Source organism: Thermogemmatispora tikiterensis (assembly GCF_003268475.1).
Taxonomy (GTDB): domain Bacteria; phylum Chloroflexota; class Ktedonobacteria; order Ktedonobacterales; family Ktedonobacteraceae; genus Thermogemmatispora; species Thermogemmatispora tikiterensis.
In genome coordinates this window covers 2,188,288-2,302,183 of sequence record NZ_MCIF01000002.1, presented here as the reverse complement: position 1 = coordinate 2,302,183, position 113,896 = coordinate 2,188,288, and the positions used below count along the sequence as shown (strand labels likewise).

101 protein-coding genes and 1 tRNA gene (2 of these 102 running past the window's edge) are annotated in these 113,896 nt (G+C 59.6%); 49 read left to right on the top strand and 53 right to left on the bottom strand.

Annotated elements, in window-relative coordinates; genetic code table 11:
- The 3 genes from csx15 to A4R35_RS09260 form a co-directional block, all read right to left on the bottom strand.
- On the bottom strand, nt 1-117 hold the start of the coding sequence (gene csx15, locus A4R35_RS09270) for a CRISPR-associated protein Csx15 (protein WP_112428677.1). Its footprint begins 276 nt before the window's first position; only the first 117 of its 393 coding nucleotides appear in the window; it begins with the start codon at nt 115-117; its stop codon lies beyond the left edge, outside the window.
- A gap of 96 nt (nt 118-213) precedes the next feature.
- The gene (locus A4R35_RS09265) at nt 214-1,113 is read right to left on the bottom strand and encodes an NERD domain-containing protein (RefSeq protein WP_112428675.1); all 900 of its coding nucleotides are present in this window, start codon (nt 1,111-1,113) and stop codon (nt 214-216) included.
- A gap of 208 nt (nt 1,114-1,321) precedes the next feature.
- A complete protein-coding gene (locus tag A4R35_RS09260; protein ID WP_112428673.1) occupies nt 1,322-2,209 on the bottom strand; it encodes a CRISPR-associated ring nuclease in 888 nt (295 codons plus the stop codon).
- A gap of 454 nt (nt 2,210-2,663) precedes the next feature.
- Here A4R35_RS09260 and A4R35_RS09255 point away from each other — a divergent pair, with 454 nt between their 5' ends.
- The 4 genes from A4R35_RS09255 to A4R35_RS09240 all read left to right on the top strand — a co-directional run bounded on the left by A4R35_RS09255 (nt 2,664) and on the right by A4R35_RS09240 (nt 6,883).
- Nucleotides 2,664-3,464 carry a CRISPR-associated protein Csx3 gene (locus tag A4R35_RS09255; RefSeq protein WP_146747154.1) on the top strand — a complete coding sequence of 267 codons (801 nt, stop codon included), beginning with the start codon at nt 2,664-2,666 and terminating at the stop codon, nt 3,462-3,464.
- A gap of 217 nt (nt 3,465-3,681) precedes the next feature.
- The gene (locus tag A4R35_RS24210; RefSeq protein ID WP_189361577.1) at nt 3,682-4,011 is read left to right on the top strand and encodes a hypothetical protein; all 330 of its coding nucleotides are present in this window, start codon (nt 3,682-3,684) and stop codon (nt 4,009-4,011) included.
- Between the two features lie 416 nt (nt 4,012-4,427).
- Nucleotides 4,428-5,102 carry a response regulator transcription factor gene (locus A4R35_RS09245; RefSeq protein WP_112428669.1) on the top strand — a complete coding sequence of 225 codons (675 nt, stop codon included), beginning with the start codon at nt 4,428-4,430 and terminating at the stop codon, nt 5,100-5,102.
- 152 nt (nt 5,103-5,254) lie between these two features.
- Nucleotides 5,255-6,883 carry a sensor histidine kinase gene (locus tag A4R35_RS09240; RefSeq protein ID WP_112428667.1) on the top strand — a complete coding sequence of 543 codons (1,629 nt, stop codon included), beginning with the start codon at nt 5,255-5,257 and terminating at the stop codon, nt 6,881-6,883.
- Between the two features lie 40 nt (nt 6,884-6,923).
- Here the strand turns inward: A4R35_RS09240 and A4R35_RS09235 are convergent, their stop codons facing one another.
- On the bottom strand, nt 6,924-7,382 hold the full coding sequence (locus tag A4R35_RS09235) for a hypothetical protein (RefSeq protein ID WP_112428664.1): 459 nt from the start codon (nt 7,380-7,382) through the stop codon (nt 6,924-6,926).
- Nucleotides 7,383-7,719: 337 nt separating this feature from the next.
- Here A4R35_RS09235 and A4R35_RS09230 point away from each other — a divergent pair, with 337 nt between their 5' ends.
- Nucleotides 7,720-8,487: an SDR family oxidoreductase gene (locus A4R35_RS09230; protein ID WP_223258265.1), complete on the top strand. Its 768-nt coding sequence runs from the start codon at nt 7,720-7,722 to the stop codon at nt 8,485-8,487.
- A 66-nt stretch (nt 8,488-8,553) separates the two neighbouring features.
- Here the strand turns inward: A4R35_RS09230 and A4R35_RS09225 are convergent, their stop codons facing one another.
- Both A4R35_RS09225 and A4R35_RS09220 read right to left on the bottom strand, forming a co-directional pair.
- Nucleotides 8,554-10,548 carry a chloride channel protein gene (locus tag A4R35_RS09225; RefSeq protein WP_112428660.1) on the bottom strand — a complete coding sequence of 665 codons (1,995 nt, stop codon included), beginning with the start codon at nt 10,546-10,548 and terminating at the stop codon, nt 8,554-8,556.
- 2 nt (nt 10,549-10,550) lie between these two features.
- Nucleotides 10,551-11,051 carry a MarR family winged helix-turn-helix transcriptional regulator gene (locus A4R35_RS09220; protein WP_112428658.1) on the bottom strand — a complete coding sequence of 167 codons (501 nt, stop codon included), beginning with the start codon at nt 11,049-11,051 and terminating at the stop codon, nt 10,551-10,553.
- A 248-nt stretch (nt 11,052-11,299) separates the two neighbouring features.
- Here A4R35_RS09220 and A4R35_RS09215 point away from each other — a divergent pair, with 248 nt between their 5' ends.
- Nucleotides 11,300-12,169, top strand: a complete 870-nt coding sequence (locus tag A4R35_RS09215) for a CHRD domain-containing protein (RefSeq protein ID WP_112428656.1) — start codon at nt 11,300-11,302, stop codon at nt 12,167-12,169.
- An 82-nt stretch (nt 12,170-12,251) separates the two neighbouring features.
- On the opposite strand, the gene A4R35_RS09210 is transcribed toward A4R35_RS09215, so the two are convergent.
- Nucleotides 12,252-13,190 (bottom strand): CPBP family intramembrane glutamic endopeptidase, encoded by a 939-nt coding sequence (locus A4R35_RS09210; protein WP_189361576.1) that lies wholly within the window; start codon nt 13,188-13,190, stop codon nt 12,252-12,254.
- A gap of 106 nt (nt 13,191-13,296) precedes the next feature.
- On the opposite strand from A4R35_RS09210, the gene A4R35_RS09205 reads away from it, so the two are divergent.
- The 4 genes from A4R35_RS09205 (at nt 13,297) to A4R35_RS09190 (ending at nt 17,584) form a co-directional block, all read left to right on the top strand.
- Nucleotides 13,297-13,677: a GntR family transcriptional regulator gene (locus A4R35_RS09205; protein ID WP_112428652.1), complete on the top strand. Its 381-nt coding sequence runs from the start codon at nt 13,297-13,299 to the stop codon at nt 13,675-13,677.
- A 42-nt stretch (nt 13,678-13,719) separates the two neighbouring features.
- Nucleotides 13,720-14,829, top strand: a complete 1,110-nt coding sequence (locus A4R35_RS09200) for a DUF1648 domain-containing protein (RefSeq protein ID WP_112428650.1) — start codon at nt 13,720-13,722, stop codon at nt 14,827-14,829.
- A 108-nt stretch (nt 14,830-14,937) separates the two neighbouring features.
- The gene (locus A4R35_RS09195; protein WP_112428648.1) at nt 14,938-16,560 is read left to right on the top strand and encodes an FAD-binding oxidoreductase; all 1,623 of its coding nucleotides are present in this window, start codon (nt 14,938-14,940) and stop codon (nt 16,558-16,560) included.
- 250 nt (nt 16,561-16,810) lie between these two features.
- Complete coding sequence (locus A4R35_RS09190; protein WP_112428646.1) at nt 16,811-17,584, top strand: 3-hydroxyacyl-CoA dehydrogenase; 774 nt, start codon at nt 16,811-16,813, stop codon at nt 17,582-17,584.
- Between the two features lie 57 nt (nt 17,585-17,641).
- Here the strand turns inward: A4R35_RS09190 and A4R35_RS09185 are convergent, their stop codons facing one another.
- The 8 genes from A4R35_RS09185 to A4R35_RS09145 form a co-directional block, all read right to left on the bottom strand.
- Entirely contained in the window at nt 17,642-19,231 is a 1,590-nt protein-coding gene (locus A4R35_RS09185) for a PAS domain-containing sensor histidine kinase (RefSeq protein WP_112428644.1), read from the bottom strand.
- Nucleotides 19,232-19,343: 112 nt separating this feature from the next.
- On the bottom strand, nt 19,344-20,288 hold the full coding sequence (locus A4R35_RS09180; RefSeq protein ID WP_112428642.1) for a mechanosensitive ion channel family protein: 945 nt from the start codon (nt 20,286-20,288) through the stop codon (nt 19,344-19,346).
- 246 nt (nt 20,289-20,534) lie between these two features.
- The gene (locus A4R35_RS09175; protein ID WP_112428640.1) at nt 20,535-20,912 is read right to left on the bottom strand and encodes an anti-sigma factor family protein; all 378 of its coding nucleotides are present in this window, start codon (nt 20,910-20,912) and stop codon (nt 20,535-20,537) included.
- Nucleotides 20,909-21,595, bottom strand: coding sequence for a sigma-70 family RNA polymerase sigma factor (locus A4R35_RS09170; protein WP_112428638.1), 687 nt, complete (start codon nt 21,593-21,595; stop codon nt 20,909-20,911). The genes A4R35_RS09175 and A4R35_RS09170 overlap by 4 nt, the downstream gene beginning before the upstream one ends.
- A gap of 294 nt (nt 21,596-21,889) precedes the next feature.
- The gene (locus A4R35_RS09160) at nt 21,890-22,084 is read right to left on the bottom strand and encodes a hypothetical protein (RefSeq protein WP_112428634.1); all 195 of its coding nucleotides are present in this window, start codon (nt 22,082-22,084) and stop codon (nt 21,890-21,892) included.
- Nucleotides 22,085-22,222: 138 nt separating this feature from the next.
- Nucleotides 22,223-22,798, bottom strand: coding sequence for an alkaline shock response membrane anchor protein AmaP (gene amaP, locus A4R35_RS09155; protein ID WP_112428632.1), 576 nt, complete (start codon nt 22,796-22,798; stop codon nt 22,223-22,225).
- A gap of 99 nt (nt 22,799-22,897) precedes the next feature.
- Nucleotides 22,898-23,371, bottom strand: a complete 474-nt coding sequence (locus tag A4R35_RS09150; RefSeq protein WP_112428630.1) for a hypothetical protein — start codon at nt 23,369-23,371, stop codon at nt 22,898-22,900.
- Between the two features lie 20 nt (nt 23,372-23,391).
- Nucleotides 23,392-23,883 carry an Asp23/Gls24 family envelope stress response protein gene (locus tag A4R35_RS09145; protein WP_223258264.1) on the bottom strand — a complete coding sequence of 164 codons (492 nt, stop codon included), beginning with the start codon at nt 23,881-23,883 and terminating at the stop codon, nt 23,392-23,394.
- 599 nt (nt 23,884-24,482) lie between these two features.
- Here A4R35_RS09145 and A4R35_RS09140 point away from each other — a divergent pair.
- The 3 genes from A4R35_RS09140 to A4R35_RS09130 all read left to right on the top strand — a co-directional run bounded on the left by A4R35_RS09140 (nt 24,483) and on the right by A4R35_RS09130 (nt 27,492).
- Nucleotides 24,483-25,172 (top strand): response regulator transcription factor, encoded by a 690-nt coding sequence (locus tag A4R35_RS09140; protein WP_112428628.1) that lies wholly within the window; start codon nt 24,483-24,485, stop codon nt 25,170-25,172.
- A gap of 68 nt (nt 25,173-25,240) precedes the next feature.
- A complete protein-coding gene (locus tag A4R35_RS09135; RefSeq protein WP_189361574.1) occupies nt 25,241-26,656 on the top strand; it encodes a sensor histidine kinase in 1,416 nt (471 codons plus the stop codon).
- Nucleotides 26,657-26,778: 122 nt separating this feature from the next.
- Entirely contained in the window at nt 26,779-27,492 is a 714-nt protein-coding gene (locus tag A4R35_RS09130) for a YceI family protein (RefSeq protein ID WP_112428624.1), read from the top strand.
- A 255-nt stretch (nt 27,493-27,747) separates the two neighbouring features.
- On the opposite strand, the gene A4R35_RS09125 is transcribed toward A4R35_RS09130, so the two are convergent.
- Nucleotides 27,748-28,161 carry a DUF4383 domain-containing protein gene (locus A4R35_RS09125; protein ID WP_112428622.1) on the bottom strand — a complete coding sequence of 138 codons (414 nt, stop codon included), beginning with the start codon at nt 28,159-28,161 and terminating at the stop codon, nt 27,748-27,750.
- A 401-nt stretch (nt 28,162-28,562) separates the two neighbouring features.
- Between A4R35_RS09125 and A4R35_RS09120 the strand changes: the two genes are divergently transcribed.
- The 3 genes from A4R35_RS09120 (at nt 28,563) to A4R35_RS09110 (ending at nt 31,385) form a co-directional block, all read left to right on the top strand.
- Nucleotides 28,563-29,108: an RNA polymerase sigma factor gene (locus tag A4R35_RS09120; protein WP_189361572.1), complete on the top strand. Its 546-nt coding sequence runs from the start codon at nt 28,563-28,565 to the stop codon at nt 29,106-29,108.
- A 332-nt stretch (nt 29,109-29,440) separates the two neighbouring features.
- The gene (locus A4R35_RS09115; protein WP_189362287.1) at nt 29,441-30,232 is read left to right on the top strand and encodes an anti-sigma factor; all 792 of its coding nucleotides are present in this window, start codon (nt 29,441-29,443) and stop codon (nt 30,230-30,232) included.
- A gap of 358 nt (nt 30,233-30,590) precedes the next feature.
- Nucleotides 30,591-31,385, top strand: a complete 795-nt coding sequence (locus A4R35_RS09110) for a ferritin-like domain-containing protein (RefSeq protein WP_112428618.1) — start codon at nt 30,591-30,593, stop codon at nt 31,383-31,385.
- Nucleotides 31,386-31,504: 119 nt separating this feature from the next.
- Here A4R35_RS09110 and A4R35_RS09105 read toward each other — a convergent pair whose 3' ends face one another.
- Nucleotides 31,505-32,371: an EamA family transporter gene (locus A4R35_RS09105; protein WP_112428616.1), complete on the bottom strand. Its 867-nt coding sequence runs from the start codon at nt 32,369-32,371 to the stop codon at nt 31,505-31,507.
- Between the two features lie 100 nt (nt 32,372-32,471).
- The gene (locus A4R35_RS09100) at nt 32,472-32,690 is read right to left on the bottom strand and encodes a hypothetical protein (protein WP_112428614.1); all 219 of its coding nucleotides are present in this window, start codon (nt 32,688-32,690) and stop codon (nt 32,472-32,474) included.
- 147 nt (nt 32,691-32,837) lie between these two features.
- Between A4R35_RS09100 and A4R35_RS09095 the strand changes: the two genes are divergently transcribed.
- Nucleotides 32,838-34,406 (top strand): carboxypeptidase M32, encoded by a 1,569-nt coding sequence (locus A4R35_RS09095; RefSeq protein WP_112428612.1) that lies wholly within the window; start codon nt 32,838-32,840, stop codon nt 34,404-34,406.
- A 187-nt stretch (nt 34,407-34,593) separates the two neighbouring features.
- Here A4R35_RS09095 and A4R35_RS09090 read toward each other — a convergent pair whose 3' ends face one another.
- Nucleotides 34,594-35,388, bottom strand: coding sequence for a CAP domain-containing protein (locus tag A4R35_RS09090; RefSeq protein WP_112428610.1), 795 nt, complete (start codon nt 35,386-35,388; stop codon nt 34,594-34,596).
- 332 nt (nt 35,389-35,720) lie between these two features.
- On the opposite strand from A4R35_RS09090, the gene A4R35_RS09085 reads away from it, so the two are divergent.
- Nucleotides 35,721-36,536 (top strand): hypothetical protein, encoded by an 816-nt coding sequence (locus A4R35_RS09085; protein WP_112428608.1) that lies wholly within the window; start codon nt 35,721-35,723, stop codon nt 36,534-36,536.
- A gap of 220 nt (nt 36,537-36,756) precedes the next feature.
- Here A4R35_RS09085 and A4R35_RS09080 read toward each other — a convergent pair whose 3' ends face one another.
- A complete protein-coding gene (locus A4R35_RS09080; RefSeq protein WP_112428606.1) occupies nt 36,757-37,179 on the bottom strand; it encodes a GlcG/HbpS family heme-binding protein in 423 nt (140 codons plus the stop codon).
- Nucleotides 37,180-37,357: 178 nt separating this feature from the next.
- The gene (locus A4R35_RS09075; protein WP_112428604.1) at nt 37,358-38,260 is read right to left on the bottom strand and encodes an isocitrate lyase/PEP mutase family protein; all 903 of its coding nucleotides are present in this window, start codon (nt 38,258-38,260) and stop codon (nt 37,358-37,360) included.
- A 467-nt stretch (nt 38,261-38,727) separates the two neighbouring features.
- Here A4R35_RS09075 and tal point away from each other — a divergent pair, with 467 nt between their 5' ends.
- The 7 genes from tal (at nt 38,728) to A4R35_RS09040 (ending at nt 48,066) form a co-directional block, all read left to right on the top strand.
- Entirely contained in the window at nt 38,728-39,873 is a 1,146-nt protein-coding gene (tal, locus tag A4R35_RS09070; protein ID WP_112428602.1) for a transaldolase, read from the top strand.
- The gene (locus A4R35_RS09065) at nt 39,870-41,612 is read left to right on the top strand and encodes a bifunctional transaldolase/phosoglucose isomerase (RefSeq protein WP_112428600.1); all 1,743 of its coding nucleotides are present in this window, start codon (nt 39,870-39,872) and stop codon (nt 41,610-41,612) included. Before tal ends, A4R35_RS09065 begins: the two co-directional genes overlap by 4 nt.
- Before the next feature lie 408 nt (nt 41,613-42,020).
- Nucleotides 42,021-43,571: a glucose-6-phosphate dehydrogenase gene (gene zwf, locus A4R35_RS09060; RefSeq protein ID WP_112428598.1), complete on the top strand. Its 1,551-nt coding sequence runs from the start codon at nt 42,021-42,023 to the stop codon at nt 43,569-43,571.
- A 483-nt stretch (nt 43,572-44,054) separates the two neighbouring features.
- Nucleotides 44,055-45,311: a glucose-6-phosphate dehydrogenase assembly protein OpcA gene (locus tag A4R35_RS09055; RefSeq protein ID WP_112428596.1), complete on the top strand. Its 1,257-nt coding sequence runs from the start codon at nt 44,055-44,057 to the stop codon at nt 45,309-45,311.
- A 110-nt stretch (nt 45,312-45,421) separates the two neighbouring features.
- Entirely contained in the window at nt 45,422-46,171 is a 750-nt protein-coding gene (pgl, locus tag A4R35_RS09050) for a 6-phosphogluconolactonase (protein WP_112428594.1), read from the top strand.
- Nucleotides 46,168-46,884, top strand: a complete 717-nt coding sequence (rpe, locus tag A4R35_RS09045; RefSeq protein ID WP_112428592.1) for a ribulose-phosphate 3-epimerase — start codon at nt 46,168-46,170, stop codon at nt 46,882-46,884. Before pgl ends, rpe begins: the two co-directional genes overlap by 4 nt.
- 210 nt (nt 46,885-47,094) lie before the next feature.
- Complete coding sequence (locus A4R35_RS09040; protein WP_112428590.1) at nt 47,095-48,066, top strand: P1 family peptidase; 972 nt, start codon at nt 47,095-47,097, stop codon at nt 48,064-48,066.
- A 300-nt stretch (nt 48,067-48,366) separates the two neighbouring features.
- Here the strand turns inward: A4R35_RS09040 and A4R35_RS23875 are convergent, their stop codons facing one another.
- Complete coding sequence (locus tag A4R35_RS23875; RefSeq protein WP_146747153.1) at nt 48,367-48,777, bottom strand: hypothetical protein; 411 nt, start codon at nt 48,775-48,777, stop codon at nt 48,367-48,369.
- Between the two features lie 152 nt (nt 48,778-48,929).
- On the bottom strand, nt 48,930-49,547 hold the full coding sequence (locus tag A4R35_RS09030) for an NUDIX hydrolase (protein ID WP_112428586.1): 618 nt from the start codon (nt 49,545-49,547) through the stop codon (nt 48,930-48,932).
- Nucleotides 49,548-50,202: 655 nt separating this feature from the next.
- On the opposite strand from A4R35_RS09030, the gene A4R35_RS09025 reads away from it, so the two are divergent.
- The 6 genes from A4R35_RS09025 to ispF all read left to right on the top strand — a co-directional run bounded on the left by A4R35_RS09025 (nt 50,203) and on the right by ispF (nt 59,422).
- Nucleotides 50,203-51,669, top strand: a complete 1,467-nt coding sequence (locus A4R35_RS09025) for a 30S ribosomal protein S1 (protein ID WP_189361570.1) — start codon at nt 50,203-50,205, stop codon at nt 51,667-51,669.
- A gap of 569 nt (nt 51,670-52,238) precedes the next feature.
- Nucleotides 52,239-54,785: an ATP-dependent Clp protease ATP-binding subunit gene (locus A4R35_RS09020; protein WP_112428582.1), complete on the top strand. Its 2,547-nt coding sequence runs from the start codon at nt 52,239-52,241 to the stop codon at nt 54,783-54,785.
- Nucleotides 54,786-55,029: 244 nt separating this feature from the next.
- A complete protein-coding gene (gene radA, locus A4R35_RS09015) occupies nt 55,030-56,463 on the top strand; it encodes a DNA repair protein RadA (RefSeq protein WP_112428579.1) in 1,434 nt (477 codons plus the stop codon).
- 337 nt (nt 56,464-56,800) lie between these two features.
- Nucleotides 56,801-57,976, top strand: a complete 1,176-nt coding sequence (locus tag A4R35_RS09010; RefSeq protein ID WP_112428577.1) for a PIN/TRAM domain-containing protein — start codon at nt 56,801-56,803, stop codon at nt 57,974-57,976.
- Nucleotides 57,977-58,202: 226 nt separating this feature from the next.
- A complete protein-coding gene (gene ispD, locus A4R35_RS09000; RefSeq protein WP_112428573.1) occupies nt 58,203-58,913 on the top strand; it encodes a 2-C-methyl-D-erythritol 4-phosphate cytidylyltransferase in 711 nt (236 codons plus the stop codon).
- Nucleotides 58,910-59,422, top strand: coding sequence for a 2-C-methyl-D-erythritol 2,4-cyclodiphosphate synthase (gene ispF / locus A4R35_RS08995; protein WP_112428571.1), 513 nt, complete (start codon nt 58,910-58,912; stop codon nt 59,420-59,422). The genes ispD and ispF overlap by 4 nt, the downstream gene beginning before the upstream one ends.
- A gap of 191 nt (nt 59,423-59,613) precedes the next feature.
- Here ispF and A4R35_RS08990 read toward each other — a convergent pair whose 3' ends face one another.
- The 3 genes from A4R35_RS08990 to A4R35_RS08980 all read right to left on the bottom strand — a co-directional run bounded on the left by A4R35_RS08990 (nt 59,614) and on the right by A4R35_RS08980 (nt 62,008).
- Nucleotides 59,614-60,141 (bottom strand): hypothetical protein, encoded by a 528-nt coding sequence (locus tag A4R35_RS08990; RefSeq protein ID WP_112428569.1) that lies wholly within the window; start codon nt 60,139-60,141, stop codon nt 59,614-59,616.
- A gap of 178 nt (nt 60,142-60,319) precedes the next feature.
- Nucleotides 60,320-60,802: a DinB family protein gene (locus A4R35_RS08985; protein WP_112428567.1), complete on the bottom strand. Its 483-nt coding sequence runs from the start codon at nt 60,800-60,802 to the stop codon at nt 60,320-60,322.
- A 234-nt stretch (nt 60,803-61,036) separates the two neighbouring features.
- Nucleotides 61,037-62,008, bottom strand: a complete 972-nt coding sequence (locus tag A4R35_RS08980; protein ID WP_146747152.1) for a hypothetical protein — start codon at nt 62,006-62,008, stop codon at nt 61,037-61,039.
- A gap of 355 nt (nt 62,009-62,363) precedes the next feature.
- Between A4R35_RS08980 and A4R35_RS08975 the strand changes: the two genes are divergently transcribed.
- The 3 genes from A4R35_RS08975 to A4R35_RS08965 all read left to right on the top strand — a co-directional run bounded on the left by A4R35_RS08975 (nt 62,364) and on the right by A4R35_RS08965 (nt 66,344).
- Nucleotides 62,364-63,893, top strand: coding sequence for an efflux RND transporter periplasmic adaptor subunit (locus A4R35_RS08975; protein WP_112428563.1), 1,530 nt, complete (start codon nt 62,364-62,366; stop codon nt 63,891-63,893).
- A 277-nt stretch (nt 63,894-64,170) separates the two neighbouring features.
- Nucleotides 64,171-64,971: an ABC transporter ATP-binding protein gene (locus tag A4R35_RS08970; RefSeq protein WP_399358704.1), complete on the top strand. Its 801-nt coding sequence runs from the start codon at nt 64,171-64,173 to the stop codon at nt 64,969-64,971.
- A complete protein-coding gene (locus tag A4R35_RS08965) occupies nt 64,968-66,344 on the top strand; it encodes an ABC transporter permease (protein WP_112428561.1) in 1,377 nt (458 codons plus the stop codon). Before A4R35_RS08970 ends, A4R35_RS08965 begins: the two co-directional genes overlap by 4 nt.
- Before the next feature lie 167 nt (nt 66,345-66,511).
- Here the strand turns inward: A4R35_RS08965 and A4R35_RS08960 are convergent, their stop codons facing one another.
- Nucleotides 66,512-68,026, bottom strand: coding sequence for a hypothetical protein (locus A4R35_RS08960; RefSeq protein WP_146747151.1), 1,515 nt, complete (start codon nt 68,024-68,026; stop codon nt 66,512-66,514).
- 840 nt (nt 68,027-68,866) lie between these two features.
- On the opposite strand from A4R35_RS08960, the gene A4R35_RS08955 reads away from it, so the two are divergent.
- Nucleotides 68,867-69,787 (top strand): SDR family oxidoreductase, encoded by a 921-nt coding sequence (locus A4R35_RS08955; protein ID WP_112428556.1) that lies wholly within the window; start codon nt 68,867-68,869, stop codon nt 69,785-69,787.
- A gap of 136 nt (nt 69,788-69,923) precedes the next feature.
- On the opposite strand, the gene A4R35_RS23870 is transcribed toward A4R35_RS08955, so the two are convergent.
- The 9 genes from A4R35_RS23870 to A4R35_RS08895 all read right to left on the bottom strand — a co-directional run bounded on the left by A4R35_RS23870 (nt 69,924) and on the right by A4R35_RS08895 (nt 78,320).
- Nucleotides 69,924-71,021: a hypothetical protein gene (locus tag A4R35_RS23870; RefSeq protein WP_146747150.1), complete on the bottom strand. Its 1,098-nt coding sequence runs from the start codon at nt 71,019-71,021 to the stop codon at nt 69,924-69,926.
- Between the two features lie 391 nt (nt 71,022-71,412).
- Entirely contained in the window at nt 71,413-71,853 is a 441-nt protein-coding gene (locus A4R35_RS08930) for a hypothetical protein (RefSeq protein WP_112428546.1), read from the bottom strand.
- 15 nt (nt 71,854-71,868) lie between these two features.
- Nucleotides 71,869-72,258, bottom strand: coding sequence for a hypothetical protein (locus tag A4R35_RS08925; RefSeq protein ID WP_112428544.1), 390 nt, complete (start codon nt 72,256-72,258; stop codon nt 71,869-71,871).
- 49 nt (nt 72,259-72,307) lie between these two features.
- Nucleotides 72,308-73,474, bottom strand: a complete 1,167-nt coding sequence (locus tag A4R35_RS08920) for a hypothetical protein (RefSeq protein WP_112428542.1) — start codon at nt 73,472-73,474, stop codon at nt 72,308-72,310.
- Between the two features lie 137 nt (nt 73,475-73,611).
- On the bottom strand, nt 73,612-74,208 hold the full coding sequence (locus A4R35_RS08915) for a hypothetical protein (protein ID WP_112428540.1): 597 nt from the start codon (nt 74,206-74,208) through the stop codon (nt 73,612-73,614).
- Nucleotides 74,209-74,281: 73 nt separating this feature from the next.
- Nucleotides 74,282-74,572 carry a hypothetical protein gene (locus A4R35_RS08910; RefSeq protein ID WP_112428538.1) on the bottom strand — a complete coding sequence of 97 codons (291 nt, stop codon included), beginning with the start codon at nt 74,570-74,572 and terminating at the stop codon, nt 74,282-74,284.
- Between the two features lie 72 nt (nt 74,573-74,644).
- Complete coding sequence (locus tag A4R35_RS08905) at nt 74,645-75,700, bottom strand: hypothetical protein (RefSeq protein WP_112428536.1); 1,056 nt, start codon at nt 75,698-75,700, stop codon at nt 74,645-74,647.
- 21 nt (nt 75,701-75,721) lie between these two features.
- Complete coding sequence (locus A4R35_RS08900; RefSeq protein WP_112428534.1) at nt 75,722-77,848, bottom strand: phage major capsid protein; 2,127 nt, start codon at nt 77,846-77,848, stop codon at nt 75,722-75,724.
- Nucleotides 77,838-78,320 (bottom strand): hypothetical protein, encoded by a 483-nt coding sequence (locus A4R35_RS08895; protein WP_112428532.1) that lies wholly within the window; start codon nt 78,318-78,320, stop codon nt 77,838-77,840. The genes A4R35_RS08900 and A4R35_RS08895 overlap by 11 nt, the downstream gene beginning before the upstream one ends.
- Nucleotides 78,321-78,922: 602 nt before the next feature.
- On the opposite strand from A4R35_RS08895, the gene A4R35_RS08890 reads away from it, so the two are divergent.
- The 5 genes from A4R35_RS08890 (at nt 78,923) to A4R35_RS08870 (ending at nt 82,854) form a co-directional block, all read left to right on the top strand.
- Nucleotides 78,923-80,449, top strand: coding sequence for a phage portal protein (locus A4R35_RS08890; protein WP_112428530.1), 1,527 nt, complete (start codon nt 78,923-78,925; stop codon nt 80,447-80,449).
- A gap of 98 nt (nt 80,450-80,547) precedes the next feature.
- Nucleotides 80,548-80,814: a hypothetical protein gene (locus tag A4R35_RS08885; protein ID WP_112428528.1), complete on the top strand. Its 267-nt coding sequence runs from the start codon at nt 80,548-80,550 to the stop codon at nt 80,812-80,814.
- 76 nt (nt 80,815-80,890) lie between these two features.
- Entirely contained in the window at nt 80,891-81,274 is a 384-nt protein-coding gene (locus A4R35_RS08880; RefSeq protein ID WP_112428526.1) for a hypothetical protein, read from the top strand.
- Nucleotides 81,275-81,482: 208 nt separating this feature from the next.
- Nucleotides 81,483-81,986 carry a hypothetical protein gene (locus tag A4R35_RS08875; RefSeq protein ID WP_112428524.1) on the top strand — a complete coding sequence of 168 codons (504 nt, stop codon included), beginning with the start codon at nt 81,483-81,485 and terminating at the stop codon, nt 81,984-81,986.
- Between the two features lie 346 nt (nt 81,987-82,332).
- A complete protein-coding gene (locus A4R35_RS08870) occupies nt 82,333-82,854 on the top strand; it encodes a hypothetical protein (protein WP_112428522.1) in 522 nt (173 codons plus the stop codon).
- Between the two features lie 67 nt (nt 82,855-82,921).
- Here A4R35_RS08870 and A4R35_RS08865 read toward each other — a convergent pair whose 3' ends face one another.
- Entirely contained in the window at nt 82,922-83,893 is a 972-nt protein-coding gene (locus tag A4R35_RS08865) for a dienelactone hydrolase family protein (protein ID WP_112428520.1), read from the bottom strand.
- Between the two features lie 447 nt (nt 83,894-84,340).
- Between A4R35_RS08865 and A4R35_RS08860 the strand changes: the two genes are divergently transcribed.
- From A4R35_RS08860 to A4R35_RS08850, 3 genes are all read left to right on the top strand, one after another.
- Nucleotides 84,341-85,324 carry an ABC transporter ATP-binding protein gene (locus A4R35_RS08860; RefSeq protein WP_112428518.1) on the top strand — a complete coding sequence of 328 codons (984 nt, stop codon included), beginning with the start codon at nt 84,341-84,343 and terminating at the stop codon, nt 85,322-85,324.
- Between the two features lie 42 nt (nt 85,325-85,366).
- A complete protein-coding gene (locus A4R35_RS08855; protein ID WP_112428516.1) occupies nt 85,367-86,161 on the top strand; it encodes an ABC transporter permease in 795 nt (264 codons plus the stop codon).
- 264 nt (nt 86,162-86,425) lie between these two features.
- Nucleotides 86,426-86,872 (top strand): Hsp20/alpha crystallin family protein, encoded by a 447-nt coding sequence (locus A4R35_RS08850; RefSeq protein ID WP_112428514.1) that lies wholly within the window; start codon nt 86,426-86,428, stop codon nt 86,870-86,872.
- Nucleotides 86,873-87,135: 263 nt separating this feature from the next.
- On the opposite strand, the gene A4R35_RS08845 is transcribed toward A4R35_RS08850, so the two are convergent.
- Nucleotides 87,136-87,207: transfer RNA gene (locus A4R35_RS08845), tRNA-Arg, on the bottom strand.
- A 352-nt stretch (nt 87,208-87,559) separates the two neighbouring features.
- Between A4R35_RS08845 and A4R35_RS08840 the strand changes: the two genes are divergently transcribed.
- The 3 genes from A4R35_RS08840 (at nt 87,560) to A4R35_RS08830 (ending at nt 92,052) form a co-directional block, all read left to right on the top strand.
- The gene (locus A4R35_RS08840; protein WP_189361568.1) at nt 87,560-88,411 is read left to right on the top strand and encodes a helix-hairpin-helix domain-containing protein; all 852 of its coding nucleotides are present in this window, start codon (nt 87,560-87,562) and stop codon (nt 88,409-88,411) included.
- 39 nt (nt 88,412-88,450) lie between these two features.
- The gene (locus tag A4R35_RS08835; RefSeq protein ID WP_112428510.1) at nt 88,451-91,030 is read left to right on the top strand and encodes a ComEC/Rec2 family competence protein; all 2,580 of its coding nucleotides are present in this window, start codon (nt 88,451-88,453) and stop codon (nt 91,028-91,030) included.
- A gap of 446 nt (nt 91,031-91,476) precedes the next feature.
- Nucleotides 91,477-92,052: a hypothetical protein gene (locus A4R35_RS08830; protein ID WP_112428508.1), complete on the top strand. Its 576-nt coding sequence runs from the start codon at nt 91,477-91,479 to the stop codon at nt 92,050-92,052.
- Nucleotides 92,053-92,264: 212 nt separating this feature from the next.
- On the opposite strand, the gene A4R35_RS08825 is transcribed toward A4R35_RS08830, so the two are convergent.
- Nucleotides 92,265-93,284, bottom strand: a complete 1,020-nt coding sequence (locus A4R35_RS08825) for a tyrosine-type recombinase/integrase (RefSeq protein WP_112428506.1) — start codon at nt 93,282-93,284, stop codon at nt 92,265-92,267.
- A 529-nt stretch (nt 93,285-93,813) separates the two neighbouring features.
- Here A4R35_RS08825 and A4R35_RS08820 point away from each other — a divergent pair.
- Nucleotides 93,814-94,074, top strand: coding sequence for a hypothetical protein (locus A4R35_RS08820; protein WP_112428504.1), 261 nt, complete (start codon nt 93,814-93,816; stop codon nt 94,072-94,074).
- A 415-nt stretch (nt 94,075-94,489) separates the two neighbouring features.
- On the opposite strand, the gene A4R35_RS08810 is transcribed toward A4R35_RS08820, so the two are convergent.
- The 13 genes from A4R35_RS08810 to ade form a co-directional block, all read right to left on the bottom strand.
- A complete protein-coding gene (locus tag A4R35_RS08810) occupies nt 94,490-94,984 on the bottom strand; it encodes a hypothetical protein (protein ID WP_112428500.1) in 495 nt (164 codons plus the stop codon).
- 325 nt (nt 94,985-95,309) lie between these two features.
- A complete protein-coding gene (locus A4R35_RS08805; protein ID WP_112428498.1) occupies nt 95,310-95,618 on the bottom strand; it encodes an antibiotic biosynthesis monooxygenase in 309 nt (102 codons plus the stop codon).
- A 280-nt stretch (nt 95,619-95,898) separates the two neighbouring features.
- Nucleotides 95,899-97,899, bottom strand: a complete 2,001-nt coding sequence (locus tag A4R35_RS08795) for a serine/threonine-protein kinase (protein WP_189361566.1) — start codon at nt 97,897-97,899, stop codon at nt 95,899-95,901.
- Nucleotides 97,900-98,000: 101 nt separating this feature from the next.
- A complete protein-coding gene (locus A4R35_RS08790) occupies nt 98,001-99,011 on the bottom strand; it encodes a tetratricopeptide repeat protein (RefSeq protein WP_189361564.1) in 1,011 nt (336 codons plus the stop codon).
- An 8-nt stretch (nt 99,012-99,019) separates the two neighbouring features.
- Entirely contained in the window at nt 99,020-99,907 is an 888-nt protein-coding gene (locus tag A4R35_RS24645; protein ID WP_223258261.1) for an ATP-binding protein, read from the bottom strand.
- 10 nt (nt 99,908-99,917) lie between these two features.
- Nucleotides 99,918-100,400, bottom strand: coding sequence for a tetratricopeptide repeat protein (locus tag A4R35_RS24640; RefSeq protein WP_223258260.1), 483 nt, complete (start codon nt 100,398-100,400; stop codon nt 99,918-99,920).
- 80 nt (nt 100,401-100,480) lie between these two features.
- Nucleotides 100,481-101,500 (bottom strand): hypothetical protein, encoded by a 1,020-nt coding sequence (locus tag A4R35_RS08780; protein ID WP_112428490.1) that lies wholly within the window; start codon nt 101,498-101,500, stop codon nt 100,481-100,483.
- Between the two features lie 354 nt (nt 101,501-101,854).
- Nucleotides 101,855-102,784 (bottom strand): amino acid kinase family protein, encoded by a 930-nt coding sequence (locus A4R35_RS08775; RefSeq protein WP_112428488.1) that lies wholly within the window; start codon nt 102,782-102,784, stop codon nt 101,855-101,857.
- Nucleotides 102,785-102,846: 62 nt separating this feature from the next.
- Nucleotides 102,847-104,088 carry a threonine synthase gene (thrC, locus tag A4R35_RS08770; protein WP_112428486.1) on the bottom strand — a complete coding sequence of 414 codons (1,242 nt, stop codon included), beginning with the start codon at nt 104,086-104,088 and terminating at the stop codon, nt 102,847-102,849.
- Nucleotides 104,089-104,239: 151 nt separating this feature from the next.
- On the bottom strand, nt 104,240-105,268 hold the full coding sequence (locus tag A4R35_RS08765; protein WP_112428484.1) for an alpha-hydroxy acid oxidase: 1,029 nt from the start codon (nt 105,266-105,268) through the stop codon (nt 104,240-104,242).
- Nucleotides 105,269-105,367: 99 nt separating this feature from the next.
- Nucleotides 105,368-108,304 (bottom strand): molybdopterin-dependent oxidoreductase, encoded by a 2,937-nt coding sequence (locus A4R35_RS08760; RefSeq protein ID WP_112428482.1) that lies wholly within the window; start codon nt 108,302-108,304, stop codon nt 105,368-105,370.
- Nucleotides 108,305-108,308: 4 nt separating this feature from the next.
- Nucleotides 108,309-109,268: an FAD binding domain-containing protein gene (locus tag A4R35_RS08755; RefSeq protein ID WP_112428480.1), complete on the bottom strand. Its 960-nt coding sequence runs from the start codon at nt 109,266-109,268 to the stop codon at nt 108,309-108,311.
- A 98-nt stretch (nt 109,269-109,366) separates the two neighbouring features.
- The gene (gene ade / locus A4R35_RS08750) at nt 109,367-111,103 is read right to left on the bottom strand and encodes an adenine deaminase (RefSeq protein WP_112428478.1); all 1,737 of its coding nucleotides are present in this window, start codon (nt 111,101-111,103) and stop codon (nt 109,367-109,369) included.
- Between the two features lie 481 nt (nt 111,104-111,584).
- On the opposite strand from ade, the gene A4R35_RS08745 reads away from it, so the two are divergent.
- Nucleotides 111,585-112,568, top strand: coding sequence for an ABC transporter ATP-binding protein (locus A4R35_RS08745; protein WP_112428476.1), 984 nt, complete (start codon nt 111,585-111,587; stop codon nt 112,566-112,568).
- Nucleotides 112,569-112,570: 2 nt separating this feature from the next.
- The gene (locus A4R35_RS08740; RefSeq protein ID WP_112428474.1) at nt 112,571-113,512 is read left to right on the top strand and encodes an ABC transporter permease; all 942 of its coding nucleotides are present in this window, start codon (nt 112,571-112,573) and stop codon (nt 113,510-113,512) included.
- 24 nt (nt 113,513-113,536) lie between these two features.
- Here the strand turns inward: A4R35_RS08740 and A4R35_RS08735 are convergent, their stop codons facing one another.
- On the bottom strand, nt 113,537-113,896 hold the 3' portion of the coding sequence (locus A4R35_RS08735; RefSeq protein WP_112428471.1) for a helix-turn-helix domain-containing protein. It continues 1,209 nt past the right edge of the window; only the last 360 of its 1,569 coding nucleotides appear in the window; its start codon lies beyond the right edge, outside the window; the stop codon is at nt 113,537-113,539.

The window sequence follows — 113,896 nt, the reverse complement described above, 5'->3', positions numbered from 1 at the left end:
GGTTTCGTCAATGCGGACGGGAATAGAGCGGATGGCTTCGATCGGCTCGATAATACGCTCTGCGATCTGGCGCTGCTGGTCCTCGGTTAGCGGATGGCCAAAGTTTAGAATAATCATGGTCTTTCTCCTGTCTTGGCGAAGCGTCGCTTGAGTTGGTCTTTCCCAAAGAGATGAGCAGGTCTCAGAGGGGGTGGCAGCCACTCCCTCTTGGCTTCAGCGTAGCACTTGAGCGATCGCGCTCAGGAATTTCTGGCGATCCTCTTCCGAGAGTTCCCCATCCCTATAGGATTCTAGTACGATGGTTCGGATATTGAGAAGCTTAACTAGTTCCTGCTGATACCCTGGTAAGGGGACGGTCAGAATGTAGAAGCGCTGTATATAGCTACCAAGCTGCTTTGTACTGGTGACGAGTTGCTTGATGGCTTCAATATCAAGACCTGTAGTGCGTTTGTATTTTGCTTCGATTGCTCCATAGCGGTTCTGAAAGCGCACGATGATATCAATTTCCATTTGCCCGTCGGAAAGTCTGATATTCTGAAGGATTTCATAGTCCTCGGCTCTCAAGAGATTGGCCAGGGTCTGCTCGAAACGGAAGCCTTCGCCATGTTTTCCTTTTGTTTCCTGCCACTTGCCTGGTCCGAGGTGCAAATCCAGAACGTCTGCGAGAGAGAACTGCTTGCAAGAAAGACCACTTCGCCTGACCTGCTGAGGTCTGCCATCCTGCCACTCATACTCTATCAGGCTATCCTGCTTCAGTTCGCTTTGGAAGTAGAACATAGGGGCTTGCCATTCCTGGGCGATCTGGTAGGCGGCAAGTGACATGATCTTGGTCCCGCCCGTCAGGTTGAACAGGCAGTCCCGTCCTGATAGCTGCTTTTGCTCCAAGTATTGCTTTAATGATTTTGTGATTCTATCTAGATCGTATGCCTCTACACTGAGGCCACTGACATGGCAGCCAAGGTCACCATGCCTTTGGATAGTTTTCTGAAGTCTCTCAAAAGCCTGGCGAGTAGTGCTTGTGTACAAACAGAGGACGTAAGCAGGTTTGTAATGGAGAAGCGGTAAGAAATTAGGCAGGGTTTGTTCGCCCATCAAAGCAATCATCGTTACCATAAGGATCTGCTCCTTTCTCCTTTTTTCAGAGGCAGACGTCTGAGCTGAGCGAACTGAAGGCGGCAAAGGGACGGACGAGTTGCTCTTGGCTCGGAAAGTAAGGTCCGGTGGACAAAGAACTGTTAATCTCTTTATACTCGAGCAGGTCAGGGGAAGCCTCCTCAAAGGTGATGGAATTTCTCATAATGTCTTTGGAAGACACGTATCGTTATAGGATAGTATCATCGTCTTGCTCCTGCTCCACTATCCTGGCGAATTTCTCGCGCAGAAAGTGGTAATCCAGCGGGTCTTGCTCAGGCAGCTCCCAGGCTTGACGACACAGGCTCAGCAGAACTGTCTTATGAGAATGAACGGTCGTCTCGCTCAAGTGCAGCTCTTCAGCGACCTGCTTTGGGCGGAGGCCTTTGGCAAAGGCGCGAAGAACGCGCTGCTGGGCCGGAGTGGCCTGCCTAAGAACCGTGCGACAGTGACGCTCGTCCTCAGCAGCGGCCTTCTGACGCTGCTGCTCGTAGATGGCGCGGAACGAGAGCGAAGGGTCGTAGAGATACGGGCCTATCGTGGGCAGGGGCACCTCGATCAGCCGGTGACCTGTGTCAGGAGGAATGTGCATCTGGCGCCCTTCATCAACCTGCTTTTGTACTTCCCAGGGGGTGTAGAGATGCCAGATATGATCATGGCGACCGAAATTGAAAATGGCGACTGAAATGGCCAGCAATGTGATCAGGCGCCTGCCGCCGCTGACAGAGAGGTGGATCACATAATCGCGGCGTTTGTAGTCACCGAGCAAGCGCTGGAGAAAGTCGAGGGAGGCGTCGATCTGGGGATCGGTCTGAATATCCTCTATCGGCTGTCCGTTTAGCTCAAGTGCTTGCGACGAGAAGGAGATGGTCTTCTGAGCTGCCCGGTAATAATTACCAGAGAATTCACTGGCCAGCAGTTTGCATGCCTTGCTCAGGCGCAGATCTTCCCTGGTGGCAGGGTGGACAACCACTACTTCACTAATAGGGAACCCTTTGGCTAAGAGAAGATCGAGCGTAAAAGTCACGATCTGAGGTTGGCCCCCCAGGGTGGCGATCAGTACATGCTTTTTATCCATATCTTACTCCTTGTGCTGGTTAGAGGTTTTCCCATGTTGTAAAAGGAGGTAGCAACAAATGGTTTCGCTTCCTGCGGTGCTTATCGCTGGGACACCGCACTCTGGAAAATCTGTGCTGGCGTACTGTCTCTGCCAGGTGCTCTGTGAGCGGAAAATTCCCCATTATCTGCTCAGGGCTTGCCCTGATGGGGAAGGCAACTGGTTCTATAGTGCTGACCCAGAGCGGGTCGGCTCGATTCGCCAGAAACTTGAGGGTCCCTGGCCTGAGAGCTTTCGCGATCGCATTCAGGCTGATTTGCATCATCGTCGTTTTCCTCTCCTTGTGGACATCGGGGGGAGGCCATGTGAGTCTGATCAAGTGTTGCTAAAAGAATGCACCCATGCTATTCTCCTGCGGCGCGCCGATCAGCCTGTCGAGGCTCAACAATGGCTTGACTTCATCAATACGTGCCAATTGGAGCTGCTTGCTGATCTTTCCTCAACGCTCAAAGGCGAGTCGAGCCTGAGTAGCCGCGAGCCGGTGCTGCAAGGAACCATCAGCGGCCTGGAGCGCCAAAGGCCTGTGTCCCCTGGTCCTGTGCTTGACGAGCTGATCGCACGACTCTCCTCTCTTTTCAAGACGGATGATGTGCAGAGAATTGAAGGTGAATATCGCAACAATGCTCCTGTGAAGCCCATCGTTGACTTAGACAAAGAGCTGTCACGCCTCCACCCAGAGGCGAAGCGTTGGGAGCCAGACTTGCTAAGCCAGCTCCTGCGATCGCTCTCTCCGGGGACGCCCTTAGCTGTGTATGGCAGAGCTCCAAATTGGCTCTACGCTGCCCTGGCCGCTTTTGCTTATCCTGCCGATTTCTATCTCTTTGATACGAAACTTCCCATGGCATGGGTGCGTCCGGTGGAGGTGGACCTGGCTGAAGATTGCACACATCCTGACCTTAGCGTAAAGATGGAGGAATATGATGATTTCGTTATACTATGCTTCTCCCTTCCCAATAAACGCCTGGAGTATTGGCAGCCTCAGCCGCTACCTCTGCCGTCGATTCCCCGCGGCAAAGGGCTGGTGATAGACGGTCCTCTCCCGTTCTGGCTGCTAACAGCGATTATACGCTTCTATCTCCGTCATATGCACCTGTTTGATCTGCTCTGGATGGCTCCCGTCTATGTTGCCAGTGGGGAAGGGAAAAAACCTATTGTTGCCTGGTCACGGGTTCCTGAGCATCCTTTGGGAGAGGCTTATCCCAACTTGGCAGATTGACAGACCTACCGCTGGCTAGGCCTCTGGTAAGAAATTCCAAGTCCGACTTATATGCGACAAGAAAACCTCTGGAGCGTTTACTCAATGGGTCAGCTGAATGATCGTTCTCTTATCAAGCGCGGCAGCGCTAGAGCGTACCCAGAAGGCCCAGGTCGGTTGTCATAACTATCGTTACACTTGCCTTACTGCGCAGAGACAATGAGAAAGGAGTGCTGTAATGTCACCAGATGCAACTAATACTGCTGTTACTATTATATCCTCTAGCTTTCTGTTTTCCTGCGTGATTGGATTAGTCGCTATCGTCCTTGGTGTACTGATCTTCTGGCAGATCTTTTCCAAGGCCGGTTACAGCGGCGCCTGGGCCTTGTTGATGCTGATCCCGGTGGCGAATATCGTCGCCCTCTGTATTCTGGCCTTTGGTCGCTGGCCTGTCCGAGAAGAACTTGAGCAGCTGCGGGCCTATGTCGGTCAGTGGCATGGCGGCGCCACGCCACCAGGTGCTGCACCCGGTTCCTTCTCTCGACCTGGCATCCCTCCACAGGGCTGATCCCCGTCGACGAGCTGGAGCTGATTGGCCCGGCAAGCCAGCCTCTCTGAGGACAGCGCCGGGCCACGCTCCTTGATCTTGCTCTTTCCCCTCTTTCCGGCCTCGCAACTCCGTGTCCTCCCCTCTCCGGCGGAGGATACTCTCGCTGCTCGCTCTCAAACTACGCTATAATAAAAAACTACTGTGCACTCTCAGGTCTATCTCAGACGATTCTCAGGATTCATTCATTGGAAGCTGGCATACTGGGTCTGAGGAAGGAGGCAGAAGGGTGCGCTCGCTTGCAGCTTGTTGGGTTCCCCCTCTCTCCCTCTCTATGACTCAGTAGATCCTGGTAAGGCGTTTGCCTGGCTCGACTGTGACTGCAGCGTCACTGACCACTGGCCAAGGCGACTCACCAGTAGCCCGGAGAGAGGCCTATGAAGGCGCATATCCTGGTTGTTGACGATGATCCGCGCATCACTAATCTCCTGCGCAGAATTTTAGCCTACGAAGGATACAGTGTGGCCATCGCTGCTACGGGTGATGAGGCCCTGATGCGCAGCCTGGAGCATCCACCCGATCTAATGATCCTCGACATCATGCTGCCCGGGATCGACGGGCTGGAGGTTGTCCGCCGCCTGCGCGCTGCCGGCGATACGATGCCTGTCTTGATGCTCACCGCGCGCGACGCTATTCCCGATCGCGTGAAGGGCTTTGAAATGGGGGCCGACGATTATCTGGTCAAACCCTTCGCTCCCGAAGAACTCCTGGCACGTGTCATGGCTCTCCTGCGTCGTAGCCAGACCGAGCGTAGCGAGATATTGCGCTATGCCGATCTCACCCTGGACACCGGCACGCGTCTCGCCTACCGTGGGCAGCGCGAGATCGAACTCTCCCCGACCGAGTATGAGCTACTGGCGCTCTTTCTGCGCCGTCCGCGGCAGGTTCTGACCCGCGACCTGATTATGGAACGGGTCTGGGGTCTCGACTTTGAAGGCTCTTCCAATGTGCTGGAAGTCTATATTGGCTACCTGCGCTCAAAATTGGAGGCTGGCGGCGAGCCGCGGCTCATCCATACAGTGCGCGGCATTGGCTATGTACTCAAAGAGTAAGTCCCTCCAGTCAGCGTCAGACCGGACTTTGCCCCGGAGGCCTCTCTTGCCGGCCAGGACTTGTTGTTGACCTAGACCCTCTTGCAGCCGATAGCGCTGCGACCAGAGTCACGGCTGCGTTGCTTGAACTCCAAGGAAAATGGAAGAAGTGTATGGGTGAGATTGGTGCCAGTCGGGCGGCTGCCCGCTTGCGGGCCATGCCACACACATTGCGTCTCCGCCTGGTCTTCTGGTATGGTCTACTGCTGACGATCACACTGGTAGCCTTCGGCTCCCTGATTTTCCTCCTGGCAAGCAGTGCTCTCAATCAGAGCGTGGTCACAAATACGCGCGTCGTCGGTCATGCGGCCCTGCTAGATATCGAGCGACAGCTGCAACCGACCCCACCCTATATGCCTCTCAATCCTGATCTTCATGATATTGATCTCTATCGCACACCAATTGTGATTGCGCTCCTGACCCCCAATGGTCAGGTCCTGTATTCCTCGAACGGCAGCCAGCTCAATATGCTGCCGCGCAATAGCGCAGCCTGGAATGCGGCTCTGCGTCGCCAGGAGGCCTGGTATACGACCGAAGTCAACGGCGACCGACTGTACGTCGGCGTGCTTCCTGTCTGCCAGACCAGGACAGCGAGCGCGCTGCCTTCTAATGTCAGTGCGACAGCAGCTCCCACCTGTCAGGGGCCGCTCGTGGGTCTCCTGCTGGTGGCCAAGTCCTTTAATGACGTCGATAATATCCTTCTGTTGCTCAAAACTTTGCTCGTGGTAGCCAGTGCTGTCATTCTGATCGGCGCCCTGGCGGGCGGCTGGTTCATTGTCAGTCATGTGCTCCGCCCTCTGGAAGGCGTCGTAGCGACGGCCCGCGCCATCAAGGAGGCCACGGCTCGCGGCACCCGTATCGGCGATCTGAGCTTGCGCGTCCCGCGTCCGCGCCGCCACGACGAAATCGGCCTGGTCATCGATTCATTCAACGCAATGCTCAGTGATCTGGAGCACGCGGTCCGGGCCCAGCGCCGCTTTATTGCCGACGCTTCCCACGAGCTGCGTGCCCCTCTGACCACTATCCAGGGCAATCTTGCCTTCCTGCAGCGCCATATCGATGAGCTGCCGCCCGAAGAGCGACGGACCATGCTCGGCGACGCCCACAGCGAAACGCTGCGCCTTGCGCGCCTGGTAGATGATCTCCTCCTCTTGGCCCGGGCCGATAGTAGCTTCGCTCATCAGAACCCCGAGGAGACGCTCGCTCCTGGCAGCAATGGCCGCCGTGCTCTTCCCCCAGTTGTTGAGCTAGACCGTGTCCTTCTGCATCTCATTCGTCAGCTGCGTCTTCGCCTCCAGGCAGAGGATTCGCCACTCAAACTAGAAATAGGTCATATTGAGCCGGTACGTGTGAGAGGTGAAGAGGAGCAGTTGAGACGTCTGATACTTATCCTACTGGATAACGCGCTTAAATATACCCCTGCTGAGAATGAGCAGCAACCCGGGCGCGTAGTAGTCTCGCTGGAGCGCCTCGGCCATGAGGCCATTTTGCGCGTCAGCGATACGGGGATTGGCATTGATCCCGCTGATCTCCCCCACATCTTTGAGCGCTTCTATCGTGCCGATCGGGCCCGCCAACGCCCGGGCACCGGCCTCGGCCTGGCTATTGCCCGTACGCTCGTCGAACAGTTCGGCGGTCGCATCGGGGCCGAGAGCGTGCCCGGTGAAGGCAGTACCTTCAGCGTCTGGCTGCCCATTGCCTCACCGAGCAGCCAGGGCAGCTCGGCGGCGCTGGGAAGCTGAAATCATGCGCTACGACTGGGCCTCAGCACTCCTTGTGGAACTACTCTGGCCTCTCCTCCTGGCTATGAGGCGAAGGCTGGTCGCTAGCTGGCTGCGCCAGATCCTCGGGATAGGTGAGATCGAAGAAGGGCGATGGCTGCTCAGTACGAATATGAGGAGCATAGGGTCCTCGCCGCTCGCGGCCTGCATGGGCATCGTAGGCGCCATGACCTTCGAGGAGGGCCACGGCCTTGCGGGCGCTGGCCGGAGGCAGTCCGGCAACACGCACGGTCACCAGCGCATGCCCCTCGCTGAACTCTTGGGCATAGAAGCGGGCCTCTGCGTCGGGAATGCCAGCTTCTACGAGATACCTTATGTCCAATTGGGGCCTACGCATCTCCTGGGGATTAGCCAGGCTCACATAGTCATCTCCAAAGCCTTGCGCTCGCAGGCTGTCATAGGCTTGCTGCGCCTGGTCGACATCCTCGAAAACGCCGACAACAACGTTGCTCTCTGCCATGTCTGCTTGCGTCCTCTCCTCTCTTCTGGTTGTGTATGGGCAAGACCGCAGGCCATCGCTCGCTCGCTCAGTACTTGCCAGCCACTCTCACGAGGATTCCACGCGGCAGGCGTCCTCACAGTGACTCTGCCATAGGGAAGGTGGAACCGAGGCAGGATCAGCCCCGGCTGGCTCTTATTGACCTGAAGAACGCTGCGAGCGGAGCCGGGGACCCAGATCCGTCGTGTTCTTCGATGAAGGGTCTGGCCAGACCTCTCGATCGGCGAGTAGATGAGATATGAGGAGCGGGATCATTTGTTGTAATTTGGAGTAGCCTCAAAAAAAGGAGAAGATGAGCATGCAACTCAATGAGAAAGTAGCCCTGATCACGGGGGGCGACAGCGGCATCGGACGCGCCATTGCGCTGTGCTTTGCCGGTGAAGGCGCGCGCGTTGCCATCAGCTATGCCCACGCTGCAGAGAAAGCCGCGGAAGTCAAACAGCTCATCGAACAGGCTGGGGGGCAGGTTCTGGTGGTACAGGCTGACGTCGCGCAATATCAGCAGGCGCTGGCTCTGGTCGAGCAGACAGTCGAGCACTATGGACGCCTTGATATTCTGGTCAACAATGCTGGCATGGAGATCCATCGTCCCTTTGTTGACGTCTCCGAAGAGGAGTTCGATCGGGTGCTGGCCGTCGACCTGAAAGGAGCTTTTTTCTGTGCCCAGGCAGCGGCCCGTCAGATGATCAGGCAGGGCAGTGCGGGACGCATCATCAATATCTCTTCGGTTCATGAGGATCTGCCCATGCCGCTCAACGTGCCGTACTGTTGCGCCAAGGGCGGCCTGCGCATGCTGACGCGCACGATCTGTCTGGAGCTGGCTCCTCATCAGATTACAGTGAACAATATTGCCCCTGGGGCCATTGATACCCCGATCGATGCTGATGTCAAAGCAGATCCTCAGAAGTATCAGGCGCTGCTGGCAGAGATTCCACTCCACCGGATGGGCCAGCCAGAGGAGGTGGCCGCTCTGGCCCTCTATCTGGCCTCGGACGCCGCGGCCTACGTCACTGGTGCCACCTTTGTCATTGATGGGGGCCTCATGCGCAATACAGGCTCGCTGTAGCCGCGGCGTCTGGTTGCTGGCAAGTCGATAGGCCAGAGGATCTGGCTGATGCGGGGCTGCCGCTGATCAACGGGGCGTTTGCTCCTCCTCGCTGCTTTCTCGATTGGGTGGAGGCAGATGCTCCTCACGCAGGCGCAAGGCGCGCAGTCGTGTTCCGAAGGGGAAAAGCAGACGAATGCGCAGAACACGCTCGCGCCGTTGCTCCTCGATCAGCGTGCGCACCCGGGCCTGCAACAGGTCGCTGATCGAGACCAGGCCAACCAGTCGCCTACTCTCCCGCTCGACCACCGGCAGACGTGTCAGACCAGTTGCGGCCATACGATAGACTACCAGGCGCAGCGGTTCATCGGGATGGCAGATTACCGGCTGACGTCGAATGGCCTGAACCAGTAAGCGCCCATCCTGTTGCTCCGCCTGTCCCTCGCGAGCAAGCAGCTCCAAATCGCGCCGCGTGAGCACTCCAACGAGGCGCTCCTGCTCATCAATTAAGGGGTAGAGGCGCTGGCCATGCTGGGAGGAGGTGTGTCTCAGCGATTGCAGCAGCTCTTTCTGAGGCAGCGAGGCGGGTAGGGCCACAATGCTCGTGCGCATCACTTCACGAATAAAGATGATTTCTAATGGATCGATGGAGTACTCGCGCGTCAGGTGGTAACCACGGCGGCTGACCTTCTCCGTCAAGATCGAGCGTCGCATCACCAGGACCGTAAAAGCGTGGGCTATTGTCACCGCGATCAGCAGCGGGAGCAGAGCATTCACATCATGGGTCAGCTCCAGCATGAAGACGATGCCGGTAAACGGCGAGCGCATGGTTCCACCGAGAATAGCCCCCATGCTCACAAGAGGCCAGAAACCTGGCCCCTCGGCAGGCAGCAGGGGCGTTAGCAGTCCTCCGAGAGCGCCTCCCATCAACAGAAGGGGAGCCAGTACGCCGCCGGAAGTGCCCGAGCCGAGTGAGATGGCCCAGATTGCCGATTTGACCAGCAGAACACCCAGAATGATAGTCAAAGGAACAGTGCCCTGAAGAAGGGCACTGATCGTGTCATAGCCTACGCCGAGAGCCTGGGGAAAGATCAGTCCGCCAAGCCCGATAGCTAGCCCACCGATGGCCGGCCACCACATCCAGTGGATGGGCAACAGGCGAAAGGCGTCCTCTGAAGCGTAGACCGCCACCGTCAGCAGGGCTGAGAGCGCCCCAGCTAGCAGCCCAACGACAAGGCAACAGAGTATGGCCTGGGGGCCGATGAAGGCGGGGTGTGGTGGCGTTGGGAAGAGCGGCCCCGTGCCGATCAGGTAGCGCCGCAGCACAGCAGCAGTAGCACTGGCCAGAGCCACCGGAATCATGCTGCGCGGCTTCCACTCGAAGAGGAGTAGCTCCACGGCGAGCAGGACCGCCGCCACTGGCGAGGCGAAGGTTGCTGACATCCCAGCCGCGGCGCCGGCGACCAGCAGTGTCTTGCGCTCAGCGCTGCTCAGATGGAAGAGCTGAGCGATCATCGAGCCAAACGCTCCTCCGGTCATAATAATGGGTCCCTCGGCGCCAAAAGGGCCACCGGAGCCGATCGAGATGGCCGAGGAGAGTGGCTTGAGAAAGGCGACACGCGGCTGCACGCGGCTCCCGTTAATGAGTATCGCCTCAATGGCTTCGGGAATACCGTGACCGCGTATGCGCTCAGACCCATAGCGTGCCATGAGGCCAATGATCAGGGCCCCAATGACTGGAACCAGTACCTCGAAAGGGCCAAGGCGATTGCCCGCCGGAGAGATCAGGGAGGTATCGAAACGCTGATAGAAGAAGAGATTAGTAAATAAGCCGATGAGACGTAGCAAGATGAGAGCGACGACCGCCCCCAGGGCGCCAATGGCGATGGCCAGCAGCGCAATGAAGATGACGCGCGGCGTGGTGGTAAAGTCGCCCAGGGGCCTGCTGCTCTCTTCCTGGTTCTCGCCCCTTAATGCCTGGAGCAGGGTCTGCCAGGAACCCGCCCGCCGCTCTGACCGTTGGTGGCCCACGCCGGCGGCGGTCTGCCCTGTCGGATCTCCTGCAAGATCATGTTCAATCATTGCTATTTATCCTCTTGAACCACTTGATCCTCTTGATCCATGTTCTTGTGATGAGGCTCACTCTCCTGCAGCGTGGTGGCCAGGGCGCTGTCCGTGAGAATAGCCTTCAGTGCAGCGACCAATGCCGGCCCAACGATTTGTAGCTCGGCCCGATGATAGGCGGCCAGGGTCTGCAGCACCTCCTCGCCGCGTGGTGTGAGCGAGAGAATGACCTGGCGCTGATCGAGCACGTCGCGCTGCTTGCTCACAAGATCGCGCTCGACCAGACGGTTGATCAGCTCAACGGCGCTATGATGCTGAATCTGTAGTCGCTCGGCTAGCTCGGTGATGGTGGCTTTGCGCCCTTCGGGTAGCCCTTTGAGGGCTAGCAGGAGCTGGTAGTGCTGCGGCTCCAGGCCGGCTTCGCGTGCAACCTGCTCGCTGAAGCGCAGGAAGCGTCGGATCTGATAACGGAACTCAGCCAGGGCGCGGTAGTCGATGGGCGGGTCCTGCTCGGATGACATGAGCGCTCTCATTCTGGGATGCAACTATATCGTATTACGATAGAATTGTACGGCGCGGGGTGCGCTCTTGTCAAGGCGACAGCGCCTGTCTTGTTCGTGTACTCATAAATAGAGAGATCTATTTCATTTGTATTTATCTTTTTGATATCTTTCGTATTGTGTAGACTATTATAATCTAATTATGATTAAAGAACAATAATACCGTTATACAGTTGAAGACATTTTTTGTTACGAAAGGAGGAAGCAACATGAATGCTCTCAAATCGAGAGCTACCGCCTGGGCTGGTGCCTTGGGGGGACTGGCGCTGCTGTTCGTGCTGGTGGCCTGTGGAGCCGCCACCCCTTCCAGCGGAGCGGCGCCGAACAGAACAGCGGTGACGGCCACCTTTGCCAGTGTCGTCTTTAAGCACATGCCGACGGGGACAGCGCAGCTGATCTGGACACCGCAGGACCATAGCCTGACTGTCAAAGTCAGCATGCAGGGATTAGTGCCAGGCACCAGTCATCCGGCGCACATTCACAAAGGGAGCTGTCAGCATCCGGGGCCAGTTGTCTATCCCCTGCCGATGCTACGTGCCGACGAGCATGGTCAGGCCAGCATTACCGCCGTCTTCAAAGGTGAGAGCGAGGGCATTCCTGCGACTGGCTGGTATATCAACGTCCACAATGGGCCGACTGCCGTGACTGCAGCTCAGATTCAATCGATCTCTTGCGGCGACATCAGCAATCCAGCGGGTTCCTCGCCTAAGAGTCGGCAGCAGGTCAATGTGGCCCTGGGCGAAGATATTGCCCCCAACCAGGCTATCAAGGGGCAGGCCCAACTTCGCCTGGAGGAGCGCACCCTCACTATTCACGTCTCCGTCAGCGGGTTGGCTCCTGACTCAACCCACGATTTCCAGCTGCATGCTGGCAGCTGCAGCGGCATGGGGCAGCTGCTTTACAATCTCCAACCCCTGAAGGCCAATGCGCGTGGTGAGGCCGATGCCAGTCTGACGGTGAAAGGGATCAAAGCCATTCCTTCCAGCGGTTGGTATTTGGTCCTCTATCAAGCCAGCGGCGCCTCGGTGGAGGCCAATAGCGATATCGTTGCCTGTGGGGATGTGGTTCCCGCTATCTAAGCGCACTGCTTACTGCTCTATGGGTGGAGAGGGCAAGCCGCGGACAGAGCCAGCCAGGGTCAGACAACGGCCACTGGCTGTGTCACTGGCTGGCTCTCTCTTGTTGTTTCCCAGCTACCAGACATGCCCTGGCTCCAGCAGTGGCTGCCTTCGTCTGCAGGCCTGCCTTGAGACGACCGCTCAGCATGAGCCAGAAGGCCAGGCAGCCCAGCAGGAGGATGGAAAGTACCCCGTTGTCGGCCACCACGAAGAACTGCGCGTTGCCAGTGAAGAGCATCACGCTGAGATTCCCTCCGATAGTGTTGGTGGCGGCGTGGGCCAGGCTGCTGGCCCAGATGCTGCCGCTGCTAAGGCGTAGCCAGCCGAAAATAATCGACAGTTCGATTGTGAACAGGATGAATAGTATCGCCCCCCACCAGGGATCAGGGTAGCCCTCGTAGCCCATGAAGATCAGGGGCAGATGCCAGCACCCCCAGATCACTCCCGTGGCGATCGCTGCTAGCTGCGGGTGCCCCGCGAAGAGACGCAGTTGCAGATAGCTACGCCAGCCAAACTCTTCGCCCCAGAGTACTGGCGTGGCTACCACGGCTGAGATCAGTAATTGAAGCAGCAACACAGGCCAAAGTGCCAGGGGCAAAGGCCCAACGTGAGCCGCGGGAGCATAGAGCTGGAAGAAGTGCTGTAGGGTGAAATCTGGCCTGGCTATGCCCAGAAGCGAGCTAGCGCTGACAATCAGGGTCGTGTTCATGAGCGGTAGCAGAAGAGCGATCAGGTAGTAGCGCCACTTTCCTCCGCGCAGCGAGAGCCGCAAGCCGGCGTCGCTCAGCCCTTCGCGCGTCACCCACAGGCGCACGATCAGGGCCGCAATGGCTGGCATCAAGCCGCCAGGCAAGAGAATCACTTGAAAGAATGGGCTGTTCACCGGTATCCTCGCGAGCATGCCCATGCTCCAGCAAAGCCAGGCTCCTACAAAAGTGATCAGCAGGTAAACGACGATTCCTGTTCGCTGGCTTTTCTCCATGATGGCGCTCGTTCTCCTTTCCTCATCCCCCGGTCGATCTGGGGGATTGCCTCTTTGTGCCATTTGTTATATAATAGCTATAACAAAAAGTCAAGGCGAGCTGGCGATGTTGATCTTCATCGAACCCGAAAGTGAGAAGCCGATCTACCAGCAGATTCGCGATCAGATCGTTGAAGGAATTGCCCGCGGCGAGCTGCTGCCGGGGACGGGGCTGCCGTCGATCCGGCAATTAGCTGCCGATTTTGGCATTAATCTGCACACTGTCAACAAAGCCTACGAGCTGCTGGAGCGCGAGGGCTTTCTGCAGGTGAGGCGCAAGACGGGGGCGGTGGTCCAGCCGCGTGGTCGCCTGGCCGAGGATTGGGAGGCGCGCCTGCGCACGCTGCTGGCGGAGGCGCTTGCTCAGGGGCTGCCCGCTGAAGAGATTCTGATGCGCTGCCAGCGCGTGCTGGCTACACTGACTGAGCGTGAACAGCCCGATCGGTAGCTGGCTCAGCAGGAAGGAGAAAGAGGAAAAAGCATAGAAGCCATGAATGCTCTTTACACCTGTATCAATGTTCTCATGCTCATCTGGATAGTCATGATCTGCTGGCTTTGGCCAGATCTGGCCTTGCCAACCTTGCCCTTTGGTGTGCGCGTCCCGCCGACGCATGTGCACGAAGCGGTGATTGCGCAGTCCCGACGACGCTATCACCTGGTGCTGTTGCTGACTGGACTGGCCGGGTTGCTGGTTCTCCTGCTGGTGGCCTTCTTCTTGCCCCTCTGGGGGCAGATCTGGGCCATGCTCGGTGTCCTGTTAGGGACAGTTGTCATCGCAGCGATCAGCTACGCGCTGCTCAATCTGAGGCTCCGGCGTATCAAAGAGCAGGAAGGCTGGTATGCCGGCCTGCGCCAGGCGGTCGCAGTAGAGGTTGGAGTCTCCGAGCAGCGCGGCTGGCCCTCGCCCTTCTGGCTTGGGCTGGATCTCCTGCTGCTGGTAGCGCTCTGGGTCGTGACGGTCGTACGTTATCCGGTCCTGCCGGAGCGCATCCCTCTTCATTTTGGCCCCGACGGTCAAGTGAATCGCTGGGGCGGAAAACAGGAGCTACTCTTGTTCTCCTTGCTTGCCCTGGCGCTCAATATTCTGCTCCTTGGTTTAGCGCTCGCGCTGCCTTTGGGAAGCCGGCAGCTCGACCCTGCGGACCCAGAGCAGGCGCGTCGCGATCGCCAGCGCAGGCAGCAGGCGCTGCGCAATCTGCTGGCCTCCGTACTGGGGATCGTGAATCTCTGCTTTTTGCTCATCCTCTTACTGCTCACGCAGATCGTTCCGCCGACGAATCTCAATGTCATGCTCATGGTAGTCCTGCTGCTGATTCTGCTTCTTGGGCTGGGGGGGCTGATGGTCTTCTATCTGATCCGGGCCAGGCCCTCCCAGGCCTACGCGCTGCGCACAAACTATGTGGCGCGCGACGACGATCGCTACTGGAAAGGAGGCCTGGTCTACATCAACCGCGATGATCCTGCGCTGTTTGTAGAAAGGCGCTTAGGAATGGGCTGGACTCTCAATCTGGGTCATCCACTTGGCATAGCATTGATGCTTGTCATCCTGCTCGTGGTGGTTGCGGCTCTGCTGCTTGGCCTGCTAGCTGGGCAGCGCTGACGGGAGGTGAGAGAGGGCTGGGATAGGTCATGTGCTACAATCAGGAGAGAAGGGCTGGGCTTGCCAACCTGCCCGTTTTCCAGTCTTTCCTGCGTCAGGAGCAGAAGCATGAGCGCGAGACGGCGCAAATTCTGGGGCTGGGGCTATGAGGGAGACATCCTCAGTGAGGAGGAACTGAACTGGCTAGAAGGGACATGGGCGGCCTTCTTCGGTGTAGATCAGTTCGAGGTCACCCCGCCGCCAACGGTGGAAGAGATTGATCTGCCTCCTCCGCGCCTGAGCATCCCCTCTCAGCTCGCGGCCATTTGTACAACGGAACCCTATGAACGACTGCGTCATGCCTATGGTGCTTCTTTCCCCGACTCGGCCCGCGCCTTTGCGCGCGACTTTTCTCATCCGCCCGATGTGGTGGCCTATCCGCGCAACGTTCAGGAGATCGCAGCCCTGCTCGACTGGTGCTATGCTCAGGATATTGTCACGATCCCCTTTGGGGGGGGCACGAGCGTCGTGGGCGGTGTCGAACCACCGCCGGTGGCGGAGCGGGTACTGACCATTGATCTGACACGCATGCAGCGTGTGCTGGAGATAGATGAAGCATCACAGGTGGCACTGATCGAGGCCGGAGCTGCCGGCCCGGTGCTGGAGGAGCAACTGCGGCCCGGCGGCTGGACGCTGCGCTTCTTCCCTCAGTCCTTCGAGTTTTCGACTCTTGGGGGCTGGATCGCTACGCGCGCTGGTGGCCACTTCGCGACCCTGGCGACCCACATCGACGATCTGGTCGAGAGTGTCGAGCTGGTCACACCGCGGGGGCTGATCGTCTCACCGCGCTTCCCTGCCTCGGGGGCCGGCCCCGACCCGCTGCGGCTCTGGCTTGGTTCTGAGGGTATTCTTGGCCTGATCACGCGCGCCTGGGTGCGCATTGTGCGGCGTCCGCGCTTCCGTGCCTCGGCCAGCGTGCGCTTTGAGGAGTTTGAAAAGGCCAGCGAGGCCGTGCGCGCCATTGCTCAGGCCGGCCTCTATCCTGCGAACTGTCGCCTGCTTGACCCCTGGGAGAGCCTGGGCAGCGGTCTGGGCGATGGGGGGCAGGCGTTCCTGGTGCTGACCTTTGAGTCGGCGGACCATGCGCTTGATCCCTGGTTGCAGCGTGCGCTTGAGCTGTGCGCCGACTATGGGGGTGTCACGGAGTCACAGGCGAGCGAGAGCGGACAGGGAGAGAGCCACCGCCAGGGTGCTGCTGGCCGCTGGCGCCAGCGTTTTTTGCGCATGCCCTGGTATCGGGAGGCCATGACGGCGCGCGGCATCATCACGGATACCTTTGAGACCGCTGTGACCTGGGAGCGCTTTCCTCGCCTGTATGAACAGGTACGCCTTGCTACCGCGCAGGCCATTCGCGAGGTGACCGGCAAGGCCGGTTGGGTCAGCTGTCGCCTAACGCATGTCTATCCCGACGGGGCGGCGGCCTATTTCACCTTCTGCGCCCTTGGGAAGAAGGAGGCTCTGGTACAGCAGTTCTGGGAGATCAAGCGCGCGGCCCTGAATGCGGTGACCAAGCATGGGGGGACGATTACCCACCATCATGCTGTCGGACGAGATCATCGCCCCTGGTACGATCGTGAGCGGCCCATGCTTTTTGCTGAGGCCCTGCGCGCAACCAAGCAAGCGCTCGATCCGCGCTGGTTGCTCAATCCCGGCGTGCTGCTAGACCCGCCTGCTGGCTCTGGCGTGATATAGTAGTAGTTATAAAGGGGCAACGGACGTCAGGCCAGCGAAGAAGCGGAGCCGGCCCCTGGTGAGGATCTTCCGTCTCGGCTCACCTCTCTGCTGGCAGCTAGCAGAACCTTCCAAGGTACAAGAGCATTTGAGTATGAAAAATGCATTGAGTGCATGGAATGAGCAGGAGGGAGCTGGTGAGATGAGGGAGCACTGGCCTGACCTGGTGTCCTCAGTCAGCGTATGAAAGCAATGACGAGGGAGTATCAACGTGGAACTCAGTGGCAAAAGCGTCATGGTGACGGGAGGCGCCTCCGGCCTGGGGGCGGCCTGTGTGCGGCTCTTTAGCCAGAGCGGTGCGCGTGTGCTCATCGCCGATATTAACAGTGAAGGTGGCCAGAAGCTTGCCCAGGAGATCGGTGCTGCGGCGCGCTTTGTGCAAACCAACGTTGTCGACGAAGCTTCGGTTCAAGCTGCTCTTAAAGAGGCTCAAGAGGCTTTTGGCGGCCTGCATGTCCTTGTCAACTGTGCCGGCATTGGCCTGGCCGAGCGCACGCTTGGCAGGCACGGGCCCCATAGTCTTGAAGCCTTCACCCGGGTCATCCAGGTCAATCTGATCGGCACGTTCAACGCCCTGCGGCTGGCGGCGCAGCTCATGAGCAATAACGAGCCGAACACTGAAGGCGAGCGTGGAGTCATCATCAATACAGCGTCGGTGGCTGCGTTCGATGGGCAGATTGGCCAGGCGGCCTATTCGGCCTCCAAGGGAGGGATTGTCGGTATGACGCTCCCTGTGGCCCGCGACCTGGCGCGCAATGGTATTCGCGTTGTCACTATTGCTCCTGGTATCTTTGACACGCCGCTGATGGCGGCTCTGCCAGAACCGGCCCGCGTCTCCCTTCTGCAACAGGCTCCGTTCCCTCCGCGTCTGGGCAAACCAGAGGAATATGCTCTGCTGGCGCGCCACATTGTCGAGAATCCGATGCTGAACGGCGAAGTCATCCGCCTCGATGGCGCGATTCGCCTTCCCTATTTGATTCGTTAAGGCAAGAAGCTGAGAAGAAGGGGCCGCTGTGTGCCGGGAGGCTGACGCTGTATCCTCCTAAGCGGCTCCTTCCTTGTTCTCTGCCTGTTGTATAGATCCCCTGGCCTCCTCCGTGGGAGCAACCAGCGGCAAGGTGAACCAGAAGGTCGAGCCGACTCCCTCACAACTCTCAACGCCCACCTCGCCACCTTGCTGCTGAATGAGACGCCGACTGATGTACAGGCCCAGCCCGAGGCTGGCGCCGGCGTTCTGATAGGGACGAATGCCAGGCACCTGATAGAAACGCTCCCAGATGTGCTCGCGAGCCTCATCGGGTAGACCCGGGCCAGCGTCGCGCACCCAACAGCGCGCAGCCATAGTACTGCGCTCTACCCCTACCTCGATCGGCTGCTCGGGCGGAGAATATTTCAGTGCGTTAGTGAGATAGTTATGGACCACCTGCTCGATACGATCGCGATCGATATAAACAAAGAGAGACTCCTTCTCAGGTAAGTTGAGCGCAATTACGCGCTGCGGAAAAGCCAGCTGTAAATCCTGGACTGTCTCGCGCACAATCTCCACCAGGTCCCAGTGGGCCAGGCGCAGCTCCAGGGTCTCATCCTGGTTGCGCGACATTTCCAGCAAATCATTGATTAAACGGTTCTGACGGCGTAGATGTTGCTCACCGCGCTCTAGTAGACCCTGAGCCTGCTCAAAGAGCTGGAGGCGTGTTTCCTCATCCAGCTCCGTCGAGCGTGCTAGCCGTTGCAGCAAACGGCGCGCAAGCTGAATATTACCCAGCAAGGCCGTCAGCGGCGTCTTCAATTCATGGGTGGCCAGGCTCAAAAAAGCATCACGCTGGCGCTCAAGAGCTGTTTGCTTGCTGATATCGAGCATAGTGCCGATATAGCCGGCGAACTGGAGGCTGGCATCGTTGTAGGGGGTGGTCCGAACCAGCATATCGTGATACTCGCCATCGGCTCCCAAGAGGCGAAACTGGGACTCGTAAGGTTGCTGGTTGGTCAAGGCCATATGCCAGTGCTCCAGCACTCGTCGACGGTCGGACGGATGAATCGCCGTAGTCCATTGCCAGCCCTGACACTGAGCTGAAGGGCGCCCGGTAAAGTGCTGCCAGGTCGTATTGAAATAGACAGCAGATCCCGTTGTATCGGTTTGCCAGATAATAATCGGGGCATGTTCAGCCAGGCTGCGGAAGCGCTCCTCGCTGGCCTTGAGGGCCGCCTCGGCCTGTTTGCGCTCGGTGATATCGCGCGAAATGGCTAACAGGCAGGCGATGCGTCCTTCATGATCAAGAAAAGGCGTGATGGTCACCTGCCACCAGCGCGGGGTGCCCTTCATGGTCGGACAGAAGCCCTCGAAATGCCCCACTCGTCCGGCGCGGGCCTCTGCCAGAGCCTGCTCGGCCAGGCGACGCCCCTCGCCCGACCAGAACGTCACCCACTCGCTATTGAGACAGCTGGCGACATCCTCGATCTCCAAAGCGCGGATACCGCCCTGATTGAGCCAGAGCAAGTGACCCTCGTGATCTAACAGCTTAATGCAATCAGGACTCTGATCGATAATTTCGCGGGTGTGGCTCTCTTGCAGCAGTTGCTCAATAGAAGGGTCTCTGGCGGGAGGCCCCTCCTCTGGAAACGTTCCAGCCATTGTGGCTACTCCTCTTTTGCTGAGCGATCTGAAGCCAGGTCATAACGCTCTTCATTATGCCACTATTTTCGCTCTTTGGGGATTCTTCTCGGGCTTCCCCAAGCTTACTTCCTCACTGCTCGCTCTCATGAGCGGCATCCGACCCTGAGGGGGTCGTGCTGGAGGTAGACGATGATCCTGGCTCTCCTGCCTGTGGGCCGGCAGCCTCAGCAGCTTCAGACGCTGGGCCGGCTGGCCCACCCAGAATAATCTGGCGTAGAAAGAGCGTATTCGGGATCGAGAGTAAGCGGGTCTGACCCGTTTCGTCACTGACCTCCAGGGTGGTGTACATGCCCGACGTTGCTTGAAAACGTCCCTGATAGCTGCCGAAGTGCAGCTCCTGACGCGAAGAAAAATGACGGCGGATATAGTAGCCGGCGATAATATTGCACGCTGCTTCTTGTGAGCCGAAGCCGAAGCTTAAAGCAATAGCCAGGCCCAGTGCCGCCAGCAGAATGGTAAAGCTCGTTGTGAGCACCGTTGTATCGATGCCGAGCAGCGAAATGGCGATGATCACCAGAAAGGCCAGCAGGACATATTCCACCAATGAGGCCAGCAGGCGGCTGTAGGCGATATTGACACTGCGGGCCAGAGCTGCCACCGTTGCGGCCAGAAAACGCGCGCCCAGACCACCCAGCAACACGAGTAGGGCGGCACTGATGGCCCGCGGCACAAAGTGCAGAATAGCCTCTAGAAAGTCAACCAGGCTAACGAACTCCAGCAGGCGTGCAGCAGAAGTAAAAAAGCTTAATAGCAGGAAGAGGAAAACGGCGTTTGATAGAAAGCGGGGCACCGAAGGTGAGAGGCCAAGCCGGCGTAAGAATGTGGCAAAGCCGAGGCGCTCCCCAAGCTGCTGTGCTCCCACATGCTCCAGAAGAAAGCGCAGCCCCCAGCGTACCAGCAGACTCAGCACATAGCCGATGGCCAGCAGTAGCAAGCTATTAATCAGACGAGGAACGAACGAAGCGATCTCCAGTAGTGTCTTGCTCAGACTATCAATGACCGGTTGGATGTTCATAGCCTCTCTTCTTCTTCTTCTTTCCAGGTTACATCAGACCAGGGTACTTGCTCATAGAGGCCATCTGTAGTGAGGCAATGCCACAGCCGTCCCTCTCTGTCCGCTCTGTCCTGTCTGGCCCGTCATGGAGCCGAAGCGGCCAATTCGGCTCCGGCTCGGACCTGGATGACCACTCTGACAGACGGACAGGGAGCAAATCGAGACAAGCAGCCAACCGAAGTCGATGAACACGGGGCGGCTGGCTTATCAAGGCCCCGGCTCGACCTGCACAGAGGCAGAACTCTCGTTACTCTCCCAGTCTGGAACCAGAAAGGTGCCGAGCATGTGCAGTAACTCTCTGAGCCAGGTGGTCAGAGCCAGGGCTGAAAGGTCGAGCAGCTCCAGGCTGCAGCGCTCTTGCTGGAGACGGGCCAGCACACGGCGTTCCAGGTTGACGGACAGGGGGACCGTTCCTTCACGCTGTCGCAAGACCTGGAAAAAAGCATGGACCTGGCGCGCGACCTCGAATTCGCGCCGACACTCAGGACAAGCGGCGAGTGCCGCCCGGGCCTCCGCCTGCTGAGCTGGGGACAAGCTGCCGTCAACCAACTCTGGAAGAAGGGAGCGCAGTTCATCACAATTCATGACTGCTCCTTTGCTCTCTGCTGCTGCCGTGGAATCGGCCGAGCCTGCTGTGAGGGGCGCTGTCCCGAACGCTCTGGCCGAGGACGGGAACGTACCACTCGCGCATAATGGCTACAGAGCTTAAGAAAGAGACGCTGGAAGGCCAGCCGGGCCCGATGCAGACGCATTTTAATAGCGCCCAGGCTCACGTCAAGCATGCGTGCTATATCGTCATAGCTCAGCTCTTCCAGCTCACGCATTACAAGAATCTGAGCCTGCTCTCGCTCCAAGGTGCAGAGAACAGTATTAATACAGTCTCTCAGCTCGTTTCGCAACAGTTGTTCCTCTGGATGGGCCAGAGCGACAGCTGCCGCTGGCAATGGCTGAGCCTGCTCTGGCACCTGCTCAATGGGTGCGGTCCAGGGGTGGCGCCGACGCCGTTCCAGCGAATCCAGGGCGGCGTTGGTCGCCATGCGATACAGCCATGTTGAGAACTGGGCGGGCTGCTTAAGCTGGGGCAAGGAGTAGTAAGCTTTGAGCAAGACATCCTGAGTGATATCCTCCGCTTCTTCGCGGTTGGCGACGATCCGAAAGACCAGGGTATAGAGGCGCTGGGTGTAGCGCCGAACCAGCTCCTCAAAGCTGCGCGTGGTCTCAGGCAGTTCGTGCTGGCAGCGCATTACCAGAGCGGCATCACTAAGCATACTCTCGTCCAAGGACGTATTCCACCTGCTAATGAGCGGGCATGACCGCCTGCATCAGGAAACCGGCCTCTCTCATCCCTTACTTGGCTTGGGCCTTCTCCTTCCATGCCCGGCTCTGCTCGGCTGAGTGGGCCAGGCAGAGGCCCAAGCCAGGAGTGAAGGCAGAGGAAGGGAGAGAGCAAGCGCAAGCGCAATCCTTGGCGGTCATGCCAGGGCAGAGTCGAGGACGGGGCGAGAGAGTGAACGAGCGATCAGCCGATAGGATCGATTGAAGGATGATCGGCTTGGCTCAGCTCAGATCAGATCGCGCCGGCGTCCCTGCAAATCTTCCCAAAGGGTCACCACATTGATCTGGCCCTCAGCAATGCCGCCAACCAGCCAGCCCAGAAAGGCGAGCACGGCAACCAGGAGCGCGGCCCCAAAGCCAAAGGCTACCCAAACGACCCCGAGGGCGAAGCCTATCACCAGGCCTAAGGTACGGGCCGTCATCTTCTCACTTCCTCCTTTCATTGCATCTCGGTGCGTGAGACAGTACCTTGTCCAAGGCGAACAGGCCGACCACGAGATGGCTAGCTGACCGGCGGCCTGCCCGACCTGATCAGGCAAGGAACTGCTCCGTCACCTTCCTTAGCGGACACGCCTCCCCCGTCCGGGGGAGGCAACCTGTGTAGCAATCTCTACCCTGGCCACCGGCAGGCCGAGGTGATGCTGAAGGGACTGCTGCAGCTTCTCTTGAAGCGTCTTGCCTACCTCTGGCGCTGCCGCCTCGGGAGAGATGGCGGCCTGAACGCGCACGCGCAGGCCCTGCTGCTCCTGGCGCACTGCTCCACGAGTCTCCAGAATGCCTGGCACCGTTCCGGCGACATAACGCACCAGCTCATTCACGCTGCTGCGTGTCACAGCGACCATGCCGCGGCTATCGTGCTGAATAACGAATTGGGCGGGCGGGCGCCTGCCCGGCAGCAGCTCCACGATGAGCAAGATCAGACCGACCAGGGCCAGACCTATCCCTACGAGAGTCGCGGTAGTAGCGTCGGCCTGGTTAAGATGGCTCAGGAACTCCCATTGCCGCTGTAAGAAGCCACCCGGGCTGACCTGAGCCGCGGTGACCAGTCCCGCTTCCAGCAGGATGAGCACGATACCCGCCACCAAAGCCACCAGGCTCAAGAGCACAATCAACAGACGATTGAATACATTTCTCATAGCACTTCCTCAAAAAGCAGGGGAAAACGGCGTTCCCACTCGCCAACCAGAAGAACGGAAAAGAGAGGAGAGTGGGAGCGCGCGTCACCCAGGCAGCCCTCAACGCACGTCGTCAAAAAAGACATTAATCGTCCGTGCAGGCTGTTGCCCAGCCTGGACAAGCGCACGCTGAATCGCGATGCGGATCTGCTCGCTCAAATCCAGCAGTGAAAGCTGATTGCTGCTGGCACTGCGTGCCCGTGGGCGCTGCTGAGGCTGAGTGCTGGCACTGCCGCCAGAACGTGGAAAGCCACCACTGTTACTGTTACTGTGATAGCCATCGCGGCGGGCTGCAAGGCCACCACGTAAAGCTTGCTCAGCCAATACCACACGGACATCGACCTCCAGCGAGTCGGGCGTGGGGCGCTGTAAGACAACCCCACGCACGAACTCGCCAGGGCCATAGGTACCTTCGCGGGCAAAGCGACCCGCGCTTAGCTCTAGCACCGCTGGAATTTGACAGACCGCCTCTGCTACCGCCCGCGCCAGCGAGAGATCGTCAAGGCTCGTCGGGGTCGCTTGCTGCTCAGTCATACCCCTGGCCATCCTCTCCACTATTGCACACGCGGCTGATTCTGGCGTGCCTGCTCTTCAGGAAAGTAGAGGTCGGTTACGGCAATGTTGACCTCTTTCACCGTCAGACCGGTCATGGCTGCCACCCGATTAATGATGTTCTGGCGCACCGCCGCCGCCACCTGGGGAATGCTCACCCCATAGTCGACCACCATGTTCAGGTCGATGGCCGCCTCCTGCTGACCCACCTCGACGTTGACACCGAGCGAGCGCGTATCTCCCCCGGTGACGCGACTGGCTAGACCGGCGATGGCTGCCCCCGCTCCGGCGGGCACAAGCTCGTGTACGCCCTCAATCTCACGGGCAGCGATACCGGCAATCTTAGCCACAACATTGTCGGCGATGGAGGTCTTTCCCTGGGGAGTGACTGCCTCCAACCCGCGCCCCATCGTTGCCGGGGCCACGCCACGAATCGAGCTTTGTGGCGCTGCCGTGGCTGTTGCGGTCGTCTGTTCATCAGGACGATCTGGCATTTCTATAACCTCCTTTGCCTCTATGGGCGAATAACTATCGTTTTTGCTGCTTTTCTGACGTTGCCTCTGCCATAGTCTTTCAGACAGCTCAGATCCTGGAAAAAAGGAAGATGGCCACGGAAAAGAGCCTGTCAGGCTGCTCTCATCTTTATGATAGAGAGGATGCGAATGTCCACCACCGAAAGAGAGAGACGGCAGAACTTTCAAAAAGTCACGCCTCTCTCCTCGCTAGCACCGACCAGTAGACGCCATCCTCCTGCTGCCAGAGAGACTCCAGAAACAAACACGGCTTGTCCCGGTTCAGCGTTTCTGCGTGGGGCGAAACAGCCTGCGCACCTGGAGGCTGGTGGCGGCTGAGGTTAACAAAGCTCCCACAATTTTCCAATCAAATTCTCATAAAGAGCTGCTATCCTGAGAAGGGCAGATTCCGGGAACCAGCCGTTGCTCTCTTCCGCTTTGCTTCCAGGCAGCCTCTCCTCTGGTACCGCCTGGGAGAGACTGGCAGGAGAGGAGAGGCAAAAGGGGCATCAAACCAGCGGCAGCGGTGTGAACCGCTGCTCTGCTGCGCTGGCAAACGCGAGCATTCGGGGGAAGAAGGCATGCATATTCTTGTCATTGAAGATGAGAAGCGTCTGGCCTATCTCTTGCGTCGTGTGCTGCAGGAGGAGCGACACACGGTAGATCTGGCTCATGATGGTCAGAGCGGTCTTGATCTGGCACTTTCCGACACCTACGACGTCGTCATCCTTGATCTGATGCTGCCGGGCATCGATGGGTTAGAGATCTGTCGACAAATGCGGGCCGAGCACGTTACCACGCCAATACTGATGCTCACGGCGCGTGGTGCCATTGAGGATCGGGTGACCGGCCTCAATGTAGGAGCTGACGACTATCTCACCAAACCCTTTGCCATGGCCGAGCTGCTGGCTCGTATCAACGCTCTCCTGCGGCGGCGCGACCGCCGCTTCGACGATAACCTGCAGCTAACTGTTGGTGACCTGACCCTCGACCTGGTACGTCACGAGGCGCGCCGCGCAGGACGGGTCATTGAGCTGACAGCCAAAGAGTTCGCCCTGTTGGAATACCTGATGCGCCATCCTGGTCAGGTGTTGAGCCGCACACAGATTATCAATGCGGTCTGGCGTTATGACATCGATGCTCTCTCCAATGTCGTTGATATCTATATCCACTACTTGCGCGAAAAGATCGATCAAGGCTTTGATTATCCTCTGATTAAGACCGTGCGTGGTGTGGGCTATAAAATCGAAGCGCGGGAGAGCGGCAAATAAGCGAGGATAGGGCTATGTTCCAAGGCTATAGATGGATAAGCGGTCTCTTGAGGCGATCAGGCCGGCGATTGCTGGTTGAAGAAGCGGGGGCGAGCCTCTTCCGCGGTCTACGCACGCGCCTGACACTCTGGTATTGCGGCGTCCTGGGGGCGGCGCTCATCCTCTTCGGGGTTGCCCTCTACTTTGGGGCCAATTATTTTCTCCTGCAGCCGTTAGAAGACTCAGCCCAGCAGCATGCTCGTATGCATGCCGAGCAATGGCTTGCGGGGCACCTTGACCGAGCCTGTGCTTCTTCCATGCCGGGCAATCCCTTTCCTACGCCCGGCAAAGAAGGCCCAGTCATGGAATGGGTGCTGTGCTTTGATGCTCAGGGCCATCCTCTCATTGGCGGCGATGATCAGCTTCCGCCAGGTCTGATCAGTGGCAGTCTCGTGCAGCAGGCTGTCCAGCAGGGTAACGCCAGCGACATCGTTGACGGCGGCCACTCCTTCGGCGCCATCTACCGCTATGCTGTTGCCATACCCAGCAGCGACGGCTCTACAGTCTCCGGGGTGGTGCTGGTGGGCGAATCAATCCAGGCCCAAGAAAATGCTCTCTCGTTGCTCCTGATCCTGCTCCTGTGTCTGGGGGCTTTAAGCCTGCTCGGAGCCGGTATCGGCGGCCTCTTCCTGGCGAACCGGGCCCTCGCCCCAGCGCGGCTGGCCTGGGCTAATCAGCAGCGCTTTATCGCTGACGCCTCGCATGAACTCCGTACGCCTCTCACACTCCTCCGGGCCGATGCCGAAGTACTGCTGCGCAGTCGTGAACGTCTGCAGGGGGAGGACGCTGCTCTCCTGGAGGATATTGTCACGGAAACCAACCATCTGGCCGCCATTGCTAACAATCTGCTCACCCTGGCGCGTCTCGACAGCGGCCAGCTGCATCGCGAACATGAGGTCATTCACCTGGCGACCCTTGCCCATAATGGCGCCCGGCGCATTCGCGCGCTGGCCATGCAGCGGGCCATTCGGGTAGAAGAAGAGCACCATGATCAGCCATATGTGATTGGTGATCCCCTTCTCCTCGAACAGGCCATTCTGGTCCTCCTGGATAACGCTCTCAAGTACAATCACCAGGGCGGCAGCGTCCTCATCCGTACGCTAGAGCGCGATGGGAGAGCCATCCTGGAGGTCTGTGATACTGGCATCGGCATTCCACCAGAACATCTGCCCCACCTGGGGGAACGTTTCTATCGCGTTGACAAGGCACGTTCGCGCGAGGCGGGAGGCACCGGGCTGGGCCTCTCGATTGCCCGTAGCATTGCCAGACTTCACCGCGGGCAACTGACGCTGACCAGCGTACCCGATCAAGGCACCGTTGCAACACTCAGCTTACCATTAGCTCGCAGCGCGGGCTTTGAGGCCCTACAGCACCGGCCTGCACTCCGCAAGGCGGCAGCTCCTGACCAGCGATTAGGTGCGCGCGAAACGGGCCTCAGTCGCTAAGGAGGGCTTCCCCCGGAGGGAGTTTTTCCTCCTGGTCCTGTAAACAATGCAACAGTTCATCGTAAAGGAGAAAGGACAGGTCAATTGCAGATGATGGACTATTGCTTTCACAGGGAGGAACTATGAAAAGGAAGAGCGTCATCGTTGCGGTTGTGCTCGTGGTGGTAGTTGTCGCCGTACTCGTCGGCGGCTTCCTGGTCTATGCCCAGCACTTTGCCAGTAGCGTCAATCAGCCGCATCAGGCGGCGGGGCCGGTCAGTGTCACGGGAACGCCGACTACGATCCCGGGGCTGCGCACCTTCCAGATTGTGCCCGATCAGACCACGGCAAGCTATAGCGTCTATGAGAACCTCATCATCGAGAATAAGCCGCATAACAAGGTCATCGGCACTACTCATGCGGTCCAGGGCAGTTTTGGGGTGCGTACCGATCCATCGCCGCTCATTGGCAACATGAAGATCACTGTGGATCTGCGGACCTTGCAGACCGATTCGCCACGACGCGACAACTATGTGCAGCGTAATGCTCTCCAGACCGATCAGTATCCCTACGCCACCTTTGTCTCTGTCTTGGCCCAGGGCTTGCCCGCTAACTATAGCGATGGACAGAACGTGCATTTCAAGCTTATCGGTAATCTGACTATGCATGGCAAGACCAACCGCACCGAATTTGATGTCCAGGGCAAGCTTAGCGGCGACACGATTACTGGCACGGCGACGACCACGATCTATATGACTGACTTCGGCATTCAGCCGCCGAATCTCGCCAACATTGCCATTTCTGAGAACCAGGTGACGATTTCGATCACCTTCACCGCTCGTGCCGTTGGGAGCTGAGCGAGTGGGAGGAACGGAAGGGAGCGCCCTGCCGCCTGCAGCGACGGGGCCATGTTCACTACAGTGAGTAGGTAAGTAAGCAAGAAAGAACAGCGGTATGCTGAACGCTGCCCTCAGAGGCGCAAGGCAGGCAGGCAGGCCGTACGCGGACCTGGAGACCACTCTTTAGCTCGCGCACGGCCTGCCTGTTCAATGGAGGGAAGCAAGCCGTAGCCTGCGGGTGGCAGGCCATCGGATCAGGACAGGACTGGCAGATTAGCGCGCTCTACCGTAGCTCTCGCCCGACAGAGCCTGACGACCAACTGGCAGGAAGCCAACGATAGCTGCGGCGGCCCCGACAATCAGATGCAGCAGATTATCGGCCAGATTGATATGGACGAGACCGAGCAGCATTCCATCGGGAGCAAGGCCCGGGATGAACCCTAGAATTCCAACCAGCAGGTAGACAATTCCCAGGATCTGAGCGTAAAGGCGCGACCATCCTGTAAAGGCCGCTGCGATGCCCAGAATACCTACAAGCAGATGGATGAGATTGTGCTCGATATTGACCGCGAAGATGCCCAGAAGCGCCCCCTCGGTCGGATTCAGAATGAAGCCAAGGATGCCAACCAGCAAGAAAACAATCCCGATAACCAGAGCGAAGCCACGAGCAAGGTCAAACTGTCTCATGAGGCAAAACCTCCTTTCTGCAAAGGGGCTACGTGAGAGTGGGGGTGGCGGATTACTTCACTCCTTCGTACGCGCTTGGTGCTGTGGTCAGGGGCAGAGGTGGGCGAGCCAGCCCTCTGACCCTGACTGCTAGCGGCAAAGAGATCCAGAGGGCCATCTTTTGCGTATCCTCCGCAAAGAGAGCCTGTGATAGAGAGGCGGCGTAGCTTGTAGCTTGCTATCATGCCTATAATGGCCTCTGTAGTGGCCTCTGGATCTTTTGCTTGCGACGAGGACCGTGAAGTGCAATGAGTGCATCGGGGAAGAAGGAGGGGCAGGGGTCGAGTGGGAAGGCTTCTGGCTCTGAGCCCAGGGCGAGGCCCCCGCACATCCCTGTTGAAGAGCTGAGCGACGAGACGCTCGTGCGGGCGATTTCCCTCGGCGTAGTCTGGGCTTTGGAAATGCTCTATGAGCGTTACCAGCGCCTGCTCTATTCTGTGACATACCGCATGGTCAAGGACCATCAGGTCGCCGAGGACTTGCTGCAAGAAGCTTTTCTGGCGGTCTGGCAGAACGCCAGTAGCTACTCATCGCGCATGGGTTCGGTCCAGAACTGGTTGATCTCGATCATGCGCCATCGAGCGATCGATCACCTGCGTCGCCTGCGCACTCACGCTGAATTGCGCGGCATGCCCCTGGAAGATGCTGTCACCAGCGAGGAAATGGTCACTGCTGACGCCTGGGATGCGGTCTGGCGCTCCGTCCAGGGGGCGCAGCTAAGGAGGGCGCTCGCGCTGCTCTCCAGCGAGCAGCGCCTGGTCATTGAGTTAGCCTATTTCGAGGGCTGGACCCACTCCGAAATTGCTCGCGCCTATGGCCTTCCCCTGGGAACGGTCAAGGCCCGCATGCGCTTGGGCCTGATGCGCCTGCGCAGCATTCTCGAACGACTTGGTACTGTTGAAAGCTAGCGCCCTGCATGCAGGCAGGCAAGATAGAAGCTCGCCAGGCCCCATCTATCCTGTGGCGTTGCCCACTGCACTGGTCCTACGTCAGGCGCTCGCCTTGCTTATTGGTCGTGATAGGCCACCGCGCTTTCCCTCTCTCCAGTCTGGCACCGTTGCCAGAACCAGAAACGGAGGAGGTGGCTGGCTGGCTGATAGAGAGGGCAATCTCATTGAAAGCAAGACCAGCACTGCAGACAGAGACCACGTCACCCAAGCTTGGCACGCTGACAGGGAGCGTTACAATACAATGGAGCGGGTTGCCCCGGGAAGAGAGAGCAATGGAGACGGAGCCCCTTATGAACTGCCAGGAATTCGAAGAGCTTTCCGGCGCCTATGCCCTTGACGCGCTAACAGAAGAGGAACGACGTGCCGCCGATGAGCATCTGGCTCAATGTCCGAAGTGCTCTCGCGCGCTGCAGCAGCTGCGCAGTGTCGTGGAGCTCTTTCCCCTCACCGTTCCTCCGGTCGAACCCTCACCACGTGTGAAGGAGCGCATTCTCGCGCGCATCGAAGAGCAAGCCCAACAGCAGCGTTTGAGTCAGATCCAGCCTGCCTGGCCCACTCAAGCGGAGAGCCGCTTTCGGCAGAGAGCAGGTAAGCGCTGGCGCTGGGCTGCTCTGGCCGCGGTGGCTGTTCTGTTGCTGTCGCTCCTCGGCGGGAGCTTCGCCTGGAATATCTCGTTGCAGCAACAGCTCAGCCATCTACAGCAGCAGGTAGCGCTGCTAGGCAGCCCGGAAGCACCCGTGGTCTATTCGCTCCGTGGCACAGCTCGGGCCAGCTCAGCCCGTGGAGAAGTCATGTACTTTCCCCGCCAACAGGTCACCGTAGTCGTAGTTTATGGACTTCCCCCTTTACAGGGCACCCATGTCTATCAGGGCTGGCTCCTGCGTCATCAACGCCCAACCAGCATTGGTCTGCTGACGGTCGAAAACGGCGTGGCCACTCTCAACTTTCAAGGCCCGCTGGCTGGCTACGATAGCCTCGCCATCAGTCTTGAAAACGGTCCTCAGCCTAGTCTTGATGCGCCAAAAGGCCCAGTCGTTGCCCTCGGTACGCTAATCAATTCTCAGGCAAATTATCATGGATAATGGATAATCCCTCTACAGTAGTACCTACAGCCTTTAAGGCGGTAGGGTAGCTGGAGGGAAGTAATCTAAGTGAGCCAAATTGGCGTATACGCAAGGCGAGGAGGAGGATAGCAGGAGTTAGCTCTGTCCCGAGTCGCTCTGCTACCCTGGTCGGGAGCGCCCGCTATGGTTCGACTTACCTGCTCAGGTGATGGGCGCATGAGTAGCGCCCGTCTTTCCTCACAGTCTCCTCTCTCCGACTGGGGCGAGCGAGCAGGTTCGTGGGGTACTGGTCTGTGCTTCCTTCTTCTCTTCGCTTGATCGTCCGACCCACTGACAGCGCACAACAAAGTGAGAACGACGCAAGGAGCATGGAACAATGGATGAGATGAGAGATATGGCAGCGCCAGAGCCGGAGTCTGAAGCGCAGCAGCCGGAAGCGGCCAGGCGCGCTCTTCTGAAAGGGGTAGCTCTGGGGGCGGTCACCGGAGCGGGCCTGGGGACTGCCCTCTCTGCGGCAGTCAGCGGCGCCTTTCTGGGCCAGGTGGCCCATGCTGCCCCTGCGGCGAGCAATAGCTGCGTGACTCCCATCAAGGATATTTTTACCATCGCTCGCACCGCCGAGCGCCTGGCCGTGACCTTTTATAGCAACGGGCTGCGACGCGCCTATCGTCTCGGCCTCACCTGGCGTGAGATTGCCGCTCTGGAAGCGGCTCTGATCGAAGAGCAGATCCACGAAAACTTCTTTGCTCAGGCGGGGGGTGGTGTCCTCACCAGCGAGTTCAGCTTTCCTTACGGAGAAGAGACCTTCGAGAATCTGCGCCTCTTCATTGAGACGCAGCAGCAGCTAGAGGGAGTCTTTGACTCAGCCTTTCTTTCAGCGGTGCGCGAGCTGGCCCAGCAGAATCGCCCAGATCTGGCCCAGATTGCCGCCCAGATCGCCACTGTCGAGGCGGAGCATCGTGCCCTGGGGCGCTTTATCGGGCGGCTCGATCCTGCTGACAACTGGGCCTTTTCACCTGTGCTGGTTGCCAAAGTCGGCGATGCCCCGGCCCTGGTCCAGAAAGCCGGCTACCTCAATCCTCGTCCTGGCAACCGCTTTGTCTATCATCCAGTTGACACAACCGACCGCGGCGTGACCTATCGTACCCCCTACGCTGTGGCCTGCTCCTAGGGGTTATCGCTAGCTGCTTTGAGCGCTTGCGCTTGCCATTGCGGGGCGGCGGGAGCCAGCACCGCTATTCAGCGGACGCTCTCGCTGCTCCCTCACTGCAGAGTTCCCTGTGCCTCGCCTCATGGTTGCAAGGCGATGCAGAGAATGCCTGCAAAGATCAGCAGCGAGCCAACCAGTTTCTGCCGTCCAAAGGATTCATGCAGGATGGCCGTGCCCATCAAGGCTGCAAAGACAACCGAGAGTTCGCGCGCTGAAGCAATATAGCTGACCTGTGTTTGCCGGAGTGCGAAAAGGACCAGTAAGTACGAGAGCAGGGCCAGAGCACCAGCCAGGATGATCCGCGGAGCGTGGGCTTGCCATTCAGCTTGCACTGCTGCACGGCGGGCCAGGAGCATATAAGGAAGCAGATAGAGAGCCGAGATCACAAAAATCAGATAGATATACGTAAGAGGCGCAACATAGCGCAGGCCCACCTTATCGACTGTCGAATAGCCGGCGATACTCAAGCCACAAAGCAGGGCCAGCAATGCTGCCGGTTCGCGCAGCCGACGCAGTGGCGCAGTCAGCTCGCGCCAGGCGAAGGTGCGCAAGTGGATCACATAGATTCCGCCCACAATCAGCAGGATACCAAGACCTCCAATCAGCGATAGGCGCTCGCCCAGGGCCAGCAGGGCGATCACGGTCACGAATAACGGGGCACTGCCACGCGCCAGTGGATAGACCAGCGAGAGATCGCCGTAGCGATAGGCTGCCCCCAGCAGCAAGTAGTAAGTGGCCTCCAGCGCTGCCGAAAGGGCGATCAGCGGCCAGGCATGAGGTGACACCGCCCGATAGAGCAGCAGAAACGGCAGAAAGCAGAGCAGGGAAGCGGAGCAGATCGCTAACCAGATGAAAACCTGCCGATCCTTACCCTCTTTCGACAGGAGATTCCAGCTGCTGTGCATGAGGCCGGCACAGACTAAGAGCGCGAGGACCTGGATACTCATGACTCAAGGTCGCTCCTGGCGGGGCTAGAAATGGTCCAGTTCTGCTGCAGCTGGGCTGGAGCAAGTCAGCGAGACGAGCGTTGCCGCCCGCGCCAGCGCATCATGAGGAACGATTACGGGTCTGGCTGTACCCTGGCTGATCGTCTGCATGGTCTGCCTGCCGCGGGCCGATCAGCACGGTCAGGGCGCCGATCTGGTACTCTCTTCCCAGGAGCAGAGCGGCATCACTAGTATAGCTCTCAAGCAGCGTCTCGTCCAGTCTACCGCTCATGCCTGCCAGCGGTGTGTCAGCGCGAGCGCGGCGCCACTTCTGGGCCATTGCCCTTCTGTGCTATGCTGTTAACATGCCCTGAAGAGCGATGCCACTCTCCTAACGAGCAGGGTGCCACATCGTCTATCATCGCATCTCATCTCTCTCGTTAGCAGCTGATTGCGATTCTGTGGATTTGAGGAGAAGATCATATCTATGTCGTCGTTGCATTCACAGCAAGAACAAAAAGCGCTGATGCCGGAGTTCTCACGCTCGCATGAGGAGGTCAATGCTCTGCTAGGCTATCTGCAGGAGATCTCTGACCTGGCGGCGCTCGGGGCACTGGCGGACTGGGACCAGAATACAGCCTTGCCGGAGGAAGCGGGAGATGTACGTGGCGCCCAACTGGCGACCCTGCGGGGCGTGCTTCACGAACGCTGGACCGCCCCCGAGCTGGGACGCCTGATTGCCAGGCTGGAAAAAGTGGTCGAGCACGAGCCTTTCACTGATGCCGACCGCGCCCTGGTGCGCGAAGCGCGGCGCGAACATGAAAAGGCCACACGCCTTCCGCGCTCGCTTGTTGAGGAGATGGCGCGCGTCGAGGCGGCCAGCTTCGAGGCCTGGCGGAGAGCGCGCGAACAGAATGACTTTGCCAGCTTTGCCCCCTGGCTGAGCCGCACTGTAGCCCTGCAGCGCGAGGTTGCCGACCGCTATGGCTACCGTGAGACGCGTTACGATGCCCTGTTGGACCTCTTCGAACCCGACCTGACGGTGCGCAAACTCGATGCCCTCTTCGCCCCAGTGCGCGAGGTCAGCCTCTCCTTACTCAAGCGCATTCAGGAAAGTGGACGCAACATCGATGCTTCCTGCCTCTACGGACACTTTCCTGTAGCCCAGCAGGATGCTCTCTGTAAGCGTTTGCTGGAGGCCCTGGGCTACAACTTCAAGCGCGGTGGTCTGGCTCACTCGCCGCACCCGTTTACCACTAGCTTTGGCAGCCCGGTTGATGTACGCCTGACCATTCATCCCCAGGAGAATTTTATCGCCTCGGCAGTGATGGCCACTATTCATGAAGGCGGCCATGCCCTCTACGAACAGGGTTGCGCCTTCACGCTCCTGCGCACACCGCTGGCTGGTGGGGCCTCGATGGGCGTCCACGAGTCCCAGTCACGCCTCTGGGAAAACTACATTGGCAGCTCTGAGCCATTCTGGCAGGGCCATTTCCACCTGCTGCGCGCGGCCTTCCCCGAGCACTTTGCCACAATCGATGCGGCAACCTTCTCGCGCGCTCTTAACAAGGTTGAGCCGAGCTTGATCCGCATTGAGGCCGACGAGGTCACCTATAATCTGCACATTATCATCCGCTACGAATTAGAACGTGAACTCATCAACGGAGAGCTGGCCGTCGAGTCCCTGCCGCGTCTATGGAACGCCCGTTATCGGGAGTACCTGGGGATCGAGCCAGATAGCGATACCAATGGCGTCCTGCAAGACGTGCATTGGACGAGCGGCTTTGGCTACTTCCCCAGTTATACGCTCGGGAACCTTTATGCAGCTCAGATCTACTATACGCTGCGTCAGACCTTCGCGGACTTCGACGAGCGCCTGGCTGGAGGCGATACGTCATTCATTCTGGACTGGCTGCGCCAGCACATGTATATCTATGGTATGATCTATCTACCTGAGGACCTCATTCAGCGCGTCACCGGTGAAATGCCTGATGCGCGCTACTTTGCTCGCTATCTCAACGAGAAATTTGGTCGTCTCTATGAACTGACCAACTAAGAGAGCGCATTCTGGTCGCGCTGGCTGCTGGCCCCTGGTAGCGCGCCGGCCAGGAAAGAAGCCAGCTGGCCCAGTGCCCAGGCAAGACGAGAAGTAGGCAGGCAGGTGAGAAAGGAATTGAGGCTTCGCCTGCGCTCCTGTCCTGCCTGTCTGCCTGCTTGTCTGCCTTAGAGGGAGGTCTTCAGCCCTAATTGGTGAAATCTTCAGTCACCCAAACATAGCCCTGGCTATCGAGATAGATGCCGATACCAATCTGGTGGAAGGCGCTGCTAAGCAAATTGCGACGGTGCCCGTCGTCAGGTGGCTGCTCGTTGAGCATGCTATTCTCGATCAGTTGCACGCCGCTCCAGGCATCGGGTGAGGCCGAGGCGTAGCCCACGTTCTCGCCGCAGACGCTCCACGTAATTCCTTCTGCGCTAATGCGGTCGCAAGGGTCGGCTTCTCCAGGACAGGCGTGGCTTAGACCGCAGTGTGCCATATTCCAGCTGTGCAGGCGAGCGCCGGCAGAGAGGGTGCCATTCAGGGTATAGGCGGGTAGTCCCTGGCTGGCGCGATCATGGTTGATGAGGGCAAAGAGCTGCTGCCGTAGTTGACTTTCCTGGCTGGTCTCCGCGGGCGGCGTCCCATAAGGACCACTGCCGACAGCGGCCAGGGTCGGAATAGGTGTGGCAGAAGAGCCAGAGCGCCCCGAAGCAGGGCTTGGCGAAGGTGTCGTGCGCCCGCGTACCGTAGGATCCGGCGTCGCTGTGGCCTCACCGTGACCCGTAATGCTAATTGGGGTGGCAGCTCTCAGGCCACCGGAAACTGTCGCTGTTATCTGCGGTGTCCCCCGAAGGGACGGTGTACTGTTCCCCTGCGCCGTTGGCCCCCTTCCTGATGAGGCCGGTCCCGTGGCCGGCTCGCTTGTTGGCCCACTCGCACACCCGCTTAGCCAGGTCAGCAGCAAGAGCACCAGCAGCACCAATGGCTTCTTGCTCAGCACGACATCCTCCCTTCTCCTGGCTCATCTCACCTATCCAGAAGCGAAGTCTTTGCATGGCATTACCATGAACCAGTCTGGCAGCAATTGTAGCACAGGCGGCCCGCCATGTAGTAAGCAAGCGAGGAAAAACAGAGAATATCTAGTACTGAAGTCCTGGAGAGAGAGGAAGAAAGGCTTAACCCTTCGCGCCCGCTGAGAGCCGGCCATCACCTTCTGTCGGGCACGAGAGGACGCGTTGACAACGCCGCTGACCAGGCAGTACAATTCGGGCAGACATCTCTTCTTGTAGGATAAACGTGGCTTGTGGTAACAGATGGGAAGGAAACCGAGGCATGTCCGAAGATACCCAAGACCAAACAGATCATGCTTTTGAGCGTGCCATTACCACCCTGTGCAACTGTCGTAGCCTGATCCGCCATCATCCTGATCTAGCAGCCATCCAGCGCGAGCAGCTGCTCAGTGACATTGACCAGACCCTGGAGCTATTGCAGGGCTGTGCCGCCAGGGCAGCCCAGGAAGCCTTGTTCTCCGCTGGGCCGGTGCCGCAACGGCCCTCGCCGGAACAGTCGACCTTACGTGCTCTCTACCAGCTCTATCAAGAGCACATCAACTCGTCCCAGGCCAGCACGCAGGTGCTCAGTGCGCGCTTCAACGAAACCCTGACGACCCTCAAAGAGATTCAGGACCTCATTCAGGAATGCGATGATCTCGATCTAGCAGGTGATCGCCAGCAACTCAGCATCGCTCTCCAACGCGTCGGGGCCTTCACTGCTGACCTCTACTGTCTCTTTATGGAGTTTCGCCGTTCGCTCGCAGCTATTCTTGACGAGCAGAGCAGCTACATTCACACTGAGGAACTCTCCAGCTTGCAGCGTCTGCGTCCAGCGGCCAGCGAGCGGCAGTCAACCCCTGCGCTGCGTCCGCCCCATGTGCGCGAAGACCATCGTCGGCTCGACGAGCAAAGGCAGGTCCTGACCAGCCGACTCACCGATGCCACGGCCTTTCTTATCATGCTGGAGGAAGGCCTGCGCAGCGATCTCAAACGCCGCAACGAGATCATCAGCCACCTTCACAGTATCGGGCAGCTGCTACGAGACATGGCTGGCCTGCTCGCTGGTTACGAAGAAACGCTGAGGGCCATCCTCTAGCCAGGCCAGAGTAACCGGCCCATCAGCGCTTCTCCCCCTGAGCCAGCTCAACCAGACTCAACCGGGGGCCCTGTCATCCTGTCCCTGCTGGGAAATGCAGGAGGCAGGGGCACAATGCGAGTGGCTCCACAAGAGCAGGCTCCCAAAGAAGAAGCGGTATGCACTATTACCCCCGACGTTCGCGTTGGCTGGACGGGTGGCCATCTCCTTGCTGTCTGATCTAGAGAGCTGCCAGCGCTGCCTGGGCCACTTCCATATCCTGGGTATAGTGGCCGCCGCTGACCCCGATTCCTCCGATAATCCCCTCGGCGGTTTTAATAGCAAAGCCGCCGCCGAAGACGATCAGGCGATCCGTCTTGATGATCCCATGCAGCAAAGGCGGATCGTTCCTAATAAAATCAAACCACTCGTGGGTAGCCATGCCTCCGAAGCTGACCGCTGTATAAGCCTTATCTTGAGCGATCTGAACGCTCAAGAGAGGTGCTCCGTCCATGCGGCTGAAGGCTTTCAACGTACCATCAGCGTCGCAAATAGCGATACACATCGGTACACCCATTTCACGAGCTTTTGCCTCAGCTGCAGCGATGAGACGATGTGCTGCCTCGATCGTAATACTGGGTTTCTGGAAGCTATTCTCGGCCATCGTTGGCTCCTTTCTCTCAGCGAGATGATCGCAATAAACGCAGACGGCGAGGAAGACAGCGCGTGCCGCTTATACCTCTCGCAGAGCCAGCACAGGGGGAGGAAAGCGGCCAGTCAGCCGAGACAGCAGGCTGGCCGTATTCCCCATTGTCTCTCTGATCCTCACTCAAGTCTAGTTTTCAGCTCTGATGGGGCTGTGGAGTGGCCTCCTGGCGTACACCGTAGCGAGCTTCCAGCTCCTGAATAAAAGGCAGGCCGACCAGCTCAGTAAACTGCTGGAAGCTCACCGACTGCTCGGCGAAAGCCGTCGGCGTCTCGCCCCGCTTCAGTCCTTCCAGTAAGCGAAGCATGGCATGAGTGGCCGTAAAAAGCAAGGCAACGGGGAAAAGTACCAGCTTAAAGCCCAACTCCCGAATCTCATTTACAGAGAGCGGGGGCGTCTTACCGCTCTGGGCCCAATTAAAGAGCAGAGGCACATCAGGGAAGGCCTGTACAATGGCCCGCAGCTCCTCCATCGTGCGAGGGGCCTCAATAAAGATCACATCGGCTCCCGCCTCGCGATAGGCCCGTCCGCGGCGTAGCGCCTCCTCAAAACCGAGCACTGCCGCCGCATCGGTGCGCGCAATAATCACAAAATCGGGGTCCTGACGAGCCTCCACTGCTGCGCGTACCTTCTGGACCATCTCCTCCATTGGAATGACCTGCTTCCCCTCCATATGGCCGCACTTCTTCGGCCACACCTGATCTTCAAGATGCAGTCCTGCCACCCCGGCCCGCTCATACTCGCGCACCGTCCGGCGCACATTCAGCGGATTCCCATAGCCTGTATCGGCATCGGCAATCAGTGGCACCTCGCCGGTCACCGCCGCCAAGGCTGCCGCGCGGCTCACCATCTCGCTCATGGTCAGCAAGCCCACATCGGGCATCCCGAGCACGCTGGCTGACGTTCCGAAGCCCGTCATATAGACCACGGAGAAACCGGCCTGGGCGATCAGCCGCGCACTCAAAGCATCGTACGCCCCGGGGGCCACCACCAGCTCGGGGCCAGCCAGTAACTGGCGCAAGCGTGTTGTCACTCGCATGGATTTTCTCTCCCTTTCCTTCTCGTCTCCTCCCTCGCGCGGGAGCTAGTCGCGGCTGGTGGGCACCTACCAGCCAAAGCGGAACCTGGCATTCCGCTACTGGCAAGTGTAGCCCATGAGCTGTCTCCCTGCAAGCGAGTGTCCTGGTAACGACCCCCCTGCCTGAAGGTGGGGGATGGCCTGCTGGCCGCTTCTTGGCGAGCGGAGAAGCGGGCGGCAGGCAAAGCCCGCGCCCGACTCAGTATTTGCCGCCGGGCGGGGGCAGGTGTTATCATAGAAAAGGCGACCTCTTAGTGTACCGATGACAATAAAAACTCAGGCGTAGTGGCAAGCGTGGTGCAAAGCCCTTGGCCAGACGGGACAGAGCCCCCTTCCGGGTGGGAATAAAACTGGCCTGTAAGCTCTTTCCACTAAAGAGAGGGGTAGAAACAAAGAACGGCATGAAGCCTTGACCAGAGGAGAAGAGCATGGCAAATCCCTTGTTACAACTGAAGGATTATGGACAGAGTGTCTGGTACGACAACATTGACCGGGCGCAGCTAGAATCCGGCGAATTCAAGCGCCTCCTGGAGGAGGATGGTGTGACGGGGGTTACAGCCAACCCCACCATTTTCGACAAAGCCATCAGCAGTGGTCACGCCTACGATGCCCAGATCGAGGAGCTGATCCGGCAGGGGAAAGAGGTCGAAGAGATCTACGATGCCCTGGTCGTGCGTGACGTTCAGACGGTTGCCGACCTGCTGCGGCCCATCTACGAGCGCAGCGCCGGAGTTGACGGCTACGTTAGCCTGGAAGTCTCACCGGACCTGGCTCACGACACTGAGGGAACGCTGGCCGCGGTCCGCCGCTACTGGCAGCTCGTCAATCGACCGAACCTCATGATCAAGATCCCGGCCACGCCTGAAGGGCTGCCTGCCATTCAGCAGGCGCTGACCGAAGGCTACAATATCAACATCACCCTCATTTTCTCCATCGAGACCTATCGTGAGGTCGCTGAGGCCTACCTGGCGGCGCTGGAGAATCGCAACGCCGAAGGCCAGGACATCAGCGGCATCGCCTCGGTCGCCAGCTTCTTCGTCAGTCGTGTTGACACCCTGGTCGACAAGCTGCTCGAAGAGAAGATCAAGGCCAGCAATGACCCTGCCGAGCAAGCCCGGCTCCGCTCCTTGCAGGGGAAGGCGGCTATCGCCAACGCGCGCCTGGTCTATCAGGAATTCAAGCGCATCTTTGGCTCGCCGCGCTTTGCAGCTCTGCGCCAGCTCGGGGCACACGTGCAGCGTCCATTGTGGGCCAGCACCAGCACCAAGAACCCGGCCTACCGAGACGTGCTCTACGCTGAAGAACTCATCGGTCCCGACACGGTTGACACCATGCCCTATGAAACCATCGAAAAGTTCCGTGATCATGGGCGAGTGCGCTACAGCATCGAAGACGATCTCGATGGCGCACGGGCGCTGTTCAAGGAACTGGAGCAGCTCGGTATCTCTTACGAAGCGGTGACCCAGCAGCTGCTCGATGAGGGTGTGCAGAAGTTCGCGGACTCCTATCATCAGTTGCTCAATAGTATTCGCGCCCGTCAGCAGGCGCTCAAAGAGAGGCAGGTTTCGCGGTGACAGCACAGCAGGAGCCAGAGCCACAATTTGAGGCCGAAAGCGCTCTCCAAGAGCTGGTACGTGCGGGGCTGGAGCAACTCAGCGCCGAGGATGTCGCGCGGCGCATCTGGGAACGTGATGCCAGCCTCTGGAAGAGCGAGCCTGCCGTCCAGCAGGAGATTCGCGAGCGACTCGGTTGGCTGACCGTTGCCAACACCATGCAGGAGCGTCTGCACGAGATCGAGGGCCTCGTAGAAGCGGTGCGTCAAGACGGCTATCGATACGCCGTGCTGCTGGGCATGGGAGGCAGCAGCCTCTGTCCCGAGGTGCTGCGCCTGACCTTCGGCGTCGCGCCCGGCTACCTGGACCTGTTTGTGCTCGACACCACCGATCCTGACACAATCCGCGCTGTCGAGGAGCGCATCGACCTCAGCAAAACGCTGTTCATAGTAGCTTCCAAGTCGGGCGAGACCATCGAGACGCTCTCCCATTTTCGCTACTTCTGGCATCGCGTTAGCGAGCGAGGGGACGCGGGAGGCGCCCACTTTATTGCCATCACCGATCCTGGCACCTCGCTAGAGCGGCTTGCCCATGATCACCACTTCCGTCATGTCTTCGCCAATCCGCCCGACATAGGTGGGCGCTACTCGGCGCTCTCCTTCTTTGGCCTGGTGCCCGGCGCTCTGATCGGCCTCGACATCAAGCAACTGTTGGCGCGGGCCCAGGCAGCCATGAGCCGATGCAGTGCCCGCCAGGCTGCGGATAATCCTGGTCTGCGGCTCGGCGCCATTCTGGGCGCTCTCGGCACGCACGGGCGTGACAAGATTACCTTTGTCCTCTCGCCAGCCCTCGCTAGCTACGGCTACTGGGTGGAGCAGCTCATCGCAGAGAGCACCGGTAAAGAGGGGCGTGGCCTCCTCCCCGTCGAAGGGGAAGCGCTGGGTGCGCCCGCTGTCTATGGCGACGACCGCCTCTTCGTCTATCTGCGGCTGGAAGGCGACGACAATGCGGCCCTTGATGAGGGCCTGGCGCGCCTGCAAGCCGCGGGCCAGCCGCTGGTCCGTTTCCAGCTGGCTGATCGTTACGACCTGGGTGCTCAGTTCTTCATCTGGGAGCTGGCCACAGCGGTCGCCGGCATCTTCCTGCGAATCAACGCCTTCGATCAACCCAACGTCCAGGAAAGTAAAGATAATACGGCGCGGCTCCTGGAGCGCTTCCGGGGGGAAGGAAAGCTTCCCGAGCTGGAGCCAGTTGTCAGCGAAGGAGCGCTGCGCCTCTATGGCAGAAGGATGGGAGAAGGGAAGGAGGATCTGGATAGCTACCTGCAGGCATTCCTCGACCAGGTGCATCCAGGTGACTACATTGCCCTCATGGCCTATGTGCAGCGTAGCGAAGTCAATGAAAGCGCCCTGCAGGCGCTGCGTTTGCGTCTGCGCGATCGCTACCGCGTTGCGACAACGCTCGGCTACGGTCCGCGTTTCCTGCACTCGACCGGCCAGTTACACAAAGGCGGGCCTAACAACGGCGTGTTTATCCAGATCACCGGTGATGTGAAGCAGGACATCGCCATTCCGGGCGAGCCTTATACCTTTGGTATTCTCAAAGAAGCGCAGGCTTTGGGCGACCTGTTCGCCCTCTCCGCGCACCAGCGACGCAACATTCGCATTGCTATCGGAGGTGATCTGGCTGCCGGCCTGCAGGCCCTGGCGCAACGGCTGGTTCCCGTAGAGCAGCAAGGTGACGGACAGCCCGCGCGCTGACTGAGGAGGCATCAACAGGCGCGCCTGTAAGCTGCGCGGATGTGTGCAGACGGGAGAGCCGCATCAGCCGCATTGTACCATCTCGAACCGTGGCAGCGACCGGAAGGAGGGAGCAAGAAGGCCATCTCTGTCTATTCAGCAGGCCCGGCTCCCATCCTGGCGCGGCCTCTGGCCCGGATGAAGAGTGGCCCCCGGCTCTGTCGGCCTGTCAGCCTGCCTGGCCCAGGCACATGGGAAGATCTTCAGAAGATTTTAAATCTGCACAAGCATTGCACTACAATGAATATAGCCGATGACAGGCGATGAGAGGTCCTGGTTACAAACCCGGAAACGGAAGACCAACCTGGAACTCAGTCTAGAGCGTGTATTGTCTGTCAAGAACAAGTGATGACCAGGAGAATATCATCGATGCCTCAACGCAGCGCGGTCGAGGCGCCCAATCCCCTACGCGAAGGGTTGCGTATCAAGCATAGCCCGGAACCCTGCGCGATGGTGATTTTTGGGGCGACTGGCGATCTGACCCATCGGAAACTCTTGCCTGCTCTCTACAACCTGGCCTTAGAGCACCCGCTGCCGGCGGGCTTTTCCGTCATAGGCTTTGCGCGCCGGCCCTATACCGATGAGCAATTCCGGGAGCAGGCCTTTGAATCCATCAACGAATACTCGCGCCAGAAGCCCATCAATCAGCAGGTCTGGGAGAGCTTTGCGTCCGGCATCTTCTACCTGCAGTCTGACTTTCACAACCAGGCGGGCTATGAAAAGCTGAACGCCCTGCTCAACCGGCTGGATCGGGAGCGTGGCACTGGCGGTAACCGCATCTTCTACCTGTCGACTCCGCCGAGCCAGTATCCCGAGATCATCCAGCGTCTGGGTGCTGCTGGTCTCAACAAGAGCCGCAAAGGCTGGACGCGCATCATCATTGAGAAGCCCTTTGGTCATGACCTGGCCTCAGCTCGTGAGCTGAACCGTCAGGTGCTGCGGGTCTTCAAAGAGGAGCAGGTCTATCGTATTGACCATTACCTGGGCAAAGAGACGGTTCAGAACATACTGGTCTTCCGCCTGGCCAACGGCATCTTCGAGCCGGTCTGGAATCGCCGCTACGTTGACCATGTCCAGATCACCGTAGCGGAGAACATTGGCCTTGAGGGGCGAGCGGCCTACTACGAAGAAGCGGGGGCTATTCGCGACATGGTCCAAAACCATATGATGCAGTTGCTGACCCTGGTTGCGATGGAGCCGCCGATCGCCTTTGATGCCACGGCAGTGCGCGATGAAAAGGTCAAAGTGCTGCATGCGCTGCAGCCGCTACAGGGGCAGAATGCCCTGCTCAACACCGTGCGTGGCCAGTATACCGCTGGCTGGATGAATGGTCGGCTGGTACCTGGCTATACCGAGGAGCCGGGGGTGCGGCCCGATTCCGGCACCGAGACCTATGTGGCCCTCAAGGTCTTTGTTGACAATTGGCGCTGGGCGGACGTTCCCTTCTACCTGCGCACTGGCAAGCGCCTGCCCAAGCGCGTCACAGAGATAGCCATTCAGTTCAAGCAGCCGCCTTCCATGTTCTGGCAGCGCAGCAACATTCAGGGGCAAATTGATCCGAACGTCATCGTGCTGCGCATCCAGCCAGACGAGGGCATCTCGTTGCGCTTCGGTGCCAAGGTCCCGGGTACCGAGATGCAGATCCGCTCGGTCAACATGGACTTCTTCTACGGCTCGTCCTTTATGCGTCCGCAGCCGGAGGCCTACGAGCGACTGCTGCTCGATTGCATGCTGGGTGACTCCACGCTCTTCACGCGCCGCGACGAGGTAGAAGCGGCCTGGGAGTTCATTCAAGGCATTCTAGATGCCTGGGCTGAGGCGCCGCGCGAGACCATCCATCCATATGAGGCGGGCACCTGGGGACCCCAGGCCGCCGATGAGTTCATCTGGCGTGATGGGCGCCGCTGGCGACGGCCCTAGCGCCTTCGCGCTCGCGTCCGGACTTGCGGGGCAACTCAGACCAGCCCATGCCACCGTGCCAGGCCGCGGCCATCCAGTCCGGCCTGTCGCGTCAGCCAGCCTGCTAGGCAACCAATCAGACAACAAGTCGGTCGCCCAAAACTGGGGGACTGGCTGACGCACCCTCGCCTGTGTATCGGCTCTGCCGTCTCCTGTGGCGCGGCCTGATCTTGCCGTGACTGGCCGGGAGCGCCAGCTGCGGACGGACGGTCAACGGAACGGCGGGCAAGGTTGTGACCTGAGCCGAGGGCACTGACAACGCGGGGGCCTGCTCACTCAGCAGTACTGGAGGGAGCTGTTTGCCTTTCGGTACCTCGCTACACAACACGAGCCGAATCGGAACAAGAAGCTGCAGTAGCTAGCGCACGCGATCCAGGCCGGACGGTCTCCGCCCGTCCGTCGATCGCCTGGAACGATGCCGTTCTCTATCAGGGGAGATCTGGAATGACTGTGGACCTCGACCTATCCCCGGGGACACGCTCGCTGTGGGCCGGCAAGGCTATTCCCTGGGAGCATCTAGAGGAAGAAGTGGCTTTGCTCTGGAAAATGGCCGCTGATAACATGCGCATCGGCCAGAACATGAGCGTGCGCACTAGCGTGCTCAACCTGGTGATCTGTGCGCCATCGGTTGCGCGCGCACGCTACGCCAGCGACCTGCTGCGCGATCTGCTGAGTACGCATATCGCGCGTGTCATCATTCTCATTTTCGAAGACCATCCTGACGCACCGGCCTCAATCGCGACCTGGGTGACCCTGCGCAGCTTCCCAGTCATTTCAGACCTCACGCGCCACCACTTCGAGCAGATTACTGCGCTCCTGACCGGGCCAGTGGTTCAGCATAGCGCCGCCCTGCTGCAGAGACTGGTCAGACCAGACCTGCCGATCTATCTCTGGTGGCTTGATGAGCCGCCGGCCAGCGGTGATCCCCTGGGCTCGCTAGCCGCCATCAGCCAGCGACTGATCGTCGATTCTGCCAGCTTCCAGACCCCAGGGCCGACACTGCGTCTGCTGGCTTCTCTGCTAGAGACGTATCCAGCCTGTGCCATCAGTGACCTGAACTGGGGGCGCCTTACGCCGCTGCGTCAGCTGGTTGCCCAATTCTTCGATGGCCTGGAGTATCGTCCTTACTTTGACGGTATCCAGCGCATTGAAATTGAGCATGCCGTGCTCGGTACTTCTGCCACTGGCTCCCCGGCGGATCTGCCATCGACCGGGGTCTCGGCAGCCGGTGTCTACCCTCAGCGCCTCCAGGAGCCGGCGCGGGCCTTGCTGATGGGCGGCTGGCTCAAAGAGCGCCTCACCTGGCGTCGTGTTGCCTGTTCCGCCTCCTGTCCGGGCAGCAGCGAGAGCCTGCCACCGGGCGCCTATCACTGGTGCCTGGAGAACGAAGCCGGGCAGCCGACGCGCATCGATATCCGCCCGCGTCGCGAGGGCGAAGTTCCCCCGGGGACCATCTGCCTGCTGCGTCTCACCAGTCGACTGGCGGATCAGCAAGCGCTGTTCAGCATCAGCCGTCTCGCCGGTGACAGCGATCATGTGCTGACCTCCATCGAGCTGGAGCAGGAGCAGCCGCGTCAGCGCACCCTCGCTCTCAACGAGCAGCACCAGGAGAGTCAGCTGCTCGTTGATGAGCTGGAGATCACCGGCCATGATGACCAATTCGAAAAAATCCTGCAGGAACTGGCGTCCTTAGTGACTTGAGCGCATTGTCTGGGGGATGCCATCGCGGGGCCTCTCTCTTCTATGTTTAAGCCGGAGTGACAGCTCTCCTCTGGCTGTCCAGCCTTATCAGAGAGGATAGAATCGAAACAATGCAACAGCGGATTGCCATCTATCCTGATAGCGAGAGCCTCAGTCAGGAGGCGGCCCGTCTCGTCATCCGCCTCGCTCAGGAAGCCATCGTTACCCACGGGCGTTTCACCCTGGCGCTGGCTGGAGGCTCCACACCTCGCAGACTCTACAGCCTGTTAGCCAGCGATCCCTACCGTGGCCAAATAGACTGGACGCGCGTTGACATCTTCTGGTCCGACGAGCGCTGTGTCCCGCCTGACCATCCAGAAAGCAACTACCGCATGGCCTACGAGGTCATGCTGAGCAAGCTACCCATTCCCGCGGCCAATATTCACCGCATGCCAGCGGAGCAAGCCGATCGCCAGGCTGCGGCGGAGAGCTATGCCGCTGAGCTTCGGCGCGTCTTTGGCACAGCGGGGGTCCCTGTCTTTGATCTCATTCAGCTTGGCATGGGGCCAGAAGGCCACACCGCCTCTCTTTTCCCGCATCAAGCGGCTCTGCACGAGCGCGAGCGTCTGGTCTTGCCCGTCAGCGTACCCAAGCCTCCACCCGAGCGGCTCACCTTCACCCCGCCCATTCTCCAGGCTGCGCGCCACATCCTCTTCCTCGTCACCGGTAGTGACAAAGCCGAAGCTGTGCGGGCCGTCCTCGAAGACCAAGGCTCGCCCGATGACTATCCTGCGCGTCTTGTCCACGCCGCTGCCGGAGAGGTCGCCTGGCTGTTAGACACAGCCGCAGCCGCGGCTCTCCCGAGGAGGTCCACAGCATGACAGCCGAGCAACCGATAGCGAGGGCAGCTCAGGCGCCACAGTCGCCAGTGGCCATTGGCCTCGTGCCTTCTATTCTGAGCGCTGACTTCAGTCGCCTCGGTGAGCAGGTGCGCGAGGCCGAAGAGGCCGGCGTGCAGCGCATCCAAATCGATGTCATGGATGGGCACTTTGTCCCCAACATCACAATGGGACCCCTCATCGTCGAGGCCGTGCGACGCAGCACCAGCCTGCCGCTAGAAGCGCATCTCATGATCACCAATCCTGAGCACTACATCGAAGCCTTCGCGCGGGCTGGGGCCGACGTCATCATTGTCCACCAGGAGACCTGTCCCCACCTGCACCGCATCGTGCAACAGATCAAAGAGGCTGGCAAACAAGCAGGAGTGGCTCTCAATCCTTCCTCGCCTATCTGGCTGCTGGAAGACATCCTCTCCTTGCTTGACCTGGTCCTCATCATGACTGTCAATCCTGGCTTCGGCGGTCAGGAATTCATTCCCGAGACGCTACCCAAAATCGCCCGTCTCAGGCAGCAGCTCACCGAGCGCCAGCTTCACTGTGACCTCGAGGTCGATGGTGGCATCAACGAGCACACCGCCCCGCTCGTCGTACGAGCGGGTGCCAACCTGCTCGTCGCCGGCAGCGCCGTCTACAACCGGCGTGAGAGCGTCGCCGCAGCCGTCGAACGACTCCGGCGCGCCCTGGCCCTCACCTGACCCCTGCGGTTGCCGCCAGCCAGACTGTCGGAGAAACTGACGGACGAGCGCCGCCTGATAGCATAGCACCTTGATCCCTGACTGACGCTGCTTCGCCCGGATTAGGTCGGGGCGGGCGGGGTCAGGCGCCAGAAAGAACTGCTGGAGCAACAGCTGGGCCTGCCGGCGAGGCCACCAATACCGCCGGAGATTCATCGGGAGGCAGCGACCATGCACGACGACATCACCGATGTTCCTGGCATCCGTGTCGGACACGACACCAACCTGGAGGCAGGGACCGGGTGCACAGTTCTACTCTGCGACTTGCCCGCAGTAGGCGGGGTAGACGTACGTGGCGGAGCTCCAGCGACGCGCGAAACTGATCTTCTGCGTCCCCTCTACCTTGTCGAGCGCGTCAACGCCATTCTGCTTACCGGGGGGAGCGCCTTCGGATTGGAGGCCGCCGCGGGGGTCATGCGCTATCTTGAAGAGCGTGGCCAGGGCTTTGAGACTGGTGTCGCGCGCGTGCCGATCGTACCAGCAGCCGCCATCTTCGACCTCGGACTTGGCTCATCGCAGATTCGGCCCGATGCCGCAGCCGGCTACCGTGCCTGTGAGCGGGCCAGCGGTGGGCCCATTGAGCAAGGAAGCGTAGGTGCTGGAACCGGAGCCACCGTTGCCAAGTTTGCCGGGAGCCAGCACGCTATCAAAGGTGGGCTTGGCTCAGCCAGCACGCAGCTTCCCGACGGGACCGTCGTCGGGGCCTTAGTCGTCGTCAATGCTGTTGGCAACATCATCGACCCACGGAGCGGAGCTATCATTGCTGGGGCGCCGGCGCCGGATGCTGGAACAACTCAAAGACAGGGGCCACATCCCTTCAGCAACACCACCATTGCCATCGTCGCTACCAGCGCTACCCTCAGCAAAGCGAGCGTCAACAAAATAGCGCAAATGGCCCACAATGGACTGGCGCAGGCCATTCAGCCGGCGCACACCATGTTCGACGGTGACACTGTCTTCGCCCTGGCTCTGGGCCCAGAGACAACAACACCCCCTGATCCTGCGGCCACGGCAGCGCAGGTCAGCCTCATAGGAGCCGCGGCAGCCAGCACTCTGGCGCGAGCCATTGTCAAAGCCGTGCTTCAGGCCAAAGGGCTCCACGGTGTTCCGGCGATCACCGACCAGGCTCAGCAGTCTGGGTGAGAGCCAGGCAGCGCGCGGATTTGCTGGGGCGGGAGCTGACCGACCAGCATCCAGCTCTCACCCCGCGGGCCTTGTCTCGCAGCCGGTTAGCCGGCGAAGCGGCCAGGAGTACAGAGACAGGTTCTGCCTGACCCGCAGTCGCATTGGGGAATGGGCATCAAGAGAATGCCCTGGCCGACTGGCGGACATGGCCAATGCGATCAGCCTCAGCCCAGTGCAACGGCGACCTGATGGAGTCCGGCATGATGCCAGGGGTCATCGAAGCCAGCCGCTATCCGCAGTGGGAAAGGGCCGGGTGTCTCAAGGTTCAAGGATCAGTAGCAGCAGCAGCCCTCCACTCAGCAGCATAACCAGGACGCAACACAACACCAGCAGAGGAAAGAGAGGAACGTGGGCCGCTGGGGGAGGAGCGGGCGCGGCGGCAGGAGCCTGCCACTCAGCGCGCAGGGGCAAATCGCGCCGCGTAGCCAGCGTCTTCAAGCCCCCAGTGGTCAAATCCCCAGAAGGAAGGATAGGGGAGCTGCTTCTTCCCAGACCGGACTGCAGCGGCTCCGAAGCGGGGGGAGAAGGGGGAGGGGTCACAGGCAAAGCGAGGGGGGGGTATGCAGCGGAAGCGGGGGACGAGGCAGGCGACGAGTGGGGGAGCACCGCCCGGTCCGCCTGAGCGAGTCGGAGCTGCGCAGAGTGGGCATCGGAAGTTGGCAGTCTCACAGCAATCTCCACCAGGGGCAACTGAGAGCCAGACCCACAACTCACACAACGAACAACAGAACCTACAAGAGACGCGCTACAGAACAGCACTACCAACGCAGTAGCTATTGTTCATTGTAGCCGGGCGAGGGGAAGAATCAAGGAGACCATGACTATTGGGCTGTTGACTCTTCCAGTATAGAGAGCAATTGGTGCAAAATTCTGGCGGTTGCGCCCCAGATGCGATAAGGGCCGTAGTCATAGAAATAGACGACGCGGCGCAGGCCAGAAGTATCCCAGACCTCGCTATGGAAGATGCGGGGATCGGCCAGGGCGGGGAGAGGAGCGCGGATGACCTCAGCGACCTCGGAGGCCTGGGGGGTAAGGGGGCCGGGGCCGGCGGGCAAGAAAGCCACCACGGGAGTGATCCAGAAATTCGTCACCAATGTAAAGGAGGGGGAGAGCAAACCGAGCACCTCAGAGCGCTCGGGGGGGAGGCCGATCTCCTCCTGGGCCTCGCGCAGGGCTGTCATGACTGGATCGCGGTCCTGGGGATCGACCGAGCCACCAGGAAAAGCGATCTCGCCGCTATGAGTGCGCAGTGTAGGGGCGCGGCGGATCAGCAGCAGGCAAGGCAGGCCCTCGGCCTCGAAGAGTGGTAAGAGCACAGCGGCGCGCCGTAGAGGGCGAGAAGCGATTTCGGGAGGTGGTGCTGTTGACAGCGCCTGGTCGGGAGGGGCCAGGCGGGAGCGCAGAGTGGTCACCACCTCGTTGATGCTGGACATATTCATGTGCCTATTCTACCACATTCACGCCGCAAAAAGGGGCTGGTTGAACTTGCGTGGGTATGATACAATGTGGTAAACAAAAAAACAGCGGGGAGGTCCGCCGAAAAGCTAGCTTTTGCCTTGCATTCACAGGCGGCTTTTGGTATAATTAGAGCATCGAGTGGGGGTATGCTTACACAAGGCTTTCATTGTGCCCATATATACCTTATGACCTGTCTGCGGGCATCGTTTCGTAGAACTACTCTCTAGCACGAACGGGTGTACTATGGAGAATCGTCGTCTCATAGTAGGAAGTACAGCGACAAGCAGCAGCCATCGCAGCCTGAGCAGCCTCCTCCGATAGCCAGTTGTCCGAGACGCATCCCCCCGATCTCAAGATGACGTTCCTGTCGTTACCCCTGGCAGAAGTGATAACGGACCAAGGAAGCGGGCGATCTACGTACGACATACGTTAGACAGGATCAGAGGGCGCTCGAGGGGCAAGGCAAAAAAACCGTGGATCGAAGGGGGTATTTTACCCATGCAAGCACAACAGCACGGCGACCTTTCGACACCGCCAGCGGAAAAAACTCAAAGCGGGCAGGTACAGACCATGTCTGAAGCAAGAGAGCCTGAAACCAGCAGAACCGGGAACCCGGAAGAATCAGAAGACCTGAACATGGAGGCCCTTCTGGCCTCAGCCAATAATCCCACCAGCCTCAAACGTGGCGATGTTGTCGAAGGGGAAATCGTGCGCATCGACCAGGATGAGATCCTGGTCGATATCGGCCTCAAATCAGAGGGCGTGCTCTCAACAAAGGAGCTGCCGGCCAGTGGCTATGGCTCGCTGAGCGAGTTGAAAGTGCACGACAAGGTCCTTGTCTATGTCGTGCAGCCGGAGACACCGGACGGCCATGCTGTGCTCTCGCTGAGGAAAGCCAACGCCGAGCGCCAGTGGCGTCTGGTTGAGGAGCAGTATCGCAACAACGAGCTGATCAAGGCGCGCGTCATCGATTACAACAAGGGCGGCCTGATCGTCGATGTCAATGGCATCCGTGGCTTCGTGCCGATCTCGCAAATCCAGAGCCTGAAGCGCGAAGAGGTGGCTGCGGGGGGTGAGAGTCAGGAGACGGCGGCCAAGCTGGCCAGTATGAAGGACAAGGAGCTGCAGCTCAAGATTATCGAGATTAACCGCGCCCGCAATCGGCTGATCCTCTCTGAGCGCCAGGCGGTGCAGGAGTGGCGGCAGCGGCGGCGTGAGGAGCTGCTGGATGAGCTGAAGCCAGGTGAGATTCGCAAGGGCGTGGTGAGCAACCTCGCGAACTTTGGGGCCTTTGTTGACCTCGGCGGGGCCGATGGCCTTGTCCATATCAGCCAGCTAGCCTGGAGCCGTGTCAATCATCCCAGCGAGGTGCTGCACGTTGGCCAGGAAGTCGAGGTCCAGGTCCTCAGTGTCGACAAAGAGAAGAAGAAGATCGCGCTCTCCATCAAGAAAGCCGAGGTTGATCCCTGGACAACCGTCGAGCAGCGCTACACGCCTGGCCAGCTCGTGACGGGCACGATCACCAAGATTGCGCCTTTTGGGGCTTTTGCGCGTATCGAAGACGGTATCGAGGGCCTCATTCATCTTTCGGAGTTGCCCCCCGGTATGGACCCCAAAACCAGCCTGCACGAGGGCCAGCAGCTCCAGCTGCGCATCCTGCGCATCGATCCTGAGCGTCGTCGTCTCGGCCTGAGCCTGCGTCAGGTGGAAGAACCGGACAGCGCCAAGACTCAGAGCCAGAGCCAGAGCCAAGGCCAGAGTCAGAGCCAGGCGGCTCCTGGCAGCGGTTCGCTTGAGGCTACCACCAAGGGGGCCACAGATGATAAAATGAAGCTGTCCCTTGAAGAGGCGGCCAGACGTCAGGAAAGTGGGCAGCACCAGCATGAGGGACGTGGTGAACGCCGTGAACGTGGCGAGAAGGGTGAGCGAGAAGGGCGTGGCGAACGCCGCGAGCGCGCTGAGAAAGGCGAACCGTCCTTGTTGGACCATCTGCCGCTGGGCGATGATGGCGAGATCACTGCGATGGCTGAGGCTTTCCGGGCCGCTGCCCGCCAACGCAATAAGAATCTGACAACCGAGGAAACGGAGGGTTCTGGCAGCTAGTAGGCACTGTTGCCTTGCGTAGCGCGGCAGAGCGCGGTGCAGGATCGCAGCCCGTACCACAGCCCCCGAGGGGTGGGAGGGAAAGCGGCTGGCGACTGAGCCTGTGCTGTGGTCCTGGGCTGTAGACCTTGTAGACCTGGCTCAGCCAGCGCGCTGCGCTCCCGACTATGAGGCAGAAGCGCGAAGGCCCGAACACGTACTGACACGCTTCTGGACAGGCCAGACAAAAAACCAGTCTTCAATGGCTGGCAGTCACTCGTTCTAGCTGAAGGGACGCCTGTGCTACCAGCGGGTTGAGCGATGGCGCCCGCGCCGGACGCTAGAGCGTGCATGCGCACCTGAACAGCTGAGCTGATTCGACCTCCTTGCTGCGACAGGCGAGAGTGGAGCAGTGAGGGGGTCGCTTGTTTCAGCGTGTAGAGGAGTGATCCATGGATGACGGCAATGCCCCAGGTCGTTCTTGCTTGACGCTGCAAAGAAGGGTGTTGTATGATGAATTACCAAGTTTACCTGAGCGACACAGAGGGCTCGGTTCCACCCTCTGCCACTGAAAGGGGGGTGACAAACAGGTGAACGACAGGGATAGAGATAGATTTGATAAATTCACCGAGCGAGCCAGGAAGGTCCTGAGCCTCGCCCAGGAGGAAGCCCAGCGCTTCCAGCATAATTACATCGGGACAGAGCACCTCCTTTTGGGCCTCGTACGCGAGGGCGAAGGTGTGGCCGCCAAGGTTCTGGCGAATCTGGGTGTCGAGCTGCACAAGGTGCGCAGCGCCGTTGAGTTCATCATCGGGCGCGGTGACCGCATCGTGCTTGGGGAGATTGGCCTGACCCCCCGGGCCAAGAAGGTCATCGAGCTGGCGGTGGACGAGGCGCGCCGCCTGAACCATCATTACATCGGCACCGAACACCTTCTGCTTGGCCTGGTGCGCGAGGGTGAGGGAATCGCCGCCGGTGTCCTGGAAAGCCTGGGTGTCAACCTGGAGAAGGTGCGCACGCAAACGATCCAGGTGCTCAGCCAGTCCGGCTCGCCCCATGAGCGCGATGCCAAGCACTCCAAGACGCCGACTATCGACGCGATGGGCGTTGATCTGACCGCCGATGCCCGCGCCGGTAAGCTTGATCCTATTATTGGACGCCATCAGGAGATCGAACGGGTCATTCAGATCCTGTCGCGTCGTACCAAGAATAATCCTGCGCTCATCGGTGAACCTGGTGTCGGTAAGTCGGCAATCGTTGAGGGCCTGGCGCAGCGCATCGTCGCCGGCGAGGTCCCCGAGACCATCGCGGGCAAACGTCTGCTCACGCTGGATGTCGGCTCCCTGGTGGCAGGCACCAAGTACCGTGGCGAGTTCGAAGAGCGCCTGAAGAAGATCATCGAGGAGATCCGCAATAGTCGCGACTGCATCATCTTCATCGATGAGGTCCACACGCTGGTCGGCGCCGGCGCCGCGGAGGGCGCGGTCGATGCGGCCAATATTCTGAAGCCGGCTCTGGCTCGCGGCGAGATCCAGTGTATCGGCGCGACAACGCTCGATGAGTACCGCAAGTATATCGAGCGCGACGCCGCCCTGCAGCGCCGTTTCCAGGAGGTCATCGTGCGCGAGCCAACCATTGAGGAGACGATCGAGATCCTCAAGGGTATCCGCGAGCGCTACGAGGCCCATCACCGCTTGACCATCACCGATGAGGCGCTCAAGGCGGCAACGGAGATGGCCAGCCGCTATATCACGGATCGCTTCATGCCCGATAAGGCCATCGACCTGATCGATGAGGCCGCCAGCCGTGTCCGCATGCAGCATTCGCTGGCCCCGCTGAACCTGAAAGAGGCCAAGAAGGGCCTGGAGGCGGTGCTCCGCGAGAAAGAGGCCGCAATCCAGCAGCAGGATTACGAACTGGCTGCCGAGCTGCGCGACCGCGAGGTGAAACTGCGCGAGCGTATTGCTAAGCTGGAGGCCGGCTGGCAGAAAGAGCGAGGGAGCGATCGCCCCGTTGTTGGCGAGGAAGAGATCGCTCAGATTGTCTCGATGTGGACCGGCATCCCGGTCATGCGTATCGCTCAAGAGGAGTCGCAGCGCCTGCTCCATATGGAGGAGGCCCTTCATAAGCGCGTCATCGCTCAGGATGAGGCGATCGAGAAGATCGCGCGCGCTGTCCGCCGCGCTCGCGCCGGGCTGAAAGATCCTAAGCGGCCCATCGGCTCCTTCATTTTCCTTGGCCCAACTGGCGTCGGGAAGACCGAGCTGGCCCGCGCTCTTGCCGAGTTCATGTTTGGCAGCGAGGACGCCCTGATCAAGATCGACATGTCAGAGTTCATGGAGCGCCATGCTGCTGCTCGCCTGGTCGGCGCTCCACCGGGCTATGTCGGCTATGAGGAGGGCGGCCAGCTGACAGAGGCCGTGCGCCGCAAGTCCTATAGCGTGATCTTGCTCGATGAGATCGAGAAGGCCCATCCCGATGTCTTCAATATGCTCCTCCAGATCCTGGAGGATGGCAAGCTGACTGATGCCAAGGGCCGCACGGTGGACTTCCGCAATACGATCATTATCATGACGTCGAATGTGGGCGCCACCTTGCTGAACCGCGAGGCGTCGATCGGCTTCAAGCTGACGAAGGATAAGGAGCAGGCTTATAAGAGCGAGTACGAGGAGATGAAGAATAAGGTGCTCGGCGAGCTGAAGAATACCTTCAAGCCCGAGTTCCTGAACCGTATCGATGAGGTCATCGTCTTCCACTCGCTCCGCCGCGAGGATATGTATCAGATCGTCGATCTGTTGCTCAATCGCGTGCGCAATCAGTTGACGGAGCAGCAGATCGAGCTGGTAGTCCCGCAGCCTGCCAAGGACTTCTTGATCAAGGAAGGCTTCGATCCGCAGTACGGCGCCCGCCCGCTGCGGCGCACGATCCAGCGCCTGGTCGAAGATCCGCTGGCTGAAGGTCTGCTCCAGGGTCGCTTCCATGCCGGCGATGTGGTCGAAGCGGTGGTGGTCGACAATGCTCTCGAACTGCAGGTGCGCAGTCGTCTGGAGCAATTGCCCGCTCCGGCTTCGCCGCAGGCGGCGCTCTCCGCCGGCAGCAGTGAGGGCAGCCCCGCCGGTGAAACCTTGCCAGGTTGATAGTGTGCAGAGGAGAGCCACTCTGGCGCGTCGCTCGCGCCGCAGGCTCTCCTCTTTTTTTGCCATCGCTCGCTTGCTTCCTTACTTGGTACCCGCTGGCAGGGCCGGTAGCTATGGATGCTTTCCTTGTGCCTGCCTGGTGAGGCGCCGGTCAGACAGGCAGACAAGCAGACAGACAGGCAAGTCGTCAGGACCTACGCTACCATATTACCTGTTCTGAAGCAAGTGTGCTGATTGTAATCCTATGCCTAAATCTCGTACGCGCTTTGTATGTCAGCAGTGTGGTGGCGAGCAGACGAAGTGGCTGGGACGCTGCCCCGATTGCGGCGCCTGGAACACCCTGGAGGAGGTATCGCTCCCCGAAACGTCGGCGGCGGCTCCTGCCCCCCAGCGCCGCTACGCCTTGTTGAGGGGGGCGGCTGCGACCGTGGGGGCCTCTGCCGCTCCAACGGTGCCACAACCCCTGAGCCAGGTGAAAGCCCTCTCTCATGAGCGCCTTTCGGTCGGCTATGCCGAGATGGATCGTGTCTTGGGGGGTGGCCTCGTGCCTGGCTCACTCACGCTGGTCGGTGGCGAACCGGGCATCGGCAAGTCAACCTTGCTGCTGCAGGTCTCGGGCTCTATTGCCGAGCGTGTGGGGCCGGTCCTCTATGTCTCGGGCGAGGAGTCGAGTGAACAGATCAAGATGCGCGCCGAGCGCCTGGAGATCAGCGGTGAGCGCCTCTATCTGCTAGCGACGGTCGAGCTGGAAGTGATCTGCGAGGCCATCGCTCGCCTCAAGCCGGCGCTGGTGGTGGTCGATTCCATTCAGACGGTCTTCGCGACTCATCTGACCTCGGCTCCGGGTAGTATCAGCCAGGTGCGCGAATGTACACTGCATCTGATGCAGATGGCCAAGAGTAGCCACATCCCAATGTTTATCATCGGCCATGTCACGAAGGAGGGGACGGTGGCAGGCCCCAAAGCTCTGGAGCACATTGCCGATTGTGTGCTCTATCTGGAGGGGGAACGCTACCATACCTATCGCCTGCTGCGTGGTGTCAAGAATCGCTTCGGAGCAACCCATGAGGTGGGGGTCTTCGAGATGCACGGCGAGGGCCTGCAGGAGGTTCCCAATCCATCGGCTCTCTTCCTGTCCGAGCATCCCGGAGCCGCCAGTGGCTCGGCGGTGGTGGTAAGCATGGAGGGAACACGCCCGCTGCTGGTGGAGGTGCAGGCCCTGGTGACTCCCAGCAATTTCGGGATCGCTCGTTGTACGGCCAATGGCATTGAGCATAATCGCCTGTTGATGCTGCTGGCGGTCTTGACCAAGCGTGTCGGCCTGGCCCTGGGCAATCACGATGTCTATACTAACGTGGTGGGAGGCTTCACGCTGGAGGAGCCAGCTGTTGATTTGGGCGTGGCAGCGGCAATCGCTTCAAGCTACCGCGACCGGCGTATCCCGCCCGATCTGGCCTTGATTGGCGAGGTCGGCCTCTCAGGTGAACTGCGCCCGGTCAGTCGCCTGGGGCTGCGCGTGCGCGAGGCGGCGAAGCTGGGCTTCAAACGCTGCCTGGTCCCTGCCAGCGGGCGCACAGAGCGGGTGCGCCGCGAGTTGGAAGGGGCGGGACTGGCTGAGGAGTGCCGGGTCATCCCCGCCAGTACTCTTGCAGTCGCCCTGGAAATCGCGTTACACTAACCAGCAAAGGCCACTCTTATCCCGTGACTGAAACATCTGTTGAGTTTAACTGAAGGAGGTAAGCGTTTCGTGCATTATCGTGGCTCCCGCTCTCAGAGGTTGATCCTCGCTCTTGATTCTGACTCGGGAAAACGGTATACTTTATAGCTGGCATGACGATTTTTGTGATTCGACGGGCGCGTTTCTGGCGGTTCAGCACAGCAGGCCAGGCCCTGTTATCCGGAATCATCATTCTTGTTCGTCTGATTATCATCTATTCTGCTCCTGCCCGCATGCTTTACCTCACGCTGGCCCGTCGTCAGTGGTCGAACCTCTCACCCTTCTGGAGGCTGATGGGATGTCTGTTAACACAATCGCTCGCTGCATTGGGGCGCTTCTGGCTGCCAGCGTTAGTTTCTTCATCTTCTTTTTCGAACATCCGCTGTCAACACTCCTGCTTGAGAAGCTTGAATGGTCAGCTGCAATTGCATTTGCCTGTGCGCTCGTTGCTTTTGTGATTACACCCTATGTGACCATTGTTCCCTATCGCTGGGTGAGCCATCAGCTGCGGACGGTGGCGGTCAGTGATCTGATCGCTGGCACCATTGGGCTCATTGTGGGCCTGCTCATCTCTGTGCTCTTTGGTATCCCCTTGGGAGCCTTGCCAGAGAACTGGGGCCATATTCTGCCTGTGGTGGCAGCCATCATCTGTGGGTATTTAGGGGCGATGGTGGCCGTGCTGCGCAAGAGCGAGCTGGCGCATATGTTTCAGTCCCTCTTTCTGACACGCCGTCGAGAGCGGGAAGAGGAGCGGGAGCGGGAGCGGGAGCGAGAGCGAGAGCGTGCTAAGGAGGCGGAGGCGCTGGCAAGTGCGCTAGGTCCCCAGATCTTGCTCGATACCAGCGCTATTATCGATGGTCGCATTGCCGATATCAGCCAGACAGGCTTTATCTTTGGTAAGTTGGTAGTGCCACGCTTTGTGCTCAACGAGCTGCAGCGGATCGCCGATTCTGCTGATACGCTCCGGCGGAATCGGGGCCGGCATGGTCTGGAGATGCTGAACCGCTTGCAGAAGGATGCGACGGTGCCAGTGGAGATTATGGATACCGATATGGAGAGCAGCTCGGAGGAGGTGGATAGCAAGCTGGTCAAGTTGGCGCGCGCGCTCCATTGTCCGATTATCACGAACGATTTCAATCTCAATCGCGTCGCCGAGTTGCAGGGAGTGAAGGTGCTCAATATTAATGAGTTAGCCAATGCGGTGAAGCCAGTGCTTCTGCCCGGTGAGGAGATTGCAATTAAGATTATGCAAGATGGCAAGGAGCTGGGTCAGGGTGTAGGTTACCTGGATGACGGGACGATGATTGTGGTGGAGGGTGGTCGCCAGTATATGAATATGACGATTGAGGTGACGGTGACGCGGGTAATTCAGACGGTCGCTGGGCGTCTGATCTTTGCTTATCCGAAGCAGAGTAGCGGTAATTCGATGTCCAGCAGTCAAGGGCAGTCGACCGGCAAACAGCGTCAGGGCTAGCGCTGAGCGAGCGTGACCGAGGGGGGAAAAGAGACGACGGAATCGGGCCAGTGCCAGGGCAGGTTGATGGGATAGCGACAGCCTGGAGGGGGTGGAAGGGAGGAGACGAGAAAAAAGGGGGGACCTGGCTCTCTCTGGCTGCCAGAGAACGTCATAGTAGATGTCGGGTAGGCACCAGTCATACGGTGCCTCTCATTATAGGCGGAGGCGCTGGTGGATTATTGCTATGCAAGAACGAGCCGCTGTGGTAATTGTGGCCGCCGGCAGCAGCCGGCGTATGGCCGGTCGGGATAAGCTCTGGACCCCGCTGGCCGGGCGTTTGACGCTAGCCCGTACGGTGGATGCTTTTGAGGTTTGCCCGCTGATTAAGGCGATTGTCCTGGTGGTCCATCCCGCTCGCGAGGCCGATGCCTGTGAGCTGTTGGCCGAGGAAGGCTGGCGTAAGGTAATCGCCGTGGTAGCCGGTGGGCCACGGCGCCAGGATTCGGTACGCCTGGGCCTAGAGGCCCTGGCTCGCCACTTGCCAGAGACCCAGTGGGTGCTGGTCCATGATGGAGCGCGTCCTTTCGTGTCTTCTGCCTTGATCGAGGCAGGTTTACATGCGGCCCGTTTGCACCAAGCAGCGGTGGCCGCTGTTCCTGTCAAGGATACGCTGAAGGTGGTCGAGGGGGGGTATGTCTGTGAGACCCCTGAACGTGCTCACCTGTGGGTGGTGCAGACACCCCAGGTGTTCGCCTTTCCTCTACTCCGGGAGGCTCACCGCATTTGCTCTGCTCAGACTGCGGAGGAGGAGGTGAGCGATGATGCTGCACTGGTGGAACGCCTGGGCTACCGCGTAGCAATCTTCCCCGGCTCGTACACCAATATGAAGATTACGACGCAGGAGGATTTCCTGCTGGCGGAATATCTGGTGCATCAGGAGACGTGGCCGCGATGACTTGGCGAATCGGCTGTGGGTTCGACGCTCATGCCTTTGCCCCCGAGCGACCGCTGGTACTGGCGGGGGTAACTATTCCTTCCGAGATAGGGCTGGCTGGTCATTCGGATGCCGATGTGGTGATCCATGCGGTGGTGGATGCCTTGCTGGGAGCAGCGGCCCTTGGCGATATTGGGATGCATTTCCCTTCGCACGATCCTCGTTGGAAGGATCAGTCGAGTGCTCTTTTTTTGTCGTATGCGCGCGATCTGTTGCGCCAGCATAGCTGGCGCGTGGTGAATGTCGATGCGACGGTCATTGCACAGCGTCCTCGCCTGGCTCCTTATGTGATGACAATGCGCGCGCGGCTGGCGGAGTTGCTTGAGCTGCCACTGGCGCAGGTCAGTGTGAAGGCGACGACTACCGACGGCCTGGGCTTTACCGGTCGTGGCGAAGGCATCGCTTGCTCGGCAGTGGCCCTGCTGGAAGAGGCGACTGTGGCAACGACAAAGACGCAGGAGCGCTATTGACAAGGCTGGCGGTGCTCTCTTTCCTTGCCTCAACTGGCTAGGCCAGAAAGCATGAATCTGTTCTACTGGCTGACTCCTCCTTTGGGTCCCCTGGCCTTCTCTTTGTCAGTGGTCGAAAGACAGTGGCTGTCCTTCTCCGCTGGCCTCCGCAAGGCGAGCTGACGATCTGCTTCAGCGTAGGGCTCTCGCCTTTAGCTTAAGAAGTAGCGATTGAGCAACTGGTCGACGATCTGTTCGTACTGCTCTTTGCGCCAGCCATCGTCAGCAATGTGGTCGATCATAAACTGGAGATGAGCAAGGCGGACATTGGTCATCAGGCTGGCTAAAGCTTGTAATCTCAGGCTAGCAGTCTTTGCTTGAAATTGGTGCCAGGCTCCCAGGAATGTTGTCAGGGCTGAGACTATGCTGGCGAAGATGCTGCCAGCGATGAGGCGCGGATCTGCCCCGAAGAGGAAGGCTACGATGATCATGGCGATTGTGATCAAGAGGAAGAACAGGCTAGCTCCAAAAAAACGCTGGGTGGCTCTGAAGGCATCTTTAGCTTCTTTATTAAGATTGCGCAGATATTGATCGCTGCGCATAATGATTCTGTTCAGATACTTATCTGAGAGGGTTTGAACGCCGGAGGCGAGTTTCTTTGCCTCCTGATCCATTGGCTCTTCCTGCTCTGAAAGGTAAATGCTCTCCAGCGTGGCTTTCAAGGCACTGGTCTCGGCCATTGCTTGCATGATCTGCCCCAGGATCTCGCTCTTGCTGACCTGGGGGGCTTAGTCGAGGGACGAAGGGGAGGCTTCAGCCCAGAGCCGGAGAATGGCAGCCTGCTCCTCCTCGTCTCTGCTTGCAGTGAGAACGGAAGCAGGCTGCCAGCAGTTCCCGCTCTGAGGAAGAGAGAAGAGGCTAGCCGCGTACAGGCAGGCCCAGCAGCTGACGGGTAAGCTGGATATGGCCTAAATGCAGAGCTGAATGCTCTACGGCGTGCAGGAGGGCGTCGCGCGCGATCAAAGGGCGATCTGCAGGAGCATAGCGATAGGTAGTTGGCCCGCTCACAGGCTCCTGAAGGCGGGCATCCGGGAGTGTATCCAGGACCTCATGCATCGCCTGCAACCAGCCTTCATAGCGCTCCTTTAAGACGGCGAAATCTCCGTGAGCCTGAAACTCGGCAGCGCGGTCGCGAGCGATCTGGCGCTGCCCAACGAGAACGAGCACCCAATACTCAGCGGCCCCAACCAGGTGAGTTGCCAGCGCAAAGAGGGTGTTGGTCTCGGGCAGCTCAAGGTGTCGATTCAGGTCAGCCTCTGGCACATCTTCCAGCTGGAAAAGGACATCGTGCGAGAGGCGCTCTAGAATATGGGCAAAGCAAGCTCCTTCGCTCACGCTCATCGGATTTCCTCCATCGGCAGTAATGAGTCTGGCAGAGAGAGGAGAGCAGAGATCATCAAGTCCCTGCTTGCCTCGTCTCTGCCTTGTGATCCTTTGTTATCGTATCACCTGCTGACCATCAGAGAATAGGGAGGGAGGGAAGGAGCGAGCGAGGAAAGGGTTGAGAGCGCTGATCAAAGGGGCTGCAGGCGAGCTGGGGCGGGGGCAGCAAGAGGAAGCACATTATCTTCTTTTTTATTTCTGGCGACAGATCAGGCCGAGGTCTTGCTCTGCAGCGAGGCGTACCGCTGTCAACAAATTGGTGCCATAGGCTGGGAGCACTTCATCGATCAGGCGCGTCTCCTGGCCTGAAGCCACTCCCTGGCGGAATCGATCGTAGTCCCTGGCAGCGACCTCGGTCTCTGGGGCTGTGGCTGTATGCAGGCAGTGAGCCAGCCTTTTGACCTCAGTGGGGGTCAGATAACCGATGTAGTGACCGAGTGAGACGCGAGTGAGCGCCCCCAGCAGACCGGGCCTTAAGCCATCTTCAAAGGGCAGAGCGCGCCGTCCGCAGGCCAGGTACTCAAAAAGCGCCAGCGCTGCAGGTGAGATAGAGGCCAACCAGCCGCGCAGACGCAGCACGTTAGGATGCTGTCCGAGAAAGAAGCCCTCTGGCGGCTCCTCCTCTCTCAGGTCTGGACTGGTCACCTCAAAGTAGGCTTCACTCAGCTGGAGCGAACTGCCCTTGACCTCCTCTGGCTGGCTCATCAGAGCCACAGCGGCCCGCGTGGCTGTTGGCCGCTGCTCTGTCTCTACTGTGGCCCTGGTCAGGATCTCGCCAGGCACACAGTAGTGCTCAACGATGGCGCTCCAGACTGCTGCCAGCGCTTCTGAGCAGCGGTGGAGATGCGGGACATGGCGGTAGAGATAGCGATCGCTGAGCACCGTGAACTCGTCGGCGGAGCAGAGCAAGCGATATTCGTAGAGACTGTGGGGGCCACGGGGCAGGGTTGCGACAAAGGCCACGGCCCGAGGCCAGGTGCGCGCCGACTGCATCGCTGCTGGTAGAAAAGCCTCCTCGTATGCCAGGCTCGTTGCGGCATAAAGCGCTTCAACCTCCCCGGCATCATTGGCTGTGAGCCAGCGGGCAAAGGCCGGCATCACCAGCTCTCGGTAGCTCCTCCAATCAAAGCCGTAGATCAACATCGCTTTTGCTCTTCTTGCCATCTTCTGCTCTCTCACCAGACCTACTAACGTGGGTCCCGAGGCGAAGTGGCCAGAAACCCAGATCGACACTATCTGGCAGAGCAGACGCTGGCCGGGCTAGTACCGGACCACCTGCTCTGTAACCCTGCTCTACCTTTATCGTACTCGCATATGGGGATTTTCCCAAACTGTTAGCTCTATGGTACTCTGGGAAGAAACGGCTGGCTATCACTCCTGGTGCCATCGCCTCCGGCTTTCTTTCCAGGGGAGGAGGGATGCTGTTGCTCCTGTATCTTAGAAAAGAGGGTTGTTTTGTGCACGGATGGAACCAATCCTAATATAGATTCTTTTTTACAGTTGAGGAGCTGATAGCCTTATGGCTGATCAAGAACATACTGAGAGTAGAGAGCAGATCATTCCTGATTTCTATGATCAGGAGACGCAAATCTTTGAAGAATTGAGCGCTCCTGAGCCGGCGCGTCCCTGGTGGCGGCAGCGGCGCTGGCAGGTGATCATCAGTCTTATTTTACTGCTCGCGCTGATTGGAGGGAGTATCTTGACAGTAGTGGCCCTCAGACGTGGGCGAGTGACCTATCAATACCAGCGTGTCACGCGCGGAACCTTTACCCAGGTAGTCAGCGCTACTGGTACTTTGCAGGGAACCGTCTATAATGTCACCGCCCCCGCGAATGGCAAGATCAGCGCTCTCTATGTCAGTGTTGGCCAGCAGGTGCGCGCTGGCCAGGTGCTTGCAAAGCTTGACTCGACCTCGCTGCAGGATGCCGTTAATCAAGCGCAAGCCCAGGTAAACGCTGCCCAGACGGCCCTCACCGATGCCCAGAACAACCTTAACAAGGTTGAAGCTCAGGCCAACGCTAGCCTGGCCACAGCCTACGACCAGGAGCAAAATGCCCTTTATAACTGTGACCATCCAGCGCTGAATCAGTCGGTGCCTCCCAATTGCAAACAACTGGCCGAGGATCAATATGCCCAGGCCCAGAGCCAGGCAGCGGCCCAGATAGCCTCAGCCCAAGCCCAGGTTGACAACGCCCAGGGCCAGCTGAAGACCGCCCAGGCCCAGCTCACGACGGCTCAACACAACCTAGATCTCACCACGATTACAGCTCCGCATGCTGGTGTGGTCGCCACCATCAACGGTAGCGTTGGTGGCTATCCTGGTAGCCCCAGCAGTGGCATCACCAGCGGTGCAGGTGGTCCCGGGCAGAGCAGTGGAACGAATACGGGATCAGGCGGCACGGTGGGAAGCCCGGCCACGACGGCCTTTATTCAGCTTGTCGATCTCTCCAGCCTCCAGATTACGGCCAATGTCAATGAGGCCGATATCGGAGCCGTGAGCACAGGTCAGCCCGTCCAATTTACGGTCAGCGCCTATGGCAATCGTCAGTTCAGCGGCACCATTCGCGCCATCTCGCCGCTTGGCCAGAGTGTTTCCAATGTCGTGACCTACCCGGTCACTATCGATGTAGACCTCAGCAGCGCGCGCAACGTCCATCTGCTTCCAGGGATGACTGCCAACCTGACCATTACGACTCTCAAACACGAGGATGTTTTGCTCATCCCGGTTGATGCCGTGAATTTCGCGCGCAGCGCTGCCAACCTGACCCAGCGCAATGGGACGCCGGTCATTGATCCGGCCCAGGTCAAAGCGGCCTCTGCCCAGGCGCGCCAGCTCCTGCAGGAGCTGCGCAATCTTCCCCCGGGCGATCAGCCGACGCCTGGCTATGTGCTGGAGCGCGTTGGAGAGCGTTGGGTAGTCAAACCGGTTGTCCTCGGGCTGACCGATGGCAATACCTACGAGGTGCTGGCAGGCCTGGAAGTCGGTGAGAGCGTCGTCACAGGAGCCCAGGGTGGCCCATTTACCTCTCTCAACCAGCTAGGCAGCTAGACGGCAATTGTGATCTAATAGAGGCTGGGGAGCTTTCACTAGAGGTGGATCGATCGTTCAGGACGCGGTACTGCCAGCTCTGTATCAGAGCAGAGCGGAGGGACATGAGCATAAAGGAGAGCATCCTCTTCCTGATTGGGATTACTACCTGCCTCAAAAGTGAATATGACAAAGCAGCTCTCTGTCTGCCGAAGAGAGGGAGTGGGTCCCCAATTCTAGAGAGTAGAGCAATATGAGCGACCGAGAAGTACAACTGGTACAGGGCAACGAACAATCTATGCCAGTAACTCAGCGACGCCCGCCGATTGTGCTTGTGCGCAACCTGACCAAGGTCTATCATCTGGGAGAAACCAGCGTCCCGGCTCTGCGTGGAGTCTCGCTGACCGTCGGAGCCGGTGAGTTTGTCGCTATCATGGGACCTTCCGGCTCAGGGAAGACGACCTTTATGAATCTACTGGGCTGTTTGGATCGGCCCACAAGTGGCGACTACTGGCTTGTAGGGCGCAAGGTCAGCCAGATGACCCCGGACGAGCTGGCCGATATCCGCAATCGGCGCATCGGCTTCGTCTTTCAGGGCTTTCATCTGCTGGCCCGTTCTACTGCCCTCCAGAATGTCGCTCTTCCTTTGATGTACGCCGGACTATCGCGCGCTGAGCAAGAGCGGCGTGCGCGTCGTGCCTTGGAGCTGGTTGGTCTCGGCAGTCGTCTTCACCATCGTCCCTCACAGCTGTCTGGAGGTCAGCAGCAGCGCGTCGCCATTGCGCGTGCCCTGGTCAATAATCCGGCCCTGCTGCTCGCTGACGAACCAACTGGCAATCTTGATAGTCGAACCAGCATTGAGATCATGGCTATTCTGCAAGCCTTGAATGCCCGGGGTCTGACGATCGTCCTCGTGACCCATGAGGTCGACATTGCTGCCTATGCCCGCCGGCGCATTCTCTTCCGGGATGGACAAATTGTCAGCGATGAGCCGGTCACAGCGACGCGCTCAGCCCAGGAGGAGTTGCTCCAGTTCTATCAGGCCAATCCGGCCAGCAGCGATGGCTATCGGGCGCTTCCTGCGGAGAAAGAGCGATGAGTGGTCCAGTTGAGCGTGAACGCCAGACGACAGCGAGCACGGAGTTGCTGGCCCAGCAGGCTCGTGGGCGGAGCAGCACCCAGGCGCCTCGATCTCAGACTCCTCCTGTGGAGCGCGGCAAGCAGCTACAGAGGCGCCGAGAAGTGCATCGCGGCAGCCTGCTCGTAGCCAACTTCGCCAGTGCCTTTGAATCCCTCTGGGCTAACCGCCTGCGGTCGCTACTAACCACCCTCGGGGTCGTCATCGGCGTAGCTGCTGTCATCGCCGCTATGACTCTGACCCAGGGGGCCAGCGTTCTGATCCAGGCTCGCCTGAGCGTCCTGGGAACCAATACCCTGCTGATCGTCCCCGGCGCAGCCACCAGCAGCGGAGCCTTCAGCTCGCTCGGCTCACAGCAAAGCCTGACCCAAGGCGATGCCGACGCTTTAGCTTCCATACCGCACGTGGTCCAGGTCTCGCCGGTGCTCTCACTCGGGGCCCAGGTGATCTATGGCAGCCAGAACTGGAATACGCGCATCCAGGGAGTCTATCCAGGCTATCAGCAGATTCAGGGCTGGGAGATCGCCAGTGGGCGCTGGCTGAACGCTCATGACGAGCTGGCGGGCTTGCCGGTGGCAGTTCTCGGCCAGGTGGTAGCCAACAGTCTCTTTGGCCCGTCCGGCACCAATCCCGTTGGCCAGACAATCCGCATCGGCACCCAGATGTTTCGTGTCGTGGGCGTCTTACAGCCGAAAGGCTCTTTTGGGGCCTTCACTCAGGATGACGTTGTGTTTGTGCCCTTCACTGCTGCCGTAATACGCCTCAAGAACACCGGCTATGTCGATCAGATTCAAGTCCTGGTCGATAAAGCTGAACATGTCGATGCCGTGCAGCGCGCAGTCGATGCCACCCTCTTGAAGCGCCACCGCATCAGCGCGGGCAGTCCTGCTGACTTCCAAATTCGCAATGCCAACCAGTTACTGCAGACGGCCCAGCAGGCGACTCAGACCTTAACCCTGCTTCTGGTGGGGATCGCTGGCATCTCCTTGACGGTGGGAGGGATAGGCATCATGAACATCATGCTGGTCTCGGTCACGGAGCGAACGCGTGAGATTGGCATTCGGATGGCGGTCGGCGCGCGGCGAAGAGATATTCGCAATCAATTCCTCATCGAGGCCCTAACACTTAGCTCTCTGGGCGGCATTCTCGGGATTATCCTCGGTTTGCTGGTCGGCTGGCTCATGACTACGAACTTCGGAGTGCCTTTTGTTCCCCAACCGCTGTCGATTCTCCTGGCTTTTGGAGTGTCAGCCCTCGTTGGGGTAACCTTTGGTTTCTACCCGGCGGTGCGTGCTGCGCGGCTCGATCCGATCATTGCTCTGCGTACCGAGTGAGCGGCGGCGACAGCGGAAGAAGGGCAGGAGAGCAGGGCTACTCTCGATCCCGGTGCGAGAGCTAGCCGCTGCTCGGCTGCTCTTCTCCTTTGTCAGCTAGCCTATCGTCTCCTGGCTAAGGCGACCTGTGCTAAAGGGAGCGCACGCTGCTGAGGTCAGATGCGCTATTACAACTGGCTCCCGTTGCTACTATTGTTCTCGTCCCTGTTCTCCACTGTCGAGAATGAGCCATCAGCAGTCAGGCTGGCCAGCCACGGTGGAAGGGCTGAAGCCCCTGGCTCTGTCTGACGCTCACCAGTTGCAGGCCCGGGGATGGATGGAGCTGGCTGCCCGGGCTGTGGCGAGAGCTGGGGGGGCATATCGTGGATGCCGCTGCCGGTATCGGGCGAAAGCGACATCCCCTCGGTAGGCACCAGGCTGGTGGTTGGAAAGAGGAAATTCCCATTGAAGGGACTGGTTCCATGAGGCGGAAAGGCGAGGTTCGAAGCCACTGGTAACTCACCGGTCGTGGGCATCAGGCTGGTGGTTGGGAAGAGAAAGTTGCGCTTGAGACGGCTGGAAGAGGGGCCGCCGGGTGTCGAACGAGGAGTAGCCGGGCGCCGCGCGGTATCTTCCAGAGCGCCAGATGGCAGAACGCTCTGCTTGTGCTGGGCCGAGGAGGAGCTGCCCGGGGTCACAGTCAGCCCGGTTGGCACAAGTGGGAGGTCATGGGCGATTGTTGCAGGCGGGGGCGACGGCCTGGTCGAGCCTGGGGGGGGAGTCGTGGCGGATGAAGCAGCCGATGCGGGCATGGGGGTAGCCGGCTGCATTTGTGTTGGAGCGGCAGCAAAGGACTCGCTGGATGGCATTGCATTGCCCAGGCGAAGCGGTGACTGTTGGACGGAAGCGGCAGCAGGCTGCCAGCTGCTGCTGAGGGTAACACTGGTTGGACTGCCCTCCAGGGGCAAGGGCAGAGGATTACCGGCCAAATCGCGGTCTCCGGCCAGACTCTCCGGGCTGCGGGTGCGGCGCCAAGGGCGCGCTCCCGAGGAGAGGCGCGGGCGGGGTAACGGCTCTGGCGCAATGTAGTGACGCAGGAGCAGCACGCCTACCAGAATCAGGGCCAGGAGCATCAAGACGACGCCCGTGACCACGGGAAGAAAGCCGAGATTGTTGTGCTGAGCGATGCGGGTCGCCGCCGCTGTGTTGTCATTACTTTGTTGACCATTATTGGCATTACCGCTCGTCATGGCAGGTGCCGCCGTGGGGGTCGTGGTCGCCTGGCTTGTGGCGGTTGCTTTGGCGGTCGCCGTGGGGGTCACGGTAGCTGCAGCCGTGGCAGTAACAGTGGCAGCAGGCACAGCAGTTGGCGACGCGCTGCGCGTTGGGGCCGGGGCTGGCGTGCTGGTTTTCGTCGGTTGAGCCGTTGGGACGGGTGTGGGAGTAGGCGGCGGAGTCGTCGGCTGCGCCGTGGGCGTAGGCGTAACCGGGGGCGGAGTCGTGGGCGCCTCGGTGGGTGAAGCAATAACCGTCGGACTGTCAAGCGGCTGCAGGAGCGGGATCTGCGGGCCTGACGCCGCATACATCGGCACCAGATTGGCCAGCACACCGATCACGGAAACCGCTAGCAAGCAAGCACAGATAGTGAGTGTGAGCGTTCGTAATAAAAATTTCCCCAGGTCGGGGTCGGTTTGTCTGAACATCGATCCCTACCTCTCTGCACCGGCGGTCATTGCCGGTCAGCGGTTGGTGTGCACGATGCGCCGCGTGCTCGATATGGAACGCGACCGGCAGGCACCAGGCGATGGCTTGCTGCGCTTTGGGCTGCGTGCTTTTTCTTTTCGTTTGCCATCGCCCTAGAGGGGAGTATAAAATATGCGTCTCAGTCGGTCAAGCAATCTGAAGAGGATATCCAAATGTACTAGTCGAAATGTGAATGTTTGGGACCCTTTGACCTTGAGCGAGCCTGCGTCAATCAGATGGAGAACGTTCTCCAGGGCTTCTCTCTGTCAGTACATTGATCGTCTCACTCCTCTGGTGATTAGCGCTTTACATGATCTCTGCTAAACATAAAAGCATTTGCATTCATATATTGAAGATCCCCGGGCCTAAGAACCTGGGCTGCAGCACCAGGAATAGCAGGCGCGCTTCTTATTGTGGCTTGGGATGGAGCTAACATCGCCAATTGCAATATATAACTTGATATTATATACTTCCCCATGATGGAGATAGTCTGCATGTTCAACTGGAACATCTACTTCTCATCTCAGTACCATGTGGTGTAGTGTGGTGTTCTAGATATTGCCATCAGGTCCTGGAAACGCTGTCAGCAGAGTAGTTCGCGCATCGCATGCGCGAGATATCCCAGGAACATGATGCAGAAGTGGTGAGGCTAGAAATCATACCTGATCATGTGCCTCTTCTGCTGGAGTGCGATCTGACCCGCAATGCGGGATGGATCGCCAGGGGCGGCTCTTGCAGATGAGCACAGGATTTTCTTGCCCGCTAGGATAGTAGCCAGGAGCGAGTTGAAGGAGCGTGCTATGACTCTTGGCAACGAGATCAATGTGGTGACCGGTGCCTTTAGCTATACTGGTCAGTACATTGCGCGGCGCCTGCTGGCCCGTGGCAAGGAAGTGCGCACTCTCACCGGTCATCCCCAGCGTGCCCATCCTTTGAGCAATCAGGTGCAAGCCTTTCCTCTAGCTTTTGATGATCCGCGCCTGTTGCGAGAGGCTCTTAGAGGGGCGCGTGTTCTCTACAACACCTACTGGATACGTTTCCCTTATGGCCAGCAAAGCTACGAGCGTGCCGTCGAAAATACACGTCGTCTCTTTACTGCGGCGCGAGAGGCCGGCATTGAGCGCATTGTTCATGTGAGCATCAGCAATCCAAGTCTCTCCTCTCCGTTCCCTTACTTCCGTGGCAAGGCCCTGTTGGAACAGGACTTGAGACAGAGTGGCCTCTCCTACGCGATTGTGCGCCCGACAGTAATCTTTGGCCGGGAAGATATTCTGATCAATAATATCGCCTGGCTGCTAAGGCATTTCCCGCTTTTTGCCCTCTTTGGCAACGGAGACTATCAGCTGCAGCCGGTTTATGTGGAGGATATGGCCGACTTGGCAGTGCGGGTAGGGCACCAGCAAGAGGATGTCATTGTTGACGCTGCCGGGCCAGATATCTTCTCCTATAGAGAGATGGTCGCGCTGATAGCGCGTATTCTGGAGCGGCGCGTATGGCTGGTGCCGGCGCCGCCGGCTCTGGTTTTAGCTCTGGGCCAGCTGCTCTCTCTGTTCGTCGGCGATGTCCTGATCACGCGCGATGAGATCGATGGCCTGATGGCTAACCTGCTGGTCTCGCACGAGGCCCCTACAGGCCAGACGCATCTTGCTGACTGGTTACAGGCCCATGTGACAGAGGTGGGACGGCGTTATGCCTCAGAGCTGGCGCGTCACTATCGCTGAAAGAGAACTGAACAAGGGCGGGAGAAGGAGCTGGTCCCTTCGCTGGTTCCCTGGCTCCCATATCTCCCGTGTCGCCCATAGTTCCCATAGTCCTCCTTTCTCTGATTTGTTCATCAGCCGCGGTCTCCTCGCCTGGCTACTCTGGATTGGTGTTCTGGCTGCGGCCTGGCAAGACTGACAAGCCGCTTTGTACCTGGCGCATCAGGGCCTCCAGCGAAACTTCTGTGGGAGCGATACTCGCCTGCTCTTCTTGTTGTGGCTCTGCAGTAAGCGAGTGCTCTCCCTCTCCATGTTGCCGGGACTGCTCGGGCTGTAAGCCGTTTGTGGCCGGCCTCACGCTTGACAGCGGGAGCGTTTCGCTCTCGTTGAGGGCGCTGAAGTGGCTACTGGCCGGCTTCTGGCGCCGCTGGCGGTACTGTACAAAGCCGCCGAGCAATCCGAAGAGGAGCAGGCCGCCAACCGTGGTCCCCAATAGTCCCGGGAGCAGGTGACTGAAAGAAGATGGCGAACTGGCCGGAGCTGTTGTCTGCGGCTGGCTTCCCGGGTTGGTGCTGGCGGTGGTGATGGCCGGCATCCGATTGGTGTTGCTATCAGCAGTGGCCGTTGGCCGGGCAGGCGTTGGCGTTGGGGTATGCGTTGGCGTCGGAGTGGGTGTTGTCGCCGGTGTGGCCTGCGGCATCGAGGTCGACACTGGTATGGGTGCGGGGTTAATAGTCAAAGCAGCGCTGGCGCTCAGGGTAGCGGGAGAGCCGCTACCGACACTGGCCTTGATTTGAGCTGAACCAGAAAGCCCGTTGGGAATGCTGATACTGCGCGTGAAGTTCCCCTGTCCATCGCTCGTGACGCTCCCCAGGCTTATGGTGGTGCTGCCGGCCTGTAAGACCAGCGTCACCTGTGTCCCTCCGGGCAGGAAGTTGCTGCCTGTGACGGTAGCGGTCTGGCCTGCTGTAACCTGCGTTGGGCTGATGCTCAAGGTGGGGGAGGCGCTTGACAGCAAGGTATAGCTACCGGCCACGGTTGGGGTGGCTCCAATGAGGGCGCAAATTTTGTAGGTACCCGGGGCCAGGCTACCTGGCAGGACCAGCCAACCGCTGAAGTTACCGCCCTCTACCGTGCCCGGCTGGCTATTGCTCGCTGGTGTGTAGCCTAGCAGACAGTCCTGCTGGCTGTAACCGAGCGAGACCTGGCTGCCATCACTCAGCTGGGTCCAACCCGAACCGCTGACAGTAATCACTGCGCCTGCTGGTCCCGAACTGGGACTGCTGCTCAGTGTTCCACTGTCCCTGCTCGCGGCTCGCGCTTGGCCAGCGCTGCCCATAGCAAGCAACCAGGCTGTTAGTAGCCCAATCAGCAAGAGAGCCGTGCCTCTTGCTGGGCTGCAGAAAAGCCAAGTTCCAGACTGTCTCTGGAGCGTTGGCCGCCATCGGCGTGTGGGGGCCTGGTTGGTAGCGCCGGAAGTTGCAACTATCTCTCTTGCGTCCGCCATTCTGCCGTTAAAATAGCTCCCGCTGGCGGGAGCCTGGCCGCTATGATGTGCGGTGATTGCGTATAAATCCATCCTCATTCAGTGTAAGGATGCATTTCCCTATGTGTCAAGAAAGCACGCATGGGCCTTGCCAGAAAGGCTATGCCTCGACCAGTTCAATGGTTACCTCATAGCTGAGGCCCCCTGGAGCGCCGCTAGAAAGGGGCACCTGCTGCATATGCAGATCGCAGGCGCTTTCTGCATAATAGTCGAAGTGCACAGCGATAGGTACTCCTCCTGTTGGCTCGCTAAAGAGGAGGGTGCGCCCGGTCGAGGAGAGGTAGCTGGTACGCAGGGCATCGCGGTAGGACTGGCCGCTCAGACCGGTGGGCTGGCCATCGTAACCGACGAGGTCGTTGAGGCAGAGGATCGTCATGCTCCAGGTCCGTCGGCCTGGGCCAAGATCAACGTAGGCCTCGCCGCCGTCGGCGCGCACGCTGGCCCGTCGAATGCGCGGCTGCGTCATGCGGTAGCTGCCTGGCTTGACGAAGTAGCCGACTCCATCCAGGATAATCTCGCAGTCCACGCCGATGGTAGGCATACAGGCTAGACCTCCTCATTGCGGCAGTGTGTGGGCCTGGTAGGGTTGTTCCCCGCACTGGCTGTTTGAGCTGGCAGGCGGTTCTTTCTCGATGATGCGACTGGTCTGGGTGCAGTAGCCGCTCTGGTCGTGAATACTGACCAGCTCGCCATCAATGGTGACGTGGAGACCGCGCTGCTGCAGAGCCAGGCGGATGGTGCCGATAATCTGACTCAGGCGCTGGTTCTCCTTCTCTAGCGTTGTCAGGCGCTCCTTGAGCGTATCAATCTCGTGCTGCATGGCGCTGATGACGCGCGCCTTGACCTCGTCGGCGGTGCGGGCAAAGCCGTGATGGTAGGCGACAAAGGCGCCGGCGATCAGCGCCAGGGTGATGAGCAGGTTGGTCAGGCTAAGCAGGTCCTGCATGAGAGGTGCTCCTTCTTCTTGATTGGGTGATCAAGCGACTGGGCCAGCCCTAGAGACGAGCCCACCGGGCCGGGATATCGCCCCACTGGACGCGGGCTGCGCTGGCGAAGTCGCGTTGGCTGCGAAGCTCCTGGAGGCGAACCTCGAACTGGGTGCGGCGGGCGTCAATGGCCTCTTGCCAGGCGCGGGGAATAGCACTGTCGTCGAGGTGGTCATGCAGCTCGCCGTCCTGGAAGCTGAAGTTGTCGTTCGTGGGCACCTGGTACGCCTCCATTGCGTAGAGACTGGCCCCCAGGACGATGAGATCGCGGTGTATCTCGGGAATGGTCGAGCCGCTGCTATCGAGCTGGTGCCTGGTGGCATAGAAGACGCGCATGACAAGCGTGTTGTCACGAGGCAGCTCTGAGCTGGAGAGTTTGAGAGTAAAGCTGGGGGTCTGCGAGGCCGGCTGACCCTGGCCGCTGCCAGCGCTGCCCTGGGGACCGAGATTCCCACCCGCCGCCAGAGCTGTGCTGCTCTCGAAGAGGTTGGAATATTCGGCAAAGTCGCGCTCCAGGGGGGGCCAGAGCATGACGCCGCTGGTGTTCACGGTGGGCGCTGGTGGTCTGTCTGCTAGGAGACTATCGGCTGTCGTGTCGAGGTAGCTAGTGCTGCTATTGTCTGCCAGGGTGGTGAGCAGCAGTAGAGTGTTGCCACCGGCCTGAGTGCGGTAAAGGTTACGCCCGATGACGTTATGGGGGGCGTTGCTGGCAAGGGTGGGCTGCGTTGGCCCGAGAGGAATGTTACTCAGGTTAACGCTACCGTTGTTCGTCACCGAGACACTGATGATGGGGGAAGGGGTGGTCTCGCCGCCCTCGCTCAGGAAAGTGACAGCGTATTGGTAGAGGCCGGAGCTGAGTCCACCTCCGCTGCCGGGGCTGGCACTCATGCCGCCTGGTGGTGGCTGGAAGTAGCTGCCGTAAGCCTGCAGTGGGTAGATGATGCGTTCGATCCACCAGACGGGATAGACTGGGTTCCACGCTTGCGGATAAGGATAAGTCCGCTGATAGGGGCGTGTGCTCATATCGCAGTAGCCGATATTGGGATAGTACTGACTGTAGCGGAGGACAGCTTTGTCGATCGCCCGCTCCAGATCTGCATTCGACCAGCGCTGATTTGGCCCGGCGGCATCGAAGAGATCGAGACGCAAGGCATTTTCGATATCCTGGAGATTCATTTTCTCTGTCAATCCTCCTGGCCGCTGTGCGCTTAGTAGGGTCTGCCCGCGCCGCAGGTGAGGAAGACCTCGTTCAGCGTAGCGGAAGCTGACTGAAGTCGCTCCCCGCGACGCGGTAGGGGACAAGACTCGGACCCCTAGCTGATATAGCCGCAGGTGGTGAGTGTGACTGTGCAGGTCGCTCCTATGGCCCGGATGTCGATCTGCCCATTGCTGTCAAGCGGCAGGATAGCCTGGCCCTGCCAGCGCGCTGTTGTGGAGAGCAGGTCGCCGCAGGTGACCGTCTGAGCAAGATTGCCACCGTGGGGGGCAATGTCCAGGTGAGCTGGCTGGCTGCTGGCGCTAAAGGAGATCCTGGCCAGGATGGCCAGAGCGCCAAGGGGGATGCCGCTGCTGCCACCGACCAGTGTGAAGGTAGCGATGGCTCCATTGCTGATGGCGACGTTGTTGATCTGTTGCACGCCGCTGACCAGGGTCAGGCGACCTGGGGGTGGTGTAGGGAGACCGCTGAGGCCGTTGGCATAGGTGGCAATAACCACGGCATCCTGGGGATTGTGTTCGTCGAAGAAGAGCACGGCGCATAAGGCTCCGATCAGGCCGCTGCTCCCGTCGAGACTATTGGCCACCGGCACGCCTTGAAGCATCTGGGAAGTGGCTTCAAAGAGCAACACCGAGGCCTGGTATGTGCCTGGATTGAAGGCCTGAATGATGCCGCGTCTGATGGTTACTCCCATAGCGTTTCTTCTGCTCTCTTTCTGGGGTGAGCCAGACGCCTGTGGACGGCGCTGCCTTCAGATGAGTGGAAGGCTAGGCATCATTGGCTCCCTGGCCGGGCTGTGGAGCCGAGTCGGAAGTGCCGCAGGCGTGGAAGCTCGCCGCCGTGTAGCTGGTACCGAGCAGGGTGTTGAGAGCCGTGGCGATGGTGGCAAAGGTCTGGCTGCCCGATGGGTCAACGCGGCAGAAAATGCCGTCCTGGGGGAGTACTGCATCGCTGGTCGTTTGGAAGATGCACATGGTGCGCGGGTTGAAGTAACTGCCCGCCGGCACGGTGCTGCCACCGTTGTAGCGTCCGTAGACGAATTCAAGGATATCCATCATGGTGTATGTTTACTCCTTTCTCCGCTGGGAGATTTGTTCCTATCAACTGCTGAGGCTGACGGTGGGTGCCAGTTAGATTTCGAGCCATTTCAGCATGGCCGCCCAGCTGTTGCTGCTGGTTGCCACGTAGAGGGCCAGGCCGTTGCCTGGCGGCAAGATGATCAGGGTGCCATTGCTGAGGAAATCGATGGTAGTGTTGGAGACCAGCAGCAGGGTATCGAGCTGGCTGCCCACTGGCGTAAGATTGTTATTGCTCATGCTGGCGCTGGCCACACTGGCGGGGCCACCGGCCTTGAGATTGAGCGGTGTGAGAGTGGTACCAAGAGCTGGGTCGCTGCTGGTCAAGTTGAGTTGGTGCCAGCTCGAAGCGGCCTCGGCCACGCGGGCGGAGAAGACCAGTAGTGTTTTACCGGAGCTGCCCGGATTGAAAAGGCTAAGCCCGGTGGTGGCTGTGGCCGTGCTGGTTTGCTTGCCGGTAGTGACGCTATAGCCCTGGCCGTTACTCAACCACTCATTGAACTGCTGGCGTACGAAGACAGGGTTGCTGACGCTGGGTGCGGCGCCGTTCCACTGAGCGATATTGACCTGGGTACGTCCGGCGCTATCGAGCAGGATAGGGGTGTCACCAGCGCTGCTGCTCTTGCCGTAATTGGAGACGCGGAGTTCATTGCTGCTATCCAGGCCCGGGGCGATGCCGCCAATCTGGGCGACGTTGATGGTCTGGTTAGGCACCAGTTGCAAGCGTCCGTTGCCATCGATAGCCAGTAGATTGCTGCTGTTGCCATCGGCCAGTCTAACCTGACCGATCAGATTGCCGCCAGAGGGTAGGGCTGGCAAACTATTGATGTTAACGATCTGGCGTCCGGCACTGTCGAGCAGGATAGGGGTATCGCCTGGAGCGCTGTTTTTGCCGTAGAGGCTCACACCAAGGCGGTTGGCGCCGGTACCATCGGCCTGGGGAGCAACGCCGTTCAGCTGGTTCAGATTGACGTTCTGCTCGGAGGCGGCGTTGAGGGTAGCAGTCGTTTTCAGATTCCCCTGGGCGTCGAGCTGCAGGGCCTGGCCCAGACCGGCGGGATTCACTCCCCCGATCAGCAACGAGCCGTCGCTGTTGAGGTAGCCTGACATCGGGTCCTGCCTCCTGTCTACCTAGATGCCACGATAGAGACCGCGATAGTCGACGACGGCGCCGCCGTATTCATGGCGGATCTTGTACGAGATGACGTCCTGGGTAAAGTTCAGGCCGTAGAGGGGCTGGTCCTGGATGAAGAGCACGGGATTGACCTGGCCGCCAACGAAGCCAATTTCAATGGTGTCGACTTCGCGAGGATCGGCCACCAGGAACCACTGAGTTGGGCTGGTGAGCTGAGGCGAGACGATAGGGGTGACATAACCCATCATGGGGTTAATGTCGTTGTTCGGCGAGCCGGGGATGCCCGCCGAGCGTGTAGCGATCATGGCGCTCCATTCCAGCTCGGGAGGGACAACCAGGTAGCGCGGGCGCAGTCCGATACGCTTGCCGGCGAAATTGCTCTGTTCGCGCATAGCGGTAACCCCGGTCTGCATAGCAGCAGTCGAGAGGGCAGCGTTGCCGAGGTTGTTGTGCGGGTTGCCCGTCGTAAAGAGCGGGGAGCCGTCATAGATGGTAGGATTGCCCGAGAGGAAACCGTAGACGAATTCGGCCAGGGTATAGGCCGCGGCAACGGCCAGCTTGGTAGGGATTTGGCGGATGGCCATCAAGTCATCGTTAATGATGGTTTCGCGCGAGATGGTGACCAGGTTACCGCGCTTCATGGGAACGTAGGTGGCTGCGGTATCGGTCAGGCTGAGAGTAGTGTAGGCACTGTCTTCAGCTACAGTCGAGAGGCTGCCAAAGGCGCCCAGACGCACACGTGTCTGTTGCTTGAAGTCTCTGATGGGTACAATGGTGCAGAATTTTTGCCACTCTGCTGGCCAGGCCTGGTAGTCTTTGAGGAGACGCTTGTTCATGGAGGTCCCCAGCAGGTAGCTGAAGGAGGCGGTGGTTGTGTCACCCTCGCTGATGCGCGTCAGGGGGGCGTGCTCTCCGATACGGATCTGACCAAGCAGGCTACGTGCAGAGAATCCGCTGACGCTCGGGTCGCCGGTGACGCGGGCGTAAGCTTCGCGGATGCTGGTGAAGCCGCGGATGTTGCCGAGGCGACTGGTGTCGATCTCCAGCTCGAACATGCGATCGAAGGCAGCCTGGATTTTTTCGGCCTCGGTGATTTGCTCGCCGATCTCAGGGCGGGCGTACCCGTGATCACGCACGAGGCCGACGGCGGCCAGCTCGGCTAGCACGCGGCGTTGTTCGGCAATGGCCTCGTCTAATTCGGCGACCTCGAAGATGCGTCCCTCGTAGCGGCGGCGAAGATGCTGCTTGACGGCTTCGGGCAGGTGCACCTCCTGCAGGCGTCGCTCCAGGGCGAGGCGGGCGCGCTCAAGGCGTAACTCTTGCAGCAGGGCGTCCCACGAGGGAGTGGGGCAGGTGGTCTGCTCCTGCTCGCGGAGGGAGCCGGGCAGCTCAGGCTGGTTTTGGGGGGTGCTGGTCTGTGCGGGAGTTGGGGAGTTGGTCGGGGTGGCGGTGTTGCTCATGTGGTGACCTCTCTGGGGGGTGGCCTCGTGAAAAGGACAATAGTCGTGGAGGATACGGCGGATGCTGCCACCGGCGCTGGGACGAGTGACAATATCGCACGAGTTGAGGGCGCTGATGCTGACCACTTCGCGCAGGGGACGGGCGCCATCCTGGCTCTCGCGCAGCTGCCAGCTGCCATAGATGTCGATGGAGAGGCCGATCAGGCCCGGCTGACCCAGAGCACAGGCTTCGCGGATCAGGCGCCAGAGCCAGTCGGCGGATTCGAGAATGTGCAGGGTGGCGTCGACGCGCCCGGGCTCGCCGGCAGTGGGTGGCACATAGCGCGGAGCACGGTAAAAGCCGGCGATGTCGCGCACAGAGCGGGTAACGCTCTCGCCGTCGCTACGGGCATGATCGACGTAGGCGTGAGCGTTGTCGAGCAGAGCGGCGAGGCGTTGGAGGACGGCCTCATTATAGTAGTAACCGTTAAGACTGGCTCCGCCGCGAATGACGGTGACCAGGACATCGCGGTGCTCATCCTGCGGAAAGGTCTGTCCTTCGCGAATGAATCCCTCGATGTGGATGCGCTCCGCGGGCTGAGCAGGGCTGGGGTGGTCGCTCGGCTCCAGGTCGGCCTGGCTCGCGCTGGTCATGTGGGGAAGTACGGGATGCTCAGCGGTCATAAGGAACCTCCTGGCCGGCCCAGGGAGGCGACTCCTGGCTGAGCGCTAGCAGCAGTGATGCCAGATGGCGCAAGCGGTGAGTCATGCCGTCCTGGGTGGTACGCGTCTCATCGTAGTGCAGGGTGGGAGGAAGCAGGCGGGCGTCGGCGCTACGCCGAACCTGGGCGGCTATTTCGGGGCTGAGGGTGGCTGGTGCTTCGCCCAGGGTTGGGGCTATCTCTGCCTGTCTCAGAGAGTGCTCACTGGAGGGAAAGCGCAGAAGATTGGGGGGAAGCAGCGGTTCCAGCAGCGTGGGCAAAGGAGGATCGGGTTGATCGGTAGAGGGCAGGTCGAGGAGAGCGGAAGCCGGCTGCGCGAGGAAGAGAGCAGAAGGGTCGGCTTTCTCGGGATCAGGGAGCGTCAGCGCGGGCAAGCCGGGAGTATCTGGCGCCAGCGGAGGGAAACGAAGAGCGAGGAACTGCTCATCGGTCATGGGGGTCTCCTTCCTTCCTCGCCGTGGCGGGATAGACAAGTCCACAAGCGTAGGAAGTGAGTGGAATGGGGCGGGCTACCCTGCCTGGGAGCAGAGAGCCGCCGGCGAGTGGTGACAGAGAAGAAATCAGCGATGCAGCCGCGAAGGTGGGGTGAGTGCTGCTTTGCAGGCACACTCGAGAAAGGACAGATCATGGGTGGGCGCGAGAGGGCACACTCACCATTGCCTTGCCGGAACGTGAAGGGGCACGCCGGAGGCCGTTTCGTGGTTGCATCGTGCGGCGGCAAGCCAGAAAAGCTTACCAAGTGACAAGTATAACTGAGGCTTAGGGAGAAGTCAAGCCTGTTCCTGACTGGCTGCTTTGCCGCCCCACCCTCTCTTCTTGACAGGTTGCTTGTCATACTCTATACTTGGCTTAGCTGGCAGTTTGCCACCTGCCACATCCTCGCCTACTGCGCACGGCTCGGGAGACCGCTGCCTTCGTGTCCCCTGGCCGTGCCGCATCTCGCTTCTGGTCTCCGCATCAGACAAAGCGCCCTGTTCTCTAGCGCGAGCAGGTGTTGTCTATTGTCTGTCATCACTGCCTCAAGAGGAGGTCCCACATGCCACCTCGCTTCTCTTTCCCCGGCTGGCTACCCAATCGACACGCTTCCTCAACTCAGCGCTCTGGCGCCCTGGCCATTTCCTCCACCGGTCAATCCTCGGCTCTCGACCGTGTCAGGGAGCAACTCGGTCCTACCGCCTTTGCCTCCAGTCCTATGCAAGAAGACGGGTACTGGGGGAGGCTTGCCAGTGGGGTAGAAGAAGACTACTTCTGGCGCCGTCTCTCGGACAACTGGTATCAGAAGGACCCTATTCCCTCCACTTATCTCGAACTCCACAACCAGTGCTATGAGGCCTACAATGCCAATCCTCTGGCCTTTGCCATCATCGAGATCACTACCAGCTTTGTCATGGGAAAAGGCGTCACCATCGCCGCGCGCGACCCGCGCGTCCAGCGCGTCCTGCTCGACTTCTGGTACGACCCCGAGAACCAGATGGAGACACGTGTGTATTCCCTCTGTACCGAGCTGGCCCTTTATGGAGAGCAGTTCATCCGTTTCTTTGTCAACCCTTACAATGGGCGGGTCACCATTCGTCAGATTGATCCCTCGCTCATCGATGAGATTGAGACCGATCCCGATGACATCGAAAAGCCCTTGCGTTTCCATCGCCGGCCCGTCGGTCCCTCAGCCAGTCTGCCGAACGGCTCTGGCCAGAGCGCTGCACTCTCACCCGGTGCTAAGCCAGCGACGTCTGCCGCTTCTCTTGAGGGACAGTGGTTCAAGGCGGGTGAAGAGGTTGTCCAGTTCGCCATCAATAAGGTCTCCAGCGCTAAGCGCGGCAAAAGCGATCTGGCTACCCTCCTGCCCTGGCTACGCCGTTACAAGGACTGGCTAACCGATCGCGTGCGCATCAACAAGTACAAGGGAGCATTTTTGTGGGATGTGCGTTTGCAGGGAGCCGATCGCAAGACCATCGAACGCAAAAAGATGGAATATAGCTATCCGCCGGAGCCGGGCAGCGTGATCATTCACAACGAGGCTGAGACCTGGTCGGCCATCAAGCCGGAGATCAATGCCAACGAGGCTGCCGAGGATGGACGGGCCATCAAGCTGATGATCGCCGTTGGCGCTCAGCTGCCAGAGCATTACCTTGCTGACGGCAGCTACAGCAATCGGGCTACCGCCGCTGAGATGGGCCTGCCAACCCTCCTGAAGTTTCAACGCCGGCAATTTGTCATGCGTGCCATGTTGCGCACCATTCTCGACCGAGTCCTGCACGAGGCGTCGCGGGCTGGCACACTGCCCCCAACGGTCGACAGGCACTATGACATCATCTTCCCCGAAATCGAAGTTACCGATCATGCTACCCTGGCCAGCGCCGTGCAGATGCTGGTCTCGGCTCTCAGTGCTGCGAAAAGCCAGAGCTGGATCAGCGACGAAACAGCCATGCGACTCATCTTCCAGTTTGCCGGAGAGGAGATCGATGTTCACGAGGAAAAGGGGCGCATTAGCCGTCAGCACGATCAGCTTGAAGAGAGGCCCGGGGCCGTCAGCGATTCGGGAGAGAAGTCGCAACCCCTGTGAGCCTTAGCTCTTGTCTTGCTGAGCAAAAAGGCTCTCACGCGGTCTGCTTGTTGCTCCGCTTAGCGGGCATTGATACACTCCAGAAAGGAGCCGCGGCCATGTCTCGTGCTAGCCCACTGCGCCTGTCTCGGCCTGGCCATCGTCGCCTGGAGCAGGCGCCGCCTGCCGTTATCAGCTCGTCAGCTTACAGCCTACCCGGGCCTGCTAGCCGACGGAACCTGATCTGTGACGCTCGCCATTACGGCTATCCACTTGCTCGCTCTCACCACGCTCTCGGCCTCGGCGTGCCTGAGCTTACTTCTCTGTCCTGGTGGATCGGAGGCGAGAGCGATGACCATGACCGGGAGAACCAGCTTCCCCTTTAAGGGCTGGCTGTGCCCGCCCAGTGCCCGGGTTAACCTCGACAATCTGACGCTGTATTGACGGAAAGGAAATATACCCGTGCCCCTTGACTCCCGCAAAACTCAACACGTACTCCAGCTCATCAACCGCAGCTATGCAGGGCGCCAGCGCAGCCTTGTCGCTGTTGTCCTCAGCGGAGGCAGCTACAGCTACCGGCTCATACAAGGCATTGTACGTCCCCTGCACTGCCTTGATCCCCAGATCTATGACAGCAGTGGTCTGCCGCCGCGCCCCGAGGCCGACCTTTTGCTCATTGCTCCTCTGGGTAGCGACTTCAGCGGCGTCGTCTACCTGGCCGATTGTGCCGTGGCCAGCGCCGCTGCCGTGGCTGCAGCAGCCAAATACGAGCTGATTGAGGCCGTGCCTGTGGGCCTGCTGCCCGGGGGAACCCATCTGCGCGTCCTCCTGCGCCGCCTGCGCTGAGCCGCAGGCTCTCTTTGTTTTGCGAGATTCGGTAGTGCGCTACTAAGCGACAGTATTGCTTTCAAGCTCTGCCTGTGGTATGCTCTCGTTAAGATCTCTGTACATTTTGAGCCTGTTGAGCATCTTCTCAGAGATCAAGACATCTCACCCAGGCCATGCTATGCATTTCGTTGCGGTGTAAATGCTGCTTGCAGGAGGAGGAAGCCTCATGGATGCGTTCTTTACCGCTTTGAACTGGATTGGGCTGATTCTCTCTCTCCCTGGACTGATTGCCTTTGCCTTGGGCCTCTACGCCTGGGTTCGTGGCATTGCGCCTGTCCTCTATCGCCTGGGGCTTGGTTTAGCGCGCCGGAAAATTGCCCTTCTGGCGAAGGGCGACAATGTCGCCAGCGGTCGCAGCCTCTTGCTTGATCCGCACCTCTTCCGTGAAGAAAACCTGATCATCGTCACTTCGCCCAAGGATCTAGGCCGGGCTGAGCGCGCCGATGTTCTGCTGGTTTACTGGGAAGATTGGAAGGACAATATTGATGACATTCTACGCCTCAAAAGGGATCATGTCGCCCTGGTAATTTACGCCCTGCCGCAGACCATTCTCCCCGAGAAGCTAAAAGAGCTGGACAGCCATCGCTATACCATTGTGGCTAACTTCCGTGGCCGTCTGCTCAACGACGTCATTGTGAGCCTCATCGCCATCAGCGGCCAGGCGAGCTGAGCGGCTGCAACTCTCTCTTCTTATCACAAGGTAGCTTCCTGGAACAGGAGAAATTATCAGGATCATCAGATGCTCGATCATCCGCTCATCTAGACCTGTAGTTGGCGAGCAAGCAATTCTCTTCCAACTCCGCCAGGCTGGCAAGAGGGCGGAGTCTCTCCAGGCTCTCCCGCCATTCTGGGAGGAGCTGATAAGCAAGAGCCATCTATGGCAGGCGGGTGGGGGTAAAGAGCATCCTCTTTTGGAAGAAAGCACCGCTCGCTCGTTCTATTACAAGGGAGTCACGTTTTGTGCAAACGAGCGGCAGGCCGGTTCAAGCAGAGTCGCAAAGAAGGAGGTCAGAGCCATGCTTAGCAGCTCCACGAGCCGCTTCCGATCTGCGCTGCGCTTAGCGCCAACCGTGCTTGAACGGCGCCTGGAACGAATCACCCTGCTCCTGCTTCTGCTTATAGCCGTTCTCAGCGGCTGGGGTCTCCTCTTTCTTCCCAGGACTATCCCTATCCACTACAGTCTTAGCGGCTCTATTCATCCCGATCTCAACGGCAGCAAGTGGATTCTCGTCCTCTTCTTCCTGCTGGCCCTGGCTCTTTACGGGCTACTCAGCTTGCTCAGTCGTTGCCTGCATGCTTTCCACCATCCCCTGCTGACCGTTCCCCAGCGGGCCGAGCGCCGCTATCGACTAGGGCGCTTGCTTCTAGCTGGGCTAAAGCTCTGTCTCTGCGCTCTTCTGGCTTATCTCTCCTGGATGTTTATCCAGGGAGCCATCAGTGGTCTCAACGGCTGGATCTTCCTGGGTTTTCTTCTCTTAGCTGCACTGCCGCCCTTGCTGGTTCTCCTCTATTTCATCCAGCTTCGGCGCCTGTCCTAAGCCTGCTCTGGCTGGTCTGGCACAGCGCTGCCTTTCCCTTCTCCACCTTCTGCCAGAAGCGGTCTGCTCAAGGCAGCAGCCCGCCCGGTGGCAGTGGTTTCAACCAGCGGTCTAAAAACAGATAGGCCGTCTCGCGGGCCTCTGGAGGAAAGGCATGGCCGCCCTGGAAGACCAGATAGCGAAAGCGCTCGGGTACTCCTAGCTGAATATAAATACTCTGCGCGTAGTTCACCATAAAATAGAAGCCATCGATCGGAAGGAACGGGTCCTGTTCACCGCCAACCATCATGAACGGTGTTGGAGCCAGCGACCCAAGCAGGTCATCCATATCGGCCACATCGAGCAAGCCTGGAATGCAGTTCACCAGAGGCTGGCTCAGACCATCGCGCAGCAGTGACTTCACCAACGTCAGCCCGCAGGATGCCACCGCGGCCATCACTCTGGCATCGTACCAGGTCAACCAGAGCGCCTCAAGCCCGCCTAGTGAATGCCCAATCACTCCCAGGTTCTGCTTGTCTACTTCTGGGAGCGAGCTGAGAAGATCCAGACTGCAAGCCAGGTCATGCAAGTACTTCGCCTGCAGCGATGAACCTTTCTGCAAGCGCTTCGTAAACTCAAAGCGCTCATAATTTTCGCCCATCAGCGCCGTCCGCCGTCGACGGATCTCTTCCGAAGGGCGGCGCTCCTCGTAGCAGAGAAGATCAGGGCACAGTACCACATAGCCACGCAGGCAGATCTCTCGCCCGTAATGATACATTGGGTCGCCAGAGATCCCGGCTACTTCTCCTTTCCCCAGCTCACAGCGCTCGCTATCGCGATGAATGGCCAGAATCGCCGGCCAGCCCTTTTTCGGCCTCTCTCCTTGCGGGCGTAGCAACCAGGCTGGCATGATCTCGCCCGGCTCGACCATGTAGGTGACGCGCGTACGCGTATACTCGCCCTCATCGACAGGCTCCTCAAAGACTGCCTCCAGAGGCACCTTCGAGGGAAATCTTCCCAGGCGTGCCAGGATCTTCTCGCGCAACAGGCGATTCTCCATCTTTTCTCCTCTCTTTCTACCTGCAAAACCGCACAGCCTGCAACCGGATCAGTGCAGCATTGAGCCATAGCCGGTGGACAGGCGAGGCAGCGGCGCGAGGCGTCTGCTCTCTGCAGACAGTTACCCTCTGTGGGTCCGCAGCGGTCTCTCTCTGGGACACTGTCCTTGACGAATCACAGACAGCTCACCTGCTACAGGCACGTCCCCACGCAGCGTTTCTCTGACCCTTCCCAAGCCTCTCATTTCTTGTATAGCAGAAAAGATATGAATTGTATGATATGCATATTGTAATGCACTGCTTGAAGAATTGCAAGCCTGGGGCGGCAGTCTCATCGGACTCACCTTGTCAGAGAGCAGCGGCTGCGGTAGTGTATTATCAATGGGGCTGGCCATGAGAAGCAAGCGGTGCCAGCCTCAGCTGACCACACCAAGGAGAGACTGGCCATGATGTCTGCTCATGCGCAGACAACGGGACGGATGGTCGATCTTGCGGCCTCACCCGAGGGAGCAGAGGCGGCCATCGTCGTAGATAGATTCTGCAAAAGCTATAACGGACGACGTGTCGTTGACGAACTAAGTTTCAGTGTGCGACGGGGAGAAGTCTTTGCCCTCCTGGGGCCTAATGGGGCCGGCAAAACCACCACCGTTGAAACTCTAGAGGGCTACCGTCGCCCCGATGGGGGGAGTGTACGCGTCCTTGGGCTGGACCCGATCCGGGACGCCGCTCGTCTCAAGCCGCTCATTGGCGTCATGCTCCAGCAGGATGGCCTTTATCCCATGCTCCGCCCGCGGGAAGTGTTGCGCCTCTTTGCTGGCTACTATCGGCAGCCCCAGCCCATTGATCAGCTCCTGGAACGTGTCGGTATTGACCCTGGCACCAAAACCATCTGTCGCCGGCTTTCTGGCGGTCAGAAGCGTCGCCTGGCCCTCGCCCTGGCCCTCGTCGGCAATCCTCAACTGCTTTTTCTCGACGAGCCTACCGCAGGCATGGACCCCCAGGCTCGCCTGGCTACCTGGGAGATCATTCGCGATCTCAAGGCTCAGGGAGTCACCATCTTGTTAACTACCCACCTGATGGATGAAGCTGAGCGTTTGGCCGACCGCGTAGCCATTATCGATCATGGCCGGCTCATAGCTCTGGACACTCCTGAGCGGCTGACTGGCGTTGACAGCGCTACTGTTCTACGCTTCGTCGCTCCTGCCGGCCTCGATAGCCGCGCTCTGGCGGCCTTACCTGGCGTCCAACGTGCCGAGGAAGTGCGCCCCGGCAGCTACCTGCTCGAAACGGCGCCGCAAAGCATGCCCGCGGTCCTGGCTGACCTCACCGCCTGGTTGCGCGATCGCGGCATCACCCTGACTGAATTGCGTGTCGGTCATGGCTCGCTCGAAGAGCTATTCCTGCGCCTGACCGGCTCCGAGATGCGTGAATGAGTGGAAAGGCAGGTCTCAAGCGTCCTTTGTGGAGGTGAACCTATGACAACCTTTGCCAATACGGGCCAGAGTGGACGGGCGCAGCCACAGCCGGCGCAGGCAGCTCCATTCCTCCGTCAGGTTGGGGCCCAGTTCAAAGCTGAGCTTCTGCTGACCGCGCGCCGTGGTGAAAACATTCTCGTCACCCTCATTCTCCCGGTGATTCTCCTGGTCTTTTTTGCCTCGCTCAAGATCATTCCTGTGAGCACAGGCTCAGTCATCAACTTTCTTTTGCCTGGCATCCTGGCTTTAGCCATCATGGCCTCGGGCATGGTCCATTTGGGCATCTCGACCGCCTATGAGCGGTACTATGGTGTGCTCAAACGCTTAGGAGCGACGCCTCTCCCGCGGAGCGGCCTCATCACCGCCAAAATTGTCGCAGTGCTGCTGCTAGAGGTGCTGCAGGTAGTCCTGCTAGTGGGCATTGCCTTGCTCTTCTATGGCTGGCGTCCCGTTGGCTCGCCCGGCCTGGCCATTCTGGTGCTGGCTCTGGGGACCATTACCTTTGCTGCTTTGGGACTGGCCATGGCCGGAAGCTTGCGCGCTGAGACAACCCTGGCAGTAGCCAACGGTCTCTATCTGCTCTTTCTGCTCATTGGGGGCGGTATTCTGCCCCTTGACCACCTACCAGCTCCCCTGGCAGCTCTGGCTCAGTATCTGCCAGCTGCGGCCTTCACTCAGTCGCTGCAGGCTGCTCTGACTGCCGGCGCTCCTTTCCCCGGCACAGCCCTGCTGACACTGCTGGTCTGGATGATTCTCATCCTGGCGGTGGCCATCAGGACTTTCCGTTGGGAGTAGCGTCATCTGTGGGAATAAATGAAATCATCTCATTGTTTTTGTAAGGTGGAAGCCCCAAAAAGAGGGCATGAGCAGGAGCTTCTCGCTAGAGAGGTCAAACGGATCAGCGAAACGGCTGGCGGTCGTCTCTTGACGAGACGATCGTGACAATCCGGAGACAGAGAAAAGAAAGACGGAGCCAGCCGTGAAGAGCGGCAGAGGCTCACAGGACCCGAAGCGCGGGGAAAATAAGCCTGGCAATCGTGCGAAAGGAGGTGGGCGGCTATGGTCAGCATCATCCGCTACGATCCTTTCCGCGAGGTAATCAGCCTGCGGGATGCTATCGATCGGCTCTTTGAGGAGAGCTTTGTGGCGCCTGGCTGGCGCTGGGATGAGGCTTCGGCGACCATCCCCATCAATGTGCGAGAGAATGAGCACGGCTATCAGGTTCAGGCGCAGATCCCTGGCGTGAAGCCTGAGCAGCTGGAGGTGAACGTCACCGGCAACACGCTGACGCTTAAGGCGGAGGTACCGCGCGAGGAGGTGGAGGAGCAGCGTGGTCAGTGGCATGTGCGCGAGATTCGCAGCGGTAGCTTCGCGCGGACGATTACCTTCCCGAAGGACATTGATAGCGGGAAGATCGAGGCCAGGTACGAGAACGGTGTGTTGACCGTGAACGTTCCCTTCGGCGAGGCGAACAAGCCGAAGAAGATCCGCGTCAAGGCCGCCTGAGCCTGAACGCTGGCTTGTGGCGCCCGGAGAGACTGAGATCGCAGAAACGTGGCCAGTTCAGGCCACACCCCTCACCGTCACCAGAAAACGGTGAGGGGTTTTTTATTTCAGCTCTGGAGCTGGCAGGATACCGAACGGTTGCACATGCTTAGGACCCGCTTTATCACGTTCTCCCCAAAAAAAGACCTGCACAGCCACGGCTCCTGATTTGAGACTGTGCAGGCTTCTAGTGGGAGATACCAACAAAAGGATATCGCTACCGGTGTCCCCGACAGGAATCGAACCTGCGCGCCCGGTTCCGGAGACCGGTGCTCTATCCACTGAGCTACGGGGACCTGCTCCACCGACGATTATACCATATCTGTCAACATGGGTCACCATTTCCGCAGGGATATGTCACTGCCAGGCTCTGGCGCTGCTCCTTCCCTCGTAGTCTCCCCTCTCACTGGCCGTTCCCGCTCAGAGGCTTGCCTTTCCCGCCTGGGGCCGTTCCAGCCGGCCTTCCTGACTAGTTCCGTCTCTTGGCTAGCGGCCTCCTTATTTTACTGTCTGCTTCTTAGCTGATTATTTGATCTGTTCGCTGCTTCATTAGATTGCCGCATTTAGCTATTGACAGATAGGTAAATGCCGTGTTATTATGCCCCCATATTTTCAGGGAACAGGGAATACGTAGAAAGGGTTGGGCCTATGGAAAATAGCCACGAACATCTATCCTTCTCGCCTACTCTACCCGTTGGCCTTGGCGGCCATTCGCGATTCTCTGAAGTTTTGACCCCCGCCGCGGAAAACGACGGACACGGCGAAGAGGAGCTGGTGCTGGCTGAGACGCTGAAGCTGCCGGTCCCGGCTGCTCCGCCAACGGTCAGGCAGCGCGTGCTCCGGGCGGTGGCGCTGGGACTCTCTGTGGTGCTGGCGGTGACGCTCTATCTTCTCTGGCAGGAAGCAGCACCTGCCGAGGCGCCTCTGGTATCAGCTCCATCTGGCGGCACAGCGACTGCGCTGACCCCAGCTTCAGCAGAGGGTCGGGTGCCCGTGGTGACTGCCACAGCGACGGTTGCTCCTGCCACGGCACTGACGCCTGCTGCCAGTATTGAGGTTTATATTGTCGGAGCTGTTCGCCATCCCGGGGTCTATACACTGCCCGCGGGCGCCCGCGTCTATCAGCTACTGCAAGCTGCAGGCGGCCCCTTGCCCGAGGCCAATCTGGTGGCTCTCAATCTGGCCGCTGTCCTCCACGATGGCGAGGAAATCTATGTGACACGAGTTGGTGAGGCCCCTCCACCCATTGCTGTCAATGGCTCAGCGCAGGAAGGTGCCGGCTCTGTCTCCAGCAGTCCTGCTGCCTCTTCCTCAGCTCTGGTGAATATCAACACTGCCGGCGTTGATGAGCTGCGCCAGCAATTGCATGTCAGTGCAACAACTGCCCAGAATATTGTGAACTATCGTCTCCAGCATGGCCCCTATACGGCAGTCGATCAGCTTCTCCAGGTCGTGAGTCGCTCGATCTACGACCGCATTAAGAATCTGGTGACGGTCTGAGCGATGTAAGGCAGCGCAGTAGGGAAAGAGGGGATTGTCATGTCGTTGCTGCTCCTGAGAGAAGCTCGGCTACGGCTGCGGAAGCTACCGCTGATAGTCGCCTGCTCGGGCTGGCTGGCAGGGATACTGCTTGCCTATTGGCTGCAGCTTCCCTCGCTCTGGCTCCCGCTGCCACTCCTGGCAACGGTCGTGGCAACCGTTGTTGGCTGGCGCCGTTGGGAGATGGCCGGTGGGCTTTTGCTCTTCCTGTCAACGTTGCTTGGTGGTGCCTGGCATATGACGCTGGCCGACCCTCGTCATGATCCTCAGGCTCTGGTCAGTTTGCTGCGTTCCCCGGCGGGGACCAGCGAGATGGTCGTTCGCGGTGAGGTGAGTGCGCCTCCTGCTCTGGAGGGGCATGCCCGTCGCCTCACGGTGAGCGTGGCCGAGGTGAGCAGCGATGGTGGCTTACACTGGCAGCCGCGGCATGGCGAGATCGCTGTCTTCACTTCTGGCACCTTGCTCGATGATCCCTATGGTCCAGCTTACGGCGATGAAGTCCTGCTGCGTGGGCACCTCGTGCCACCAGCCAGCAATGATGCTCCAGATCTGCAGGCGTTGATGGTCTTCCCTCGTCTCTCGGTCAGACGGCACGGAGGGAATCCTTTGCTGGCTTTGCTCTATACGCTTCGCTTCCGGCTGGCGGCTTTGATCGCAAGAGCTTTGCCCCAGCCCGAGGCAGCGCTGCTGGTGGCGATCCTGCTCGGCTTACGGACGCCCGCTCTGCTGCCGCTGACACCCCTATTCAATGTGACGGGCACTGCTCATTTGATTGTCCCCAGTGGCTTTAAGGTGACGCTACTCGCCGGCCTGATTGCACTGCCACTGCAGCCCCTGGCTCGCCAGAAGCCTGACGATTGGCGTCTCCTGCCGGCTCAGCGTCGGCGCTCTCAGCGCTGGCTGTGGCTGCTCTGTCTGCTCCAGCTGCTGACGATTGCTGCCTATACGGTGCTCAGTGGCACAGGGCCAGCGGCCTTGCGAGCTGGTTTCATGGGGGCGCTCCTGGTTCTTGCTCCCCGCCTGGGGCGCAGCTACCATGTATATACTGCTCTGGCGGCGACTGCTCTGGCGATGAGTTTTGTCGATCCGTTTATCCTCTGGGATAGCGGTTTCCAGCTCTCGTTTCTGGGAACATGGGGGATTGTGCTCCTGGCTCCCCTCTTTACCCGACCGCTGCTGTGGCTGGAGCATTTCCCGGCTGGTTCGCTGCTGGTGGAGGCTCTGGCGGTCACGCTGGCAGCCCAGGTAGCAACCTTGCCGATCTTCGCTCTGACCTTTGCTCAGCTCTCGTTGGTGGCGCCGTTGGCTAATTTGGTGACGGTCCCTTTGCTGGAGCTGTTGCTCTTGCTGGGCGTGGCGATCTGTCTGCTGGGAGCGATGAGCTTTCCTCTGGCCGTGGTTGTGGGCTGGCTCGCCTGGTTCCCTCTGCACTATGTAATTGGCGCTGTGGCTTTCTGCGCTCGACTCCCGTTGGCCTGGTTGAGTACGGCGGGCTGGCCGCTTTCGCTTCCGCTGGCCTGGGGCTACTATACGGTTTTGGCTGGCGCCTTGGGACTGGGCTGGCGCTCTTGTCCGTCGTTGTTTGTCCCATTCCCTGAAAATGGCCTCAGGCAGACTGGAGCAAGTCGTTCAACGCCGGGGAAGGAACATGGCCGCCATCGGGGCTTGCTCCTTGGCGGACAGGTAGCCCTGGCGCTCTTGCTCCTGCTGGCGACGGGCCTGCGTGCGCTGCTGAGCCAGGAGAGTGCTGGACTGGTGCTGACGCTCTTCTCGTTAGCGTCCCCTTCGGGAAGCACTGGTCCTGCGATGCTGGTCCAGATGGCCCACGGGGGCGTGCTCTTGATCGACGGCGGCCCTGATGCGACGGCCCTCGCTCAGGTACTGGATCACCGCCTGCCCTTGTGGCAACGCCACATTGACTGGCTGGTGCTGTCTACTCCTTTGCTCTCTCATTTAACAGGCCTCCAGGATGCTGCATCGCGCTTTGAGATCGGCCAGGCCCTGGATGGGGGGGTGCTACACCCAGGGGCAGCCTACGCACTCTGGCGTCGTACCCTCCGGGAAGATGGCGTCCCCTACCAGACGCTCCGTCAAGGCCAAGCGCTCTCGCCAGGGCCAAATCTGCGTCTGGAAGTGCTCTGGCCTCCATCCCCCCTCCACCGTGGAGGCGATGAGGCACGCAATAACGCTCTGGTCCTGCGCCTGGTTGCTCCGGGTTTGCACCTCTTGCTCCTGGGGGAGGCAGCGCAGAGCGCCTATGCGCTCAGTGGATTGCTGACCGCTGTCGGATCATCCTCTCCAGGTCAGGATAATGTGGTACTGGCCACGCTGACTGCTGGTCAGCAACCACCCCCCGCTTTCTCTCGCCTGCTGGAGCTGTTGCATCCATCCTTACTGGTGGTGCATGTGACGACTCATCGCTCGCCAGCAGCAATGCAAAAACCCGTTGCGGTGAAGACTGGCGAGCGGCCCTTCATTGTCCCTTCTGGCTTGAAGCATACGTTTTTGCTCAGAGCGCCAGCTGCCTTCACATTGCAGACTGGCCCGACTGGTTGGTCTTTTGGCCTGGCTGCCCCGTGATTGCCGCGCTCTCCAGGTCGCAGCTCATTCGACGAGAAGAGATGTCCTGAGATCTAACGTCTCTCGGGCATCGCATTGTAGGCGAACATGGATGAGGATGAGAAAAGATCGGCTGAACGTCTTCATTTCAGGATGAGTTGGCGATGAGAAAGGCACGAACTCTCTGAAGAAGGCTGTTGAGAAACCGCCTCGGTGGGAAGCAAGGATGGCGCCATGTTTGCTACCACTACCGTGCTGAGCTTCTGGCTGTTAGAACCACTGAGGTAAAACAGCGGCCTGGATCTCATCGGGCTCATCGGTTCTGCCTGTCCATCTTCTGCTGATATGCGGGGTGGACGGGACAGGCAATAAGCAGCAGCACTATTGCTATAGTGGTTGTCCATGCTATCATAGGGGGAGTCATTGGCAATTAGTCAGGATAGCAAAGGAAGGAGCATCTACGTCTTATGAGCCGCTGTGAACGCTGTGGCTATGATAGCCCCCATCATGTGGCGATCTGTCCCGTCTGCGGCTCGCTGACCACGGTCTCCGGTGACTATACTCCCCCATCGGGAGGCCCTGAGACGCCAGGGAGCACGAGCGAGCCATTTTCATACTATAGCCCCAGCGACTGGCCAGGTTCTAGCCCCGGGTCCTATGCTGATTCCCAGCCTCAGCAGGCTCCCTTGTCCTATACGCCCTACTCTCCACCTCAGCAGGTCAATGTGATGGTCGTGCAGCCTCAAAAGGAGGTGGCGCCTCTCATCGTCGAGCTGTTGTTATCTCTTCTTTTGAATATCTACGGCATTGGCTGGCTGATGGTCGGCGAGACCCTTCCTGGGGTGCTGCTCCTGGTCGGCAGCATTGTAGTTCTCTGGCCACTCCTGCTGGTCTCCTTGATCATCTGGCCGGTGTGCTGCGGTTTCAAGCTCTTGCTGATTGTGGGACTGGTCATCAATAGCGTGCTGTTGAATAACTATCTGGATCGCCAGGCTGCTCGTCGCTTGATGCCGATGCCTCCTCCACCGCAGCGTCAGTGGTAGAATAACTAGGTTAGAAAGGAGTATCTCTATCCTTACCTGCATATGCGGAAGACAAGGACGACAGTGGAGAGAAACAATTGCACTCAGGCCCTCGACTCGCTACTGGGCAGCTGGCTCGGGGCGGCCCTGCCCTGTGGCCCTCGATCTGTCTGATAGAAGCCGTCCCTGTAGGGCGGTGGCGACGTCATAGGAGTAAAGAGTAATAAGAGTAATCAGACGGGAAAGGCCAGGCGCCGATACTTCTCTCGCGATTCGAGCCAGGCTTCATCAGAGAGACCCAGCCGCTCACGCAGCGTCTCAAAAGAGACCCCAGCCCGCAACTGACGGACGGCAAAGGTATCGCGCAACAGTTGTAGCGTCACCCGCTTCTTGATTCCGGCTGCTTTGACCGCGCGGGCCAAAATATAGTTGAGATTGCGATCGGTGCAGTTAAAGAGCGTCTCGCCAGGCTGGTGCTGATATTTTCCTAAATATTCGCGCACAATGTCGCTAAACTCGGGCGGCAAGACCAGGCTGCGCTCGCGGTGCTGCTTGCCTGTTGAGGGAGGAAAATGGATACTCACTAACGGCTGCTGTGGATTGGAGAGGTCAATGTGCTCTGGTTTGAGAATCATGATCTCTTCTTTTTTGAGACCCGCGTGCAGTGTCAGATAGATCAGACAGAGACAGCGCACATCTTCGGCTGCCGCTCTGAGCAGTCGCTCGATCTCTTCCTCAAAGAGAAGCTCCGGCAGCGGCGGCAACGGGCGCTCCAGGATGAGGCTCGCCGATGGATCTTCGCGGATCACCCCTTCGCGTGCCAGCCAGGAAAAGAAGTTCTTGAGAAAGGTGACGCGCCGCGCCATGGTCTTGGGGGCCGGTGTATGATCTTTGTTGCCAAATTTCAACTTCATGAGCCAGTCGACAAGATCCTCTTTGGTGATTCTGCCAACCGGTGTCTCCGGCCCCATGAATTCGGTGAACATCTTGAGGTCAGAAAGAAAGCAGGTAACGGTATAGTTCGATTTTCCCCGCAGCTTCAGCTCCTGCTGATAGGGTAAAGCGCAGGCTGCTAAGCTGGACTGCTCTGTCAAAGGCTGCGTACGCACCAGAGGGGGAAATGGAACCTCACGTGGGTCCGCTGGCTGCGTGACGACCTGCGTAGCTCCCGGGAAAAGACCAGCTTGTACTACAACAGGCTCTTCTTGCGCTACGCTCTCCGTTGGCCGCTTCTTCTGACTATCCTCGTGCATGAGCTGCTCTCCAGTGGTAGTTTCATGCTCTGAAGCTGTTCTTTTTGTGTTTCATTATAGCAGGAGAAGCCAGCACTGTTCAACCTTCGTACTCGCTTCCTGTGACTCCTTTCCCCTGCTCGTCATGCCTCAAGCAAGGAGAACTTGCGCTCCTCGCGCAATGCCCGGAGAAGATGGTTCTTTGATCTGAATGAGACACCTGCCTGTGCTGTTCCTTGTGATAGGCGGGGCGAGCCTGGCCTTCGCGGTGCCTGCAACCTATAACCTGACGGTTGCGACAGCCTGCGTTCCCCTTCCCCTCTTTGATGCTCGTTTCTATGAAGTGATGGCACGGTCGCACGGTCCTGTTGGGGGTCTATCACGATCTCGGTTTGACGACTCCAGACTACGTTAGCTCCTGGATCAATCCGCGGCCTGCTACCCGGCGATCTGCCCAGCCCCTTGGACGCTGAGGCGCGAGGAAGATTTCAAGTGTGGGGCCTGGCTCTAGGTGGAACGTCATTAGAGCACCCTTTCATTTCTGCTGTCTATGCACTTTGGGAAGCTCTGGCAACCGGGGAGCATTGAGGGTGATCTGCCAGTCATTCGCTTCCCGGCAGCTCCCGATGCGCTGGCGGCCCGCCTTATGGTGTGCTCCTTCCCGCTTCTGGTCTTCGCCCTGGCCCTGCTCAGACTGGGGCCGCTGGTGGCTCTGGCTGCCGATTCTCCTGGCCATAGCCATGACCATCGGTCAGTGCCTCATCTTCTACAGCAGCCCTGGCATACGGGCTCCAATTGCGTCCATCGCTGATCCTGCTGGAGAGTGCGGTCATTGCTCAATGACCAGAGAAAGCGCTGACGCCGAGGCCAGAACCCAAAAGCAGACCCTGGCAGTGATCCTGGCGGGGGAAACAGCTTCCCAGATAGAGGGTAAGGATGCAAGTGAAATCTGGTGGGACCTGTCCCCTGCAGGGACTTCACTAAAGGTGTACCGCAGCTGCGGAGCAGAAATCAAGAGACCTCACCCGGATTGTCCTGGCATTGTGGAGGAGCAATCGGCTGAGGTCTTTACCTGATAGGCGTTATCTTGCTGTAGTACTAGAAAAGCGCCAGACGGTCCTGGCCCTGACGTAGAGTAAACTGACCAGCGACACCTGGCCACTCACCCACCCACTCGCTCAGGCCAGGCGCTCAAACGGATGAGGCGTGTCAGGCGGTCCAGGCGATTACTCTGGTTTGCTCCCTTGGCTTCCCGACTCCCCTTCGGCTTCCAGGCTATCTGTCTCCTCCACCTCTTCCTCGCTGTCCAGAGAGTAAAGGGGTACCTCCAGATCCTCTGGCTCGAACTCCTCATCCACCTCCTCGCTCTCCTCAACGCTGGCCACACGCCCCCAGTCGCTATAGCGCGCCGGTCGGGACTCCTTCCAGACACGGATAGTGGGCCGCATCGTAGGGAAGGCGCGTAGTCCTTCTGGCGCAGCCGGACCTTCGAGCTGCGGCTCGTAAGCTGGCGCGCTCTCGCGCACAAGTACTTCCTCTCCCCAGGCCGTGGCTTCGAAGCCCAGGCGACGCAGGTCCATAACCATGCCGGGCCAGGTATCCTCTGGGGCAATGGCCCACCATTCGCGTCCCCACAGACGCACCGGGCGAACGCGTAGAGGCCGATTCAGATCCCCCAGAGTGGCTAGTAACGGCGAGCGCTTGCGTTCCGCTTTTTTCATTGCTTGTCAACCGTCCTTCCCAGGACTGAGACCACCTGTTCTGGCCTCTTCTCCTGGTACCGTGTTGCGATGGAGCAGCGTCGTGCCTCAATGCTGCTGCCAGGTGAGACCAGGAGAGTCGGATTCTGTATCCTTCCGCTATTTACGATACCACATAACCCGGGCTATTGCCAGTAGGGCGATATCTACCGCCCTCGCTGTCGCTCCGTGCTGCGCGCCAGAGAAGGCGGTTGACATCGCCCTCGTGTTATCAAAGCTCAGACTAACAGGACTGCTTGTCTGGTTCTGAAGGCCAGGTTAGATGGAGCCAGATCGCCTGCTCTGGCTACCTACTTTGTACTGGCAGCCCCAGATGGGCTACTATCTCACCGTCGTGCCACTCCGGTGGTCCCTCTAGCCAGCGTAGCATCTGGTGATAACGCTGATCCTGCTCCTCGCTGCGAGCGTTGGCCAGGTAAGCTTCTTTGTCGCTGAAAGCTACAGCGATATAGCACTCACGGTCATCGGCATCCATGCGGTAGACAAGCGTTGCAACGGTTCCAGGCACATGCGCCTGCTCAAACTCGCGTAACTCTGCCAGGAGCTGTGCCTCTGCTCCGGGTTTGATCCGACAGTGGGCGACTGTTCCATACATGGAATATTTTCCTTTCTGTCTGACTACAATGAAGGACATTGCCGCATCGGATACCGGGCCGATGCTGTTGTTGTACCTCTTAACCCAGGCCTTTAGCAAGCACAGCTATGGGCACTATGACGCGGCCAAAAAAGCAAGGCGCCGCCAGCCAGCTTTCGCACAAGCCAGCTTGGCGGGGTCTCTATCCTGGTCAGGTAGCTGCCTGGCTAATTGCCGCTGGCCTGGCTCATCCCGCCAGAGGAGAGGTCCAGAGGCATAACGCCAGCAAGCTGCTGCTGGTTCAGCTTAGCGCGTAGATAGCCAGATTGCTATAGACCACGTTGGCATCGTTATCGCCCGCAGTGCCAAGAAAGCCGATATTGCCATCTGTATAGCTGTTATCGCTAACTGTGGTCAGGTAAACGTTGTTAGCGTAGAACGAGAGGCTGCTCCCGTTGGCAATGATCTGCAGCGTATTGGCGACACCGGCGCCAGACTGCAAAGCCGGAGAAGAGGCCCAGTCAGCGAAAGGCTGTTCAATACCCCCGTCGAATCTGGCGATCCGGTAACGGCCCTGGCTATCAACCTCGAAGAGATAGCCCGAGGAGAGGCTGAAGAGGTTAGGGTGGAGGCGAATGAAAACGCCTCCCGAGGCGCCGCTCAGGATCTTCATCTGCACGCTGAGGGCGATATTGCCGTAACTATAGTTCGCTTCATGGCAAATGCGCTGCGTTGTTGTCAGACTGACAGCCTGAACAACGTGGTAGCCATCACCTCCAAAGAGGCAATGACCGCTGCGGTCCCAGTTAGCTTGTCTGGTCGCCGGATTATCGGCGTTGGTCAGCGCATCGCTATAGACCAGCCTGCCTGCGGTGGCGGTCTGCCAGACTGCCGCAGTCGCGGTAGCCTGGGCCTGTGCAGTAGCCGTAGCCCCGGCCACGGCTGTACGCGTGGCTTGCACCTGCGCCTCGGCGGTCGCCGTGGCTTGGGCCTGTGCGGTAGCGGTCAGGTTAGGCGTGGCTGTGGGTGTCTGCTGCTGTCCGCTGGCCTGGCCGCTGGAGACCGTGGGACTCCCGTTCGTTCCCTGGTGTGGCGAGGAGAAGAAGGCCAGAGCTAGGGGAATGGAGATGGCAAGGAGCAGGACGAGGGCCAGGCTGGCAATGAACAGACCCCGGCGAGTGGAGGCCGTGCCTGGCTGGGCCCCGTATTGCTCATATTGTCTATAATGCTGCTGCTGTCCATAGTCAGGATAGCCCGCACCCAATGGAGGCGGCACGGTTGCTGCAGCGTTGGTTTGCCCGGGAGGAGGGTAAGAGGTTGGTTGAGGCGGCGTGGGCGTACCTATGCTGCCCATGCTACGCAGCACCAGTGGCTGTGGTGCCCCTGTTCCTGGAGTGCCTGCGCTATAGGTGCTGGCCTGGGTCCAGCCCTGGTACTGCTGGGCGGTGGCTCCTCTGGCCAAAGCCCGGCTGCTGCTGGCGACCGCCTGGCAGAATGCCTCAGCCAGCTCGCTGGCGCTGCTATAACGTAGCTCGGGCCGCTTCTCCAATCCTTTGAGAATCACCTGCTCGACGGCGGGACTGACGTGGGCAGCATAGAGGTGCGGCGGCGGAGGTGGCTTGCTGATGTGCATCGTGACGACCGCGATGGGATTCTCAGCGGTGAATGGCAGGCGCCCGGTGACCATCTCGAAGAGCAGGACCCCAAGCGAGTAGAGGTCACTGCGTACGTTGGCCCGGTTGTCCCCCTCGAACAACTCCGGCGCAACATATTCGACGGTGCCAAGGACGTTACCGGTGCTGGTGAGCTGCGTGGCGTCGCTGGTAGTGCGCGCGATGCCAAAATCGGAGAGATAGCAGTGCCCGTCGGCGTCGAGCAGCACGTTAGAGGACTTGATATCACGATGGATGATTCCCTGACGATGAATGTAGTCGAGAGCCGCGGCAATCTCGCGCAGGCTGCGGCAGGCTTCGCTCAGCGGCAGAGGCCCCTGCCGGATACGGGCCCGCAGCGTTCCTCCTTCCATGAAAGGCATCACAATATAGTACCAGGTCAGGCCATCAATCTCGCCCGAGCCAGTGTCATAAATCGGCACCAGATGCTCGTGCTTGAGCGAGGCCATCAGGCGCGCCTCGCGGATAAAGCGTCGCAGCAGCTCCTCGTCTTCTCGCTTGAACACCTTGATCGCCACGGTGCGCTCAACCGCCAGGTCGTAGCCCTCATAGACGTCGGCCATGCCTCCTTTGCCAATGAGCCGACGTATTTCATAGCGTTCGAGGGTCTTTCCCTCCAGACCTGCCATGCATCTTCTCCCGATTGAAGTCTCACGGTCTTGGAGAATGCTATCTTGCCCGCCGCTAGGGGGCATCTCCCTATAGATACAACGGTTGACCCTCCCTTTCGTTACTTGATCCAACCTCGCTTGATAAGAAAGAGCAAGAGCGGTGGCATGACTGCGCGGTAGATCAGGAACAATCCATAAGGAGAGATAATCAAAAAGCCGAGGCACATCATAGCAACAGCTATATTTAATAACTGCGGACTTCTCTCTGTAATGGAGAGTTCTGCGATCTGATTTACTAAGAAGAGGAGCAGTCTGCCAATAACGAGGATAAGGAGCACGGCTCCACAGCCAACCCCCCTTCTCAGGGATGGTGGCAAGCGCCGAAGAAGAGTGCGATAGCTGAGAATGGGCTGGTAGAGTGGGTGGGCCGCTCGGATAGCTTGTAGCAAGCGCTGCTGCGTCGTTTTCTCTTGAGGGTCCAGGCGGATTGCCTCCTTGAGGAGGTGCAGAGCCTCTTGAGGGCGGGCCTGGTAGTTGAGCAGGAAATCGCCGTAGTCACTGAGAATCGCTGCGTTCTGTGGTTCGCGTGCTAGGGCGCGAAGATAGGCTTGCTGTGCCAGGGTCAGATTGCCATCGATGCTGGCTTGGTATGCGAGCAGCGCTTGCAGGCGTGCCTCTTCGGGGTCAAGCTCCACGGCTTTGTAGACGTAGGGGCGGGCCTTGTCTGCTAAGGGCTGTGGTCTGAAGGAGAGATAGCTTGCTCCGAGAAAGTAGTAGGGCCAGGGATTAAGGGGTTCAAGCTCTCTAGCCTTCTCCAACTCTCTCTGGGCCGGCAGCGGCTGTGATTTTGCCAGCAGGATAATTCCATAGAGCAGATGATTCCTGCTGGACTGGGGATCAAGCCGTAGGGCTTCCCGTATGGCGTCCTCTGCCTGGACGTAGTCCTTGTTCCGCAAGGCCGCCGCGGCCATCAGGGCCAGGGCGTGGGTGTTCTCGGGCTGAACGCGCAAGACCTTGCTCATCAGCTCCAGCGCCAGCTGTGGCCGCTTGAGGTTCAAAGCAACAATGGCTTTCCTATAGTTTTCCCTGGCCGCCACCTCGTCCTGGGTCTTCCCTGTCTTTTCGCTCATGGTCATGGTTACCATTTGGCCTTCTGCAGAAAACGGAGCACATCGTCGTAGAGTCCTCCCTCATTGCTGTAAGTGGCGTAATTTTTGGCTGTAGCAAACCATTCAAGTGTGGAGGGACGGATCTGTTTGAGGGCTGCTAGCAGATCGCTAGTGCGCAGGGGGCGCGGCTGCCCCGTTTTGATCGCTTCACTCAGCACGGCCTCTGTCGCCCGCTCACAGACAGCGCGAATATCGGCGCCTGAGAATTTCTCCATCTGCCGGGCGAGCTGTGGGTAATCGATGGCCTCAGTAGGTTTCTCCTCCAGGTAGATGCGCAGAATCGCGCAGCGCGCCTCCAGGTCCGGGGGCGGTACAAAGAGAATGCGGTCGAAGCGCCCAGGCCGGCGCAAGGAGCTGTCGACAAACCAGGGGCTATTAGTCGCTCCCAGCACGAGGATCTCGCTGTTATTAGCGGCGATGCTATCCAGCTCTAGCAGCAGCTGGTTAGTTAAGATGCGGAGACCGTGGAAGCGCATTTGCTGCCGGCTCCCTCCGAGGGCATCCAGCTCGTCGATGAAGACGATCGCCGGGCGATTACGCCGTGCCAGCTCGAAGATCCCGTGAAGGTTCTTCTCGCTGTTCCCGATATACATATCTAGAATATCATGGATAGCAATATTGATGAAGCTACACTGGCTTTCCCCTGCTGCTGCTCTGGCCAGAAAGGTTTTCCCGCACCCAGGAGGCCCATAGAGTAGAATGCCGCCGCCAATGCGCTTTCCAAAGCGTTGAAAGAGAGCGGGCTGCTGGAGTGGATAGAGGATCTGCATACGGATCTGCTCTTTGATTTCCTCCAGACCGCCGACGTCCTTGAAGCTGGTGGTAGGCTGCTCAATTAGCTCTTGGTCGGCCTCCATCTCCTCTACTTCAGCAAAGCGCAGCAGGCGCAGCTTGCCTCTGATCACTATGCCTTGTCGGGCCAGCTCCTCTTCTGATCACTATGCCTTGTCGGGCCAGCTCCTCTTCGTAGCTGCTCTCGCGCAGGCTCTCGTCCGCCTTCAGGGCCTGGTCGTAGTAATGGCCTGCACGTTCGTACTCCTGGCGCGCGAAGGCATTTTTGGAAAGGAGCAGGTAAAGCTCGGGAGTGGCCTGTTGCTCTAGGGCGGTCTGTAAAAGCTGCTCCGCGCGCTCGAAGTCGCCGCGCTGATAGTAGGCGCGCCCGAGATTAACGCGGCTCGCGTGATCGTTACTGCGCTCCAGTACGGCCTGGAACTGCTCAATCGCTTCCTCGATCCGGCCCAGTCGCAACTGTAGCTCGGCCAGGTGCCTCCGTAGCGGAACGTTCTCAGGGCTGACTGCCAGAGCTTCTTTGAGGATCTCAATAGTCTGTTCGTCTTCCTGGTTGCTCATCGCTTTGCTCTGCCTCACTGAGACCTTAGTTTGAAGAGGATCAAGCAAGAAAGAGGGGTGTAGGCTGTCTGGCAGACAGCCTACACCCGTACATAGATCTGCTGCTGCTCATCGTAGCGATAGACTTCATTCCCCTTGTGGAAGGTCAGGTTGCCATGCGCGTCCAGGCTGAGCCAGAGAAGGACGCGCGTCCCCTGGGGGAGATGCAACGGGAGCTTCCAATGATCGAGGCTGCTTGGTCCAACCACGCCGAGCAACCAGGCTCCTCCATCGTCATCGATGGTGTTGGGCTGGAATTCGTCGCAGGAAGAGGAGTGATCATCGTAGGTGTCGTTGATCTGAATCTGACAGGCGTGCAGAGTAGCGCCGTTGAGCGAAGTCTGGGGGTTGGCATAGGGGTAGTTGCTCATCCCGGTAACATGTGCCAGCGGATAGGTAGCGAAGGCCCAGATCCAGGAACCGTTTTGCACGGGTACGTTGGTCGTGGCATCGACATTGACCACGACGCCCGGAGCGATACGCACCTGCATGGTGCAGCCCTGCGAGCAATCGATCCCCTGGTCTGGTGGAGTCGGCACGGGAATGAGCGGCGTTGGCAGAACCTGGGGCGGCGTGACGGGCCGCGCCTTCAGGATGATTCCGCCGAGTGCCATCAGAGGATACTGTGGCGAGAGCCGGATGACCATCCCTGGCTGGAGCTTGTGGCAGTCTTGGCCGATGGCCGAACTCAAGGCCCGCACAGTCTCCGGTTTGGCATCACTGAAGATCTGGCTGGCGTCCGCCATGTGCATTTGAACAGTCAGGATCTCGTCGCAGTTGTCCCCTTCCTGTACGGTGTAGAGCACAGGGCCTGGCTGTGGCAAGGCCTGGGCAAAGGCCGGATAGGGTGTCGGCACCGGTGTCGCTGGTACCCCAAGCGCGTAAAAAAAACCGCTGATAGCCGGCATGAGGCGACCCCCCAGATGGAAGCTATAGCTGAAAACGGGGGTAACAATCGCCCCAAACAGGATTAAGAGGAGCAGCAGCTTCCAGGGTATAAGACGCAACAGCGAGCGAAGTGTGTCGCTTGCTCGCGGGCGTGAAGGCATGCGACTGGCCATAAGGTGCTCTTCCCCTCACTTCATGCCGTCTCTTGGCATAGTGCTATTATAGCAGGACTGCGCTTTGCTGGCTATCAAGGGGGGACTGGCAGGCTCCTCTTGCTGCGAAGGATAACCCCTATTGTTATTCTACACTAGCGGCTATGCTTGCTTCTGCCAGACAGTTAGGCTGAGGGTTGGCTGATCTCGGTCAACAAAGGCTAGCTGTTCGGAGGCTGGGCAGGAAGCCAGCTCTGCGGAGAGAAGCTAGCTTCTCTGCTCCGGTTTCTGGCCAAGCAGGCGGAGATATGAGCGGGGGCAGCCCCCAGCGACCGCTCCAGAGGGGATAACTCTTGGTTATCCTCCCCCCTCCGCCTAGGGCAGCACCCAGGTCCCAGTGCGCCCGGCCAACGCGCGCCCAATCGCCTGGGGACAGGTGAGCAAGGCTGCGCCGCCACCGCGCTCCAGGTAGCGGATGACGGCGCGAATCTGTGATTGCTGGCGCGCGTTGGAGAAGTGTCCATCGGCCTCATATTGGCGCAGCTCGGCCAGGGTGAGCATATCCAAAGGATAAGCTCCTCCCGTCTGTTGGGGAAAGAGGACCACCCTCTCGGCTGTCGTGGCGATCAGGAAAAGGTCGGCATTCAGCTGCGTAGCCAGGAAGCTAGCGACTAGATCGCTATGGAGTCTGGCCTCCACCGGGCAGAGGCCTCCCTCTCCATCGCGTACCACCGGGATACTGCCGCCAGCTGCGGCAATCACAATGAAGCCGGCCTGGAGCAGGGTTTTGATGGCCTCCTGTTCTACCAGCTCCCGTGGCTCCAGCCTGGTCCTGGTCTCTCCCTTGTTGCTTGCCAAGCCGGTCGTGCAGGCCTCTGCCTCCTCCGTTGTCTGGGCCTCGGCTGGAGGCCATCTGACAGGCTGGGCGAGCGTTGTCTCATCGTCCTCTGGGCTGACGATGAGCCGCGTGAGCAGGCAGGCACTGCGGCGATTCAATCCCCGGTGCTGCAGCTCATGATCCAGGGCCTGCTGAATCAGATAGCCCAATCTTCCCTGCAGTCCTGCCAGGAAACTGGCAGGGGACCACTGGGAAGAGCGCAGGGACCCGTGAGGAAGAGGCTCGTCTGGCTGATTCAGCTGGGGGGTGTTGTCGTGGGCAATGACCACGTTCCAGCCGTTGACGACCAGGTCGACAACATACTTCGCTGACGCACATATGGCCTCAAGCTGCCCAGGTCCGTCCCTGTCTCCCTCGTCTTCGATGAGTGAGTTACCGCCTATGGCAACGACAGCCAGCTTGCTCATTGAACGGGTATCCTCCTCGGATAGTTCTCTCCACTGGCCAGCGAGCGTTTGCTGCTGTGCGCTCAGGCGCTGACTTGCAGCTCCAGGGATTGCAGCCCTTCGCTGCCTCTGGCGAGCGTAACAAGCTCGTCTTCGCGCTGCTCAATTGTCTCACCGCTACGCTGACCGCTAGCTGTGGCTAACAGGACTACCATCTCGTGGCGCTTGATCTTGCCTTCCTCAAGTAACTGCAGCAGGGCCGCGTAGGAGGCCGCTCCCGCTGGTTCAACGAAGATACCGGTCAGGGCGGCCAGCTCTTGGCGGGCCTTGAGCAGGGCCTCATCGCTGACGGTGATCCCAAAGCCGCCGCTCTGACGCACGTGTCGCAGGGCCATTGCTCCATTGTGGGGATGACCGACAGCGAGGCTCTCCACCTGAGTTGTCGGAGAAACGATCTCTGGCTGGCGCAGGGCCTCGTTCCCAAGGGAGCGTACGAAAGCCGGCGCACCTTCGGCCTGCACGGCGATGAGACGCGGAATCTGGCGAACGATGCCGAGCTGACGCAGATCTTCGAAGCCGCGGTAGATGCCGCTGATCAAGCCGCCATCGGCCACGGGCACCAGAATAGCGTCGGGAACGGCGTGCCCCAATTGCTCGGCAATTTCCAGGCCAACGGTCTTGAGTCCCTCGACAATGTAGGGGTTGTAACCGATATTGACGTTGTACCAGCCGAATTTTGCCGTGGCCTCGATGCTCAGGTCAAAGGCATCGTCGTAGCTGCCATCAACAGCAAAGATCCTGGCCCCGCATAGCTGCAGGACCCCGGCGAGCTTACGGGCGCTGCGCAAGGGGAGAAAGAGCTGACAGCTCAGTCCCAGGGCCGCCGCTTGCTGACTCAGCGCCAGAGCGCTGTTGCCTGTCGAGGCGCAGGCCAGCTTGCGCTCCTCTGGCAGGGCCAGACTGGTCGCGACAAATGCCCCGCGGTCGGTATATGAACCGCTGGGATTGCGCGTTTCATCCTTCAGCCAGAGGTTGCGCATATTCAGGTGCTTGCGTAGTCGCTCTGCCGGGTAGAGCGGCGTTCCCCCGACGATTAGCGGCGGCAAGCGATTGCCGTAAGGAATGGGAAGAAAGGGGCGATAGCGTCGAATTGAGGGATCACGGCTCTCGGCATGGTAATTCCAACGAATCTGGTCGTAGTCATACTGAACTAAAAGAGTGCCCTGGGGACCGCAGTTCGGGCAGGTATAGGTAACGCTGCCCGGAGTATAGCTACTGCCGCAGAGAACACATTCTAGCTTCAGAATATGGCTCGCTAACAGCATAGAACCTGTCCTTTATTGATATGCAGTAAGTTGAAATGAGTTGTTGTTTGTATGGCTGGAGAGCGCGCGACTGCGGCTGGCTGCCAGCCCTGTTGGTATCAGCGGGAGAGAGGAGCTTGTTCTGTTGCTCCACTGATCCCACCGCTTGCTATTATGGCACATGGGGGAGCCTGACGAGGGAGCGATCGATGCTGGTCAGGTGAGGGCAGCCTGCCAGGGCCATCGCTTGCTCCAGCTCGTCACGTAGCATAGCCAGGACGTCGGCCACCCCCTGGGCCCCGTTGACGGCCAGGCCCCAAAGAGGGGGACGCCCAACAAGAACCGCCCGCGCCCCCAGGGCCAGTGCCTTGAGGATATCGGTGCCGCGTCTGATTCCTCCATCCAGGTAGACCTCGCAGCGCCCTGCCACGGCCTCGACGATCTCCGGTAGGACTTCGATGGTGGCGGGTACGCTGTCAAGCTGGCGCCCTCCGTGATTCGAGACGATGATGGCGTCTACGCCGTGCTCACAGGCCCGCTGAGCGTCCTCGCCTGTCAGAATTCCTTTCAGAATCAACGGCAGGCGAGTGAGCGAGCGCAGCCAGGGAATGATCTCCCAGGTACAGGAGGGATCGGGCAGGTCACCCTCGCTCTCATTCTCGAAGTTGGCCTTGCGAATGCTGCGGCTGAGTGGATAGCGCGCGGCGCGCTCTTTGTTCCCCCAGCGCGGCGTGTCGACCGTCAGCACCAGGCCCTGATAGCCGGCGGCCTCTGCTCGCTCGACCAGGCGCTGAGCGGTCGGGCGCGTCGTGATATAGAGCTGAAACCAGAGTGGCCCGCCGGCGGCTGCGGCCACCTCCTCCAGACTGCGGCTGGCGGAGGTACTCACTACCAGCAAAGTGCCGGCCAGGGCGGCGCCGCGGGCCATCTCGCACTCTCCCTTGGGATGAGCCAGGCCTTGTAAAGCCGTTGGCGCGATGAAAATGGGCATTGGCAGGCTCATACCAAGCACTGTTGTTGTCAGGTCAATCTGACTGACGTCAACCAGGACCCGTGGTCTAAGTTTGATGCGCTCAAAGGCGCTGCGATTGGCCCGTAGTGTCACTTCGTCGTCGGCTCCACAGGCGTAGTAAACCCAGGAGCTGATGTCGATGCGCTCACGGGCCAGGGCCTCGTAGTCGAAGACGTTAATCAGGTCCATTGAGCTTTCTCCCTTTTTGCTTCCCCGCTTGCTCATGGGCCACTTCGTCAGACTGCCCACCCTGATGGTGGTCTGATGCCAGCCAGTGGTCGACACTGCTCAGGCTGGCCTTGCTGCCTGCTGTCTGACTACGTAGAGGGCGTGCAAGACGCGCTCGGGAGTCAGTGGAAGCTGGCGCAGGCGCACGCCGAGCGCGTCTGCAACGGCGTTGGCCAGGGCCGGGGCCACTGCGGCGATGGCGATCTCGCCAATGTCGCGGATGTCGAACGGGTCGGAGCTGTCGCCCTCCATAAGGACAATGCTCGTCTCGGGCATATCGCGAGCACTGAAGATCCGGTAGTCATTCAGATTAGTCGTCAGCAAGTTCCCCTGCTGATCATACACCATTTCCTCGCATAGGCTGTAACTGAGTCCTTGAGCAATGCCACCCTCGATCTGCCCCTCGGCAAGAACAGGGTTGACAATGTGACCGCCGTCGATCGCTGAGACAACCTTGAGCACGCGCGTCGCGCCTGTCGCGGTGTCGACTTCAACCTCGACACCTTGGGCGGCAAAGGTAGGAACGTTGCAGACAGCGTTCCAGGAGGAGGTGGCACTGATCGGCGTCGGTTGCTCGCCATAGAGAGCCTGCAGCGCTACCTGAGAGAGGCTGAGGCTCTTACCGCCTGGGGCGCTGATCTGATAGTCGGCCAGCGAGAGGCTCTCTGCTGGCACCTTGAGCAGCCGAGCAGCAACGCTGAGTAGTTGCTGTCGAACCTGCTCTGCTGCCTGCCTGACAGCGTGAACACAGGCGTAGAGGGAGGAGGAGGGGTCGCTGCTGGTGTCAAAGGGTGTGCTGTCGGTATCAGGAGGGTGAATGAGAATATCTTCAGGACGTACTCCGAGAACCTCGGCGGCGATCTGGGCCAGGATGGTATGGCTGCCGTTGCCGTTCTCAGGGAGGCTGATGAGCAGGTTGAAGGAGCCGTCCTCGTTGAGCTTGAGTGTGGCGCTGCTCAGCGAGGATTGGGCAGAGGTGGGCAGGTGCATGGCCAGAGCGATGCCAACACCGCGTTGGATGCGCCCGCTCTGACCGGGGCCACTCTGTCCCTGTCGACGTTTCTCGCGCCAGTTGAGCTGCTCTTCGACAACCTGCAGACAGCGAGGCAGCCCACAGTGTGTGAGCCGTACCTCTGCCGGGTAGGGAGAAGCCAGACCTGCCTGCTGGGGAGTGGGGGACTCGTAACTGGCTTTGACCAGGGAGAGGAAAGGGAGGGTTTCCCCCTCCTTGAGCCAGTTTTTGCGCCGCAAAGCCAGCGGGTCCATACCCAGGCGACGCGCGATCTCGTCCATGTGGCTTTCAAGGGCAAAGAGGCCCGCCAAAGCACCGTTGCTGCGGAATGCGCCAGCCGGTGGCAGGTTGGTATAGACCGCCTGGGCGCTGTAGCGTAGGCTCGGGCAAGGATAGAGAGGCAGACTGTTCAACCCGCTGCCCACAGTGATGGAAGCGACCTGGCCTCCGTAGGCGCCAGCGTTGACCAGGACCAGCATCTGGTTCGCGATGATGGTACCGTCACGCCGCAAGCCGGTCTTCAGGCGGATGATCTGGCTCGGCGCCACACGGCTGCTGCGAAACTCGTCCGCCCGGCTGTATGCAAGGCGCACGGGGCGATCGGTGGCCAGGGTGAGCAGAGCGCAGAGGTCTTCGACGATGAGATCGTGCTTGCCCCCAAAGCCTCCACCCACACGCGGGGCGATAACCCGAATGCGCCGCGGCGCTAGTCCGGTCAGCGCTGCCACAATGCGCCGCACGTGATAGGGCACCTCGCTGCTGGTGCGCACGACGAGCCGGTCATCCTCGTCCCAGTAGGTAAGAGCGACGTGATTTTCCAGGGTGGCGTGCTGGATCTGGGGAAGGATGTATTCGCCTTCCACGATCAGCTCGGCACTGGCAAAGGCCCGCTCAACATTGCCCTGCTCGAACTGCACGTGAGATGCAATATTGCGATTGGAGTCGTAGATGCCATACGACTCTGGTTCGGGGTGCAGCCGTGGTGCCCCCGGCTCTAGTGCCTGGCGGGGATCAAAAACGGCGGGCAGTGGCTCGTAATCGACCTTGATCAGCTTCAGCGCCTGCTCAGCGATTTCTGCTGTCTCGGCGGCGACGACTGCCACGCGGTCCCCCACGTAGCGGACGGTATGGTCCAGACTGTACTGGTCGTGCGGCCCAGGCTCAGGCCAGGGTTGACCAGCACTGGTATAGGCAATGCGGGGAATGTCTTTGTAGGTCAGGACAGCGTGCACGCCCGGCAAAGCTCGCGCCTCCGTGGTATCGATCTCCCGGATGATGGCATGGGCGTGGGGGCTTGTGAGCAGGCGAGCATGCAGAAGACCGGGCAAGTCGCAGTCGTCAGCAAAGGCCGGCTTGCCTGTGACGAGCTTGATGGCATCGATCTGGCGTTCTGGTTGCCCCATCATGACCTGCACGCGCTGCACTCCTGCGCCCGTCTGCTCGTATGGCTCCAGTGAGGCGCGTCCAAGATCCCAGGAGCGCGTACGACCGCCGCTATCGGGGATACTAATTGGCTCGATGTCCTCGCCGCGTAGCAGGGCGGCGGCGCGCTGAACGGCCTGGACAAGGCGGTTGTAGCCGGAGCAACGGCAGAGATTCCCCGCCAGCGCTTCGCGGATCTCTTCCTCGCTAGGGTTGGGATTACGTTGCAGGAGAGCGTAGGCTGAAAGCAGCATACCTGGGGTACAGAAGCCGCAGTGGACTGCGCCGGCGTCGATGAAGGTCTCCTGTAGGGGATGGAGGCGGTGAAGCGAGCCTAGCCCCTCAGCCGTGGTCACCGTGGCTCCGGCTGCCTGCATGGCGAGCATGACGCAGCTGGGGCGGGGCAGACCATCGATGAGCACTGTGCAGGCGCCGCAGTGCCCATGATCGCAGCCGTGCTTGACACTGTAGTAGCCTTCGCGCCGCAGGACGTTCAATAGCAACTCGTTGGGAGCGACGTCGAGGCTCTTGATTACTCCATTGATGCGTAGTTCTAGTTCCATGAGATTACGCTCTCCCTTCCGAGGACGTAATATCGCGCCAGCGGGCTATGTTCGCAGCTTCTTCGAGGGCGCGATAGGCCAGGTTAGCCCCGCAAACGCGCCGATAGCCCGGGCTGGCCCGAAAGTCGGCGGCTGGACGGAAGTCGGCCAGGCCGGCCTGGACAGCTGTGGCCAGCAGGCGCAGGTCCTGGACAGGTTGACCTTCCAGGCGCCGCTCAAGGGTGGGCAGGCGCTGTGGCTCCATATTGACCCCGCCGAGGGCCAGGCGCACATTGCGATAGCGACCATTTTCGACCTCCACCAGGGCAGCAGCAGTGAGCAAGGCGGTATCAACGGCGCTCCGCCCAACCCGTTCCAGGGCTGTACCCCAGCCGCGGCCTGGGGGAGCGATCTGCACTTCGATGATCAGTTCCTGGGGGCGACGTTCCAATAGGAGCCGGTGGTAGGGGACGCGCCGTTCCTGTTTCCCTTTGTAGGTGACGCCTGAAAGCGCGAGACCCGGGCGCTCTGGCGTGCCGCCGCGCAGATCGACCTGGGTTTTCTGGCCGGAGCGCAGGACAACCTCGGCGTCGACGACAGCCAGGGCTGTGAGCAGATCGGCCTGGGAGCTGGCTCCGAGTGCTAGCGTGCCCCCCAGTGTGGCTGCGTTGCGAATAAGAGGTGAAGGCGCGGAGTACTGAGCTGCCTGAGCCAGCAGACCACCAAGAAAACTCTTGAGCAGTGGCGCCTCCGCCATGCTCTGCAAGGTGGTCATGCTTCCAATACGAATCCCGCGCTGGTCTTCTGAAATATAGGCCAGGCCCAGGTCACGCAGATCAACTACGGCCTGGATGCTTTCGTCATTCTGGCCCAGCAGGTAGGTGCCCCCGGCCAGGGGTACCGTTTTGATGTCGGGACGCGAGAGCAGAATGAGGGCATCATCGACGTCCTCGACCCAGTGATATTCAAGTAGATTTGGCAGCATGCTAGAATCCTCGGACTTTCCTTGCCTCAAGGCCCGGCTGGGCAAGCCAGAAACCACTGGCTCGACTTGCCTGCGTGCTGATCTGATTGATGGGTTGGCTAACTTTGCAGTGGCACCCGTGCAAAGCGCTCAACGTCGATCAGTCCTTGATCGGTGAGCTTCAAGGCTGGAATAACTGAGAGCGAAAGGAAGCTGAGGGTCATGCAGGGATGCTCTAGGGTGCAGCCGAGAGTAGCGGCGGCCTCATCCAAGGCCCGCAGGCGGGCGACTAGCTCGGAGATAGGTGCGGCGGAGACCAGACCAGCCAGAGGAAGGGGAACGCTGGCCCGCAGCTCGCCGTCGACGACGAGGGCGAACCCCCCTCCCATCGCTGCCAGGGCCTGGGCGGCCTTGAGGATGTCATGATCACTGACGCCGGCAATGACCAGGTTGTGGGCGTCGTGGGCGACGCTAGAAGCAAGGGCGCCACGCTTCAGCCCCAGACCTTGTACAAGCCCCAGGCCGATGCGCCCGCTGGCATGGTGGCGCTCGATGACCACCAGCTTCAAGAGATCGCGCTCGGGGTCAGCCACGATCTCGCCGTCGTGCAAGGATGCCTCTAGTTGCAGGTGACGGGTGACAATCTGCCCTGGCTCGATGCCGATCACTGCCACTGGCCCGGGCCGACCCGTAATGCGCAGGTCCTCCTCGCGCAAGGCGGCGATGCGGATAGTATTGCTGAGGTCTTGTAGCTGACCGGCTTCTGGCTCAATCAACAAACGCCCTCCCTGGGCAACCAGCTGGCCGCTTTTATAGACCGATTCCACCTGGAACGTTCTCAGATCGTCAAGCACCACCAGGTCGGCCAGGGCCCCTGGAACAATGGCCCCGCGGTCGCTGAGACGGAAATATTGGGCTGTGTTGTAGCTCGCCAGGCGAATGGCCTCCACTGGGTCCAGACCCAGCTCGATCGCCCGCCGCACCATCGAATCGATATGTCCGCGCTCCAACAGATCCAGCGGATCGCGGTCATCGGTGACAAAGAAGGCGCGCGGTGGATGCAATTCCTGTATGAGCGGAAGCAGTGCCTCCAGATTGCGAGCCGCCGAGCCTTCGCGGATCATGAGCCACATGCCCAGGCGCAGACGCTCGCGTGCTTCGGCGACGGTGGTGCATTCGTGGTCGGACGAGATACCAGCGGAGGCATAGGCGCAGAGATCCCTCCCTTGCAGCCCTGGGGCATGGCCATCGACGACCAGACCGTGATTCAGGGTGGCAGCAATTTTAGCCAGTACCTCCTCGTCGCCGTTGAGAACACCTGGCATGTTCATCATCTCGGCCAGCCCAAGCACCCGCTCCTCACTGAGCAGGGGCAGCAGGTCGCTGGCCAGCAAGGGGCGATAAGGTGTCTCGTACTGCGAGGCGGGAACGCAAGAAGAGAGCAGCACGAAGGCATCCAGTGGTAGACCACGCGCTGTCTCTAGCACGAAACGGATGCCGGCGACACCGGAGACATTGGCGAACTCATGCGGATCAAGCATCACTGCCGTGACGCCGCGAGGGACGACTAAGCGGGCAAACTCTGAAAGGACCAGCATCGTGCTCTCAATGTGCATGTGCCCATCCATGAGTCCCGGGGCGAGCCAGCGCCCCTCAAGGTCGCGCTCTTGCTGGCCGCAATAGTCACCTCTCGGTTCACTGATGCCGGCAATCCGCCCGCCGGCAATGGCAATGTCGGCGGGATAGCATTCGCCGCTGCAGACATTGACGAGTCTGGCGTTGCGCAGGACCAGATCGGCAGGCTCCTCTCCTCGGGCCACACGAATGCGCTGCCGGAGTCCTTCCACCGTGTACATTCAAGAACCTCCTGGCCGGAAAATAGGCTGCTTGAGGCTGTTTACGTGCCTCAGCTGTTGGGGATCTGTTGACACCTCTGGAGAGCGGGCGTGCTCTATGTCGTCTTTGCCGCTTGTCTGCTTGATTGATCGCTGATCCATCCGCCACCGGCTGGGCATCCCTGCTGTCACGCCTGCTATTGCCGCACATGGTAGCAGAAATATGGCCTCTCGTCGAGGGGGAGAGGCCCCTCTTTCAGAGGGGGAGAGGCCCCCTTTGGATGAGCCTCCTTGCTGAGAGCGCTGTCATCTGGCACTGGTGGGGGCCAGTTGAAACGCCGCCTGTAACGCGGAGCCAGGCTCAGCTGAATGTTTTCCTGAGTGGCGAAAAGGGTGCACGGGAGGAGTAGCTGATTATCTTTTCTTCTCCTTTGTCTGGCATCCCTGCCCTTCACTGATTATGGACAACTTACTACTCATTAGAAGCAAGGAATAGGGCAAGATGTCGTGGAATGTACAGACTGCCGTGGCGCCCCGGGCCGGCTACACCGCGCCTGCTGATGGCCTGGCGTTACGTACGCGTGGCCTCACCAAGCGCTATGGCCAGCGCCTGGCGGTAGCTGATCTTAATCTGGAAGTCAGACGTGGCGAAATTTTTGGCTTTCTGGGACCGAATGGGGCTGGCAAGACGACTACTATCCGTATGCTTCTGGGCTTGATTACACCCACGGCTGGCAGCATCGAGATCTTGGGGCAGGACCTGCGGCGGCAGCCGAAGCTGGTGCTGCCGCGTGTTGGCGCCTTGATTGAGACGCCGGCGCTCTATCTCTACCTGTCAGCCCGGGATAACCTGCGGGTAGTAGCCAGATCGCTGGGAGGCATCTCCGAGCGCCGCATTGATGAAATCCTGGAGCTGGTTGGCCTGAGCAGTCGCCAGAAGGATCGTGTCAAGACCTACTCGCTTGGCATGAAGCAGCGCCTGGGCCTGGCTCTGGCCCTCTTACATGATCCCGAGCTGCTGATCCTCGATGAGCCGGCCAATGGCCTCGATCCCGCCGGTATTGTTGAGATGCGCGATCTCCTGCATCAGCTCGTTGCTCAGGGCAAAACGATCTTCGTCTCCAGTCATCTGCTCAGTGAAGTCCAGCAAATCTGTACGCGTGTGGCGATCATCAGACTGGGACGGCTGGTGACGGAGGCCAGCGTGGAAGAGCTGACCCGCGGACGTGGCGAGTTTGTCGTGCGTGTGGAGCACCCCCAGGAGGCGCTGCGGCTTGTGCGTGCCCAGTCGTGGGGAACGACGGCCCGTCTCACGGAGAGAGGTGAGCTGATAACGCCTGCCCCCGACGGACGCGGGCGCGAGCTGAATCGCTACCTGGTCGAAGCTGGCCTGATCCCCGACTCACTGGCTCCTGTCACTCTGGATCTGGAGCAGGTCTTCCTGCAACTAACTGGTGACGATGTTGCTATGGGAGGAAAGGTTTAACGATGATGAAAGAAACCATGCTCTCTGCTGGTGAGCGCAGCGGTCGCGAGCAAAGCGAGGTCACTGTGAGGATGCTGCAGCCGCACTTCTGGGGACTGGTGCGTGCCGAACTGCTCAAGCTCTCACGCCAATGGACCAGCTGGATTCTACTGGTGCTGGTGCTTTGTTTTGTCGCTGGCGTCTACTTCATTGAGTTGACGCTCGGTTCTAGTTCTCTCAGAGATGAGCTTCAGCGTGATCCGCTGCGCTATCTTGAGATGCAGCTGCGCGGCCTGGATATATTGCGCGTCTTTGCCGGCGTCTTCCTCATCGTTGTGGCGGCTCGCTGCATTGGTCTGGAGTGTCAGCTTGGCACCGTTCGCATTCTCCTGGCGCGTGGGGTTGGGCGCCTCCAGCTCCTTGGGGCGAAGCTTCTGGCCCTATTGCTGGTTGGTGTTCTCACGCTTGCGCTGGGAATCGTGGAGGTGGCCATCTGCTCTTGCCTTCTCACGCTTCTCCAGGCGGGCAACCTCAACGCTCTCTCAGCGGCCAATGCCACTTTCTGGAACGATGCTGGTCTCTACACGCTGGCTGTCGCCAGTAGTATGGGGATCTCGATTCTGATGGCTGTGGCGCTGGCGGTGGTCGGGCGCTCGCAAACCTTCGGTCTGAGCGCTGCCCTGGGCTACTTCCCAGCGGATAACTTTCTGGTCTACCTGCTCTACCTGGGCTTCAGGCTCACTAACAACCAGTTCTGGCAGGATGTTTCTGCTTACCTGCTTGGTCCCAACCTTAACGTCATGGGCTTCGTCGTCACCAATGGACAACTTCCCTCAACGGGAGTGCAGCCTTTGAACATGCACCTGGTCGACGTACGCCACATCTGGCTGCTCCTCCTCGTCTATGCCCTGGTGTTTCTGACCATCTCACTGGTGCTGACGCGAAACCGCGATGTCAAGGAATAGGTGGCCTGGCCTCCTGCCCTGCCGTTAGCGTTCGCCAAGCAGCCATCCGAGACGCGCCACGCCAGGCGTACCGCCATAGGGGCTTGTCTTGAGACGCTGGTAGAGAAGGCTGAGGTGAGCCAAGGCTCGCCGGGCGTTAAGCGCCCGTGCTTCGCCGGCGGCCTGGATTGCCAGCGAGGTCGCAACTTCGTAGTCCTTCAGCATCAGGTGGGCCAGGGCCCGATAGATCACAATGAAGAGTCGGCGCGTCGTGAAGAGCGGCTGTGTATGCTGACTGGCCTGGTCTAGCTCGCCAAGGGCCTGGCGTGCCTGACCCAGAGCCAGCAGCGTTCTGGCACGGTTGAGATGATAGTAGCCGACATCGGCAGCCAGAAGGTAGGGATC

Excerpts from the sequence above, each read along its gene's own strand:
- A4R35_RS09265 (WP_112428675.1), bottom strand. The coding sequence starts at position 1,113 with ATGGTAACGATGATTGCTTTGATGGGCGAACAAACCCTGCCTAATTTC.
- A4R35_RS09260 (WP_112428673.1), bottom strand. The coding sequence starts at position 2,209 with ATGGATAAAAAGCATGTACTGATCGCCACCCTGGGGGGCCAACCTCAG.
- A4R35_RS24210 (WP_189361577.1), top strand. The coding sequence starts at position 3,682 with ATGTCACCAGATGCAACTAATACTGCTGTTACTATTATATCCTCTAGC.
- A4R35_RS09245 (WP_112428669.1), top strand. The coding sequence starts at position 4,428 with ATGAAGGCGCATATCCTGGTTGTTGACGATGATCCGCGCATCACTAAT.
- A4R35_RS09240 (WP_112428667.1), top strand. The coding sequence starts at position 5,255 with ATGGGTGAGATTGGTGCCAGTCGGGCGGCTGCCCGCTTGCGGGCCATG.
- A4R35_RS09235 (WP_112428664.1), bottom strand. The coding sequence starts at position 7,382 with ATGGCAGAGAGCAACGTTGTTGTCGGCGTTTTCGAGGATGTCGACCAG.
- A4R35_RS09230 (WP_223258265.1), top strand. The coding sequence starts at position 7,720 with ATGCAACTCAATGAGAAAGTAGCCCTGATCACGGGGGGCGACAGCGGC.
- A4R35_RS09225 (WP_112428660.1), bottom strand. The coding sequence starts at position 10,548 with ATGATTGAACATGATCTTGCAGGAGATCCGACAGGGCAGACCGCCGCC.
- A4R35_RS09220 (WP_112428658.1), bottom strand. The coding sequence starts at position 11,051 with ATGTCATCCGAGCAGGACCCGCCCATCGACTACCGCGCCCTGGCTGAG.
- A4R35_RS09215 (WP_112428656.1), top strand. The coding sequence starts at position 11,300 with ATGAATGCTCTCAAATCGAGAGCTACCGCCTGGGCTGGTGCCTTGGGG.
- A4R35_RS09210 (WP_189361576.1), bottom strand. The coding sequence starts at position 13,190 with ATGGAGAAAAGCCAGCGAACAGGAATCGTCGTTTACCTGCTGATCACT.
- A4R35_RS09205 (WP_112428652.1), top strand. The coding sequence starts at position 13,297 with ATGTTGATCTTCATCGAACCCGAAAGTGAGAAGCCGATCTACCAGCAG.
- A4R35_RS09200 (WP_112428650.1), top strand. The coding sequence starts at position 13,720 with ATGAATGCTCTTTACACCTGTATCAATGTTCTCATGCTCATCTGGATA.
- A4R35_RS09195 (WP_112428648.1), top strand. The coding sequence starts at position 14,938 with ATGAGCGCGAGACGGCGCAAATTCTGGGGCTGGGGCTATGAGGGAGAC.
- A4R35_RS09185 (WP_112428644.1), bottom strand. The coding sequence starts at position 19,231 with ATGGCTGGAACGTTTCCAGAGGAGGGGCCTCCCGCCAGAGACCCTTCT.
- A4R35_RS09180 (WP_112428642.1), bottom strand. The coding sequence starts at position 20,288 with ATGAACATCCAACCGGTCATTGATAGTCTGAGCAAGACACTACTGGAG.
- A4R35_RS09175 (WP_112428640.1), bottom strand. The coding sequence starts at position 20,912 with ATGAATTGTGATGAACTGCGCTCCCTTCTTCCAGAGTTGGTTGACGGC.
- A4R35_RS09170 (WP_112428638.1), bottom strand. The coding sequence starts at position 21,595 with ATGCTTAGTGATGCCGCTCTGGTAATGCGCTGCCAGCACGAACTGCCT.
- A4R35_RS09160 (WP_112428634.1), bottom strand. The coding sequence starts at position 22,084 with ATGACGGCCCGTACCTTAGGCCTGGTGATAGGCTTCGCCCTCGGGGTC.
- amaP (WP_112428632.1), bottom strand. The coding sequence starts at position 22,798 with ATGAGAAATGTATTCAATCGTCTGTTGATTGTGCTCTTGAGCCTGGTG.
- A4R35_RS09150 (WP_112428630.1), bottom strand. The coding sequence starts at position 23,371 with ATGACTGAGCAGCAAGCGACCCCGACGAGCCTTGACGATCTCTCGCTG.
- A4R35_RS09145 (WP_223258264.1), bottom strand. The coding sequence starts at position 23,883 with ATGCCAGATCGTCCTGATGAACAGACGACCGCAACAGCCACGGCAGCG.
- A4R35_RS09140 (WP_112428628.1), top strand. The coding sequence starts at position 24,483 with ATGCATATTCTTGTCATTGAAGATGAGAAGCGTCTGGCCTATCTCTTG.
- A4R35_RS09130 (WP_112428624.1), top strand. The coding sequence starts at position 26,779 with ATGAAAAGGAAGAGCGTCATCGTTGCGGTTGTGCTCGTGGTGGTAGTT.
- A4R35_RS09125 (WP_112428622.1), bottom strand. The coding sequence starts at position 28,161 with ATGAGACAGTTTGACCTTGCTCGTGGCTTCGCTCTGGTTATCGGGATT.
- A4R35_RS09115 (WP_189362287.1), top strand. The coding sequence starts at position 29,441 with ATGAACTGCCAGGAATTCGAAGAGCTTTCCGGCGCCTATGCCCTTGAC.
- A4R35_RS09110 (WP_112428618.1), top strand. The coding sequence starts at position 30,591 with ATGGATGAGATGAGAGATATGGCAGCGCCAGAGCCGGAGTCTGAAGCG.
- A4R35_RS09105 (WP_112428616.1), bottom strand. The coding sequence starts at position 32,371 with ATGAGTATCCAGGTCCTCGCGCTCTTAGTCTGTGCCGGCCTCATGCAC.
- A4R35_RS09100 (WP_112428614.1), bottom strand. The coding sequence starts at position 32,690 with ATGGCCCAGAAGTGGCGCCGCGCTCGCGCTGACACACCGCTGGCAGGC.
- A4R35_RS09095 (WP_112428612.1), top strand. The coding sequence starts at position 32,838 with ATGTCGTCGTTGCATTCACAGCAAGAACAAAAAGCGCTGATGCCGGAG.
- A4R35_RS09085 (WP_112428608.1), top strand. The coding sequence starts at position 35,721 with ATGTCCGAAGATACCCAAGACCAAACAGATCATGCTTTTGAGCGTGCC.
- A4R35_RS09080 (WP_112428606.1), bottom strand. The coding sequence starts at position 37,179 with ATGGCCGAGAATAGCTTCCAGAAACCCAGTATTACGATCGAGGCAGCA.
- A4R35_RS09075 (WP_112428604.1), bottom strand. The coding sequence starts at position 38,260 with ATGCGAGTGACAACACGCTTGCGCCAGTTACTGGCTGGCCCCGAGCTG.
- tal (WP_112428602.1), top strand. The coding sequence starts at position 38,728 with ATGGCAAATCCCTTGTTACAACTGAAGGATTATGGACAGAGTGTCTGG.
- zwf (WP_112428598.1), top strand. The coding sequence starts at position 42,021 with ATGCCTCAACGCAGCGCGGTCGAGGCGCCCAATCCCCTACGCGAAGGG.
- A4R35_RS09055 (WP_112428596.1), top strand. The coding sequence starts at position 44,055 with ATGACTGTGGACCTCGACCTATCCCCGGGGACACGCTCGCTGTGGGCC.
- pgl (WP_112428594.1), top strand. The coding sequence starts at position 45,422 with ATGCAACAGCGGATTGCCATCTATCCTGATAGCGAGAGCCTCAGTCAG.
- rpe (WP_112428592.1), top strand. The coding sequence starts at position 46,168 with ATGACAGCCGAGCAACCGATAGCGAGGGCAGCTCAGGCGCCACAGTCG.
- A4R35_RS09040 (WP_112428590.1), top strand. The coding sequence starts at position 47,095 with ATGCACGACGACATCACCGATGTTCCTGGCATCCGTGTCGGACACGAC.
- A4R35_RS09030 (WP_112428586.1), bottom strand. The coding sequence starts at position 49,547 with ATGAATATGTCCAGCATCAACGAGGTGGTGACCACTCTGCGCTCCCGC.
- A4R35_RS09025 (WP_189361570.1), top strand. The coding sequence starts at position 50,203 with ATGGAGGCCCTTCTGGCCTCAGCCAATAATCCCACCAGCCTCAAACGT.
- radA (WP_112428579.1), top strand. The coding sequence starts at position 55,030 with ATGCCTAAATCTCGTACGCGCTTTGTATGTCAGCAGTGTGGTGGCGAG.
- A4R35_RS09010 (WP_112428577.1), top strand. The coding sequence starts at position 56,801 with ATGTCTGTTAACACAATCGCTCGCTGCATTGGGGCGCTTCTGGCTGCC.
- ispD (WP_112428573.1), top strand. The coding sequence starts at position 58,203 with ATGCAAGAACGAGCCGCTGTGGTAATTGTGGCCGCCGGCAGCAGCCGG.
- ispF (WP_112428571.1), top strand. The coding sequence starts at position 58,910 with ATGACTTGGCGAATCGGCTGTGGGTTCGACGCTCATGCCTTTGCCCCC.
- A4R35_RS08990 (WP_112428569.1), bottom strand. The coding sequence starts at position 60,141 with ATGGCCGAGACCAGTGCCTTGAAAGCCACGCTGGAGAGCATTTACCTT.
- A4R35_RS08985 (WP_112428567.1), bottom strand. The coding sequence starts at position 60,802 with ATGAGCGTGAGCGAAGGAGCTTGCTTTGCCCATATTCTAGAGCGCCTC.
- A4R35_RS08980 (WP_146747152.1), bottom strand. The coding sequence starts at position 62,008 with ATGGCAAGAAGAGCAAAAGCGATGTTGATCTACGGCTTTGATTGGAGG.
- A4R35_RS08975 (WP_112428563.1), top strand. The coding sequence starts at position 62,364 with ATGGCTGATCAAGAACATACTGAGAGTAGAGAGCAGATCATTCCTGAT.
- A4R35_RS08970 (WP_399358704.1), top strand. The coding sequence starts at position 64,171 with ATGCCAGTAACTCAGCGACGCCCGCCGATTGTGCTTGTGCGCAACCTG.
- A4R35_RS08965 (WP_112428561.1), top strand. The coding sequence starts at position 64,968 with ATGAGTGGTCCAGTTGAGCGTGAACGCCAGACGACAGCGAGCACGGAG.
- A4R35_RS08960 (WP_146747151.1), bottom strand. The coding sequence starts at position 68,026 with ATGTTCAGACAAACCGACCCCGACCTGGGGAAATTTTTATTACGAACG.
- A4R35_RS08955 (WP_112428556.1), top strand. The coding sequence starts at position 68,867 with ATGACTCTTGGCAACGAGATCAATGTGGTGACCGGTGCCTTTAGCTAT.
- A4R35_RS08930 (WP_112428546.1), bottom strand. The coding sequence starts at position 71,853 with ATGCCTACCATCGGCGTGGACTGCGAGATTATCCTGGATGGAGTCGGC.
- A4R35_RS08925 (WP_112428544.1), bottom strand. The coding sequence starts at position 72,258 with ATGCAGGACCTGCTTAGCCTGACCAACCTGCTCATCACCCTGGCGCTG.
- A4R35_RS08920 (WP_112428542.1), bottom strand. The coding sequence starts at position 73,474 with ATGAATCTCCAGGATATCGAAAATGCCTTGCGTCTCGATCTCTTCGAT.
- A4R35_RS08915 (WP_112428540.1), bottom strand. The coding sequence starts at position 74,208 with ATGGGAGTAACCATCAGACGCGGCATCATTCAGGCCTTCAATCCAGGC.
- A4R35_RS08910 (WP_112428538.1), bottom strand. The coding sequence starts at position 74,572 with ATGATGGATATCCTTGAATTCGTCTACGGACGCTACAACGGTGGCAGC.
- A4R35_RS08905 (WP_112428536.1), bottom strand. The coding sequence starts at position 75,700 with ATGTCAGGCTACCTCAACAGCGACGGCTCGTTGCTGATCGGGGGAGTG.
- A4R35_RS08900 (WP_112428534.1), bottom strand. The coding sequence starts at position 77,848 with ATGACCGCTGAGCATCCCGTACTTCCCCACATGACCAGCGCGAGCCAG.
- A4R35_RS08895 (WP_112428532.1), bottom strand. The coding sequence starts at position 78,320 with ATGACCGATGAGCAGTTCCTCGCTCTTCGTTTCCCTCCGCTGGCGCCA.
- A4R35_RS08890 (WP_112428530.1), top strand. The coding sequence starts at position 78,923 with ATGCCACCTCGCTTCTCTTTCCCCGGCTGGCTACCCAATCGACACGCT.
- A4R35_RS08885 (WP_112428528.1), top strand. The coding sequence starts at position 80,548 with ATGTCTCGTGCTAGCCCACTGCGCCTGTCTCGGCCTGGCCATCGTCGC.
- A4R35_RS08875 (WP_112428524.1), top strand. The coding sequence starts at position 81,483 with ATGGATGCGTTCTTTACCGCTTTGAACTGGATTGGGCTGATTCTCTCT.
- A4R35_RS08870 (WP_112428522.1), top strand. The coding sequence starts at position 82,333 with ATGCTTAGCAGCTCCACGAGCCGCTTCCGATCTGCGCTGCGCTTAGCG.
- A4R35_RS08865 (WP_112428520.1), bottom strand. The coding sequence starts at position 83,893 with ATGGAGAATCGCCTGTTGCGCGAGAAGATCCTGGCACGCCTGGGAAGA.
- A4R35_RS08860 (WP_112428518.1), top strand. The coding sequence starts at position 84,341 with ATGTCTGCTCATGCGCAGACAACGGGACGGATGGTCGATCTTGCGGCC.
- A4R35_RS08855 (WP_112428516.1), top strand. The coding sequence starts at position 85,367 with ATGACAACCTTTGCCAATACGGGCCAGAGTGGACGGGCGCAGCCACAG.
- A4R35_RS08850 (WP_112428514.1), top strand. The coding sequence starts at position 86,426 with ATGGTCAGCATCATCCGCTACGATCCTTTCCGCGAGGTAATCAGCCTG.
- A4R35_RS08840 (WP_189361568.1), top strand. The coding sequence starts at position 87,560 with ATGGAAAATAGCCACGAACATCTATCCTTCTCGCCTACTCTACCCGTT.
- A4R35_RS08835 (WP_112428510.1), top strand. The coding sequence starts at position 88,451 with ATGTCGTTGCTGCTCCTGAGAGAAGCTCGGCTACGGCTGCGGAAGCTA.
- A4R35_RS08830 (WP_112428508.1), top strand. The coding sequence starts at position 91,477 with ATGAGCCGCTGTGAACGCTGTGGCTATGATAGCCCCCATCATGTGGCG.
- A4R35_RS08825 (WP_112428506.1), bottom strand. The coding sequence starts at position 93,284 with ATGCACGAGGATAGTCAGAAGAAGCGGCCAACGGAGAGCGTAGCGCAA.
- A4R35_RS08820 (WP_112428504.1), top strand. The coding sequence starts at position 93,814 with ATGCACTTTGGGAAGCTCTGGCAACCGGGGAGCATTGAGGGTGATCTG.
- A4R35_RS08810 (WP_112428500.1), bottom strand. The coding sequence starts at position 94,984 with ATGAAAAAAGCGGAACGCAAGCGCTCGCCGTTACTAGCCACTCTGGGG.
- A4R35_RS08805 (WP_112428498.1), bottom strand. The coding sequence starts at position 95,618 with ATGTATGGAACAGTCGCCCACTGTCGGATCAAACCCGGAGCAGAGGCA.
- A4R35_RS08795 (WP_189361566.1), bottom strand. The coding sequence starts at position 97,899 with ATGGCAGGTCTGGAGGGAAAGACCCTCGAACGCTATGAAATACGTCGG.
- A4R35_RS08790 (WP_189361564.1), bottom strand. The coding sequence starts at position 99,011 with ATGAGCGAAAAGACAGGGAAGACCCAGGACGAGGTGGCGGCCAGGGAA.
- A4R35_RS24645 (WP_223258261.1), bottom strand. The coding sequence starts at position 99,907 with ATGGAGGCCGACCAAGAGCTAATTGAGCAGCCTACCACCAGCTTCAAG.
- A4R35_RS24640 (WP_223258260.1), bottom strand. The coding sequence starts at position 100,400 with ATGAGCAACCAGGAAGACGAACAGACTATTGAGATCCTCAAAGAAGCT.
- A4R35_RS08780 (WP_112428490.1), bottom strand. The coding sequence starts at position 101,500 with ATGGCCAGTCGCATGCCTTCACGCCCGCGAGCAAGCGACACACTTCGC.
- A4R35_RS08775 (WP_112428488.1), bottom strand. The coding sequence starts at position 102,784 with ATGAGCAAGCTGGCTGTCGTTGCCATAGGCGGTAACTCACTCATCGAA.
- thrC (WP_112428486.1), bottom strand. The coding sequence starts at position 104,088 with ATGCTGTTAGCGAGCCATATTCTGAAGCTAGAATGTGTTCTCTGCGGC.
- A4R35_RS08765 (WP_112428484.1), bottom strand. The coding sequence starts at position 105,268 with ATGGACCTGATTAACGTCTTCGACTACGAGGCCCTGGCCCGTGAGCGC.
- A4R35_RS08760 (WP_112428482.1), bottom strand. The coding sequence starts at position 108,304 with ATGGAACTAGAACTACGCATCAATGGAGTAATCAAGAGCCTCGACGTC.
- A4R35_RS08755 (WP_112428480.1), bottom strand. The coding sequence starts at position 109,268 with ATGCTGCCAAATCTACTTGAATATCACTGGGTCGAGGACGTCGATGAT.
- ade (WP_112428478.1), bottom strand. The coding sequence starts at position 111,103 with ATGTACACGGTGGAAGGACTCCGGCAGCGCATTCGTGTGGCCCGAGGA.
- A4R35_RS08745 (WP_112428476.1), top strand. The coding sequence starts at position 111,585 with ATGTCGTGGAATGTACAGACTGCCGTGGCGCCCCGGGCCGGCTACACC.
- A4R35_RS08740 (WP_112428474.1), top strand. The coding sequence starts at position 112,571 with ATGATGAAAGAAACCATGCTCTCTGCTGGTGAGCGCAGCGGTCGCGAG.